Source organism: Flavobacterium lacustre (assembly GCF_027474525.2).
Lineage (GTDB): Bacteria > Bacteroidota > Bacteroidia > Flavobacteriales > Flavobacteriaceae > Flavobacterium > Flavobacterium lacustre.
Window position 1 is genome coordinate 345,137 of the sequence record NZ_CP114882.2, and the last position, 115,343, is coordinate 460,479.

Here is a 115,343-nt window from a genome sequence, read left to right on the forward strand (position 1 = left end):
AGTTGTTTACCACTTACCACATCAGTTATCAAAGGGTTTAGTGAGACTTGTAAAATCGTATTACCTATACCTAGAAGGATAAAGGTAATATAACAGTTGGTCTCTGTAAAAGATATCATAGGAATTAATGTAGCAATTAAAGTGCATGCTAAACCTAATAAAACAAGGTTTTTTCTCCCGTATTTATCCATAGCAAGTGCGGCAGGAATGGATAGAATAAAAAACCATAGAAAAACAAGAGATGGTAAAAACCCCGCTTGTGTTTCACTCCAATTAAACTGAGATTGGGCATAAGTAACCGAGATTCCCACAAGGTCGCAGAAACCCATAATAAAAAACCCAAACAAAATAGGAAGAAGTTTTATAAATGTAGATTGTTGATTTTTCATGTTTATTTTCTTAATTAGACCACTTACTACTTGGTTTATCACCTACATTCATTTTCAAAATTCCTCCTCTGGTAATATCTTTTAGGTCAATAGATAACTTATCTAGGTTTTTCCCGTTTAGATTAACATCTTCCAGATATACATTGGTTTTTGAATTGTTAGTAATATTAATTACAAAATCTTTACGTCCTGATTTTTTTGCCTGTTTGATAGTAACTTTATCAAATAATGGACTTCCTATCTGAAAGGAAGGATTAACATCTGTTAGCCCTTTAACATCAAATAAACCTATGGATGACATTACGTACCATGCTCCCAACTGACCTTGATCTTCATCTTGTCCATATCCATATCCATGAATTCCCTCAGTACCGTAAAATTCATCGCATATTGCATGTACCCATTTTTGGGTCAAATACGGTTTCCCAGAAAAATTAAACAACCATGAAATGTGTAAATTTGGCTGATTTCCATGATTATAAAATCCTGATAATCCTGCAAAAGCATCAATTGTAGTTCCGCCTCCAAAAACATTTTTTTGTGATTTTTCGAAAATATTTTCCAGTCTGTCATTAAAAACATCTTTCCCTAAAGTTGCCACCAATCCAGGAACATTATGAGGAACATAAAACGTATATTGCCATGCATTTCCTTCTTGAAAACCTCTCCATGGTTGCGATGGATTAAAATTATCTACAAATTTACCATCAGCATGTTTAGGTCTGATAAATTTGGTTTCTTTATCATACAATAATTTCCAACCTTCTGATAATTTGATCAATTTTTCGTAATCATTCGTTTTACCTAAAGCTTTTGCAAATTGCGCTACAGCATAAGCACTATAGGAATATTCTAAAGTGTGAGAAGCTGAAAATCCAGAACCATTACCATTAGTATCAAAACCAATATTGTCAATCTGAGGAGAGTAACCCAATTCTACAAATTGTTTAACATCCATTTTACCAGCTCCTTCTATTCTTCCTCTCCATTCCAATTCATTTTTCAAAGCCGCTTCATATCCTTTTTCAACATCAAAATTACGAATTCCACTATTATAAGCTGATGCGATAGCAAGTCCTGTAAAATTAGTACCTACACCCGAAACATACTTACTATTAGCAATACCATCACCTAACCAACCTGCGTCTTTATAAACCAACAATTGCGCTTGAACCCAATCAGCATAATACTCAGGATACGCTAAAGACCATAATTGAGTTAAATTCCAAAATCCACCCCAAATAGCATCGGTATTATAATAATGATGTTGAGGCTTTCCTTTACTATCCAAAGGTATTTGACCAACTTTCCCATTGTTCATTGGATAAGCTCCATTTACATCACTTCCTAAACCACGTCCAAGTAAGGCATGGTATAATCCTGTATAGAACTTAACTTTATCCTCTTTATTTTTTCCTTCTACTGTTATTCTTCCCAGATATTCATTCCATGTAAGACCACTTTGTTTTCTGGCTTTGTCGAAGTTTAGTTTTTTAGCCTCAGCATCTAGGTTTAAACGAGCATTAGCAATAGAAGTATAAGATAATCCAATTTTTACAGTAATAGCTTCGTTTTCAGTAGTATTAAAGGTTAAATAAGCACCTGAACCTTCACCTTCGATTGCTACGTCTCCTGAACGAGTTTCTTTTTTATTAAATGTTCCAAAAGCAATTGGTTTCTTATCTAAAACAGCCGAAAAATACATCGCAACATCAGCACCTGACTGATACTTTTTAACGTATTCTGGTATCGTTATAACATAGCCTTCTATCCTACCATCTTTGGTAATTGTGACTTTAGATTCTTTAACAGCCCCACTTTCTCCTTGTCTGTTTCCAATATCAAAAATGATATTAGACTGTGACGATTTTGGAAACGTATAACGTTGAAAACCAACTCTTTTTGTTGCTGTAAGTTCAGCTTTAACATTATAGTCTTTTAATAATACTGAATAATACCCTGCAGTAGCATATTCATCCTTACGATCAAATCTAGATCTATATCCTTCGTCTGGATTTTCTAGACTTCCCGGACTGGTTTGTAACTTTCCAACAGATGGCGCTAGAACAATACCTCCTATCTGAAATTCGTGTAAACAGGCAAATCCTTCAATTGAAGTATCTCTATCATCATATCCAGTAGCTTCCCAACCTTGTACATTTCCTATATGTCCATTTGTCGAAGGCCCTAGTTTAGCCAAGCCAAATGGCATTGAGGCTGGAGTATAAAAAAACCAACGGCTATGCGCTGTACCAATATTAGGGTCAACATAGTCTGATAGTTTTTTATTTGCTTTCTGCCCCATTATAGAAGTAGAGGTAAGACCTATGAAGGCCGAAAATACTAAGATTACTATTTTATTCATATTTAAAAGTAGTTATATTTTTTTCTTAATTAAGGCAATTCTGGCATATAGCTCTGCAACAGCAGCCTGATCCAACAACCATTTAGGTGTTTTGTACTCGTCTTTTTCCTTGTTCCAATTACTGTATACTAATCCTTCATTGTCCTTTGCGTTATCCCAAGCGTAATCTAAATTAACGATTAAAGTATCAATATATTTTGAGTTTTTTTCAACCTCATAAAGATCCTGATAACCTCTAAATAACACTGTGGTAAACCATGCATTATCCAATATAGAAATTCTTCCGTCTGGCTGTTTTTTTCCAAAATAATTATAAGAACCTTCTGCTAACGCATGTGCTTCTGTCAAACACTTTTTGTCATTAGTAATTTTATACAAACTAACGGCAGCCTGCAACATTGTTCCAGTATTGTATGTCCAAGCGGTTTTTAAAATAGATCGATCAGCGGTTTTCATATCGTTCCAATAGATTCCCTCTTTTGCTCGTAAATGAGTAAACATCCAATTATAAAACTTTAATCCCCAATCCAGATAATATTTATCTTTTGTTTGCTCGTAAATTTTTAAAGCAAGCACTGTCGCTTTTCCATTACTACAAGCTGGTTTTTGATCTTTAACTCCTTCAAGCCAAGTAACACCACCTTCGAGACTGTCGTCCCACCCACTAATGATAAACTCAAAAACTTCTTTGGCATCTTTTAAATAAGCTGGGTTTTTAGTATTAGTATAAGCTTCTATATAATCAATACCTACTAGACCATTATCATCATAATAACGGTCAGATTTATCAAAACGAACAGGATAAGCTTGATACCCATTTGGCTTTCTTACGGTATCAAGATACTGTTTTTGTGACTGAACCAGTTTATCCAGAACTACTTTGTATTTTTTCTTATCTATCTTATAAAGCACATTAATAGCAGAAGTCATTCCGCTATAGGGCCATAAAAAAGAGACTTCCTTTGCCGCTTTTTCCCCATCATTAAAATAATTAAGGTTAGGCTGATTAGTGTTTGGATAATATTCCGAAAACAATTGATGCTTAGGAATATAATACAAGGAATTTACTAATGTAAAAAAAGTTTCTGCTCTCTCTTTATAGACCTTAGACGAATGTATCTTTTGTATCTGTGCATTCGAAGAAAATGAGATTAATAAGGTAACTAATGTTATGATTTTTTTCATTATTCATGCTCTCCTTTTAGTAAAGCAATACGTCCGTAAATTTCAACTAAAGCAGCTTGTTGCAACAACCATTTATCTCTTCCTTGTTTAATACCTGACCAGTCCTCATAAAATAAATCGTTACTATTTCTAGCATTTTTCCATGCGTAATCGGCATTATTAATAAATGTAGTCACATAATTTAGCGCATTTTTATCGTGTCTAAGGAGATCTAAATACCCTCTAAAAAGACATACATTGAACCATGAGTCATGATTTGGAAAGAACAATTGACTATGTTCCGTTCTTGTGAAAACTCGGTAAGAAGAAGATGCAATCGCTCTAGCTTCATTTAGATAATTAATATCTTTGGTAATTTCATATAACAAAACATTATTGGTAATCATGGCACCTGAATTATAAGTCCACTTGGTTTTGTTTATATAATTATCCCTTACTCTAATATCATTCCAAAAAAGATTATCTACCGGATCTTTTGTATTCGTTGTCAACCATGAATATATTCTTTTTGCAAATTTTAAATATTCTTCATTTTGTGTATGCTGATACAATTTAAGTAGATATGTAGTTGTAAAAGCACTTGCACACACCGCTTTGTTACAAAAATCATTTTCAGGCTTGTTTTTATATTGCTCTACCCAATAGATTCCGCCACCACATTTATTATCTTCCCCTGTAATGCTAAATGCTACCTGTTTTTCGGCTCGAGCTAAAGATGCTGGATTTTTAGTAATTTCGTAATCTTCGATTAATTCGAGGCTTATTATGGCATTGTCATCATAGAATCGATCATCTAAACTATATTGAACTGGGAATGCTGGATATGCATTGGGTGTACGTTGCGTATCATAATACTTTTCCAAAGCGATATAAGGATCATTTAATTCCTGATCTTTATATCCTATGGCTTTCAATTGATTTACTCCAGATAAAAGCCCATCAAGAGACCAAAGATAAGAACATTGTCTATCATCACTTTGTTTTGGGAAATTTTCAAGATAAAGACCACTACCATTTATCTTATAATATTGTTGTATTAAATCAAAAGTCTTTTTGGCTTTTTCTTTATAACTAATAGAGTTAACAGGAATAGTGGGTTCTTGGGTAGCTAATTCATTATCTTGGTTTTCTTGACAAGAAAAGAACAGGATAGAAATTAATACTATACTTATATTTTGTATCGTTTTCATGATTGGCAGTATTAAAAAGCTGTTTGGTTATAATAACCAAACAGCCTTATTTTTTTCTTAATCAATTATAGTTATCTTGTGTTTGTAGCTTCCCGTAGGAGACATATCTATAAGTACATTTGCGTGTTTATTTTCTGAACCTTTAGGTAATTTGTACATACCTGTCCAATCTTGATTTTGACCTGGGCTTGAAATATTTGCTAAATTATAAATATTATAATATTCTAAAGGTTGTCCGCCATCCGGTTGAATACCATAAGCATTAAGTCCAGATATATTTGAAGAATTCATCGCATCATTATGATAACTTCCCCAAATTTCTAACCCCTCATTTGTTGTTACCCAAAAGCGATAACGTTCTTCTGGATAGCCCCAATCATGATAAAATGGTAAGGCAATATTCTTAACTTCAAATTGATGATTCCCAATATAAGTTAAATCTCCAAGGTTAAATTGCCAAGTACGAATCATCTGAATTAATTTGATTTCTGTAGTTTTAACAGTAAGAAGATTAAAATCAACTATAATTCGATAGGGTTTTCCTGTACCATTCATCTCAATACCTGATTGATCCTCTGATTCAATCAATTTATTATTTGCTCCTAGTTTATAATAAACCTTTTCATTATTAACAGAATTACACAATTTTAATTCTCCGTTTGAAACTGCAGCAAAAATTTCGAAAACACCATCTTCCACTTTATTGAATTTCATGGCATTCTCAATTTGCTTTGCTTCAAATCCAGATCCATAAACAAATAATTCGCTTGGGACTTCAGCAATTCCAGCTGGACGTTTTAATCGTAGCGTTCGAATCTCTTGTGTTTCTTTTCTTTCACCTCCTTGAGAAGCCATAACTTTCCATTTTATAACACCCTCCGAGTCTATTCCTATATTAGCTAGTTTTGCTAAAACAATTAATTGCTTTGGTGTTAAAGACAAAAAATTATCACCACCTCCACCATTTGAAACTATTTTAAAGATAGGGTTCGTAAAGTCTCCATTTTCTTTATCAAAATACACTTCATACAATACAACGCCACCGAAGTATGAATTAGATTTTGCCCACTCAAACTGTGTTGGAGAGCCATTTTCTAAATCTATTGCTACAAGTTGATTATTTGCGGGGCTAACCAATGATTCTGGTGCATCAAACCCCACTTCAAGTTCATATTTATCAGTACAGCCTATCAAAAGCATGATAGCTATCAGGCAAAGAAACCTGCTATATTTATTTTTCATAAAATTAGATATTTACCAGTTAGGGTTTTGTGATAAGTTTTTATTTAAATCTCTTTCAGCTTGTGGTATAGGCCATAGATAATGTTTCATTTTATCAAAACTTCTGTTATCTACACGAATATAACCATTGTCAATTGATGGAGCTTCATTTGTTTTTATTCCATGTAACCATCCATTTAGAACAACTTCAGCTTCTTTCCAGCGTCTTAAATCCATTAGACGTAAACCTTCCATAGCCAACTCACAACGACGTTCACGACGAATAATTTCTTGCATTTTTTCATTTGCAACCACTGGAAAATTTAATGCATTTGCATTAGTAAAACCAGCTCTTACTCTCAGTTTTTTAATAGTTGAATCCCATTCGTTTTGACCAAATTCATTCAATTTTGCTTTAGCTTCAGCATACATAAGCAACACATCGGCATAGCGAATTAAAATCAGATTAGAACCTGAATTAAGCATGTTTCTAGCCGTATTGTCATAAAATTTAGACACATAATACCCCGTTGGAGTACAATTTGAAGAATTATTTATGGAATCATCACCTGTTCCTAATGCCGTATTTATTGTAACAGAAGAACCACCCGGAATTTGTAATTTTGACTCATGTCTAATTATTGTTGCATCTAAACGAGGGTCTCTGTTCACATATGGTGTCAATTCATTGTAACTGGCATCTTCAATAGTATTCCCATTTAATAAAATATAACTATCAACTAATTCCTGACTCGGGGAAATTCCGGCATAGCCTCCTAAAGAAGGTGGGATTAAAAAGTATTGATTCCCTTGTTCTCTATTTATAGGCATAAATTCTACATTTAAAAGAACTTCTACATTGTCTTTATTTTCTGGCTTAAACAAGTCAGCAAAGGAACCATTAAACAAATCGATATTACCCGCTTCTTTTTTATTTATGATAGCATCACAAATGTCGGCAACTTCTCTCCATCGGCTTTCACAAAGTAAAACTCTTGCTTTTAAAGCCATTGCAGCACCTTTTGTAAAACGTCCTTTATCTGCATCAGAATAGGAATTTGGTAAGATTTTAGCAAAATCTAGTTCATCTAGAATAAATTGTAATACTTCGTCTTTTGGAGTTCTTGTAATCGTTCTCGATTCTTCGATGCTTATTTCGGATGTTACCAAAGGGATATCTCCAAAATTATTCATCAGGATAAAATAATGATAAGCCCTGATTGCTCTTGCTTCTGCTATATACCTGTTTTTTAAATCATTGCTTAAACCTGGTACTTTATCAATGTTTCCCAATAAAAGATTACATCTTTTGATACCTGCATATCTAGCGTTCCATACGTCGCGAATTAACGGCGCAGAAGGATCATAACTCCCATTGGCTACATCTCTAACTAATGAACCATTGTTTGTTTTAGTATATGAATTATCAGAAAGTGACTCATTAAAAATAAATTGCTCTGCACCATACAAATCAGGGTAGCAGCTATTCAATGCATATAGTGCATCATCAGGTTTATCCCAATAAGAAATATCAGATTCTTTATCCAACAAGGGAGTGTCAAGACTTTCACATCCCCAAAAGATACTCATTATAAGTAGTATTAATATATGTTTTGTTTTCATGTGTCTAAATTGTTTTAGAAGTTAACATTAAGTCCAAAGGCTAAAACTTTGGTTACTGGATAAATACGTCCACTTGTAGCTGCACCAGAATTAATTTCTGGATCATAACCTGCTTTTAATTTAGTAAGCGTCAGCAAGTTTTGCCCTGTAACGTAAGCTCTAAATTTATTTACACCTATTTTTTCAGTAAATCTTGAAGGTATTGTATAACCCAATTGTACATTTTTCAAACGTAGATAAGAAGCATCTTGTATCCAAAAATCAGATTTTGCTGCATTGTTAGCAGATTCTGTACCTATAGTTAAGCGAGGATATTCAGCATCAGGATTTGCAGTTGTCCATCGATCAATATGAAAATCCATTACAGGTCCTTCATTACTATTATGAAACGCTTCAACTGCTTCACCTCTTATCCAAGTGCTTCGTTTACCAACTCCTTGTATAAAAACATTCAAATCCAATCCTTTCCAATTTGCTGTATAAGTAAGCCCATAAGTATATCGAGGAAATTGATTCCCCAAGATAAATCGATCCTCTTCATTAATTACTCCATCACCATTTTTATCTACGTAACGAAGATCCCCCGGTTTTGCACCAGCAGCATTAAACATTTGTTTAGGACCGTTTGCAACTTCAGTAGCATTTTGATAAATACCATCACTTTTTAATGCATAATAGGAATTAATGGCATATCCTTTCTTTAGAATTGTCACTACATCAAAACCTGATATGAGAGCTCTTCCTCCATCATCTGAAACCTCATTTATGTTATCTGAAAGATTAGCGGTTACAGAATGGTCAATCTTACCTGTTTTAAATAAATAGGTAGTAGAGAATTCCCATCCTTTATTCGTTACTGCTCCAATATTTTGAGTAGGCGATCCACTACCAAAAATACCCGGAACAGGAAGACTGTTTACAAGTACTTCTTTAGATGTCTTGTTATACAAATCGAGAGTAACCGATAATTTATTGTTGAAGAATCCAGCATCAATACCTACATCAAACATATCACTAGTCTCCCAAGTAAGATCTTGATTAGCTTCACTAAAATAAGCTCCATTTGCTATATTGTCATTGAAGGAATAAGCTTGAGTACTAATATTTACTGTTCGCAAATATCTATATAATCCAATATCTTGATTTCCTACTTGTCCCCATGAAGCACGTACCTTCAAATTACTGATATAATCACGGGTTGATTCCATAAAATCTTCTTTAGAAATACGCCATGCTCCAGAAAATGATGGGAATAATCCCCAACGTTTACTACTTGCAAAACGAGAAGAACCGTCCTTTCTAATATTAGATTCAAATAAATAACGATCTTTATATGAGTAGTTTAATCTACCAAAATAAGATTGAATATTCCATTCTTCTCCATTACCGAATGTACTTCCCTCATCTGTAATTTCTCCATTTCCTAAAACGCCAAACTCATTGCCTGGTATTCCAATTTTTCTGGCTTGAAACCATCTCCTTTTACTACTTTCTTCTGAGATTCCCAATAACACAGAGAAACTATGATTTTCTCCTATTCTTTTGTTATAATTTAAAGTAAGTGTCGAATTCAGTAAGGCCGTCCTGTCAAAACCGTCCATCACAGAACTTTCATTATCTCCACCTCCGGCATAAGGAGCGTAATCGATTGATTTTCTAAATTCATGAGAGTTATTATCAGCCAAATTAGCACCAAATAAACCTTTAAGTTTTAGGTCTTTTATGATACTCCATTCGGCACTAAGAACTCCGGCAAATCCATCATTCGTATAGGTTCTCATTCCTCCTTTTGTCAATCTAGCTAATGCATTAGAATTACTTCCACTTAGTAGTGTAAAATTACCGTTCTCATCTTTTATTGGATAAATAACCGGTAACCTAGTTGCTTGTTCAATTAGCCATTCTGACCAATAGGCATGCTCTTTTGTATTAGAACCTGTATAAGACCCAGTAGCTGTAACAGTTAATTTATCTGATAATTTAGAATTTATATTTAATCTTACATTATTCCTTTTCATTCCATAAGCATCATTTCCTTCAAATAAACTTCTCTGGTCTATCTGACCAACAGAAATAAGATAAGAGGTTTTACCGGTACCCCCTTCTACTGAGAGATTATGTGATGATTGAGGAGCATTGTTTCTATAAATTTCATCTAACCAAATGGTTCCTTTTCCCAATTCTCGGAATTGATTGATTTGATCGGGTGTATATTTTGCAGGCAATCCTGAATTAACTAATGCCTCATTTCTTAATTCAGCATATTCCCAAGCTTTTGCATATTTAGGCATATTAGTAGGTTGTTGAGAACCAAACATGTAGTTATAAGACACTCTGGTTTTTCCTGAATTCCCCATTTTTGTTGTTATTAAGATAACACCATTAGCAGCTCTAGATCCATAGACTGCAGCAGAAGAAGCATCTTTAAGTACCGATACGCTTTCGATATCATTGGGATTTATATTATCAATACTACCTGCCAAACCATCTATTAACACCAACGGATAGGTTCCGGACTGAAATGTTCCTATACCACGAATGTTAATGTTTGTACCACGACCAGGCTCGCTGGAACCTTGTTGTATAACTAATCCAGGCACAGTTCCTTGCAACGCCTGCGAGGCGCTTGTAACAGGTTTATTTTCAAACACTTCAGACCCGACTTTACTGATAGAAGAAGTTATATTAGATCGTTTTTGAGTACCATACCCAACTACAATAACTTCTTTCAAAGCATCAATCTGTTCAATCAATGAAAAGTTAACAATAGTACTTTTATTGACTACTTTTTCTACATTTTGATAACCAATATAGGAAACTATAACGATTGCGTTTGAAGGCGTGTCTAAACTATAAGTTCCATTTGCATCAGTAATAGTAGCTTTTAAAGTTCCCTTTACAGCTACTGTTGCTCCAGCAATAGCCTCAGATGTTTTACTATCGGTAACAATACCTGAAACTTTAATTTGTGCTTCAGCATGAAAGATGCTGAATAGAAATAAAATAAAAATAAATAATTTTAATCTGGCAGACATCAAAATAGGTGATGTAAAACCAATAACTTGGTGTTGTTTCATAAATTCATAATGGTTTGATTGGTTAATAAATAGGTAATTTTACTTAATAAATGATTTCACTAATAGTGCATCACTGTTTTTACTTTTGTTTGTTATGGTATAACTTTTTGCAGATGCAGGTATTACAAAGGTTTCAGCATAATTAAAAATCTGTGTAAGACCATTCTCAGTAACTAATTCTATAGACTGCCCTTCTACAAGCATCCAGACATGACATTTATAATTTGTTTTAATATGTACTTTATTTATAAGACTGTAACGATGTACATCATAAAAATGATCAGCATGTGTAGGCATATGCTCTAATGTATAATCATCATTTTGAGTAATTACATAAGGTTGCGAAATTAATTCAGTAGCTACAGACGCTCCTTTTCTATTAAAATTCACATTTTTCATACCGTGCTCAATATTAATTGGTCTTGGTTTTCCGTCAAGATCTAATCTAAGCCAATCATACATTTTAAAGGTAAAAATGTAAGGAGCACTACTTACTTCTAGGACTAAATTATTACTTCCTGATGCGTGAATCGTACCATGAGGAATGAGGTATAAATTATGCTTTTTTGCTTCAAATTTCTGAATATATTTAACAACATCTAACTCTTTAACCTGTTGTTGACTTTCTATAAGAGCGTTATGAAATTCGGACTCATCAATACCTTCTTGAAATCCTAAATAAACTACAGGATCTTCCTTACAATCCATTATATAATAAGTTTCATCTTGTGTAAAAGGCATACCAAAATGCTCTTTTATATAATCAGGACTTGGATGGCACTGAATCGAAAGATTTCCTCCGTCAAAAGTGTCTAAAAAGTCAAATCGTATCGGAAAATCATACTTAAACGTTTCGGCACAGTCTCCCAAAACATCTTTGTAATTATTAAACATTATAAAATCAAAGGAAACTTCAAGTAAATAGCCATCGCTTTCAAAGAGCAATCCATTTTCAAGCACCATTAATTCAAAAGACCAAGCTAGATTACTTACATCTGTATTCAATCCTTCCATGTGCTCTTTCATCCAGCTACCTCCCCAAGCACCGGGCTCAAACCAAGGTCTTGGCCTAAAAGCATTAGTAGCCATAGCGGTTAGTCCTGCTCTCAAATCTTCTCCATTCATGAATAAGTATTCATCAGGCCTTTGTTCATCTACAATAATATCAATGGAGGACAATACATTACTTTTATGCTTATTAAGAACGACCCAATCAATAAAAAAGAAACGTTTATAAGTACGTCTATTATCAATTACATTCTTTACTCCAAGATTAGTTGCTTTACCAGCTCTAGCCCTAAATTGAATTTCATTTTTAGGAAGATCAAAATAGATTAAAGGGGCATCCCATCCTACAAGTGCTGCACCTGAACCTATAACTATATTTACATCTACCGTTTTATCAGGTTTAATGTTGTTCAGTTTTTTAGTATCAAACCAATCAATAAGGTCTTTTTCTGTAATTTTCCCAAACAATGGATTATCGCCACCTAGGTTAGACACTAACATCTGTTCTAATTCTTCTTCTGTTTTCATGGCTGCATCTGCATGAAACCAACAAGTTTTCAGTCCCAACTTAGATAACTCAGCATCCAAACTCTCCACAACCGTATCCCAAAACACACCGTCATAACCATCAATAACAACATTTTTGTGTCCAGAAACCCATTGAGCAAGTGCTTTTGCTCCATAATGTATTTTACCATTTCCAATTGAAAATGATGGATAAGCCTCATAAGCACTATTAACTACATCTTTCCTTGCAGGAGCTAAAAATTGCTCTGTTTTGCGCCAATTAAAACTCTCATCTAACATATTATTTTTGTGTGAATTATTTTTCGCATGCATTGCAGCACCAACTATAGCAGCTTTATCCCATAAGTGACAAATACTAATTTTTGTATTATTTATTTTTGAAAAAAAGGACTGAATTTTAGATATAAAAAATTGATTTCCTCTTGCGATACCCCCTCCTAATATCAAATTGTGGGGTTTATATAAATGCACCCATGGAGTTATAAACTCAATAAAATTATCAGCAAAAGCATCGAATATTCGCAAAGCGTCAGTATCATTTTCTGCTGCTAAAAGCGCTATTTCATTAGCACTTGTAACTTTTTCTCTACCGAGTTCTCCCCATGTTTTGACAAACCAACGAGTAGAAAAATAATCATCGGCTATTCCTTCTTTAAAAGGAATATTATACAAATAACCGTTTTCAGGTACATTGTCAGATTTTATAATTTGCACAACATCTTTATCTAAAAATGTACTGCCAAAACCAGAACCAAAAGTTAAAAGGATGGATTTTGCACTACCCACGGCTGCCCCTACATTATACTCTCCAAGAGCAAAACTTTCAGCATCATTTATAAAATAAACAGGACAAGTTTTTATTATTTTTTTAATCTCGACCGCTATGTTAAATCCAAATAGAGTATCCCATTTATGAACACCATAAATATGAGATACTCCTTTATCGTAATTAAAAGGACCAGGTACTGCAATACCAATACCTTCAAGATCATGCACAGTTAACCTAGAAGCAAACAATATTTCCTTGATTAAAACATCCAGATGAGTAATGAATTCACTTGCTCTAATGTTTGATTGAACAGCAATACTGCAATAAGAATCTTCAACAATACAACCTTTAGAAGTACTGAAAATTGCTCCTGAAAAATGTGAGCCACCTATATCAATTCCTAAAAAAAATGAGGACATAAACATGTATATATTAAAATTCACGAAACAAAACTATGTACATATGTATATACATACTGTGTATACAAAGAAAACTAAATAAATTAACTTTACAAAATAAATTCACGAATTATTAGAAAAAAAATTAGCTTTGCATTGATAACAATACAAACAGACTAATCAGTTGTAAATTATATACATTCAACTTATTAAATCGTAAAGAATACTTACTTAATGAAAATTATCTTAGACCATAAAAGCCACATCCCTTTACATTTCCAGATAGAAGAGCAACTAAGAGAAGCAATAAAAAATGAAAATTTTCAAAATGGAGAGAAATTACCAAATGAAATGGACCTTTCAAAACAACTAGGAATATCCAGAAACACCTTACGACAATCTATCAACAAGCTTGTTTACGAGGGTTTGCTAGTGCGTAAAAAAGGAGTTGGCACGTATGTACAAAAATTAGGAATCACTTCTAGAGCATCTAACTGGCTCAGCTTTTCACAAGAAATGAAAGCAATGGGAATAAGTGCAAAAGATTATGAGCTCAAGATAAGCTGGGTTCATCCTGACGAAAAACTTTGTATTTATTTTGATATTCAACCAAACACTAAACTTATCCGGTTGGAACGATTAAGAGGGAGTGATAAGTACCCTTTTGTTGTTTTTATTTCCTATTTCAATCCAAGAATAGGATTAACAGGAGAAGAAGATTTTTCGCGTCCTTTATATGAAATACTTGAAAACGATTACAATTCGATAGCTAAATTATCTAAAGAAGAAATAAGTGCTATTAGTGCTCCGCAAGATTTAGCCGATAAACTAAAACTGAAAAAAGGAGATCCTTTATTAAAACGCAAACGATTTGTTTACGACCCAGGAAACAGACCTCTGGAATGGAATGAAGGCTACTACAAAGCAGATAGTTTTACATATTCACTTGAATTCGAAAGATAAAAAAAGAAGATATTTGAGTTATTGTTTTTATTAGTAATACACATAAAAGGTAGCACATTATTTTAGAGTAATCACAACAATAGGAAATACCTCCTTCGCAGCTGTTTTCTTTGTATGGTCAAAGACAATAAAATCAGGGAATTTATTTTATCGTCTTTTTGAACCTTTCTCCAGCAATCATACCTGTTTTTTTTTTTTAGAATTCCCCCTTTGATGATCTTAAAAATGTAACCTCTAGTTAGATTCAACCAAATCTTTTTGATTAAGGCAGGGTATGAATTACCTTCTAGTCTTAAACCGTGATATCCTGCAAAATAATTTTTACATATCTGACCGCATTTTTGTCCAAATGACAGGGTAACAGCAACTAAACAGATGGCCAGAAATAAAATAGATCTTTTTCACCATGATTTTTTTTGCTAAGACTAAACAAATGATTTAAAAAAAGTTTAAATCATTTGTTTAAACATTTTAATGAGATTCATAACTCAAGCAAATGATTTGAAGAAAAAATATGATTGTTTTTATTTTTCGTTTGAAAGTGAATATGGAAAATCTTTTGTGACTGTTCCTCGATTTTTATTCGCTGTATTACTCATTTCAAAATCAATTGTAGCTCCTTTTAATAATTCTGAATGGCTTAACCAGTTATTGGTATTCACTTTTCCATTGAATTTCATACTTTTAATGTATTTATTTTCAGCGTTATTTTTAGGCGCATTAATCGAAATTTCTTTTCCGTTTTGTAATTTTATTGTAACATTCTTAAACAATGGAGTTCCTATAACATACTGATCACTTGCTGGTGTAACAGGATAAAAACCAATCGCAGAGAAAACATACCAAGCCGAAGTTTGTCCGTTATCCTCGTCTCCACAATATCCGTCAGGAGTAGCGTGATACATTCTGTTCATCGTTTCTCTAACCCAATACTGAGTTTTCCAAGGTTCTCCAGCATAATTATAAAGATAAGTCATATGCTGAATTGGCTGATTTCCGTGTGCATATTGACCCATGTTTGCAATTTGCATTTCTCTAATTTCGTGAATCACACCTCCATAATAACTCTCGTCAAAAACTGGCGCCAAAGAAAACACTTTATCTAACTGACCTACAAAATTTTCTTTTCCTCCCATTAAATTGATTAAACCTTGCATGTCATGAAAAACAGACCATGAGTAATGCCAGCTATTTCCCTCTGTAAACGCATCTCCCCATTTAAAAGGACTAAAAGGCTCCTGAAACTTTCCATCTTTATTCTTTCCTCTCATTAAATTATTCTGAGGATCAAAAAGATTTTTGTAATTTAAACTACGTTTTTTGTAAATGTCAGTTTCTGATTTTGGTTTGTTTAAGGCTACTCCTAATTTATAAATCGCAAAATCATCATAAGCATATTCAAGTGTTCTAGCAGCATTTTCGTTGATTCCAGCATCATAAGGAACATAGCCTATTTTATTATAATAATCAACTCCAAGACGACCAACAGCTCTTAATGGTCCTTCGTTATTTGCTCCGTGAATCAAAGCTTTGTATAAGTTTTCGATGTTTGGACTCTTTTTATCTTCACTTTTTAAGTACGCTTCAGCAACAATTGATGCCGAATTATTTCCAACCATAATATCTCTCAAACCTGGACTTGCCCACTCAGGTAACCATCCGCTTTCGTTGTAGGCATTTGTCAATCCATCTTGCATTTCCTTGTTTAATTCAGGATACATTAAATTTAAGAAAGGATACAAAGCTCTAAATGTGTCCCAGAAACCAGTATCTGTAAACATATATCCAGGTAAAACTTTACCATTGTAAGGACTGTAGTGAACTGCTTTTCCTTTAGCATCAAATTCATAAAATTTTCTAGGAAAAAGAAGTGAGCGATACAAACTAGAATAGAAAGTACCAATCTGGTCTGCTGTTCCGCCGCCCACTTTTATTCTACTTAATTCAGTATTCCAAACATTTTTTCCTTTTGCCATAATCTCGTCAAAATTATCTCTCCCTATTTCATTAAGGTTTCTTTCAGCTTGCTCATAACTGATAAATGACGAAGCAACTTTTGCATTTACTTTCTCTCCTTTTGAAGTTTTAAATCCAATCACAGCACCAGCATGGTTTCCTTGAGTTTCTAAAACTTCTTTCAAATTAGCTCCATCAAAAGTTTTCGTAACAGTAAAATCTTTATCAAAAACAATAACAAAATAATTTTTGAAGTTTTGTGGAACTCCTCCACTATTTCTAGTTGTATAACCAATGATTTTGTTTTCATTTGGAATTATCTTCACGTAAGAACCTTTATCAAAAGCATCAATTACCACATACGCGTCATTTGTTTCAGGAAAAGTAAATCTAAATCTTGCTGCTCTTTCTGTTGGCGCAATTTCTGTTGTTACATCATGATCTGCAAGGTAAACACTGTAATAATATGGTGTTACAATTTCAGATTTATGTGAAAACCAACTTTCTCTTTCATCTTCTTTAAACCTTAGTTTTCCAGTAACAGGCATGATAGAAAACTGTCCGTAATCATTCATCCAAGGAGATGGTTGATGTGTCTGTTTGAAACCTTTTATTTTTTTTGCGCTGTAAGTATATGCCCAACCATCACCCATTTTACCAGTTTGAGGTGTCCAGAAATTCATTGCCCATGGCATTGCGATGGCCGGATAAGTATTTCCGTTTGAAAGATTACTATCAGAGTCTGACCCAATTAAAGGATTTACCCAATCAATTGGGTTATGAACATTGTCAATAATGCCTTCCTGGGCTGTTGCACAATTAAAGGCAAATAAAAAGGCGATTGAATTAATAAAGATTTTTTTCATATACATTTAGTAACTGGTTTGCTTAAAATTTAGAACTTTTTTTACCTTACAAAAAAAGAGTTCTAAAATTAATTATAAAATATTTTGAAATAGCTCGAAATTATTTATATTTTAAAATAGCAAAGCAAACATACTAAAACGTTTTAGTATTTCCAATACTAATTTTTATTTTTTTATAATTCGATAAAAAAAGGTTTTAAAAAACGACACAGTCTTAATTTATTTAAAGAAAAACACTTAGCAGTAATTTATAACTTAACCGCTACCTTTTCAAAAATTACTATTTCCAAGCAGTAAGACCTCAATCCAATAGAACTTGATTGAAAAGAAATATCCTCTACCTCTATTTTGGGTGTTCCCTTTTTTAACGATAATAAATCGGCATGCAAAACCTTCGTCAAAAGCCAAAAATTCAACTGAGTAGCTAACTTTAAAATTCAACAGCAAATAATTATACGAATCTCAAACTATTTAAAATTTAAGCAAAATATTAGGTTTTATAACCACTTAAATTAACCAATATTTGTATTTCATTATTCGCGATTCAATTTCAAAATTTTTCTTTTGTGCATAGTCAATTTACTATCCAAACAGTAGAAATAATTCAGTAAGTAATTTAATTATTTTTCATATAAATTCGTTTTATATGAATAACGCCCCTTTCCATGGGGCGTTATTTTTGTTGATGTAATTTCATTATTTCGTGACAACTTCTATTTCACCACCATTTTTAAACAAACCGTGAGGAATAAAATAACCGTCAATCTTGGAGCCGTTTACTTTAATAGCTTTAAGATTTCTCTTTCCATTTGAATTTTTCATTGTTACTTTCTTGCCTTCTGGCGTTGTCCAAACCACTTCTTTAAAAATAGGAACAGTTACAATATATTCAGGGTCGGCAGGCGATAGCGGGTAAAGTCCCAACGCACCAAACACATACCAAGACGACATTTCACCGGCATCATCCATACCGCTCATAGCCAGTTTTTCTGGACCAATGCCGTACATCGTTTCTAATATCTCATCAATTCTAGCTTGAGATTTTTCAGGTTTATTTATAAAATAATACGAAAAAGGTGCTTCGTGCGCAGGTTGATTACCGTGGCAATACTGACCTATAAAACCTGATATATTCCATGCGATGTAATTTGGATTCCAAGGTTTGGTAAACAATTCATCTAATTTTGCTTCAAAAGGTTTCGCTCCACCGAATAATTGAACCAATCCTTTCATATCATGTGGCACGTAAAAAGAGACATTCCATGCATTTGCTTCTCTATACATATATTCATAATAAGGAAACTCTGGATTAAACGGCGTGATGTAAGTGCCATCAGCTAATCTTCCTCTCATAAAAGTGCTTGATTTGTCAAAAACATTCGCATAGTTTTTTGCTCGTTTGAACAAATCATTATAATGTTCTGTATCCTTCAATTCTTTGGCTAGTAACGAAAGGGCATAATCATCATAAGCGTATTCCAGAGTTTTAGTAACTCCTGCATTGGCTTTCGTTTCTACATTTGGATTTATAATATCCTGCTCAGGAACATATCCTTTTTCAATATATTTAGCAATGTGAGGTCTGATACCGCCTTCTTTGTAAGCATTGTTGAGTAATAATTCATAGGCTTTTTTAACATCATAATTTCTGATTCCTCTCATGTAAGAACCTGCAATAAAGGATGCGGCATGATCGCCATGAAAAAATGTTGGCATAAAACCTTTAATTTCTCCTTCGTTAATCATGGAACTAATGATATCAGCGGTAACATCTGGAGAAAAAATACTGAGCAAAACCAATTTATTACGGTAATCATCCCATAAAGATGGCAATGTGTAATAGTCGTAAGTTTCTTTTCGAACTTTTCCGGCTTCGTCAATAAATTGTCCGTTGGCATCGCTTCGTAAAGCAGGCCATAAAAAGGAACGGTATAACATGCTGTAAAACATTACATTTTGCTGTTCATTTCCTCCCTTAACTTGAATTTTAGAAAGTAAACTTTCCCATTCGTTACTGCCATTTTCAAATATGGTGGAAAAGTTTTTATTTCCAACTTCTACTTTTAAATTTTCAGCAGCATTTTCTACACTAACAAATGATAAAGCAATCTTAACGGTTACGGGTTTTGTATCGCCATCTTTGATATGAACGAGAGAATAGCCGTTGCTTTTGGCTAGATCCTTAGTATCTAACTTTTCGATTGGGCTACTCAAGGTGGCATAAAAATATATTTTTTCTCCACCTGTTCGCTGAAAACCACTTACTGCAGTTACATTTTCTTGCTTTATTTGCCAATCATCTACACGGTTGTTTGCCTTACCTAGATCAAAAAGTACTTTTCTGCCTTTGTTATTTTTAAAAGTATATTCATGGATGCCACAGCGCAGCGTTGAAGTCAATTTAACTTGTACTTCGTAATCTTTCAAATAAACTTCGTAATAGGCAGGACTTGCTTTTTCTTGGTCGTGACTAAAGGAAGATTTATAGGGAAAAGATGCCTCTTCCGAAACTGGTAAAAGCGGAATATGACAAAGATTCCAATGTCCTTTATTAGTGTGTGTAAAACCTAAAATAGAGGTATCTTCATACTCATAACCTGCACCGGATCTGTATTTAGTCATTGGGCTTAACTGTACCATTGCATTCGGAACAGATGAACCCGGGAAAACCAAACCTGCCCAAACTCGCATATCAGCAGGTGGTGTATAACCTATTATTTTGGTGTCTAAAAGCGGTGCTGTTCCAATAAATGGATTTACCAAAGCTGTATATTTACCTTTAGCCAGACCTCCACCTGATTTTTGTGCAGCCATCTGAAACATAAAAAACGACATAGAAAGGACTGTAAGAACGATATTTTTTTTTAGCATTGTCATTTTATAAAAAATCAAAACTGATTAAATAATTATAGTTCAAGTACTTTTGGATATCTTTTATAAGTATCCCATAATAATTCTCCAAACAAGGTATTAGTCCATGCAAACCAAGATCTTGTAAAATTCTTAGGATCATCTTTATGAAAGGATTCGTGCATAAAACCAGTCTCTCCGTGTGAAGCTTTCAGCATTTTAATGCATTCTTTAATTTCATTTTGATCTGAAGTCGTGTAGGCTCTCATAACCAAAGACATTGGCCAAATCATATCCATACCCACGTGTGGTCCTCCAATTCCCTCTGCCACTTTTCCTTTAAAGAAAAACGGATTGTCTTCTGAAAGAACAAATTTTCTGGTGTTTTGATAAATAGAATCATTAATATCAATGGCATCTAAATAAGGCAAACTCAATAAACTTGGCACATTGGAATCATCCATAAGCAAATGCCCTCCAAAACCATCCACTTCAAAAGCGAAAATAGGACCGTATTTAGGATGATTTACAATTCCATGTTCTTTGATAGCTTTATCCACTTCTGCTGCTAAAGCTTTTAATTCTTTTGCTGTTGCTGAATCTTTTTTAATAGTTTCGAGCATTTCAGCTGCTTGTTTTAAACTGACAACAATAAAGAAATTGGAAGGAATCAGGAATGAAAAAACAGTCGCATCATCGCTTGGTCTAAAGGCAGAACACACTAATCCAACTGGTTTTACTGGATAACCCGCCCCTTTTAAAGGTCTGGTATCAGTAGCAAATTGTGTAGTTCTTTGAAAGGTGTACGGATTGGTACAGTTTTTTTGCTGTTGATCCCTAAAAACTTGAAGTGTTGTTTTAATAGCCTTTACCCAATTGTCATCAAATGGAGCTACATCGCCTGTATTTTTCCAATAGTTATATGCCAAGCGAATAGGATAACAAAGCGAATCTATTTCGTATTTGCGCTCGTGAACACCTGGTTTCATATCGGTATGATCTGTTGTCCACTCCCCTTTTTTGTTTGGATCGTTATAAAATGCATTAGCATAAGGATCTTTCAGTATGTACTCTGTTTGTCTGTTGATTACCCCTGCGATTAAATTTTTTAATTTTAAATCTTTTCCAGCAAAAGCCATATAAGGCCATACTTGAGCAGAACTGTCTCTCAACCACATCGCATCAATATCACCCGTAATTACGTAAGTATCAGGTCTGCCATTTTTTTGAGAATACGTTACCGTCGTATCCAGAGTATTTGGAAAACAGTTGTTAAACAACCATCCCAATTCTTTATCTTTTACATTTTTTTGAAACTCGATGATTGTTTTCTCAATAAATTCGCTTTCGAAATTTCTTTTGCTTTTTGCAACACGTACAATTGGGAAATCTTTGATTGCCTCTAGCTTGGTACCTGCAATTATTTCCATAGGATCGATAAACGCTAAACTGCTAAATAAAGCAGTATTCTGGATAAATTTTCTTCTTTGCATTATTGTTGTGTTTTTAAATTGTATATTATTTGTCTAATCATTAGTTAATGAATAAGAAAATCTTCTTTGTTTATTCCTCTTATGTTATTTGGTGTCAATGACATATTAAATTCAACTGAGTCCTTTCATTAATTCAGGATGGCTGAGCCAGTTTTCAAATAGATTTTTCCCTTTAAATTTCCTCTTTTTATATATCAATTTTGATTATTATTTGCTACTGCCTTAACAGCTATAGTTTTGCCATTTTCAAGTTAAATGGTTACAGTAAATTATAATCGTTCAAAATCAAAATATTAATAATCCAAAGCAAACATACTAAAACGTTTTAGTAAAACAAAAAGTTTTTTTACTAAATATAAACCTCATATTAAATAAAAATTAGTTGATTTTGAACATTATTTTAGATACAACCCAACTAAAAAACAGTACAAATCATATAAAAAAACCTGCAACTGTTATCAAATTGGAATAAAAAAACTAATCTGATAATCAATTTAAACATTGATAATCAAATTAATATAAAGTAACAAAAAAATTAAGATAGTAACTTTAAATTATCTCATTTTTCTTAATGACGATTCACGAATAATAAGTTCTGTTTTTAGCATTATTTTATGGGCCTCCTCAGTCATCACATCCTTTTTCTTCAAAAGAGGTAATAATACTTCCATTAATGAATTGCTTATCTCTTCTAAAGGCTGTGAAACAGATGTAATAGTAGGGCTGTAAATTTTATACATATCATTATCATCAAAAGAGACAATTCCAAGATCGTTTATTAAGGACGGTTTATTTTCTTTAAAAACTTCCAGTCCTATTTGTGCCAAATAGTTGGTTGTAAAAAATACTGCGTCTAAACCTGTCTCTTTATCTAAAAACCTCTTGATATATTCTTTACCTTTTCCTTTATAAACTTCATCATAAGGAATTTCAAGTGTGATAGGTTTTAAGCCATTTTCACTTACTGCCTTTACATATCCAGAAAGACGACCTTGCATCTGAGTATGATCTGGAGCAATAGTAATAAATCCAATATTTTTAAATTGATTATGAATCAAATGTAATGTTGCATCAAAAGAGGCTTTTTCGTTATCTATGACGACACTACCACAATCTAATCCCTCAAAAAACCTGTCTAATAAAACAACAGGTATGTTGTCTTTTATTAAATTCTCAATTGTGTTCTTTATACCTGGTGATGGTACAATAACAAAACCATCTACTTGTCTAAATTTAAAGACACTGATTAACTCATTCGATTTTTCATCATCATTTTCATTGCTGCAAAAAATGACTTTATATCCTAAATCATAAGCGATATCTTCAAAGATTCGAGCTATTTTTGAAAAGAAATTATTTGAAATATCTTCAACCATAAAAACCAAAATTTTTGATTTCCCAGTTCGAAGGCTTTGCGCAATTTGATTAGGTCTGTAATTTATTAATTTTGCATAATCCAAAACCTTTTTTGTCATTTCTTTCGAAATATGTTTTTCTTTTGCCTTACCATTTAAAACAAAAGATACTGTAGTTACAGATACCTTTAATTCGTCTGCAATATTTCTAATCGAAACCGGTTTTTTCTTCATTTTGAGAACCATTTTTAATTTTAAGCCACTAATCGGGTCAAATATAGTAAAGTTATTATTGCGGTTTTTAAATTAGGAAATTATATCTATCTAATTTAGTATAGTATACAGATTTAAATCAATCTCTAAAAGCCTTTAAAATATTGATAAAAAACCTTTTTTCATGATATTAATATTTTTAATATTTGCCTAATTAATATACGCTATCTATAAATGGAATAAAGTTAAAAAATAATTTATATCATTATATTAACTAGAGTATCATTTTTGATTCAAATACTTTCGAGGTTCAAAAGCAGCATCCAAAATGACATATATAATTTGTTTGCTTTTATATCCTTTGTTTTTATTTTATTCAGATTTGTACCTCATAATCTGTAAACCCTATTTAACTTTAAATATATTTCAAAAAAAAACCTGCAAATTACTTTACAGGTTTTAAAACTAAATTGATTATTAACTACTAACTAATTATTACGAATCTTAATTTTATAAAATAATTTGAACTTTATAGCGCAAATTTAATCTTCTGAAACAATACTATTTTTGTTCTCAGAAATAATATCTAACAAGACAACTGCACCCTGATTATTGAGCATAGTCATATTTAAAGTGTCTTTGGCAGCCAAATTTCTTGTAACTAAACCCGTGAATTTATTATACGAAATATTCATTTCTTTAAGATTGCTCAAGTTTTCCAACTCTAATGGAACCTGGCCATTCATAGCATTATCAAAAAGGCTTAAATTTTCTAGGAGTTTAAAATTTGTAACCTCTCTACTCAACTCACCATTAATCTTATTACTGCTCAAAAGCAATGTTTTCAATGATGTTAAACCATATAATGAACTTGGAATTTGCCCTTCAATTTCATTATTATATAAAGATAACGTCTCTAATTGTGTTAGATTTCCTAGATCAACCGGCAATTCTCCATTGAGACTATTCATGTAAAGTTCTACTTCTTTCAAATTTGGAATCTCACATAAAGAAGATGGAATTTCGCCGGATAATTTATTAAAAGAAATGTCTATTGTTTCTAATGATTTCAGTTTTCCAATAGACTGAGGAATATATCCGTTAATTTTATTTTTGTGTAAATCTAATGTTTGCAAAAAAACCAAATCAGTAATTTCATTAGGCAAAGATCCTGTCAAATTATTGTCTGACAAATGTATAGCTATCACTTTATCATCATACAACTGCACACCATACCAAGTATTTATTGGTGCAGAAAGATTCCATTTATTTGTCCAATTAGCTCCATTAGTTGCATGGTATAATTTCACTAAAGCATCACGCTCCAAAAAGGAAACATTAGCAAATGTTGAAAAAGAAAATAAAAAAACTAATAAAAAAGTAGTTATCGCTTTCATAAGCTATTAAATGAGTTGATTTCTAATGGTATAAAATTATAAAAAAATCGTTTAAAATACTAATTTAATCGACAAAATACACTAATTACAATATAATATATATAAATTTCTTACTTATTAAAAACAAAATAAAAGCGATTAAATAATTTATTATATTTGAAATAGTAACTTTAAACTCCCAAATATGGAAATGAATTGGATTGCACTTTTAGTCTCAGCCGTATCAACATTATTGATAGGATTTGTATGGTATCACCCAAAAGTTTTCGGAACTGTCTGGATGAAAGAAACGGGACTCACTCCCGAGGAATTAGCTAAAGGAAATATGCTCAAGATTTTTGGTCTAACATATGTCTTTTCAGTTATGATCACTTTTATGGTAATGTCATTGAGTGTGCATCAAAGTGGCGCTTTAGGAATGATTGGAGGTTCAACCAAAATAAATGAAGCTTTACCTTCATTTACCGCTTTCATGAATGATTATGGAACAGCATTTAGAACCTATAAACATGGTGCATTGCACGGGTTTATCACTGGGCTGTTTTTTGCATTCCCAGTAATCGCAATTAATGGATTGTTTGAAAGAAAATCTTGGAAATATATTTTTATACATGCCGGTTATTGGATAGTTACCTTAACCATTATGGGATGCATTATTTGTGGATGGGTATAATAAAAAAAGCTCGTTTCATTTCATTATTATGAAACGGGCTTTATACTATTTCCTCAATTTTTTGGGCCAATTCAAAATCTTTGTCTGTCAAACCACCTGCATCGTGCGTAGAAAGCCTGATGTTTACTTTATTATAGACATTGAATAATTCAGGATGATGATTCAACTTTTCGGCTTGAACTCCTACCTGAACAATAAATCCTAAAGCCTGCTTGAAATCTTTGAATTGAAATTTCTTTTCAATTCCATTTACTTTATATTCCCATCCTTTTAGCTTTTGCAAAAAAACAGTCGCCGTATCCTCTGTATATGTTTTCATAATTTAGCTTTTTCTATAAAGTTAGATAAATAAACACATATCTATAATACTTTAACTTTATTGGCTAAATTTGGCTTCTAATAAAATCATCCTTTAGATTGAACACTTCTTTTTCTTTTAAAATATACAGTAATACAGACAAACTTCCGGAAAAATGGAATGAATTGGCCATTAACAACATTTTCTTATCCCGAGAATATCTTAAAGTGCTAGATTTGTCAGCTCCGCAAAACATGATTTGTCATTACATCGGGATTTTTCAAAATCAAGAACTCGTTGGAATTTCGCTTTCCCAATTTTTAGATTTAAATAAATTAGAATCTTTTGGAGAACGCGATAAATGTATAAAAACAAGCGTGAGAAATTTTCTGTTCAAAAAATTTTCTTCCCATGTTTTAGTCATTGGAAACAATATGCTTACTGGTCAAAATGCGTTTTCATTTCTAGATAATATAGATTCTGCTCAAGCTTTGAAAACTTTGAAACTGGCTTGTGAAACTTTGAAAAAGGATTATAATTCGAAAGGGAAAAAAGTTCATATTACTACATACAAAGACTTTTTGGAGACAGAAATCAAAAAATTTTCAATTCCGGATTTTAATGGAATTTTTAAATTTTCTACACAACCGAATATGCATTTTGATATTCCTGAAAATTGGAAAACCGAACAGGATTATAGTAATGCGTTAATCAAAAAATACAGAGATCAATACAAACGCGCCCGCAAAAAAGCGGATGGAATCCTTAAACGGAAAATGCATCTTGAAGACATCATTGCTTATGAAGACACGATTTATGAGCTCTATCACCATGTAGCAAAAAATGCGCCTTTCAATACCTTTTTCCTAGCGAAAAATCATTTTAGAATTTTCAAAGAACTACTGAAAGACAAGTTCTTGTTTTACGGCTATTTTATTGACGAAAAGCTCATTGGCTTCAATACTTTAATCAAAAACGGAAAAACAATGGATACCTATTTTTTGGGTTACGACGACACCATTCAGCGAGAGAAAATGTTGTATCTCAATATGCTTTATGATATGATTGAATATTCTATCAATAAAGGTTTTGAAGAAATTATTTTTGCAAGAACTGCATTAGAAATAAAAAGTTCTGTAGGTGCAAAACCACAAAAAATGTATGGGTTAATGGAACATAGCAATCCTCTTATCAACAAAAATATTGCAAAATTATTCGAATACTTAGAACCGGAAGTAGATTGGAAAGAACGCAATCCATTCAAATAAAATGGTTATGGAACAGCAATTTTCATCTGTTTAGGTAAAATTTGAATATCAAGTTGCGTTTGTTCGCCACAATATTCACCGTCAATTTGAAAGCTTACCGGTAAACTGGTCGTAATAGTTGCTTTATCGGTAGATATAATCTCGATATCATCTGAATTCAAAGGTAAATTTCCGGTGATAATTTTGACGAAAACTACTAAATCAAGATTTTTTAAAATTACCAATTCAAACTTACCATCATTTATAACTCCATCCGGATTGATGACTACGCCTGTCCCATATTTCTTAGCATTAGCAATAACAACCATTCTGGCATCGCAAACCCAAGTTTGATTATTGGCACAAATTGTTGCTGTAAATGGATCATCTAAATCTATTAAGGTCGTAATGGCCTGCAAAGCATAACCCCACATACCACGAATATCACTTTTTTCGTAATTTTTAATGAGTGCTGCATTGAGTCCTAAATCACTTAAATGCATACTTTTTTTGCCGTTAATAACAACCATATCCATTTCTATGTAATTATTATGAAAAGCAATTGACAAACTCTCGTCAAGAGTTGTTATCAGATTTAGTTCGGCTGCTAAACCATTAGCAGAACCGGCTGGCAAAATTCCAAGGATAACATTATGTTTTTCCATTGCTTCGGAAACCATTTTTATGGTTCCGTCTCCCCCCGCAATGATAATCCGTTCAGGTTTATGTAGATCATAAAGTGTTCTTATATTAAGAATATCATTATCTCCGGAAGTTGTATACAGAAAAAAACACAGCTTTTGTTTGGTTGCAAAGCGTCTGGCCGCATCAATAAATTCAGATTTATCGATAGCTCCGGATATTGGATTTACGACCATTAACACGTTCTTTTTCAAAATTTTGCTTTATTTATTGATTAAAATAATTAACTTGGAACTTCTATCAAAAGTACCACAATAAATGAAGCCTATTTTAAAATTATACCGCGGATATGCAAATGAGCAAGAATTAATTGTGATGGGACATGTATTTAAACCTACAAGAACAAAAGATTACGATTTCAAGAAAAAAAATTTCAAAAATGCAGGCTCAGTTATCAGCATGTTTCGAATTAAAACACATGCCAATGCGGATGTTTATTTAGAATACGGCACGAAAAAAATCCATACAAAAACCCTAAAAGATGGTTATTTTAAATTCTGTGTGCCTTTATTAGAACATGAAGACCGTTACGGCTGGATAGATTACCAAGTGAGTATCATTCATGAAAACAAAACGATTGTAACTGAAGAAAGTTATATTCGTCCACAGAAAGGAAACCTTGGAATTATCTCCGATATTGATGATACCTTTTTGGTTTCTTATTCTTTAAATCCAATAAAGAAATTATATATATTATTGTTTAAAAACGTGGACTCCCGAAAAGTTTTTGAAGATGTAGTCCCACATTACCAAGCTTTAAGTGCTGCTGGGAGAAATACTATTGGAGAAGAAAATGCTTTTTTTTATGTGTCAAGCAGCGAGTGGAATTTGTATCGTTTTATCGAAAGATTTACAGCCATTCACAAATTACCTAAAGCTGTTTTATTATTAAAAGATATAAAAACCAGTCTTACTGATTTTTTTATTACAGGACGCGGCAGTCACAATCATAAATTTGATAAAATAAAACACATTTTAGAATTTTATCCCAATTTACAATATGTTTTATTAGGAGATGATTCTCAGCATGATCCTTATTTGTATGAAGCTATTTGTAAAATTTTCCCAATGACAGTCAAAGCCGTTTATATCCGGCAATCTCGAGGCCATCAAAAAGAGAAGGTAAAAAATATCATGAAAAATCTGGAAAGCTTAAATGTAGCTGTCTGCTATTTCAAACACAGCAGTGAAGCAATTGCTCATTCTAAAACAATTGGAATAATTTCATAAAAAAAGAGCTCCAAATTGGAACTCCTTTTTTTTTACAAATTATCTATTTCTTCCTGAACAATTTCCCAATCTAATAAGAGTTTGTCTAGCTCCGCTTTCTTTTTATTGTAGGCCATAAAAAAAGAAGCGTCTTCAATATGTTTATCATAATTAGAAGCTAACATTTTATCATCATGCTGAATGTCTTTCTCCAATTGCTTGATTTGACTTTCCACTTTACTCAATTTATTTTGTAAAGCTTTCCCTTTTTTCTGATCTTCATAAGAAGCTTTGTTACTTTCCTTTGGTGCGGCAGCTTTTTGAGCGTCTTTTTTCTCAACTTCACGCATATTTTCCATATTGCGTTGTTCCAAGAAATAATTAATATCCCCTAAATATTCTTTTATTTTCTGGTCTTTGAACTCGTAAACTAAATTCGACATACCTTGTAGAAAATCTCTATCGTGTGAAACCAACAGTAATGTTCCGCCAAACTTTTGCAATGCAGCTTTCAAAACATTTTTAGATTTTATATCCAAGTGATTCGTTGGCTCATCCATCAACAAAACATTGATAGGTTGCAACAACAGTTTACATAATGCTAAACGGTTTCTTTCGCCCCCAGAAAGCACTTTTACCTTTTTCTCTACATCATCGCCACGAAACAGAAAAGAACCCAGCATATCGCGAACTTTCATTCGGTTTGTGTCTGCAGCAGCATCTTCCATCGTTTGCAACAAAGTAATTTCTCCATCAAGGTATTCTGCTTGGTTTTGTGCAAAATAGCCTAACTGAACATTATGACCTAATTTTATATTTCCCTGATATTCAAATTCATTGACAATCGCCTTAATAAAAGTTGATTTCCCTTGTCCGTTTTGACCAACGAAAGCAATTTTACTTCCACGTTCTACCAATAAATTAATATCTTTTAAAATCGTTTTATCACCGTAACTTTTAGTTACATTTTCGGCTTCAACCACAACTCTTCCCGGTTCTTTTGAAACTGGAAAAGAAATATTCATCACTGAATTGTCATCTTCATCGACTTCAATTCGTTCTACTTTATCTAATTTCTTAATTAAAGATTGCGCCATCGAAGCTTTGGATGCTTTGGCACGGAATTTCTCAATTAATTTCTCTGTTTCTTCGATTTTCTTGGCTTGATTTTTTTGGGTAGCCAATTGTTTTTCGCGAATCTCATGACGCAATTCTAAATATTGAGAATAAGGTTTATTGAAATCATAGGCTTTCCCAAGTGAAATTTCTATAGTTCGATTTGTCACATTATCCAAAAACATTTTATCATGCGATACAATAACAACAACTCCCGGATAATTACGAAGGAAACTTTCTAACCAAATGATACTTTCAATATCCAAGTGATTCGTTGGCTCATCTAATAGCAAAACATCATTGGCTTGCAATAATAATTTGGCCAATTCAATACGCATTCTCCAACCTCCAGAGAAAGTTTCTGTTTGATTATCAAAAACGTCTCTTTTAAAACCAAGACCCAAAAGAATTTTTTCGGTATCACCAACATAATTGTAACCTCCTAATAATTCAAATCGATGTGTGTAATCAGATAAATCTTCAATAATCTGACTGTATTCATCACTTTCATAATCGGTACGGGTAACTAACAAGTGATTAATTTCTTCAAGCTTTTTCTCAACAATTTTAATCTCCGTAAAAGCTTCGTATGCTTCTTCAAGAACAGTTCTTCCTTGTTCAAAATCGATATCTTGACGCAAAAATCCCATACGGAGATCTTTCTCTTGTGAAATAACACCCGAATCAGGAGCAAAATCCTTTGCCAACATTTTTAACATGGTGGATTTTCCAGCACCGTTTTTACCAACAAGACCTACTCGGTCTCCAGCTCCCAATCGAAAGGTAACTTCTTCAAACAAATAAGTACCACCAAACGAAACGGATAAATTGTGTATATTAAGCATATTTTGTGACTAATGTTACATAAGGAACTTTTCAAAAAATGTACCTTTGTTAAAAATTTTTGCAAATGTTAAAAAAAGGATCCAAACTAAATAGTATTTTAACAGGAACTTGTCCTAAATGTCAGAATGAGAGTATGTATTTAGATAAAAACCCGCTTCATTTGGGTTCAGTTCTAAAAATGAATGAAAAATGCAGCCATTGTGGTTTAAAATATCAAATCGAACCTTCGTTCTTTTATGGAGCAATGTATGTAAGTTATGGATTAAATGTAGCAGTTGGAATTGCTGCGTTTATAATCTCTAATGTTATTTTTAATTCAAGTCTAAAAGTAGCTTTTGCTGCAATAATAGCTTCTCTGATTATTTTATTCCCATTTGTTTTGCGTTGGTCCAGAAACATATACATCAATATGTTTGTTTCTTACGACCCTTCAACAAACAAAAAATAACCCTATTTTTTCGTTTTATTGCGAAATCGTTGAATATCAATTTCCTTATCTAAAGGAATTTGATGTTCAATTTGATCAAATAATGATTTAGCCATAGCTGGACCAAGCATAACTCCTCGCGTTCCTAAACCATTAAGAATATGCAATCGGTTATATTCTGAATGTGTCCCAACTAAAGGTCTTCTGTCTTTAACGGTTGGTCGGACACCTGCAAAATGTTCGATGATTTCAAAATCACAATTGATAATCTCTTTTATTCTTTCAATCAATTCCGCTTTCCCTTCTGCTGTGGGCAAATCCGTTTTGTCTTTCCAATTGTAAGTTGCACCAACTTTATATAAATCGTTTCCAATGGGCAAAATAAATACACTTGTATTTATAATTACATCCAAATCTAAGGTTGGAGCTTTGATGGTAAATAGTTCACCTTTGGTCCCGTCTAAAGGCAAATTATTAAAATACGGATTGGAATGAATACCAAAACCTTCGGCAAAAATAATCTGTTTGGCTTTAATATCTTTGTATAAAACACCATCAGAATCAAATTTCAAGGCACAATAATCAAAGGTTTCTTCAAGGAACGAATGATTTGCCAATAAATATTCTCTGTATTTTTCTACTAATAATGCAGTGTCAACATAACCTGTTTGTAAAACTTCACCATAACCAAAAGGAGAATCAATTCCCTGATATTTTTTATAAATTAAATTGGTCGATAAAAAAGGAGCCAAAGTAACTTTATCAGATGCTGAAAACCAATTATTTTGCTCTTCAACAGAATAAAATTTTCTCAAAATTGGTTTCTTGAAATCAAAATCAATCGCTATTTTTTGGCGTAAATCAGCATAAAACTGATTCATAATAACCAGTTGTGGTTCTGCCTGCCAAACTTCACTAAAGCGTTTTAAAATAACCGGATTATATAAACCTCCTGCAATCCTAGATGAATTTTGGGAATTATTATCTAGAACCAAAATCGTTTTATTATTATTTAGTGCAATTTCAGAAAATGAAATGCCTGCTAAACCTGAACCTACAATTAAATAATCAATCATTTAGAGAAGTATTTTTAAACCAATACAAAGTAACATAAAACAAAAAACTCTTACCATTAAGTAAGAGTTTTTTGTTTTATGTAAATTGAATTAATAATTCCACATATCTTGTTCAAAATTTCTAATTTTTTCTTTTACTCTTTCTGATTCCAGCAATTGATTTTGAGAGTTATCTTTCATGTATTCCTCAATAGATCGGTCTCCATAAACATTCTCCTCTTTGTAAATAACGCTGTTAAAACGTCTTGAGTTTAAGATTTGATCAAACGAAATCGGCATCGCAGAGTTTTTATCATTGAAAGCTTTTGCTTCATGTAAAACCTCTCTTGCAGCAGGGAAAAATACCCAAAACAATTCGATATAATCCTTCTCTTCACTATTCATTGTATAAACATCTGGAGTAATAGGACATATACCTAGCAAACGATATTTCAATTCACTTTGACGTTTATCAAAATACCAATATCCTTTGATTTTATATTGTGTAACATCCTGAGCAGTTAAATCTTGTCTTGTAATATACTCAGCAGATACTGATTGACCAGCATTAATTTGCTCCCTACCAACATCAGTTGTATCAATACGGGTCAAAGAAGCTTGAATATCTTTCAATGATTTTTTGGTATTAAAGTAACTGTCAGTATATACTTCGGTGATTTTACCATTTCTCATAGCTTTGGTCAATACATCGTATAATGAACGTCTGTCTGAGCCAATATTAGCGGTATCAATTGGAAAGTATAATGCAAAATTAATTTTTTCACTCAAGTCAATAATTTCCCAAGTTGTTTTACCCATCAAGACATCTCTATCATGAACATATCCATATGCCAATGGTTTATCATTGTCTGAAACAAGTTGCGCCGCAGTTTTCAGTCCAATTTGACTTGGAGTTTTAGCATTAAGCAAATTAGATTGTGCAAAAGAAGTAAAACTCCCAGCGACAGTAATAACAGCTATTAAAAAATTTCTTACGTTCATCATGGTATCATTATAAGCTATTGAAGTAGGTTTGTATAAACGTACTTATTATTGTATTTCATAAATTACTGGAGCAGTTCTTGGCAATAAATAACTACCTGCACCAACAAGTTTAGTTTTAATTTCAGAAATGGTAACTTGATCTCCTCTTCCGGCTTTAGAAAGAACAGATTTACATTGAGCGTTTAATTTATTTCCCGGAACAACAACTGTAGGTTGACCCGTAACTTTAAGATTAAAACCAACAACATCTAAACCAACTTCAAAATCAAAATCAACCAATTTTGCTCCAATAGTTGAAATTTCTAAACTTGATTTAGGACCTTTAACCACTCCCATTTCTCCTCTAATTGTTCCGGCAGGACCTGGAATACCTTTAATTCTAAAGGTCTTTCTATCTGTAACTTTAGAGCCGTCAGAAAGAGTTCCTGTTACATTAATAACAGCTTCAGTTCCACTTCCTGGTCTCATTGTGTATTTGTCTCCACCTGCTGGACTTAAACCAGGACCTGATGCAGAAACTTTATCTGCAGAGATACCAGCAAATGAAATTGTCATAGGATTAACAACACCTCTGTACACAACATTCATTTTATCTGCTGATATCGTAGCTGATTTTGGTCTGGCTACAACTACATATTTATCTTTAATAGGCAAACTTACCACTTTACCATTTTCATCAAAATTAAAAGAACCTCCAATTGCGTGTTCTCCAATATTTCCTGCACCAAATGAAAATTTAGCTTGACCTGCTTGTGCTTGAACACTTGAACCATTAACAACAACTGATTTTGCTTTTAATGATGGATCAAATTTTCCTAATATAATTTTACCAGTTACAGCTTCACCTTGAAAGAAAACTGATTTATCAAGAACAACAATTGGCTGATAAGCCGTAAGAGAAGCTGCAGCAATCAAATCCGATTGAAACATTCCTGCCATTACATCGCTTTCAGTTGTTTTGATATCAGCTTGCAATTGAGTCAATTTTGTAACAGTGGCAATTAACGGAAACCCTTTATAGTTATAATCAATCCAAGACAAGGTTGCACCTGCTTTTTCAGAAAAAATAGGTTTAGTTGCAAATCTATTTTCAATTTTTTTCAATTCTGATTCAGCAATAGAGCTTCCACCAATTTGTTTAATTAAGACTGGGTAATTTTTAATTTTATCTAAAAACTCTTGTCCTTGTTTAGAAACTCTGTCTCCCGTAAAAAACAATCTGTCTACTAAATCACCTTTATCCATTTGCTCATACAAATAATTTCCTTGAGCATCTTTTTCGGTTTTCTTAGTAATTTCAGTTTTTATATTTTCTAAGTAATCACTGAATTCTTTAGAAACCGCTCTAATTTTTTCAACTTTTACTTTTTTATCACCATACTGACCAGGCTGATCTTCTGCTTTTTGAGCCAATTGAAGAAATGAAGTTTCATTTCTAGTATCTGTCAAAGCATTAGATTCAACGATTTTATTATTTAAAATTCCAAAAGCAGATAAAACTTCTTTGGACATATTTAGAGCTAACATTGCGATAAAAACCAAGTACATCAGGTTTATCATCTTCTGTCTAGGGGTTAATTTTCCTCCTGCCATATTTTCTAATAATTAGTTTATTGTTTTTTAATTGTAGTTTGAAACTAATTATCCTTTATTTCCCATAGCAGAAAGCATACCACCGTAAACAGTGTTCAATGAAGCAATATTTGCAGTCATTGATTGCATTTGTTCTTTTAATTTACCCGCATTTTCAGCAATTTCTTTATTCGCTTCTGCATTTCTTGAAGCACTTTCTAATTGTACTTTATATAGACTGTTCAAAGATTCCATTTGTGCAGCAGCCAAAGACAATTCTTCACTATATTTTTTTGTAGAAGCAATTGAATCAACAGTTGGAGCAATTCCTTTTGCAGCAGATTCAAAGTTTTTAATACTATTTCCTAAGCTTGACATTAATTCACCATCAATTTTAGCATCTTTCAACATTGCATCTAATTTCTGAGACAATAATCCTTGAGCGTCAGATGGAGTTTCTTGTTTCGCTTTTCTTGTTCCAGAAGCTGTTCCGTTAGCAAGTTCCGGATAAACCAAGGTCCAATCTAATTCATTATCAACTGGTTCAAAAGCAGAAAGCGCAAAAATAGCAGCTTCAACTACAAGACCTATGGTAAGCATTAGATTTCCTGTTATAAATCCAAATTCAAGATGTGTAATTTTGAATAACGCTCCGATGATAACTACCGCAGCTCCCATTCCGTATGCGAAATTCATTGCTTTTTTGCTCAATAATGCCATAATGTTTTTTTTTAGGTTATTTAATTTTAGATTTGGGTTTATTTATTTTTTCTTTTAGAGGTTCCTGTTGTTTGTGTTCCCATGTAATCTTGAACAGTTCTAAAACCAATGAAACTTCTTGCTGAATCTGCATACTCGAAATCTCTTGTACTTACTTGCAGGAAGTAAGCAACATCTTTCCAAGAACCACCACGAACTACTTTTCGTTTGTTTGAAGCATCAAGCACATTCGGATTCATTGTAGAAACATATTCGTATGCATTTGGGTCGTAGGAAGAATCTGTCCATTCTGAAACATTTCCTGCCATGTTATAAAGATTATAACCATTAGGTTCGTATGACTTAGCTTCTACAGTATATAAAGATTGGTCTGCTGCATAATCTCCTCTATTTGGTTTGAAATTAGCAAGGAAACAACCTCTGTCATTTTTAGTATACGGTCCACCCCAAGGATATGTTGCAGACTCTAAACCACCTCTAGCAGAATATTCCCACTCTGCTTCTGTAGGCAATCTGAAAGAATTGATTAAATCATGTCCTTTCTTTTTGGATTTAATGTAAGAATTTTTGTTTAAGGTTCTCCAAGCACAAAAAGCTTTTGCCTGTGTCCACTTAACTCCTACAACCGGATAATCTCCATAAGCTTTGTGCCAGAAATAATCATTGTGCATTGGTTCGTTGTAAGAATAAGCAAAATCTTTTATCCAAACTGTAGTATCAGGATAAACATTTACTTCTTCAGTTCTAATAAAATCTTTTCTTTTTCCAACTTTAGCTTTAGCTGCAGCTTGAATATCCATCCAAGAATAACGGAATTTAAGTTTATTAACATCTATAGTTCTCAAACCGTTGTAAGATGCTTCTATTGGCAAATACATAGAATCCATAACCTCAGCATAATAAGCATCAGGATATGATTTAGTATCTTTAATTAATTTTACTTTTTTATTTAATTTTCTACCGGCATAAGGATCATCATCGGTCCCGATACTATAATAATTGTCATACATGTATTTATCGTATGCAGTCATTTTTTCAGGATCTGAATCATTGAATGCAAAATCAGCAATACTACCGGCATTTTTACCTTTACCTGTTGATTCCCCAGCTTTCTGACCGCTTTCATCTGCTAATATAGCTAAACGAACTCTCATAGTTGAATCTTTTACCCATTCTACAAAAGAACGGTATTCACTATTAGTAATTTCTGTTTCGTCCATATAAAAAGATCGTACAGTAACTGTTTTTGTTGGTGCATCCTCAACATCAGCTAAATCGTCATCAGGTTTACCCATAATAAAAGAACCTCCAGGAACTAAAGTCATTCCATAAGGTTTTTCAGGATACCATTTTCCTCCTTTAACTCCAACTAACTCTCCTTTGTCGCTTGATTTACCACAGCCAATTAATAGTGTCAAAATTGCCGTAAATGCAATGAGCTTCTTCATAAAATTTGGGTTATCTATTCATTATTCTTAAAGTGTGTAAACCTATTTATTATTTTTTTAAAAAGCAATTTTTTTATAATAAACAACATTCTTTTTTTAAAAAACACCAAAAGGTAAACGAATTCTATATGATATTCTTACGTTGTGCTTTCCACCATCTTTCCGGTAGCTCTTGATTACACGCTGCTAAGTACTCCTCATATGAACACGGTAATAACGTATTTCTTTTTAATTTATTATTTCCATTTGAAATAAATGGTATTTCTATCCACCATCTATCCGTTTTATTACTTTTATAAAATACTAATTCTTCTTCTTCCAAAGGAACGATATACTTTAAATAATTTTCTCTGCTACCAAAAGGATATTCATTTGAGCGATAATGAAACCCCTCAATAAAATACCAAATTATCTGTGCGATAATAACCGATTCCTGAACAGAATTATTATGATTAAAAATTCCAAACAAAGAAACTTTATCACTTATTCCGGCATATCTGGATAACGAACAAATTTCTTTTCCATTAAAACCATTTGGAGAAAAAGAAACAAAATTCCCCGAATCAGCTGATTTTACCGAATTTAAATCAAGGCTTACCAAATCAGCATCTCTAAATACAGGTTCCGAAATCGATATGTTATTCGAAACTTCCCCTAATCGGTAGCCATCAAAGAATAATTTTTCGACCAAATCAATTTCTTCTTGCGAATTATAATACGTTTGATATCCTATATTGCAATAGTTAAAGAGATTATTAGGTTCATCAATAATTATTTTTGTCAAATAAGAAGTTGCGGAAACTTCCTCACTTTCTTTACCAAAATCAAATTTACTGTCAATAGCTACTAAATTCACCATTTGCTCCAAATCATCATAAGCCCTGTAAAGCGCATATGTCAAATCTTGGGAACCACCAATTATAATAGGGATTATTTTTTTCTTGATTAATGCCAATGCTACTTTTCGCAAAGCAAAATAAGTATCTTCAACGGTATTTCCTGCTAAAATATCTCCCAAATCCGCAATTGAAGCATCCCAATTTCCAGGATACAAACCATACAATTCTTTTCGGGCAGCCATTAAATCTACTTCTGAAATTGAAGTGTTGTTACCGCGATTCTCCAAAACACCAATTAGTGCGATTTTAATTTTGTTCACATCCGGAAATTGCTTCTCCGTGTGCAAAACAATTTTGCTTCCCAATTGCTGAGAAGACAATCCACTTATAAAGTCAAGGATTTCAGTATTTACAGGGGCCAGAAAATCAAATTCCATCTCTTATTTCTTTTTTGCTACTGCTTTTTTAGCCACAGGTTTTTTTGCAGTTGTTGCTTTTTTAGCTGGCGTTTTCTTAACCGGTGTTTTCTTAGCTATCATTTCTTGAACTTCTTCCAATGTCAATTTTGTCGCATCAACATCTTTGCTTAATTCTATTTTAATTTTGCCTTTGGTAATAACCGAACGTCCCCAACGGGCTTTTTCGACCAAAATACCTTCGTCCTCCCAGTTATGTAAAACTTTATCGATATTTTTTTGTAATTTATCTTCAATCAACGCTTCGATATCCGATTGCGATAAATTATCAAAATCATACTTTTTAGATACATTTATAAAAATTCCATTCCATTTGATAAACGGACCAAAACGACCTGTCCCTTTTTGTACGCCTTCACCCTTATAAACAGCAATTGGCGCATCGGCTAAAGCTTTTTCGTCAATTAATTCCTGAGCTCTTTGCATATCAACACTCAACGGCTCTTCCCCTTTTGGCAAAGAAACAAAAGCGGCTCCATGACGAATATAAGGTCCATAACGACCGTTACTTACCTCAACTTCTTCTCCTTTATATGTACCTAAATTTTTAGGCAATAAAAATAAATTCAGAACTTCCTCAAGAGTTATATTCCCAATATTTTGATCCGCCATTAAACTGGCAAATTTCTTATCTTCATCATCTGCTTCACCAATTTGAGCCATCGGACCAAATTTGCCCAAACGAACCGAAACTTGTTTTCCCGATTCCGGATGCTTTCCCAAAATTCGTTCCCCACTTTCTCTGTCAGCATTCGCTTCAACGTCCTTAACAGTCGGGTGGAACTTATCGTAAAACTCCTGCATCATTTTTGCCCATTCGATATTTCCTTCGGCAATTTCATCAAAATCCTGTTCCACTTTGGCAGTGAAATTATAATCTAAAATATTTCCAAAATTCTTAACCAAGAAATCCGTAACAATAGTTCCAATATCTGTAGGAACTAATTTTCCTTTATCAGAACCCGTATTTTCTTTCAGCAGTTTCTCGTCTACTTTTCCGGATTGCAATGTCAGTTGCGTGTAATTACGTTCCTGACCATCCAGATTTCCTTTTTCTACGTAATTTCTGTTGATAATTGTAGAAATTGTTGGCGCATAAGTTGACGGACGACCAATCCCTAATTCCTCTAATTTTTTCACCAAAGAAGCTTCGGTGTATCGGGCAGGTGGTCTAGAATACCTTTCGGTTGCTGAGATATAATTATTTTGTAGTTTTTCATTGACTTTCATCGCTGGCAACATTCCTTCTTGCTCTTCTTCATCGTCATCATGACCTTCCAGATAGACTTTTAAGAAACCTTCAAAAAGCAAAACCTCTCCAGATGCTGTGAATATTTCGCCATGATTATTCGCCTCAATTTTCACATTGGTACGCTCTAATTGTGCATCACTCATTTGTGAAGCCAACGTTCTTTTCCAAATCAAATCATACAAACGCGCTTGGTCTCTGTCGATATTCACAGTGTGACGAGACATATCAGTAGGACGAATTGCTTCGTGGGCTTCTTGCGCCCCTTTACTTTTATTGACAAAAGTTCTAGGTTTAGAAAATTCCTTTCCGTAGGATTTAATGATTTCAGCTTCGGCAGCTTCCATTGCGTCTTTAGACAAGTTTACACTATCGGTTCTCATGTAAGTAATGAGTCCGGCTTCGTACAAACGTTGTGCCAATTGCATGGTAATTCCAACAGGTAAGTACAATTTACGCGCAGCTTCTTGTTGCAAAGTCGAGGTCGTAAAAGGTCCGGTTGGTGATTTTTTGGTAGGTTTAGTTTCTAAATCTGAAACTTTATAGGTAGAACCGATATTTTTATTTAAAAAATCTTCGGCTTCTTTTTTAGTATTAAAATTCTTTGGAAGTTTTGCTTTGAATGACTTTCCGGCTTCGTTAGTGAATTCTGCTACAACCGAATATGTTGCCACCGCTTTGAAATTATGAATTTCTCTTTCGCGCTCTACAATCAAACGAACAGATACTGATTGTACACGTCCGGCAGAAAGTCCTCCTTTTATTTTTCTCCAAAGTACAGGTGACAATTCATAACCAACCAATCTGTCTAAAACACGACGTGCTTGTTGTGCATTAACTAAATTATAATCAATTTCTCTAGGATTATCGATGGCTTTTAGAATCGCAGTTTTCGTGATTTCGTGAAAAACAATACGCTTAGTTTTGGTTTTGTCTAATTTTAATTCTTCGGCAAGATGCCAAGAAATAGCTTCCCCCTCGCGATCCTCATCACTTGCTAACCAAACCATTTCGGCTTTCTTTGCTAGTCCTTTTAATTTGGTTACCAATGCTTTCTTGTCGGCAGAAACTTCGTATTTAGGTTTGAAACCATTTTCTACATCTACACCAATTTCTTTAGAAGGTAAATCAGCAATATGCCCATAACTGGACTCTACTTGATAATCACTTCCTAGAAATTTTTCGATTGTTTTCGCCTTCGCAGGTGACTCCACTATAACTAAATTCTTTGCCATTGCTCTATTTTTCTGGGACAAAAGTATCTAATTTTTTTAAATATTGGGCTTTTGATTTTACTTTTGAAGTATTTCACAATCATTAATAGGTAAGTTTTAGCCATACTTGCCTGTTTTTTAGCCCTTATTACTTCACAATACATTTATTTTAGTTGGAGTTCATTGAATTTCATTTGCAGTGAAAAGCATGGAGTAAAAAAGTAAAAGTTTCCTGTTCTAAAAAAGCGACCAACAGAAGCTCTTTTTAGAACTTTTGAAACTCTACTTTTTTGTTAGGACTTGTAACAGAAATCGGAAAATTGCTTCCCCAAATCCATAACTTAAAATAGTGTTAATTCTTCATCTGACATCTTGTCATATTTATTGAAATTCATTTATCTTTGTGCTTTGAAAATACCCAATGGAAAAGATAATAGAAGAAAGCAAACAGGGCGAAAGTCTTGTTTTAGAAAATAAACCTGAGAATACTAAAAAACTCTTTATAGAAAGTTACGGCTGTGCGATGAACTTTTCGGATAGCGAAATTGTAGCTTCCATTTTGTCCGGAAACGGATACAACACAACGCAAGTACTGGAAGAAGCCGATTTAGTTTTAGTAAATACCTGTTCGATTCGAGACAAAGCGGAACAAACCATTCGAAAACGTTTAGAGAAATACAATGCGGTAAAACGCATTAATCCGAAGATGAAAGTCGGGGTTTTGGGTTGTATGGCAGAGCGATTGAAAAGTCAGTTTCTGGAAGAAGAAAAAATTGTAGACCTCGTTGTAGGTCCCGATGCCTATAAAGATTTACCTAATTTATTGAGCGAAGTAGAGGAAGGTCGTGATGCCATTAACGTGATTTTGTCGAAAGACGAAACCTATGGTGATATTTCTCCGGTTCGTTTAATGAGTAACGGAATTACAGCATTGGTTTCAATTACCCGTGGTTGCGACAACATGTGTACGTTTTGCGTGGTGCCTTTTACCCGCGGAAGAGAACGCAGCCGTGAACCGCAAAGTATAATGAAAGAAATTCAGGATTTATGGGACAAAGGTTTTAAGGAAATTACACTTTTGGGTCAGAATGTGGATAGTTATTTATGGTACGGGGGCGGCTTGAAAAAAGATTTCGAAAACGCAACCGAAATGCAAAAAGCAACTGCTGTAGATTTTGATCAATTACTGGAAATGGTGGCTGTTGGTTTTCCTAAAATGCGTATTAGATTTTCGACTTCGAATCCGCAGGATATGCACGAAAGTGTGTTACACGTAATTGCAAAACATCCTAATATTTGCAAACACATTCACTTACCGGTGCAATCCGGAAGTAATAGAATCCTAAAAGAGATGAATCGTTTGCATACACGCGAAGAATACATGACTTTGATTGATAAAATCAGAGCTATTATTCCGAATAGTTCCATTTCGCAGGATATGATTTCCGGTTTTCCAACAGAAACCGAAGAAGATCATCAAGACACATTGAGTTTAATGGAATATGTGAAATATAATTTTGGTTATATGTATTCGTATTCTGAACGCCCTGGAACTTTGGCTGGACGCAAAATGGAAGATGATGTTACTGATGAAACTAAAGCAAGAAGATTGCAGGAAATTGTCGATTTACAACAAAAACACGCTTGGTTTCGCTCTGAAGAATTCATTGGTCAAACGGTAGAAGTTTTGGTTGAAAAAGTTTCGAAAAAATCTACTGAAGAATTTTCCGGAAGAAATTCACAAAGTATTACGGTGGTTTTCCCAAAAGAGAATTATAAAATTGGAGATTTTGTAAATGTAAAAATCACTTCATGTACCAGCGGAACTCTCAAAGGAGAAGCTGTTGGATTGAGTGAAATGAATTAAAAAATTAGCCTCTGGCCAAAAAAAAATAAAAAATGGATACCGTTCAAGCTATAAAACAACGCTTTGAGATTATTGGGAATGACCCAAAGCTTAATCGCGCAATAGAAAAAGCCATTCAGGTTGCTCCAACTGATATTTCGGTATTAGTTATTGGAGAAAGTGGTGTTGGAAAAGAAAGTATTCCAAAAATCATACATTCGCTTTCGCACAGAAAACACGGGAAATATATTGCCGTAAACTGCGGAGCCATTCCGGAGGGAACCATTGACAGTGAACTTTTCGGACATGAAAAAGGCGCTTTTACAGGCGCTACCAATACGCGTGAAGGCTATTTTGAAGTAGCCGATGGCGGAACTATTTTCTTAGATGAAGTAGGTGAATTACCATTGACAACTCAAGTGCGCTTGCTTCGTGTGTTGGAAAATGGCGAGTTTATAAAAGTAGGTTCGTCTCAGGTTCAAAAAACCAATGTTCGTATTGTGGCTGCCACCAATGTGAATTTGTTTAACGCCATCGAAAAAGGAAAATTCAGAGAAGATTTGTATTATCGTTTGAGCACCGTAGATATTTCACTGCCGCCCTTGCGAGAACGAAAAGACGACATTCATTTATTGTTTCGAAAATTCGCTTCGGATTTTGCGCATAAATATAAAATGCCTCCTTTAAAACTTGACGATGGAGCGGTTGCCGTTTTGCAAAAATTTCGATGGAGCGGAAATATTCGTCAATTGCGAAACGTTGCAGAACAGCTTTCTGTATTAGAAACCAACAGGGATATTACGGCAGCAACACTACAATCTTATTTGCCAGTGGAAGGAAGTAATTTACCATCGGTAATCAAAGATAAAAAAGGCGACAGCGATTTTAATACCGAAAGAGAAATCCTGTACAAAGTTCTTTTTGACATGAAAAGCGATTTACATGATTTGAAAAAACTGACCTTAGAATTAATGCAAAGCGGAAGTTCAAAAGTTCAGGAAACCAATCAAAATCTAATCAAAAAAATATACGGTTCTAAAGAAAATGACAGTGAAATAGATTTTGAAGAAGAACCTAGAGCAACGTTAATGGCTTCGCAAAATAACGAAGAACAATACCAAGATCAGGAAGATAATTTTCTATTTGCCGAAACAGTTGAAGAGGAAGAAGAAACTTTGCGTTTAGAACAAAAGGAAATCGAAATGATTAAGAAATCATTAGAAAAAAACAAAGGAAAACGAAAAGCAGCCGCAGATGAATTGGGAATTTCTGAAAGAACTTTGTATCGAAAAATAAAACAATTTGATTTATAGAAATAATCAATTGATAATTATCTGTGAATTTTAAATACCTTTGACACGAGCGTTAGCGAACTGGCGACGCAATTTTTAAATTTAGTAATGAAAAACATAAAGTATATTTTTATTTTGTTAATTCTGGTGACTTTCAATAGTTGCTCAGTGTACAACTTTACCGGAACAGGAAAAATTGATGCAAAAACGTTTCAGGTCAATTTTTTTCAAAATAATGCCGACCTTATCGAACCTGGAATCGACAGAACATTTACGCTGCAATTACAAGATTTAATTCAAAATCAGACTAATTTAAATTTGGTTAAAAACGGAGGTGATTTAACTTATGAAGGTGAAATTACTGATTATCGAATAAGTCCGATGACTGCTACCGCCGATCAACAAGCTTCACAAAACAGACTAAAAATAAGAGTCAATGTTCGGTTTACCAACAAGAATAAAGAAACAGATGATTTTGAAAAAAATTTCGAGTTTTATTATGATTATCCAGCTACCCAACAACTCACCGGCTCTACTTTGAATAGTGCTTTAAAAGAGATTTTTGACAGAATTACGCAAGATATATTTAATGAATCACTTGCTAAATGGTAAATGAGGTATTGATTTGGTAATTTGTTAATTCAGCTAATCGAGCAACAAATAAACGAATCAAAAAACAAACGAATAACCTTTATGAATGTAACCGATTATACTTACTTAATAAACAAACCGGATGCTATAAACGAAAAGTACACCGAGGCATTGGGAAATGTTCTTGATGAATTTCCGTTTTTTCAAAGTGCGAGGGCTTTACGTTTAAAAGGGCTTTACAACCAAAGCAGTTTTAAGTATAATTTTGCATTAAAGGTTACTGCTGCTCATACAACAGACAGGACGGTTTTATTTGACTTCATCACTTCGGATTCTTTTACTGCGATTCAAAAAGGATTTTATGACAAAAAAATCCTGGAACTTCTTGATATAAATGTAGTTGACAGCGAAATAATTCTTCACGAAGAAAAACCTGAAATAAAAAACACTTTAGAAAAATCGATTCTTACTTCTATTAAAGAAGCTACAGAAACCGAAGAAGATAAAAACACCAAAATAGCCGAAGAGAAATTGGCGATTGGAAAACCTTTGGATTTTTCTATAAACGAAAAACATTCCTTCCAAGAATGGCTTCAACTTTCCAGAGCACAACCTATAGAGAGACAAAAACCAACAGAAACAGTTCCGGAAACCGCACCATTAGACAACGAAAGAAAGAAAAAAGCACAATTAATCGATAAGTTTATTGAAACAAGCCCGAAGATTCCTCCTATCAAACACGGCGTTGCTTCAACGGTGACTTTTGACCTGAATGCAGGGGACAATTCCTATTTGATGACTGAAACTTTAGCACGAGTTTATTTGGAACAAAAAAAATATCAAAAAGCGATTCAAGCTTATGAAATATTAATTTTGAAATATCCAGAAAAAAGTAGTTTCTTTGCAGACCGTATCTCGGATATTAAGATTTTACAACATAATAATAATTAAACAATGAGCACATTTTCAATTTTTTTAGTTTTAATAACAATAGTTTGTTTTCTATTGGTAGTCGTAATAATGGTTCAAAACCCTAAAGGTGGTGGATTATCTTCTGCAATAGGAGGTTCACAAATGATGGGTGGTGTACAAAAAACAACTGACTTTTTAGACAAAAGTACTTGGACATTGGCCACTATACTTATTGCACTTATATTACTTTCAAGTTTAAGTTTTACAGGAGCTTTAAGCGACACTGATTCAAAAATCATTGAAAAAACAGAAGCAGCTACACCAAATACTGCTGCTCCTGCAACTCCAGCAACACCAGCTCAAAGCGCGCCAGTTGCGACGGATTCTGCAAAATAATTATTTCTTCTATAAAATGATGCCAGCCTGACAAAGCTGGCATTTTTTTTAGGAAAAATTGTCAGTTTTCGTAGGCTGGCACAGTTTCTGAAATTCCACATGCAATCATTATAAAATATAAATAAAAATATAAAATCATGGCTTTAAACATTAAACCACTTTCAGACCGCGTTCTTATTGAACCAGTAGCTGCTGAAACTAAAACTGCATCAGGAATTTTTATTCCGGATACCGCTAAAGAAAAACCACAAAAAGGAACTGTTGTAGCTGTAGGAAATGGCACAAACGACCACACAATGACTGTAAAAGTTGGCGACAGCGTTCTTTACGGAAAATATGCGGGTACCGAATTAAAATTAGAAGGAAAAGATTACCTAATTATGCGTGAAGACGATATTTTAGCGATTATCTAATCGAATTAACAAATTAAACGAATCAACAAATTAATAATAAGATGGCAAAAGATATAAAATTTGATATTGAAGCACGTGACGGATTAAAACGCGGTGTTGATGCATTAGCAAATGCTGTAAAAGTAACTTTAGGACCAAAAGGTCGTAACGTAATCATAGGAAAAGCTTTTGGCGGACCAAATGTTACTAAAGATGGTGTTACCGTTGCCAAAGAAATCGAATTGAAAGACCCATTAGAAAATATGGGAGCTCAAATGGTAAAAGAAGTAGCCTCTAAAACGAATGATTTAGCTGGAGACGGAACTACAACAGCAACCGTTTTAGCACAAGCAATCGTTAAAGAAGGGTTGAAAAACGTAGCTGCAGGAGCAAATCCTATGGACTTAAAAAGAGGAATTGACAAAGCTGTTGAAGCTATTGTTGCAGACCTTACTAAACAAGCCAAAGTAGTAGGAAGTGATTCTGAAAAAATAAAACAAATTGCTTCTATTTCTGCTAACAATGACGAAGTAATTGGCGAATTAATCGCTACTGCTTTCGCAAAAGTTGGAAAAGAAGGAGTTATTACTGTTGAAGAAGCTAAAGGAACTGAAACTTATGTAGATGTTGTAGAAGGAATGCAGTTTGACAGAGGATATCTTTCTCCATATTTTGTAACCAATCCAGAAAAAATGGAAGCAGAATTAGAGAATCCTTACATTCTTTTGTATGACAAAAAAGTATCTTCTTTAAAAGAATTGCTACCAGTTTTAGAGCCAGTTGCTCAATCAGGAAAACCATTATTAATTATTGCTGAAGATGTTGATGGTGAAGCATTATCAACTTTGGTAGTAAATAAATTACGTGGAGCATTAAAAATCGCTGCTGTAAAAGCACCTGGTTTTGGTGACAGAAGAAAAGCAATGTTAGAAGATATCGCCATCTTAACCGGAGGAACTGTTATCTCTGAAGAAAGAGGATATACTTTAGAAAACACAACTATTGAAATGTTGGGTACTGCTAAACGAGTAACAATTGACAAAGACAACACAACTATTGTAAGCGGTGCAGGCGATGCTGATATGATCAAAAATCGTGTAAACCAAATCAAAGGTCAAATGGAAGCTACTACTTCTGATTATGACAAAGAAAAATTACAAGAACGTTTGGCTAAATTAGCCGGAGGTGTTGCCGTTCTTTATGTTGGTGCAGCTTCTGAAGTAGAGATGAAAGAGAAAAAAGACAGAGTAGATGACGCTTTACATGCAACTCGCGCTGCAGTTGAAGAAGGAATCGTTGCTGGTGGTGGTGTTGCTTTACTTAGAGCTAAAAATGCATTAAGCGCAATAACTGCTGATAACGCTGATGAAGCAACTGGAATTCAAATTGTATCTCGCGCCGTAGAATCTCCTTTGAGAACTATTGTTGAAAATGCTGGTCTTGAAGGTTCTGTTGTCGTAGCAAAAGTAGCTGAAGGTTCAGGTGATTTTGGATACAATGCCAAAACTGACGAATATGTAGATATGCTTAAAGCTGGTATTATTGATCCTAAAAAAGTAACTCGTGTAGCATTAGAAAATGCAGCATCAGTTGCAGGAATGATCTTGACTACTGAATGTGCTTTAATTGATATTAAAGAAGATAATGGAGGCGGAAACCCAATGGGTGGAGGTATGCCGGGAATGATGTAATTTTTATTACAGATTCTAATTTCATAATACAAAAAAATCCGTTCGGTCATCGAACGGATTTTTTTTTGAATCAATACTTTATTTTAAATGAACGTTCTTTTTCAAAAGTTTGAATAAAACGGGAATGGTAGATATCAACACAATAATAATAACAATATACTCGATGTGTTCTTTTAAATCGATTCCGTACTCCAGAAAAAAACCATATAAATAATGCCCTGAAAAGACTAGAATAAACGACCATAAAAAAGAACTCAAAATATTAAAGAACATAAATTTCTTTTTATCCATAGATACAATTCCCGCTACTATAGGCGCAAAAGTTCTAAAAATAGGCAGAAAACGGGCAAAAATGATGGCTTTACCGCCGTACTTTTCAAAGAAATCTTTCGACTGTAATAAGTATTTTTTCTTGAACCAAAAAGTATCTTCCTTTTTAAATAAATAATACCCGCTTTTAGCTCCAAACCAATAGCCAACCATATTACCGACAACCCCTGAAATCGCAATTAAAACAGCTAATAAAACTACATTTATAAAATCACTTTCTATAACGATTAAATTTTCAACTAAATCACGACTGTAAATTCCGGCAAGAAAAAGCAAACTGTCTCCAGGAAGAAAAAAACCGGCAAAAAGACCCGTTTCGGCAAAAACGATAAAAATAACGATATATAAACCTATTTGAATTCCCCCAATATTTAAGGTGATATAAAATTCCGGATTAAGTAATTGAGTCCAATCAAAATTATTCATAAAAAGAGTTGTAATTTAATAGTTCGTGAAAGTATGAATAATTTACCTTAACCACAATTTATTGGCATTTTTTAAAGTTTTATTAACGCTTAAAGACATTAAAAAAGAGTCTTAAAACTCTAAATCTTGATTCAATAAAAAAAGCCCAAAATTTACATTTTGGGCTCCTTGATTATTGTCTTTCATACAGGCAACAACTGTGCAGTTTTTCATAATCTTCATTTGTCGATTTCACGGCATCTGTGTCATGCCCCACTTTTGCGATTGCCTTTTTCACATCCAAAACCGAACATTTTTCTTCATTTAAAATCAAACTTAATTGATGTGTTTCAATATTCCAAATTGCTGATTTCACACCATCAACAGCATAAGCCGCTTTTTGAATTCTTTTTTGGCATTGCTCACAATTACCATTTACTTCGGTAACATACTTGGCATTTTTATTTTGTTTCACCAGTTTGCTTTTGCTCGTGTCCTGAGCCTGAGCTGAGAATCCAACGAAAGTTATTACTAACGCTATAATTATATTTTTGATTTTCATACTATTTGATTTTTAATATTGATTCTTATTTTATTTTAAAACGTAATCCTGCATAATACATCTGTCCAAAAACAGGCGCGTATACAATTGAAGCATCAAAATTGGGACCAAAAGGATTTTCTGAACCCAGAATCGCTTTTTCCTGAGTATAATTTCCAATGTTTTCTCCTCCAACGTAAACTTCAAATGTGGGTGAAAAAATTTTTGTGATTTGCGCATTCATCAATGAATACGATTTTGAAAATTCCGGTAATCGATCTTGCTCCTGATTTGACGCGGTTGTTGGCAATTGTTGTTGGCCAATCCAGTTTAAGGTATAATCAAATTTCCATTGCTGCCCTTTTTCACCAACAGGAGTTTCATACTCGATGTTTCCAAAAAATCGATGTTTGGCTTGTAAAGCTTTTTGATATCTGCCAGACAAATAATCCGTTTGAATATCATAAAATTTATAGGCTGAACGCAAATTTAAATGATTCAGAATTTCATAATTGAATTCAACTTGTAAACTATTTGCATACGATTTTCCATCAAGATTATAAAACAAAACTTCTTGTGGACTTTGCATCACGTCAACAATAGCCTGATTCTGAAAATCGGTTCGGTATAAATCAAAACCAACATCGGCACTTTTGCCAAGGAGCGAAAACTTTTGGGAGAAACTTAATCCATAATTCCATGCAATTTCTGGATTTAAACCATAGATTTTTCCATTAGAATTTAGTATTTCAAAAGTTCTGGAACTGGCAAAAAGAGGCTGATTCTCTGCAAAAATATTGGCCGAACGTTTTCCTCTTCCTGCTGAAAATCGTAAAACTCCTTTGTCCCAAGGATTGTATCTCATGTGTAATCTTGGCGTAATAAAAGTCCCTAAACGATTGTGATTATCAATTCGACCACCAAGAATAACACTAAAATCATCACCGTTGTCATAGGTATATTCAAAAAAAGCGCCAACTGAATTATCGATTCTGCTGTAATCATTTACATTGACAAATTCTTGGTATTTATCATACGTAAAATTCAAACCTGTAGCAAACTTATTCATGGTATTATTGATAATCGAGTTGAAAATCAAATTAGAATAATAACTGCTTTGTTTGATGTTGTATTGGTTTAAACCAAAATAAGAATGCTGATTATGACTGTCGAATGCATTTTGAAAACCAATGCTTTGATACGGCATATCAGGAAAAACATATCCTACTTTTGTAGCCACATCTAAGCGCTCGGTATTGATTTCGGAACCCCAATAATTCGTAGTTCCTTTATCTTTTTTAGAATCAAAATCTAATTCGCCAGTTTGTTTCTTATCGTTCATGTATCGAAAGTTGATAAAACTTACCCAGCCTTTTTCAGCATTATAATATTGATATCTATTGAGAATATTAATTTGTTTGGCCAATGGATTATCCAAAAAACCATCGTCATTCATATCTGTTTTTGCAACACGTGTATTGCCGTGTAAAAACAAACTACTACTCCATTTATCTGAAATTTTAGTATTGAAATGAGTGTTTAATTCAAAACGAGAATCTGTAGAACCATACGCGTTCAAGAAAAATGGAATGTCATTAATAGGCTTAATCAGTTCCGTATTAATTTGACCTGAAATACTTTCGTAACCATTGACAACACTTCCGGCACCTTTGGTGATTTGAATACTTTCAACCCAGGTTCCTGGTGTGAATGATAATCCATATGCTTGGGAAGCGCCACGAACAGAAGGAACATTTTCCTCTGTAATCATTAAATATGGACTGGTTAACCCCAGCATTTTGATTTGTTTGGTCCCCGTTAGAGCATCCGAAAAATTAACATCGATTGACGGATTGGTTTCAAAACTTTCAGCCAGATTACAACAAGCGGCTTTGAGCAATTCTTTACTGGTTACAATTGTGGTATTACCTGTAACGGTGAAGGATTTTTGAATTCCTTTTCGCTTTTTGACTACTTTGACTTCATTTAGCTTTTCCTCATTCAAGTTTTCCTGAGAAAAAACAGCTTCTGAAAGCAAAATCAAAACAAAAAGCATTACTAGTTTTTGCATGATAAAAATTTTAATGTTTGTAAAAAAGTAATTTCAAACCACAAGAAATGATTTGACTTTTAAAACATTAAAATCAGGCGTAGAAAATATATTGGCTGTACAACTTAAAAAGTGGCGGAGCATTTGCATCGCAATAGTAAGTAGCAACCGGAGTAATTTTGAAATTTGCAGTTAAAGAAAAAATTACCGGTTGCCATTCCTGAATTAGAAAAGGAGCGTTAAGTTCAAAAAAGAAAATCTTAACTATAGCATTATCCGATTTTTTTTCAAAATGAAAAACTTTGTCTTTACAACAACTGTCTTTTTTAGAGACAATTTTTTCGCAACATCCTTTTTCTTTAATTTGCTGCTGAGACTCTAAAGAAACCGAGGCGATTTCTCCTGCACAATAATGCACATTAAAAGCCATTCCTACATTGGAAACCAACAGTAGGAAAGCTAAAAATAAACTAGTGCATTTTTTGATATTCATATTGCAAAATTAGTCAATTTTATAATCCTTAAAACCAAAATCCTGTTAAAATCATAAATCAAATTCTTGCCCCATCAACGGAACACAACAATCAAAACCATATTGTTCCTGAATTTTGATTCGGAGTTCATCTGCAGGTTGATTTTCTCCGTGTACCAAAAATACTTTTGCAGGTTTATTTTCTAATGCCGAAAGCCAATTCAACAAATCTTTTTGATCTCCGTGAGCAGATAAACCTTGAATTTCAAGAATATTGGCTAAAACAGGATAATATTTACCATGAATTTTGATTTCCTTAGCTCCTTCTAATAATTTCCTGCCACGAGTTCCTTCGGCTTGATACCCTACAATAATAACTGTGGTTTCTGGCAAACCAATATAATGTTCCAAATAACTCAAAACACGTCCTCCGGTAACCATTCCGCTGGCAGCGATAACTACTTTAGGTTGTTCATCAAAAATCAATGAAATAGTTTCCTGATAATCCGAAACAAGAGCAAACATTTTGCTCATAGCATCACATTCCGCAAGTGATAATTTATGCCATTGTTTATTATTAGAAAAAATATCCAAAGCATTAATTCCCATTGGAGTATCAACAATATAAGGAATATTAGGAATTTTACCTTCTTCTTTAAGTTGCCAAAGCAAATACATAATGGTTTGCGCACGCTCTACGGCAAAACTCGGAATGATAATTGTCCCACCTTTATCAACTGTATTATTAATGTACGTTTCGAGTTCTAATTTAGTATCTGTATCGGGATGAAGCCGATTCCCATAAGTACTTTCCAGAAAAATATAGTCGCCTTTTTTAGGTTTGGTTGGCGGATACATTAAAACATCGTTATCACGACCTATATCTCCTGAAAAAACCAGCGTTTTATTTTCAAGCTGAACCGCAATACTACAAGCACCTAAAATATGTCCGGCATTAGTAAAAACAGCTGAAATCTCGGCATCTAATGGAATTGATTCATTCGTTTTGATGACTCTAAAAAAAGAAAAAACAGCTTTCGCCTGATCAACGGTATAAAGCGGTTCGGCAATTTCGTGTTTAGAAAACTTTCTCTCATTGGCAATACGAGCTTCTTCTTCCTGAATTTTTGCGCTATCCAAAAGAATCAGCTTTGTGATTGCTGCCGTTGGACTGGTACAATATATTTTTCCTTTAAAACCTTGATTTACTAATCGTGGTAACCAACCGCAATGATCTAAATGACCATGAGTCAGGAGAACAAAATCTATAGTTGAAGGCAAAACAGGCAAAGGTTGCCAGTTGAGTTCCCGTAATGGTTTTATACCTTGAAATTGTCCGCAATCTATCAAAATACGAATTCCGTTACTATCAATTAATGTTTTAGAACCCGTAACCGTTCCTGCACCACCAATACATTTAATTTTCATTTGAATAGGATTTAAAATTAAACAAACCAGAACCCTTTATTTCTCTAAATATACCTGCACAATTCAGAAGCTTCTTTCAATACATTTTTTATTCGATTGGGACTCAACCCAATTTTCTCTAAACAATCTGAATTATGAATTATTTCTTTCACCAAAATCACATCTAAAATCAATAATTTTTCTTTTTCGGATATCGACAACGTGGTCAAACAAGTCACCGGATACAGATATCTGTTGTCATTTTTTGTCTTCAGATTGTTATCTTCGGGATAATTCCAACTCAATAAATTCAAGCCAGAGCATTTGGCAAAATCAATAGCATCAACTGTAAACCTATTATTGGTAACAATCCAACATTTCAAAATGGAGTCTTTCTTATCAAAAATGGCATGTTGTCTTTCTTTCAAATCATTAAAGCGAGACAATATATACATGGGAACTTTCACATCCGAAGCCGCGTCTCTTCCCACGTGATATTTACACTCAACCATTGCAATAGCATGGTTTTTTTTGACCAAAACATCAATTTCATGAGAAACACATTTTCCTTGCAGCGTTAAATTAGTGACTGTTGCATAATGCTCTGAGGCAAAAAGTCTGGCAATATATTTTTCGAAGAAAAAACCAGCAGGACCCAACAATCGTATTGCTTCTCTCAAATTATAACGTGCTGCGTGGGAATTTGCTGTTTTTTTCAAAAGAGCAAAAGCCATTTTATAAATTTGTTTGGTAGAAATTCCATCGTAAACTTGACTTTTGATGGCTTGTAAAATAGTCTCCACTTCCTGTTTTCCTGCACCAGATTTCAGAAGTGAATTTTTGAGTTTTTCAGGATTAAAATCAACAATATCTCCAGAATGTTTTACTATTTTCATAATCTAAAGTATTTGATAATCAAACCATCAAATGGTACTTTAAAGATACGAAAAACTAATTATTTATTCTGATTTTGATAATAAAATGCTGGAATAAAAAGAATTACAAAAATAGGCTGAATAAGAAATCTGCGAACATAAAAAAGCATCAGAATATCATGTCCTTTGTAAAAGTGAATTATAGTGAAGAAAGCAACTATCAAAACCAAAAAGAAAAAAGCATACAAAACAGCGGCAAACTGAATCATCTCTACTTCTTTGAAAAGAATATAAAGTATGCCCAAAGACAAAACTGTATTTATAATATACCTAAAAAACAATCCGAAAAATAGCGAAACAGATTCATAAGCAGGCAAAGGATGAGAATGAAAATCACCTTTGAAATAATCCAAAAAAGGGTCGTAGAACAATTTATCTTCAAAAGCGCGTACCAAAGCCAATAGTCCAACGAATAGTATGACCAAAACAATTGTCCATTTGTTCTGAAAAAGTTTATTTCGCATATTTTGAAAATTTACGTACCCAAATAACCCACAAAATAAAAACTACTCCATAAATAAAGAGCGGAAAAAAGATATCATGCAAAAAATGGCGTTGCTCCGGAAAATGACTTAACAAAATACATAAAAAAGCAATTCTCAAAATATTTAAAACATAAATCAAAATGCTTCCTCCAAAAACATAAAGCAAAGTAGCCTTTAATTTCCCCGAAAAAGCGACTACAAATGAAATGAATAAAATAATGACACTTACCGCATTACACCCTTCAACGATTCGGGCGATATATTTTTGATGATACATTAAAGCAACATAAAGCTCTGATTTGCTGTCATCCGCACTTGCATTTTTATCAAATAATTGAAGTACTTGCTCTGTATTGTGCGCAACTATTCTGGAAATAGAATCTAGTTTAGTTTCTCCAAAACTATTTAGGTAATATTGATAAAAAACCGTCAAAACGATATAAGTTATAAAAAAAGCACTTAAAAAGACTAAAAAGGGTTTGTATCGAATGAAATATTTTTCCAAAATCTATTTTTTAACAAATTTATATAATTTTTAAAACTGGCTTTAAATACTTTTGTAAAAAACACAAAAAATGACATTCCAAGAATTAAAACCAAAAGTAAAAGAAATTACTTCAAATTCAGCACTTTCAAAAGATGAAAAACTTTTAAATATTTGCCAGCTTCTTAATGAAGAGATTGATTATTACAATTGGGTAGGTTTTTATTTCGCTAATCAGGAGACCAAAACGCTTCACCTCGGTCCTTATGTGGGTGCAGCAACCGACCATACTGTAATCCCTTTCGGGAAAGGAATTTGCGGACAAGTAGCTGTTTCTAACGAAAATTTTGTAGTTCCTGATGTTGCAGCACAAGACAATTACATTGCTTGTAGTTTTACTGTAAAATCCGAAATTGTAGTACCTCTTTTTGTTAATGGGAAGAATATTGGCCAAATTGATATTGACAGTCATGTTTTAAATCCCTTTACAGCAGCAGACGAAGAATTTCTAGAATTTGTTAATCTGGAAATTGCAAAATTATATTAGTTTAATACTTTGAATTTTAAATCTTTAAGGCATAAACTAAAAATCCTTTTGCATTTCAAAAAATAAATAGTACTTTTGCACCCGTCTAACAATAGCTGTTTGACATACATAAAAATCATTAAAACAATATTCGAATGTATTTAACTAAAGAGATTAAAGAAGAAATCTTCGCTAAACACGGAGGAAAAGCAGAAAACACAGGATCTGCAGAAGCTCAAATCGCACTATTCACTTTTAGAATTAGTCACTTAACAGAGCACTTGAAAAAAAATCGTCACGATTATAACACAGAGCGTTCATTAGTATTGCTTGTTGGTAAAAGAAGATCTTTATTGGATTACTTGAAGAAAAAAGAGATTAACAGATATCGTGAGATTATCAAAGTATTGAATATCAGAAAATAATCAATATAGAAAAGAGGTGCGAAAGTGCCTCTTTTTGTTTTTACAATAGATTACATAAAAAAAGTTTGGTTTTTCATTGGGTTTTAGGCATTAACTACGCACAACAACAACTACAACACAACTAGAACCCATTGTTTAATCACAAAAAAAAAGTATGATTCCAACAGTTTCAAGAGAAATTATCGATTTAGGAGATGGCAGAAGCATCTCAATCGAGACAGGAAAATTGGCTAAACAAGCCGATGGTTCTGTAGTAGTACAAATGGGAAATGCTATGTTGCTTGCAACAGTAGTATCAGCCCGAAAAGCAAGTCCAGGTATTGATTTTTTACCTTTAACGGTAGATTATCGTGAAAAATTTGCAGCAGCAGGACGTTTTCCTGGTGGATTTTTCAAAAGAGAAGCAAGACCAAGTGACAACGAAGTATTAACAATGAGATTAGTTGACCGTGTATTGCGTCCACTTTTCCCAGATGATTATCACGCTGAAACACAGGTTATGATTCAATTAATGTCTCATGACGACAATGTTATGCCAGATGCATTAGCAGGTTTAGCAGCTTCGGCAGCTTTAGCGCTATCTGACATTCCATTTTCAACCTTAATTTCTGAAGCTCGTGTTGCTCGTGTTGACGGAAAATTTATCATCAACCCAAGTCGTGCTCAATTAGAATTATCAGATATTGATATGATGATTGGCGCTTCTAAAGATTCTATCGCAATGGTAGAAGGTGAGATGAAAGAGATTTCAGAATTAGAAATGGTTGAAGCCATTAAATTTGCTCATGAAGCCATTAAAATTCAAATTGCTGCACAAGAAAGATTGGTTGTAGCTTTTGGAGCAAAAGAAACTCGTACATACGAAAACGAAAAAGAAGACGAAGCGATTTACGCTAAAGTAAAAGCAGCTGCTTACGATAAAATTTATGATATCGCTAAAGTAGGTTCTTCTAAACAAGAAAGAACAGCTTCATTTGCAGCAGTAAAAGAAGAAGTAAAAGCTTTGTTTACTGAAGAAGAATTAGCTGAAAACGGCGACTTAGTTGGTAAATATTTTTACAAAACCAACAAAGAAGCAGTTCGTAACGTAACATTAGATTTAGGAACTCGTTTAGACGGAAGAAAAACAAATCAAATCAGACCAATCTGGGCTGAAGTAGATTATTTACCATCTGTTCACGGTTCTGCTATCTTTACCAGAGGAGAAACTCAAGCATTGGCAACTGCAACTCTAGGAACTTCCAGAGAAGCGAACCAAATTGATTCACCATCTGAACAAGGAGAAGAAAAATTCTACTTACATTATAACTTCCCACCTTTCTCAACTGGTGAAGCTAAACCTTTAAGAGGAACTTCAAGAAGAGAAGTAGGTCACGGAAACTTAGCTCAAAGAGCTTTGAAAAACATGATTCCTGCAAATTGTCCTTATACAATACGTATCGTATCAGAAGTTTTAGAATCTAACGGTTCTTCTTCTATGGCTACCGTTTGTGCTGGAACATTAGCACTTATGGATGCAGGTATTCAAATGACAAAACCAGTTTCTGGAATTGCCATGGGATTGATTACTGATGGAGAACGTTTTGCTGTATTGTCTGATATTCTTGGTGACGAAGATCACTTAGGAGATATGGACTTTAAAGTAACAGGAACTGCTGATGGTATCACAGCTTGTCAAATGGACATTAAAATCGAAGGATTAAAATACCACATCATGGAAGAAGCTTTGGCTCAAGCCCGTGAAGGTCGTTTGCATATCCTTGGAAAAATAACGGAAACTTTGGCAGCGCCAAAAGCGGATGTTAAAGCATATGCTCCAAAAATCATTACAAGAACAATTCCTGGTAACTTCATCGGGGCTTTAATCGGACCTGGTGGTAAAGTAATTCAAGAATTACAAAAAGCTACAGGAACAACTATTGTAATCAACGAAGTTGACGAACAAGGTGTAATCGAAATTCTTGGAACTGATCCTGCTGGAATTGAAGCGGTATTGGCTAAAATACAGTCTATCACTTTCAAACCTCAAATGGGAGAAGCATACGATGTGAAAGTAATCAAAATGTTAGATTTTGGTGCGGTTGTAGAATATATCGATGCTCCAGGAAACGAAGTATTACTTCACGTTTCTGAGCTAGCTTGGGAACGTACTGAAAATGTTTCTGATGTGGTAAATATGGGTGATGTTTTCCAAGTAAAATACCTTGGACTTGACCCAAAAACCAGAAAAGAAAAAGTTTCCAGAAAAGCACTTATCGCCAGACCTCCACGTGAGGAAAGAAAAGAGTAATCAGATCTTAGTTTACTAAAGGTTTATTTATAGAGAAAACCCCGTTTCATGTATTTGAAACGGGGTTTTCCGTTTTATTTTAAAATTAATTCAGATAATTGTAACTTTTATGAAACTCCAAACGTATAATCATTTGTACACTTAAAAAATTGAGGAGACAAAAACATGAGACAACTTAAAATTACCAAGCAGGTTACCAATCGTGAAACTGCTTCATTAGACAAATATTTACAAGAAATAGGGAAAGTTGACCTTATTACCGCTGACGAAGAGGTAGAATTAGCTCAGAAAATTAAGGCCGGTGATCAAAAAGCCTTAGAGAAATTGACTAAAGCCAATTTACGTTTCGTGGTTTCGGTAGCCAAACAATACCAAAATCAAGGTTTAACACTTCCAGATTTGATCAATGAAGGAAATTTAGGATTGATAAAAGCAGCACAACGTTTTGATGAAACACGTGGTTTCAAATTCATTTCGTATGCCGTTTGGTGGATTCGTCAATCTATTTTGCAAGCATTGGCGGAACAATCTCGTATCGTTCGTTTGCCTTTGAACAAAATTGGTTCTATCAATAAAATCAACAAAATGTACGCTTTATTAGAGCAATCTAACGAGCGCCCACCATCTGCTGAGGAAATTGCAAAAGAATTAGACATGACCGTAAATGACGTAAAAGAGAGCATGAAAAACTCTGGTCGTCACTTATCCATGGATGCACCTCTTGTAGAAGGAGAAGATTCTAACCTTTATGACGTTTTACGTTCAGGTGAATCTCCAAATCCAGATCGGGAATTAATTCACGAATCTTTGCGTACAGAAATAGAGCGTTCCTTAGAAACATTGACTCCTAGAGAAGCTGATGTCGTTCGTTTGTACTTTGGCCTTGGTGATCAACACCCAATGACACTTGAAGAAATTGGAGAAACTTTCGACCTGACTCGTGAGCGTGTTCGTCAAATCAAGGAAAAAGCAATCCGAAGATTAAAACACACTTCAAGAAGTAAAATACTAAAAACCTATTTAGGTTAATTCATAAAACCACCACAATTAAAATTTTTAAATCTCTTTTAAATCTTTTAATTCACCATAAACAACAGTCTGATTAACTGTTCGTTTTTTGATTGATGATTGAAACTCCGGCTGATTACCGGAGTTTTATTTTTTAATCTAAATTCATTTCACTCTCACTTTTCACATTTCACTATTCACTTCTAGTATTGCGGCGTATCCCTACGTAAAAACTTCGGGTCGGGCTATCGGCTTTATCTCTCCGCTACGCTACGAGGATATCGCCTCTATCCCTTACGCAAAAAAATAAAACCAGGAATACCTTGCGAGCTGTCGCTACAAAAAAACTTTTGCAATGGCGCAGAAATAAACTAATTTTGCAAAAACAACACAATCAAACCATGAAGAATACACTTATTGCACCGTCAGTACTAGCTGCCGATTTTGCAAACCTGCAACGCGACATCGAAATGATCAACAACAGCGAAGCCGACTGGTTTCACATTGATATCATGGACGGCGTTTTTGTTCCTAATATTTCTTTTGGAATGCCAGTTTTAGAAGCTATCAAAAGACATGCAAAAAAAACAATCGATGTACACTTGATGATTGTAGATCCAGACCGATATATCAAAACTTTTGCTGATTTAGGAGCAAATATATTATCCGTTCACTACGAAGCCTGCCCACACCTTCACCGAACTTTACAGGCCATAAAAGCCGAAGGAATGAAAGCCGGAGTAGCAATCAACCCACATACGAATATCGAATTATTAGAAGATGTTATAAACGACATTGATTTGGTTTGTATCATGAGTGTAAACCCTGGTTTTGGAGGACAATCTTTTATAGAAAACACCTATTCAAAAATTGAAAAACTAAAAGCCTTGATAACTAGAAAAGGCGCATCAACTATTATAGAAATTGACGGCGGTGTTACCAATAAAAACGCAGTACAATTAGTCGAAGCAGGAGCAGATGTTCTAGTAGCAGGAAGCTTTGTTTTTAAAGCAGAAAACCCAACTGCAACAATAGCTGATTTGAAGAAAATCACAACATTATAAACATAAAAAAGTCCCAAATTTGGGACTTTTTTTTATTATCATTTATACTGATCGATTAAATACTTAATTAAATCTGTTGTTGTTACAATCCCCACCAAAAGTTCCCCCAAACAAACCGGTAAAGCATGAAATTCGTTTTTAGATAAAATTTCAGCTGTTTCTTTTATAGTAGTCTCCGGAGAAATAGTAACTAACTTTTTTGCCATTACTTGCTCAACGGTAAACATGTTATAAACGGTGGCATCCACAATTTCAGCATCGTCATCAACAGCATCTACGAAAGATATACGCAACAAATCCGTATAACTCAACATTCCTATTATCTTGTTTCCATCTACTACCGGAATATGCCTGATTTTATTTTGTTTAAAAAGTTGTTCTGCTTTTGTTAAATCGTCAGCAAGATTTAATTTTATTACATTTTTAGTCATAATAGCTGACACTGGCACCTTGTGTTTCATAACTTCTACCTTTAGATTGTATTCAAAGTTATCTGATTAAAAAGTGTAAAAACATGATGTTTATCAGGAAGTATCTGCGGATTTTTTTCTAATTTATTTACTCTTCTTTGTAATTTATCAATGCAGAAATATTAGCATACAATCCAGGATGTTCTTTTTTAAAAACGTGAGGGGTTTCAAAAAAATGCTCCAACAAAACCGACAAGAATTCGAATTGATTTTCATAAGCATATAGCCTGAAATATCCTTTTTCAAGCAGTACATTGTTTAAATAAGGATTGCTGTAATATTTAACAACTTCATTGAACTCATCCTGAAAAATAACCGCGCTTGAATCATTCTTCTTCAGACAATGAAAATGCAACACATGCGAAAACTCATGTAATCCCAGATTAATATTATCAGTGTTTGCGGAATGACCTAATAAAAAATCTTCCCAAGAAAAAACGATGGCTTTCATTCTTGGATTAAACTCTCCTTTATGATAAGCATCATTCAATGTCGAATAATAATTTGTAGGGTAAATGATTATTTTATCAAACAAGTTACTCAAATAATTCCTCATTCCAAATGTCAGCATTACATATGTCCCTGCAATTAAGACTTGCATCTGTTCCGAAACTACAACATCTTTTCCCACAAACTGATAATTTGAAATAAACGCCTTCACACGATGCTCAAAATAGACTTTTCGTTTTGCAGAAAGCTTTCGATAAAATGAAAAATTATTTTCTAATATGTAAATCTGATTCGCATTTAATTTTTTAGGAAAAGGATACCAATAAATATAAAATGGTTTATTAAACAAGAGTATATAACCCGGTTCAACAACTCTAAAGAGAAAAATTAAAAGAAAAAGTGTACCAAAAACAAAAGTAATGATCAGCTGAAATGACATAATTATAATGACGTTAAGATTGTCTTTGTTTTTTTTGAAAACAAAAAAGCTTCAAAATAATTTCAAGTAAACTTGATTGTTTTGAAGCTTTTTGTTTGATGGTGACCACGGCAGGGTTCGAACCTGCAACCCTCAGAGTCGAAATCTGATATTCTATCCAGTTGAACTACGCAGTCATTATTATTTAGACTGTTGATTAATGATTGTAAATTTAATACCATTAATCAACAGTAAAATTTTTTATGTCAATAATTTTTTCACAATAGTGGAGATGGTTTTTCCTTCTGCAGTTCCGCCTAATTGTGCAGATGCTAATCCCATAACTTTACCCATTGATGCAATACCAGCAGCGCCTGTTTCTGCAATTATTTTTGCAATAACAGCTTCTACTTCTGCTTCACTTAATTGTGCAGGTAGAAATTTTTCGATTACTGCAATTTGTGCCAATTCTGGCTCAGCCAAATCCAAACGGTTCTGTTCTGTAAATATTCTAGCACTCTCTTTACGAGTTTTAACTAATCGTTGAAGTAATTTAATTTCATCGTCAGCAGTAATTTCTTCTTTAGAGCCTGAAGCAGTTTGTGCTAACAGGATTTCAGATTTAATAGCTCTTAAAGCTTCAAGTGCAACGGTATCTTTGGCTCTCATGGCGGTTTTCATTTCGTCCATGATTTGTACTGATAAACTCATAATAATTTTAAATTTTAAACTTGCTATTCAGTCTAAAAACTGATCCTGCAAACTGATTACTTTTTAAATGCCCCAGATGGAAATGGAAAGCCTTTTTAGTTAAAAATGTATTTTTTCTTAAACTAGAAAAGCGATCAAAGGAAGCTCTTTCTGGTTTTTAGAAAAAAACATTTTTGAAAAAAAGCTTGAAATGCACAGCTGTATTAAGGCTCTGCAAATTTAGAAAATTTAACTGGGATTAACAACAGATTAAGCACTCCTTAAAAACAAAAAATAACCCGAAAATTATGTCTAATTTTCGGGCTAAATCAATTATGGTTTGAGTTAGTTAATCTACATTATCATGTAAATACGAGTTGTTAGAACGCAACTGCAAATCATTGTTGCTGTCTGTTCCCACAGATATTCTCGAATTTGTTGTGTTTGCTTGATTGTTTGAAATATCGATTCCTAATCTTTTATAGGCTGGTTCTCTTTCATACTCATCAATTTTAGAAACATTGTTATGAAACTTATAATTGAATTCTTTAAGTTTTTTTCTTCTTTCGTCAGCTCTCATTCTTAGAGTTTCTTCGATAGTCATATCCATTGGGGAAATGTCTTCAAAATTTACCGGAGTGTTTACTGACTGCTCCACTTTTTTCATTGTGATGTTCAACTCGGCAGGAATTACTTCTACTGGTTTCTCAACTGGCTTAGAAGCTGTAAAATCTTGCTCTAATTCCATATATTCTTCAAGAGAATACTTAATGATTCCGTTTTCAGTCAATTCTGTTACAGGAACAAATTGAACGGCTTCGTTAACTTTAATTTCTTTGGTTTCATTCGTTAATTCGAATAAAACTTTTTTCTCTTCTTGTTGTTTTTCAACTATTGGTTCTGTTTTGAAAAGTGGCAAATCAAAAGAAAAAGTAGTTTGTTCTTGTCTTTCAACAATTTTTGGCTGAACCGCTTTTACTTCTTTAACTTCTGCAACTGGAGATGAGATTGTGAAATCTATATCAGTAATTGGAGAAACAATTTCGAAAGTCACATCTAGATTTTTTATAAATTCAGACATTACGATTAGCTCTTCTTTATTAATTGTTGGAGCTGGAGCAACTGGTTCCGGCGCAACAACTGTATCTTCTAATAATTCGAAAACAATACGCTCATTAGAATTTGAAACTGTTGATTCACTATTCAAATCAAAAGCTGTAAGTGTTTTACTGGTTAGATTATGAACGCTTTTTTGTTCATCTTCTAAAGTATGAATGATTTTTTTAGGCTCTGTATTTACGATTTCATTTTGTTGTTCAATATCAAAACCTGTAGCAATAATAGTAACTGCAATAGCATCACCAAGGGTTTCATCTTCACCAACTCCCATAATAATGTTAGCATTGTGACCGGCTTCAGACTGAATATGATCATTGATTTCACCTATTTCATCCAAAGTAATTTCATTAGAACCAGAAACGATAAGCAACAATACGTTTTTGGCACCCGTAATTTTATTGTCATTTAATAATGGTGAATCTAAGGCGGCAACAATAGCTTCTTTAGCTCTGTTTTCACCTGAAGAAACCGAAGATCCCATTATTGCAGTTCCGCTGTTAGACAAAACTGTTTTGGCATCTCTTAAATCTATATTTTGAGTATAATGATGCGTAATTACTTCAGCTATTCCTCTTGAAGCAGTAGCTAAAACTTCATCCGCTTTTGAAAATCCGGCTTTGAAACCTAAATTCCCATATACTTCTCTTAATTTGTTGTTATTGATCACAATCAAAGAATCAACTTGCTTACGCAGTTTCTCAATTCCTAAAAGTGCTTGTTCTTGACGTACTTTACCTTCAAACAAAAATGGAATAGTAACGATTCCTACCGTAAGAATTTCTCTTTCTTTGGCAAGTTGAGCAATTACTGGCGCAGCACCTGTTCCGGTTCCTCCACCCATTCCTGCAGTGATAAACACCATTTTTGTATTACGATCTAACATTTTCTCAATGTCAGCAATACTCTCAATAGCAGACTGCTGTCCTACATCTGGATTTGCTCCGGCACCAAGACCTTCTGTTAGATTTACTCCCAACTGGATTTTATTTGGGACAGAACTGTTTTGCAAAGCCTGTGAATCTGTATTACATACAATAAAATCCACGCCTTTGATTCCTTGTTTAAACATGTGATTTATAGCGTTACTTCCGCCTCCACCTACACCAATAACTTTTATAACATTTGATTGGTTCTTTGGTAAATCAAATGAAATACTTCCAAATTCTGAGTTGCTCATCATTTTATTTGGTTTTTGATATTTATTATTAATTCTTGTATTTATTGGGTCTATGCCTATTCTGCGTTATCTAAAAAATCTTTGATTTTATCGACATATCTGTCAAAAAACGATCTTCTTATTTTATTTTCGGTTGACTCTTCTTTCTTAGCATGTTCCCGAACTTCTTCCTCTACCGCAGTTACAACTTCCTGCATCTCTTGTTGAACAACCGGCTGTCTGTAAACAGGAGCTTTTGGTGCCTCAACCACATCCATTCGTACAGCGCTTTGAGTTTTATTTTCAATACTGTTCATCACTAAACCAACAGCTGTTGCATATAACGGACTTGAGATTTCTTCGTCAGAATTTCCGGCTAAATGCTCATTAGGATATCCAATTCTAGTATCCATACCTGTTATGTATTCCACCAACTGTTTGATGTGCTGCAATTGAGCTCCACCACCTGTAAGAACGATTCCTGCAATTAATTTTTTACGCGGATCTTCGTGTCCGTATGCTTTTACTTCTGTAAAAACTTGTTCAATAATTTCTACAACACGTGCATGAATTATTTTTGACAAGTTTTTCAACGAAATTTCTTTAGGCTCTCTACCTCTTAATCCTGGAATTGAGACAATTTCGTTGTCTTTATTTTCTCCCGGCCAAGCAGAACCAAATTTAACTTTCAATAATTCAGCTTGCTTTTCGATAATAGAGCAACCTTCTTTAATATCATCTGTAATTACATTGCCTCCAAAAGGTATCACTGCAGTATGACGAATAATACCATCTTTAAAAATGGCTAAATCTGTTGTTCCTCCACCAATATCAATAAGTGCAACTCCGGCCTCTTTTTCTTCCTGACTCAAAACAGCATCTGCCGAAGCCAATGGTTCTAATGTCAAACCAGACAATTCGATACCTGAACTTTGAATACATCTTCCCACATTTCTGATAGAAGAAGCCTGACCAACCACAACGTGAAAGCTGGACTCCAATCTTCCACCATACATCCCGATTGGTTCTTTAATTTCCGTTTGTCCGTCAATTTTAAATTCTTGTGGCAAAACGTGAATTATTTCTTCCCCCGGCAACATAGCCAGTTTGTTTACTTGATCAATCAAAAGCTGTATATCATTCCCTCCGATAACCTCTTCCGGATTGTTTCTGCTGATGTAATCTGTATGCTGAATACTGCGAATGTGCTGACCGGCTATACCTACAACCACATCTTTTATTTTATAACCTGAATTATTTTCAGCTTCTTGAATTGCTTGTTGAATAGATTGTATCGTTTGAGTAATGTTATTTACCACTCCTCTTGCAACACCTAAACTTTTGGATTTTCCAACACCCAAAATTTCCAATTTTCCGTATTCATTTTTCTTGCCTATCATGGCAACTATTTTAGTTGTCCCAATATCTAGACCTACTGCAATATTCTCTTTTTCCATTATCTATTATTTAGTGCAAACTACTTGTTCCGTAAATCGGAGATCTATTTTATTGTATTTATATAACGAACTATCTAAAACGGCTTTCTGAAAAAAAGCTTTATAATTTTTAAATTTACGCTCCACATTTATGATTCTACCAAAATCAATTTGATAATTAAAATTCCTGTTAAGCATTTTTAAGCTTCCATTTGGCATAATTTCAACTCCAATGATGTTTTTTTTCAAAAACTCATCGTCATGAATAACACGAAATAATTTGGCTAAATCTTCGTTATTTTTTTTATTTATTACCCCTGAAACAAGTGGAACTCTAGCTGTAAAATTAGCCGACAATGGCATACTATTTCCCTTGTAATCAATATAGAAAGAACTATCACCGTTAAAAACCCTTGCTATAGGCGTTTTTTGTTTTACAACAGCTTTTAGAACACCGTCAATACTCACAAAAACGTCTGACTTTTCAATCATCTCATGTGCATCTATAGCTTTCTCTAACTTATTCAAATCTAATTTAACTTTTTCAATGCTTGATGCATCCCTTTTATTTTCTATTAACAATTTATTAACCGTTTCCTGTTTAACAAAAGGCGCATTATCCCCAACAAAAACAACCTTGGATTTAGTCAATTTCCTATGTTCATTTCGGTTTGAAGTAAACGAAAAGAGGAAAATTACTAATCCAAACATGAGGATTAATCTAATATTTGTCCAATTAAACAGTTTCATTTAATGCTTTTTTAATTGATGGTACTAATTCTCCCAAATCACCGGCTCCTATGGTAACAATTATTGTTGCATCACTGGCCAAAATTGACGGAATCAAATCCTCTTTGGTCACTAATTTCTTATCATTATTCGTCATTTTATCCATCAACCATTGTGATGTAACTCCTTCCATCGGTAATTCACGTGCGGGATAAATCTCCAACAAAAGAACTTCATCAAAAGCGGATAAACTTTTAGCAAAATCATCGGCAAAATCTTTTGTTCTGCTAAATAAATGTGGTTGAAAAATAGCCAATACTTTTTGGTTTGGATACAATTCCCGAACCGCTTGATGCACTGCATTAATCTCTGTAGGATGATGTGCATAATCATCTATATAAACTAAGTTTTCCGTTTTTATTTGATACGAAAATCTTCTTCTTATTCCTTTAAATGAAGCAATGGCTTTTGCAATAGCCTCGGTCGGGGTGCCGTAAGTTTTTGCCATTGCAATAGCCATTAATGCATTCATTAAATTATGTCGTCCCGGTAATCCAAATCGTAAGTCTTTTAGTATTTCAGTTGGCGTTTGCACATCAAAAACATAGCTTGCGTTGTCAATTCTTACATTGAAAGCTTTGAAAACAGCATCCTCATTCACTGAACATGTCACTCCTTCAATAGGCAACTCTTTGGTAATGAAAAGTTTCGTTTTATCTGTAATCTTATCCGCAAATTCCACAAACGAAGCTTCTATTGCTTCACTAGTTCCATAAATATCTAAATGATCCGCATCCATTGAAGTGATACAGGCAATATTTGGATGCAAATGCAAGAAAGAGCGATCGAATTCATCCGCTTCAACAACCGTGATTGTTTTCCCAGTTCCTATCAGATTTGAGTTATAATTTTCTACAATTCCACCTATAAAAGCAGTAACATCAGCACCACTTTCATATAAAATATGCCCCAAAATACTAGATGTTGTTGTTTTACCATGCGTTCCTGCAACAGCAAAACAAAACGTATCTTTAGTAATGATTCCAAGTACTTCGGCTCTTTTTTTAACTTCGTATTTTTGATCTAAAAAATAGTTCCATTCTGCATGTGATTTAGGAACGGCAGGCGTTATAATCACTAAAGTATTATCTGGCTGATATTCTTTTGGGATTAAAGCTACACAATCTTCAAAATGAATAGAAATCCCACTTTCGATCAACTCACTCGTAAGTATTGACGGCGTTTTATCATACCCTGACACTTGTTTTCCAATAGCTTTGAAATAACGGGCCAAAGCACTCATTCCGATGCCTCCGATTCCTACGAAATAGACGTTATGTATTTGATTTAAATTCATTTTTACTTTGCTCTTTTAACTATTCTTTATCTTATCTAATTAACTTCACGATGGCATCAACGATTTGATTCGTCGCTTCCGGCATAGCCAATTGCTTTATGTTTTCACTTAATTGCTTTTGTTTTCCTTCATCTTTAATCAAAGCTTCAAAAACAAGACTAAATTGAGAATCAAGTTCCGATTCTCTAAGCAAAATAGCTCCTTTTTTATCCGAAATTGCTTTTGCATTTTTAGTTTGATGATCCTCAGCAACATTTGGCGACGGAATGAAAATTACAGGTTTCCCAACAATACACAACTCCGAAACAGAAGATGCTCCAGCACGGGAAATAACGATATCGGCAGCCGCATAGACTAAATCCATTCGTTCCACAAATGCCATTACCTGAACGTTAGCTGCATTATATTTTTTATATTCTTCGAAATAAAGCTTTCCACATTGCCAAATAATTTGAACATTTTGCGTAAGCATTTTATCTAATTCTTTTTCGATTAATTGATTTACACGTCTGGCTCCAAGGCTTCCGCCAAGGACTAAAACTGTTTTTTTATTGGCATCCAAATTAAAATAAGAAATTGCTTCTTCTCTTTTGCTGTCAATAGCAATCAAATCTTGGCGCACCGGATTTCCTGTCAAAATTATTTTCTCTTTTGGAAAAAAGCGCTCTAAATTTTCATAAGCTACACAAATGGCATTCGCCTTTTTGCTCAATAATTTATTAGTAATTCCAGGATAAGAATTTTGTTCCTGAATCACGGTAGGTATATTCATTGCATTTGCCATCTGCAATAACGGACCACTAGCAAATCCTCCAGTTCCAATGACTACATCAGGTTTAAATTGCTTGATAATTTTTCTGGACTCCCATAAACTGGCAACCAATTTTACAGGAAATAATGCATTGTCAATAGTCAGTCTTCTTTGTAAACCCGAAATCCAAAGCCCTTTTATCGGGTATCCGGCCTGAGGTACTTTTTGCATTTCCATTTTATCTTTGGCACCGACAAAAAGGATTTCCGAATCTGGGAAACGAGATTTTAATTCATTGGCAATAGCAATCGCCGGATAAATATGTCCGCCTGTTCCCCCACCGCTTAATATGAATTTATATTTTCCCATTTTTTAAATAATATGTTTAGACTAATTGTATTATTTACTACTCTTATTTCTGAATACTAATTACTTATTCAAAACAACATTCATAGGATTCTTTGTTTTATCTTCAATAGAATACTGACCTTCAAGAACTGTTTCAGAAAGCGTTTCTTCTTCTAATTGCTTATCAATTAATTTCTGAAGTGCTAAGTCTCTCTGTTCTTTTTCTTTCAATTCTTGGGCAATTTCTTCTTCTTTTTTGGTAACACTGATAATAATTCCGAGTGCAAAACAGGTCATCCAAATCGAACTTCCTCCACTACTTATCAAAGGCAGTGTTTGACCAGTCACCGGCAATAGCTCTACGGCAACCGCCATATTAATCATGGCTTGAAAAATCATTGGAAAACCCAAACCAATAACCACTAATTTCCCAAATAAAGTATTGGCTTTATGAGAGGCTATAACAAATCGAAACAATAGTAATAAATATAAACTAAGTACTCCCAAACCTCCCATGAGACCATATTCTTCGACGATAATTGCGTAAATAAAATCGGAAGAAGATTGAGGTAAAAAATTCTTTTGTACACTTTTACCTGGCCCTAAACCATAAATTTGACCTGATGCGATTGCGATTTTAGCTTTCTCAATTTGGTAATTATCCTCATCTGGTTTGTCTGTCGTAAAATTTTCAATTCTATTTCCCCAGGTACCAACTCTGCTAAAAAATCTGGAATCTGGAAAAGCCTTGGCTATCAGAATAAAAAAAGCAAGAAATACTATTCCCGAACCTACTATAAAAGCTATGTATTTCATTGGATATTTACCAATAAAAACCAACACTAAAATCATAGAAAATATCAAAGCCGTAGTCGAAAAATTCGCAGGTAAAATAAACATCAAAGTAATAAAAACCGGTGTCCAAAGTTCCCACAAAGAAGCCTTAAAAGTATCCGGTACTTCTCTGGTTTTCGATAAATAACGTGCTACAAAAATATACAACACAATCGAGGCCAAAGTCGATGTTTGAAATGATATTCCAATAAACGGCACCTGAATCCAACGACTGGCATTTGCACCCGCAATCACGGTTCCTTTGATTAATGTATACGCTAATAAAATCCAAACTACCGGCAATCCAACTTTAGAAATCGCTCTGAAATAATGATACGGAACTTTATGAACCCAATAAATAATTAAAAAACCAATACAAATATGAGCAAAATGTTTTACCAGATAACCTAAAGTGTTTCCGGTTCCATGCCCTAAATACGCTAAATTACTACTCGCACTAAAAACAGGCATAAAAGAAAACAAGGCTAATAAGGCCACAAATGACCAAATTCCTTTATCCCCTTTAAGATTGTTTATTAGTTGTTTCATTTTATGTTTTATTTTTTTGATTTTGGCATTTAAACCTAGAATCTCTTACCCTTTTTTACAGATTGCGTACTGCTTGTTTGAATTGTTCTCCTCTGTCTTCGTAATTTTCGAATAAATCGAAACTGGCACAAGCTGGTGACAACAAAACTGCATCTCCTTTCTCTGTTAGTCGCTGTGCCATACGAACGGCATCATTCATATTAGTAACTTCGACCATGATATCAACAACGTTTCCAAAAACATCAATAATTTTTCTATTATCAACACCCAAGCAAATAATCGCTTTTACTTTTTCACGCACTAATGACATCAATTCATTGTAATCGTTTCCTTTATCAACACCACCAACAATCCAAACTGTTGGTACATTCATGCTGTCTAATGCAAAAAAAGTAGCGTTCACATTGGTGGCTTTTGAGTCATTAATGTATTGTACATTTTGAATTTTAAGCACCTTTTCTAAACGATGTTCTACGCCTTGAAAATTAGATAAACTCTCTCGAATTGTTGCATTTCGTATTTGCATCAATTTTGCTACAGATGTTGCTGCCATTGCATTTTTCATGTTATGTTTTCCTTCTAAGGCAATATACTCTGTCTCCATTATGAACTCTTCGTGATTGATCTTTACTTCCATTGTGTTGTTTGTTATATGAGCGCCTTGGCTGAATGTTTTTGTTAATGAAAAAGGAATTAATTGTGCTTTTGTTGTATTTGTTTTAAACCATTCGGCTATTGCTTCATCATCTGCATCATAAATGAGATAATCCTCTTCGGTCTGGTTCATTGTAATTCTAAACTTTGAATCAATATAATTTTGATAATTGTATTCGTAACGATCCAAATGATCCGGACTGATATTAGTAATAATGGCAATGTGCGGTTTATAATTGATGATTCCGTCTAATTGAAAACTACTCAACTCCAACACATACGAATCAAATTTATTTTCGGCTACCTGCCAGGCAAAACTCTTTCCTATATTCCCTCCCAAGGCTACATTTAAACCTGCCGATTTTAACAAATGATACACGAGCATTGTCGTGGTGGTTTTTCCGTTGCTTCCGGTTATCCCAATGGTGATTGCTTCTGTAAAAGGAGCTGCAAACTCAATTTCTGAAATTACTGGAATTCCTTTTTCAGCCAGTTTTTTTACAATTGGCGCTTTTTCAGGAATTCCCGGACTTTTCATAACCACATCGGCATTCAAAATCAAATCTTCGGTATGCTTTTCATCTTCCCAAGCTATTCCATTATCCGTAAGAACTTTTTTGTAATTTTCTTTTATCTTTCCAAAATCAGATACAAAAACATCATATCCTTTTTCTTTTCCAAGAATAGCTGTTCCTACTCCACTTTCGCCTCCACCTAAAACTACTAGTCTCATGTTATCTTAATTTTAAAGTAACAATTGATAATATGGCTAACATGATTGCTACAATCCAAAATCGAGTTACAATTTTACTTTCGTGATATCCTTTTTTCTGATAATGATGATGTAATGGAGACATTAAAAATATTCTTCGGCCTTCGCCAAAACGTTTCTTGGTATATTTAAAATAAGTTACCTGCAAAACCACAGATAAATTTTCGACAAGAAAGATGCCGCATAATAGTGGAATCAATAACTCTTTTCGAACAGCAATTGCCAATACAGCAATAATACCACCGATGGTTAAACTTCCTGTATCTCCCATAAATACTGATGCCGGATAGGAATTGTACCAAAGAAACCCAATTAACGCCCCTACAAAAGCAGCAATAAAAACGGTCATTTCACCCGAATTGGGTATGTACATAATATTGAGATAATTAGAAAAAATGATATTCCCCGAAACAAATGTAAAAATCCCCAATGCCAGGACCGAAACTGCCGAAGTTCCAGCTGCCAATCCGTCAATTCCATCTGTTAAATTTGCACCATTAGAAACTGCTGTAATAATAAATATTACGACAGGAATAAAAATTAACCAAGCCCATTTTTCATATCCATCACCCATCCAAGCTAATGCTTCGGCATAATCCAATTCATTATTTTTAAAGAAAGGAATTGTAGTAGCTGTGGATTTTTCTTCAATAGCGGACTGTATCACATTCTCTGTAGGCGCTTTAAAAATATCCGTTTTAGCCGTATCTCTTCGCACAGTTACCGTTGGATTAAAATAAAGAACTGATCCTACAATCAATCCCAAACCAACTTGACCAATCACTTTGAATATTCCTTTTAAACCTTGTTTGTCTTTTTTGAAAATTTTGATGTAATCATCAATAAACCCTATTGTCCCCATCCACAAAGTAGTAACAATCAACAATACAATGTATATGTTATGCAATTTTGCAAAAAGCAACACAGGCACAAGCGTAGCAAATATGATGATTAAACCTCCCATAGTTGGCGTACCCGCTTTTTCGTTTTGTCCTGCTAAACCCAGTTCACGAACTGTTTCTCCTACTTGTTGATTACGGAGAAAACTAATGATTCTTTTTCCATAAATAGTAGACAACAGCAAGGAAAGCATTAAAGCTAATGCAGATCTAAAAGTGATGTATTGGAAAACACCAGTTCCGGATATATCCAAAGTTTTGTTGAAATATTCAAATAAATAATACAGCATATTTTTTTATTTATGAAGTTGATCTAATAGTTCTTTTACAATTTTCATATCGTCAAAATCATGACGAATTCCTTTTATTTCCTGATACGTTTCATGCCCTTTTCCGGCAATTAAAATAATATCATTTGGTTGAGCCAGTTGACAAGCTGTTTTTATAGCTTGCTTTCTATCCGTTATAGATAATATTCTTTTATAGTTTTGAGGCGCAACACCTTGTTCCATCTCATCAATGATAGCTTCAGGCTCTTCATTTCTTGGATTATCAGAAGTAAGAATGGCTTTATCACTTAGCGCTGCAGCAATTCCTCCCATAATCGGACGTTTTGACTTATCTCTATTTCCGCCACAACCTACAACGGTTATCAACTGTTCGTTTTTTGTACGGATATCATTGATTGTTTTTAATACGTTTTCTAAGGCGTCCGGCGTATGTGCATAATCTACAATAGCCGTAATATTAGTTGTAGAAACGATATATTGAAAACGTCCTGAAACACTTTCTAATTCAGACATTAATCGAAGAACTTCCAAACTTTCTAATCCTAATTCGACAGCAGTTCCGTAGATTGCCAATAAATTATAAGCATTAAAAGTTCCTATCAATTTCACCCAAACTTCATGTCCGTTTATTTTTAATAACAAACCTGATAATTGACTTTCCAGGATTTGTGTTTTATAATCTGCGTATGATTTTAAAGCATAAGTGCATTTTTTCGCCACAGTATTTTGCAACATAACCTGCCCATTCTTATCATCTATATTTGACAATGCAAAAGCGGTTTTAGGCAAATTATCAAAAAATGATTTTTTAACATCTCTGTACTCGGCAAACGTAGGATGATAATCTAAATGATCATGAGACAAATTGGTAAAAATGCCTCCCGCAAAATGCAATGCTTCGGTGCGTTTTTGATGAATTCCATGAGAGCTCACTTCCATAAAACAGTATTCGACTCCTGCATCAATCATTTCTTTCAAATACTGATTGATTGTTATTGAATCTGGTGTGGTGTGAGTTGCTTTATATTCAACATCATCAACTAAAATCTTCACGGTAGACAATAGTCCTACTTTATATCCTGCTTTTTTAAATAATTGATACAACAAAGAAGCGATAGTAGTTTTACCATTAGTTCCTGTAATACCAACTAATTTTAAATTTTGAGATGGATTACCAAAATAATTTGCTGCCATAATAGCCAACGCGCTATTGGTATCTTTCACCTGAATATAGGTTACGCCATTAGCAATAATTTCTGGAAATGTATCGCAAACAATTGCTACAGCTCCTAGCTGAATGGCTTTTTCAATATAATCATGACCATCTGAAATCGTACCACGAATCGCTATAAAAACATCATTTGATTCTATTTTTCTGGAATCAAAATCCATTTTGTTTATAGTAATTTCTGTCGAACCTTTTACGGCTTCGATAGCTACTTTATATAATATGTCTTTTAGTATACTCACGATAATTCTAATAATATGGTTGTGTTTTTTACTAAATTCTGTCCTGCTTGAAGCGATTGTTTTTTTACTTTTCCGACACCAACTGCTTTAACTTTCATTCCTAAATTTTCTAATAATGCAATTGCGTCCATTCCTGGCATTCCTTTTACATTAGGAATTGAATTTTGTTTCTTTTGAGATTTTACAAAATAGGAATCATAATTATTTTCCTGTTTTGGTATTTTTCGATTTAGATTTTTTATTTCATTTGTTGAAGGCGCATCAGTAAATATTTTTTGGGCTATTCTTTTAAAAACTGGACCGGCAACATCTGCTCCATAATAATTATTATTTACCGTGCTGGGTTTATGAACCACAACTATGCAAGAATATTTGGGATGATCCGCAGGAAAATAACCTACAAAAGAAGAAGCATAATATTTACCAGCTCCACCGTCTTTACCATAATTCACCGCAGCAGTTCCGGTTTTTCCTGCCATAGAAAAATCTTTAGAATACAATTTTGATGCGGTACCTTTTTTAACAACATTTTCTAAAACCGCTTTCAGTTTATGAATCGTTTCTTGAGAACAAACCTTTGGATTCATAACTTGAGTGTCAAATTTTTTGATGGTTGTATTCCACTTTTTAATTTCAGAAACCATTTGTGGTTTTACCATCACACCATTATTTGCTACCGAATTGTAAAAAGTAAGCGTTTGTAAAGGCGTTACCGAAACTCCATAACCAAAAGCCATCCAAGGAAGCGAAATATTAGACCAATTTTTATCTGTTGGTTGTGGAATAAATGGCTTTCCTTCACCTTTAAACTCCATTCCTAATCTTTTATTTAATCCATATGAATTAACATGGTTGACAAATTTTGAAGGATTATTTTTGTAGTTGTTATAAACCGCTTGCACCATAATCGTATTTGAAGACACTTCAAATCCACGTGCTAAAGAAATTTTACCATAACCGCCTTTGTGAGAATCTCTAACCGCTTTTCCTGAATATCTGATTTCACCACCTTTACTATCATAAACCGTACTGGTATCTGCCACTTTATCTTCAAGAATAGCCATTAAATCTACTAATTTGAATGTTGAACCTGGCTCATGAGATTCCGTGTAAGCATAATTTGTAGTCTCATAATAGGACCCGTCTTGGTCTCTTCCTAAATTTGATATTGCTTTTACTTGTCCCGTTTGAGTTTCCATAACAACAACACAACCGTGATCTGCCTGATAATCTTCTAACTGTTTCAACAAAGCATGATGCGCAATATCCTGAATAAAAACATCAATTGTAGAAATCACATCATAACCATCTTGAGGATCAATTTCGTTAATATCTCGAATTGGTTTCCATTGTCCTTTTGCAATTTTTTGTTTGAGGATTCTACCGTCTTTGCCATTAAGGTAATTACGATAAGCCCATTCAATTCCTTTTCCGTCAGGAGTTCCATCAGGATTTACTCTTTCGTAACCAATGGTTCGCTCTGCAATTTTTCCAATAGGATTTTCTCTTACCGTTTCTTGTTCAATGATAATTCCTCCTTTGTAAGCCCCCAAATTAAATAATGGAAAACTCTTAATTTTCATATATTCCGTGTAACTCAAATTACGGGCTACTAAAAAATACCTGTTTTTGTTTGCTCTAGCTTTTCTGAGTTCATTTTCGAAAAAATTTGTTGGTTTTCCCAAAACTAAAGCCAATGAATCCGAAAGTGCTTCTATATTTTTATCGAAAGCTTCAGATTTTGGAGCAACCGCATCAAAACGAATTTCATAATTTGGAATTGAAGTTGCTAAAAGACTTCCGTCAGCTGAATAGATATTCCCTTTATTGGCAGGAATAACAAAATTCTTTACAGTTCTTTCTTTGGCTAATTTTCTATAATAATCTCCTTCAACCCACTGAATATTTGTCAATTTTACAGCTATCGCCATAGCTATCAAAAAGATAGCAAAAGCAACCAGATAAATTCTGTATGATATGTATTTATCTTCTACTGCCATATTTTTTTGAAAAAGTTTTTCTCTTCTTCTTTTTTTACTTTTATTTTTATTGGCGGAACAGTCGACGGGAAAATTTGTTTTTCTTCCATTTTACTCGCTACTGTAGATTCCATTTTCAACTTCATTAACTCCGAACGTCTGTCGACAAACTCTGAGCGCAATTCTTTAACCTGATGTGTCAACTCCGCAATTCTAAATACCTTTTGCTCAAATCGCTGTGTATTTGCAATCATAACAATTGCCAAAAGAATAACAAACACAATAAAACGCCAATTCTTTACCGCATCATCGTCGATAAGAAACCGTGCTTTCAATAGGCTATATACTCCGTTTTTCATTTCTAAAACTGATTATTTCTTTTCAGCAATTCTCAACTTAGCACTTCTGGCTCTGTTGTTAATCTTAATCTCTGCGTTATCAGGAACAATCAACTTTCCAATTGTTTTAAAAGGAACCGAAAAATTGCCAAAAAAGTCACGTTCAGGTTCTCCTTCAAACATACCGTTTTTAATAAATCGCTTCACTAATCTATCTTCTAATGAATGATATGAGATGACACTTAATCTTCCTCCAGGATTTAAAATCTCTAATGATTGCTCTAAAAATTCTTTCAAAACATCCATTTCCTGATTAACTTCAATTCGGATAGCCTGATAAATTTGAGCTAATATTTTATTTCTGACTCTTTCAGGCAAATACTTAGCTAAAACTTCCTTCAATTCATCAGTTGTTTTAATAGACTGTCTTTCTCTGGCTTCTACGATTGTTCTTGCCAAAGCAGGAGCATTTTTCAATTCCCCATAATCCAAGAACACTCTTTTTAAATTTGACTCGTCATATTCATTAACAACTCTATAAGCATTCAAATCATTTTTCTGACTCATTCTCATATCTAATTCGGCATCAAATCGAGTAGAAAAACCTCTTTCCGCAACATCAAATTGGTGTGATGATACACCTAAATCAGCTAAAATTCCATCCACACTTTTCACACCATAAAAACGCAAAAACCGTTTTATAAATCTAAAATTCTCATTAATAAGTGTAAATCTCTCGTCTTGCAACGCATTTGCCAAAGCATCTTCATCTTGATCAAATGCAAAAAGTTTTCCGTTTGGTCCAAGTCTGCTCAAAATCTCTTTTGAATGACCTCCTCCACCAAAAGTAACATCTACATAAATGCCGTCAGGTTTAATATTTAAACCATCTACTGATGCTTGAAGTAAAACCGGATTATGATATTCCATTGTCGTCGTCATTTATATTTCCCATTACTTCTTCGGCCAAATCTGCAAAATCTACATCTTCACCGCTTATTGATTTTTCATACAAATCTTTATCCCAAATTTCTACAATATTTACTGCCGAAGAAAAAACAACCTCTTTAGTAATACTGGCAAAAACCACTAAATCCTTAGGAACCAATAAACGCCCTAAAGCATCTATTTCTACGACCTTCACGCCCGCTGTAAATCGGCGTATAAAATCATTATTTTTCTTAACGAATCGGTTGAGTTTATTGATTTTTTGCATCATCAAATTCCACTCTTCCATTGGATACAATTCTAAACAAGATTGAAAGACAGAACGCTTCAAAACAAACCCGTTTTGAAGAGACAAAGCCAACTGCTTTTTTAAAGGCGCAGGCAACAACAGCCTTCCTTTAGCATCGACTTTACATTCATATGTTCCAACAATTGTGTTCAAGTAAAATAGTTTAAATAGTGATAAGCAAAAATATAAAAATTATTACCACATTTTACCACTATATACCACTTTGTTGATAAGTTTAACCACTTTCAAACAAAAACCCTTAATTTTTGGACAATCAGAACATTAGCTATTTTTAAATTTCTTTATAAGAATGTTAATATTAAAGAGAAATCAAGGCTTTTTTTATAATAAAATAAGAATCTGTTCTCTTATATTTTAAAAATGAAAAATGAAGAAATAAGAATCATGTTAAAAACTACGTACAAAAATTCATTTTAATTTATTAAGTCCTATATTTGTCGAAATTGAAATTCAGTACTAGAATACATGGAAAAATATTATAAAAAAGAAGGCAAATACAGCTATTATGAAGCTGGCGAAGGAACACCAATAGTAATACTTCACGGCTTGATGGGCGGATTAAGCAACTTTGATGCTGTTGCCAGTTATTTTTCTAACAAAGGTTTTAAAATAATCATTCCTGATTTACCCATTTATACTCAAAACATTCTGAAAACGAATGTGAAAAGTTTTGCTGTTTATGTGAAAAATTTTATCACATTCAAAAAACTGGACAGAGTCATTCTTTTAGGCAATTCTTTAGGCGGTCACATTGCTTTATACCACACCAAAATGTATCCTGAAAAAGTAGCAGGACTTGTCATAACAGGAAGTTCAGGATTGTACGAAAGTGCCATGGGCGACAGTTACCCAAAAAGAGGCGACTACGAATACATTAAGAAAAAAGCCGAAGACGTTTTTTACGACCCAAAAGTAGCCACTCCGGAACTTATAGATGAAGTTTACGCCACCGTTAATGACCGAATAAAATTAATCAAAACGTTGACTATTGCCAAGAGCGCCATTCGTCATAATATGGCTAAAGATTTACCAAAAATGCATGTTCAAACCTGTATCATTTGGGGAAGAAATGACAAAGTTACTCCTCCGGATGTAGCGGAAGAATTTAATAAATTACTACCCAACTCAACTTTATATTGGATTGACAAATGTGGCCATGCCGCTATGATGGAGCATCCCAATGAGTTTAATCGTATTCTTGAGGAGTGGTTAACTCAGACTCATTTACCAGCAGCTCACTAACTAAAAGCAGCGAGCTTAAATACCCCTAATTATGAAAATTAATACTGCCGAATTCATCATAAGTAATTCTGAAGTGGAAAAATGTCCGAAGGACTTTTTGCCTGAATATGCTTTTATTGGACGGTCAAATGTTGGAAAATCTTCATTGATAAACATGTTGACCAACCATAAAAATTTGGCCAAAACATCTGGAAGACCAGGAAAAACGCAATTGATAAATCATTTCTTAATCAATAACAATTGGTTTCTTGTTGATTTACCGGGATATGGTTATGCCAAAGTTTCTAAGAAAACAAAATCTGTTTTTCAACAATTTATTACCGATTATTTTGAGACAAGAGAACAACTAGTTTGCGCTTTTGTTCTAATTGATATCCGTCATGAAGCCCAAGCGATAGACATCGAATTTATGTCATACATGGGAGAAAGTGAAATCCCTTTTTGCATTGTTTTTACAAAAGCGGACAAAATCAGTAAAGTAAAAATTGATTCTCATGTTGCTGCATACAAAAAGAAAATGTTCGCTAATAACTGGGCCGAAATGCCTCATTATTTTGTGACTTCGGCTACAGAATTTACTGGAAAAGAAGACTTGCTTTCTTATATCGACGAGGTAAATCAAGAAGTATTCAAGAATAACAGTCAGTTTTAGAAAACAGAATAATACCGTAAAAAAAATCCCAAAACTCATATCATATCGTTTTGGGATTTTTTTATAGAAACAATTAATATTTTACTTATTCAATTCTAATTTTTCAGCAAAATAATCACAAAAATCTTTCATTGTGTCTGCCATTTTTTCGTCATCGGTAGCTCTTTTAAAAGTTTCGGACATCGCAACCAAAGTCTGATGAAAGAAAATTTTCATTTCATCTACAGGCATATCTTTCGTCCATAAATCAATACGCATAGTTTCTTTTACTTTACTATCCCAAATAGACAACATGATAGCCTTTGCCTCTTCTTGCTCTATTCCTCCATCTTTTGCGGACCACATTAATTTTTCGGGAACACGATTTTCGTCTAATTCTATAAGAAATTTAATTTCTGATGTATTTTTATCTGACATTATTTACTAGGTTTATATTTTGATTTTTCAAAGATTTCTTTCGCATTCATTTTCAACAAATCAGACAGCGGCACATTGTTATTTTTTGCAAATGAACGAACCATTTGCCATCCAATCCAAGCACCAACTTGCCCAGGGGATTCATTATCAATCTCTAAATAAAATTTAGAAAACGGCGCCGGATTAATAAATCGGGGGATTAGTTTTTGATCATCACTATACAGCATTTCGTTTTCCAAAAAATAACGCCACATATAACTTTCATTTTCCTGACACCAGATAATTTGTTGTTCGCTGTATCCCATTTTATCTGCATCACTGTATTCTGGCAACAACAAATCTTTCAAATACAATTGTTTGCCATAATAAATCATTTGACTAAGCATTTTTTTATCCATTAAAGGAGCTATTTTCTGCAAAGAGAAGCTAGACACAATGTCTGGCATTATTTGTTTTTGTTCAAAATTATGTTTGATATAATTGGGAAACTGGTAGAATTTATGCTCCTTACCTAAATACAGTTCAAGAGAAATAATGACTAAACTATCGGCATAAATCGCTTTATTACTATAATCCATTTCAGAAATAATAGTAATTACTTTTGGCGTTTTAGTTTTAGGAAAATAATATTTTATGTGTTTAAAAAGAGATGTTAATTCACTTTTCACCGGTTCAATATTCGCGTATTTTTTTTGAACTTCTGTATATAATTCTCTCCAAAGCGGATCTTGCATTTTATTCAACCAAATGCTGTTATCATTTCCCGCAGGAAAAAAATACGGAAATTCTTTCTTAACTTTCTCTAAATCTTGAGGAGGAGTTTCGAAAAATATTTTATCAAACCGCTCTATTTTTACTTCCAAAGGAATTTCTGCAACAGCTTTCTCTATTGTATTCTTTTTGTCGCAAGACAAAAAAAAGAAACAAAAGGCTATAGAAAACAGATATATTTTCATATTTATTAATTAAATTTGTTTTCAAAGTATCAGGAAAACGAACATACTACGAATAGATTTTGCAAATATACATTCCTGCTTTTTAATACCTAAATTATTATGACTAAAAAAAGTACACTACAAGTTGAAAAAGCAAATGTTCATATTGTAAATTGGTTAAAAACATATGCAGAAAACGCAAAAGTTAATGGTTTTGTTATTGGAATTTCAGGAGGAGTTGACTCAGCAGTAACCTCAACATTATGTGCACAAACCGGATTAAAAGTTTTATGTGTAGAAATGCCTATTCATCAGGCGCAAAGTCATGTAACCAGAGCACGCGAACATATTGATCAGCTAAAAAACCGATTCCAGAATGTTACTAGTGTAGAAACTGATTTGACATCTGTTTTTGAAAACTTTAAAAAAGTAGTTCCAAATGACGCAAATGAAAGCACCGTAAATTTGGCTTTGGCCAATACCAGAGCACGAATCCGAATGACTACGCTGTATTATTTAGCTGGTATTTATGGTCTATTAGTTGCCGGAACAGGTAATAAAGTAGAAGATTTTGGTGTTGGATTTTACACAAAATATGGTGATGGTGGAGTTGACTTAAGTCCAATTGCTGATTTAATGAAATCCGAAGTATTTCTTTTGGGAGCGTATTTAAAAATCCCTGATTCTATTCTGAATGCGGCACCTACAGACGGTCTATTTGGTGATGACAGAACAGATGAAGATCAATTAGGAGCCAGCTACGATGAACTGGAATGGGCTATGTATGAAGACGAAGCTAAAAAATCTTCGAGTGACTTTTCCGGAAGGCAAAAAGAAGTTTTTGATATCTACAAACGCCTAAATACTATAAACAAACATAAAATGGATGCAATTCCTGTTTGCGTACTAAATAAATCGTTAAAGTAATTATATTTTTATGTTGATTTGCAATTATTTACAGAAATTATTTATTAATTTTGTTATTCCAAAAACAATCAACTCTTAAAAACTAAAATTATGATTAAAGTATGTATAGCAGATAATTATCCCGTTGTGCATTATGGAGTGAAATCTTATTTTAAAGATCATGCTGAAATTTCAATAGTTGCTAATGTCGGCAATTTTTTGATGGTTCGGGACATACTCCAAACAAAGGATATTGATGTTCTGGTCTTAGACTTAGAACTTGAAGGGCTTTCCAGTATTTTTGAAGTGAAATCTTTGTTGAAAAGTTTTCCAAAAACAAAGATTATACTTTACAGCGGTCTTTCAGAACAGATTTACGCACCTAATGCTATAAAAGCAGGAGTTTCTGGTTTTGTTCACAAAACTGAAAAATTAGAAACCTTAGGTTTATCGATTATAAAAGTTCATCAGGGCAAAATAATCATGAACGAAACAGTGAAGAAAAACTTAGCTTTAATTGCTAAACAAAGTAAAAGCGAACGTTTATATCGTAAACTATCCAATCGCGAGGTTGAAGTTTTACGTTATTTAAGTGACGGCAAAAAAAACCACGAAATTGCTGAAATCTTATCTCTGAACGAAAAAACAATTAGTACTTACAAATTAAGACTTCTAACAAAATTGAACGTAACTAATTTAGTTGATTTAGTAAATAAAGCAAAAACTTTAGAAATCGTTTAGCTGTAGCGAGACATTACTCTTCCTAATTTTTTCGAAAACGAATGAATTAATTTGTAGTAATCCATCGCCATAGACAAAGGCTCTATATTATCTGAACCCGGTTCCGATGATATAGAGCTTTTTAATTCTTCGATAATTTTATCTACCAAAAACCATCTTAAAGTAAGAATTGTTTCTGATACATATTGACTAATCGTTTCGTTTTTACCTTTTGGAAAAATATTCTGACCTTCCCAATTGTGCAAGGTTACTCTTTCATCTTCCATCAAAATATCGGTCACTTCTTGAGCAAATTCAGGTTTCAAATGCATCAGATATTGCTCCATTCCAAAGTTTTCGTTCTGAAGATAATAATTTATTAAATCATTAAAAATATCTCTAAATAAAGGATTGGCTAATTGTACCTCATCTTCCTGTAAACTCAAATAAATTCTTTGATATACTTTATATTCTCTTTTTTCTACAACATTTTCAATTTCACCTTCTTCATTTGTTTTCAATAAAACATCTTCAAATTCTTCTGCTTTATTTCCGTATAACAAAAGAATTTCAATGATTTTTCGCTCTAATCGGTAAAGCACATCGACTTTTTCAGACTGAACAGGGTTTTCATTTTTTACAATTTCAAAAGCTTTTTGCTCTTGTTTTTGTTTTTTCCCAACTTCTGAAACGTCTTTTTGAACTAATTGTGCTAAAGTACTAACCAAAACCTGCTCAGAAATATCCATAATTCGAGAACACTCCTGAATATAAATTTCGCGTTGAATACGATCCGGGATCTTAGAAATACTTGTAACCATATCTCTAATTAAATCTGCTTTTTTTATTGGATCATTCTTAGCGTCATTCATCAAAAGTGAAGCTTTGAACTGAATAAAATCTTTAGCATTATTTTCCAGATAAGCGACTAAATCATCATATGACGTTTTTTTTGCAAAACTATCCGGATCTTCTCCATCAGGAAAAGCACATACTTTTACATTCATTCCTTCCTCAAGAATCAAATCTATCCCGCGAATTGAAGCGCGTAAACCTGCCGCATCTCCATCAAAAAGAACTGTAATGTTTTTTGTCAATCTGTTAATTAAGCGAATTTGATCTGGTGTTAAAGCCGTTCCGGAGGAAGCCACAACATTTTCTATTCCTGCCTGATTGAACTGAATAACATCTGTATATCCTTCGACTAAATAACAATTATTAAGTTTGGCTATTGCTTGTTTGGCTTGAAAAATTCCATAGAGAACTTTACTTTTATGGTAAATATCACTTTCGGGTGAATTGAGATATTTTGCTGCTTTTTTGTCATTGGTCAAAATTCGACCTCCAAAACCAAGAACTCTTCCAGACATGCTTTGTATGGGAAACATAACGCGTCCTTTGAACCTGTCAAAAGGCCTGTCATCTCTTGGGATTGTAAGTCCAGTGCTCTCCAAAAACTCTAATTTATATCCTTTCCCTAATGCTTCTTTGGTAAAAGCATCCCAACTTTCGGGAGAATATCCTAAGCTAAATTTTTTGATTGTGTCATTGGTAAATCCTCTTTCTTTAAAATAAGAAAATCCAATTGCTTTGCCTTCTTCTGAATTAAAAAGGGTACTATGGAAATAGTTTTTTGCAAACTCAGAAACTAAATACATACTTTCTCGAACATCGGTATTTATCTTCTCCTCATCGGTTTGCTCCGTTTCTTCGATTTCGATATTGTATTTTTTGGCTAAATAGCGAATTGCTTCGGGATACGTAAAATGTTCATGTTCCATCAGGAAAGCTACAGAATTCCCTCCTTTTCCGGAACTAAAATCTTTCCAGATTTGTTTTACAGGAGAAACCATAAACGACGGAGAACGCTCATCAGAGAAAGGACTTAGCCCTTTGAAGTTAGTTCCTGCACGTTTTAATTGAACAAAATCACCGATAACCTCCTCTACACGAGCAGTTTCGTAAACAGTATCAATAGTAGCTTTTGAAATCAAAATTATTTATTTATGAAATTCAAAGTTACAAAGTTTGAGGTGACTTACTAAAATAAAAATAAAAATATAGCAGAGTTGTAGTTGCTTTACATCTGGCTTAAAAAGTGACCTGAGTATTTAGCAATACTCTTTCTCACTTCTATTACAAAATTCTGAGCATCAAAAACATTATGCTTTGCGATTTTGAATTCCTTAAAAGTCAAATCACTGCTATTAATCAGAAGTTTATATGAATATTTTTTTATGCAAGAAACCGCTAAAACAGAAAAGAAAAGTAGAGCAACTCTCGACAACAATAAAATTGAATACATTTCAAAAATTGAAATCACGAAAAAATAAAGGAAAGCCAAAAAGGATAATACCAAAAAGTTTCGAAAATAATTTCTACGCTTGATAATTCTTACATTTGAAATTCTATTCAAATTCAATATAGCTGTATTGTTTTTATTTTCAACAATTACTGTTGAATCCGTCAAAATGAAATAGGTATTTCCTTCTAATACATTATCAAATTTATACAGGTTAGAAAGATTTATATCCATAGTCATTTAAGTTTACCATTCTTTTAAATAAAAAATGGATTCGTTTCTTTTACAAAAAGAATATTCAACAAACTGTTTAGTCCAAATATTTCATTTTCAAATTAAAAAAGTAAACATAAAGAGATTGTTTTTTTGAATTTAATTTTAATTCATGCCTTAAAAAAAAATACCTATATCTCAAAATGGAGACAAAAATCACATCGACAAAGCTTTTTTTTATCTTAACAATCAATTTTCAACGATTTTATAATATTCATTCCAAAATTTAATCAAAATAAAACCTATTTAGCACTACAACTTATTTAATCAACACTTCATCGATTTTTTCAATAAAAACATGTTTGTTTTGTAAGATTTATATTCAAAAATAAGACTGTAAATCATGGATGTTTTAGTCATAATTGAGTGAAATTTTGATTAAAAAATACACTGTTTTCCTCCAAAACCAGAGCATCTAGAGCTAAAAAACCATCAAAACAAAACCTGAGAAAAAAGCACTAATAATCAATATGTTAAAATAATTTAGCACTAATAAAATGAGTGAAAAACATCTTTAATTGTTACTTTTTTTACTTTAAAACCAGTGTAAAAAACAGAATTAAAATCTTAATTTTTAGATTCTTTTATTTTTAAAAAAATAAGTGTTATTTTGCGATGAAAACAAACCCCCAAAAAATTCAAATTATCATAAAAAAAAACCAATTCTACATAAAAGACTATGTCATTAATACAAAATAAAAATAAAAAATTATTTGACACTTTAAGTTTTCAACAGGAGTTCAATTCTATTTTATTATTTATATCGGAACTATGCGAGGTTCCGTATGCATTTGTATCTTTAAATGACACTCATGTACAAAATATTGTAGCCAAAATAGGTTTTGATTTTTTGACTATTCCAAAAGAGATTTTATTATTTAATGAACCCATCATTAAGAATAATGAAGTTTCAATCGTTCCGGACATTAATCTGGATAAAAGATATAGCCCACAACTTAAAAATAGCTCCTCTTTTTCATTCACTTCATTTGCAGGTTTTCCTTTGCGCATTGACGATTCTTTTGTTTCAGGAACACTTTGCATAATGGATACAAAAGCTAAAGAGCTTTCCAACGTACAATTAAAAACATTGGAATATGCTGTACAACAAATTCAATCTTTGCTGAAGTTACGTCAACAAAATAAAGAATTACAGGCTGTAGTAAAACAACAGGAAAATCAATTTCAATTGATTGTTGATAATTCAAAGGAAATTATTTACGAAATAAATTCAGACGGAATAATTACCTATGCTTCTAAGAACTGGACTCTTTTACTTGGACATGAACTTAATGAAGTTATCGGGAAAAGAAATCTGACTTTTATTCATCCTGAAGACGTAGAAAAATGTGTTACTTTTTTGAATGCCATAACTAAGACGGGCACCACTTTTGACGATCTGACTTATAGAATATTGCATAAAGACGGACATTATGTTTGGCATGCATCCAGCTTAAAATTATTAGAAAAAGACGGTGAACGCATTTTTGTTGGCAACTGTCGAGATATTACTGAGTATACCAAATCAAAACATAAACTTTTAGTCCAGAAAGAATTCTATGAAACTATACTCTACAGACTACCGACCGATGTAGCTGTATTTGACAGTAATTATAAATACACTTATTTAAACCCGGCAGCTATAAAAAATGATGAACTACGACAGTTTATTATAGGTAAAGACGATTTTGAATATGCAAAACATACTAAAAGAGACGATACATTTGCAAAAAGTCGCCGAGCAAAGTTTGATGAAGCTCTAGCAAGCAAAGAACTTATAGAATGGGAAGATTCTATCTTGCACCATAACGGGCAAACAACTTATCATACTCGAAAATTTAATCCTGTTTTTCGTGAAGATGGTAAACTTGAAATGATGATTGGTTTTGGAGTTGATATAACCGAAAGTAAAAAAATTCAAGAAGAAATACTTAAAAACAGACAACTTACCAATAGTATTATTCAAAATGTTGCAGTTGGGATTTTAGTTCAAGGTCCTCAATCCGAAATTCTTGAAAATAATAAAGCCGCATGTGAAATGTTAGGTCTTACGGAAGACCAATTACTTGGGAAAACTTCTTTTGATGAACATTGGAAAGTTATTAATCTGGACGGAACTCCTTTCAAATCAGAAGACCATCCCGTACCGCAGGCAATCCAAAAATTAAAACCAATTAACAACGTAATTATGGGGGTTCACCGCCCTACACATAATGATTTAGTTTGGCTTTTGGTCGATGCAATTCCTGTATTTGGAGATGCTGGCGAATTACTTTATGTTATTTGTTCTTTCAATGATATTACAGCACAAAAACATGCAGAAGACAAATTAAAAATAAGTAATGAACGGTTTAGCTATTCTAGCGAAGCTACATCTGATGCGATTTGGGATTGGAATATGATTACTGACAAAATATATGTAGGAGCTAGTTATTCTGTACTTTTTGGACACCAATTTAAAGACAATATAATAACAGCATTAGAATGCGAAAATTTTGTTCACCCGGAAGACAGAGCATCCTACTTTGAAAAAATTGAAAAAGCAATTGAAAGTACAGCTTACAAATGGACAGATGAATACCGTTACCTTAAATCTGATGGTAGCTATGCTTATGTAAATGACAAAGCAATAATTATACGAAATGAAGAAGGCAAAGCTATTCGTATGATTGGAGCCATGCAAGACATTACTTTAGAAAAAAAACTTAAGGATCAACTACAGCAAAGTGAAGAGCAATTTAAAGGCGCTTTTGACTATTCTGCCGTAGGAATGGCGCTGGTCGACATCAACGGAAACTATATTGAAGTCAATGATCGACTTTGTAAAATGTTTGGATATTCCAATGAAGAAATGAAATCACTTAGCTTTCAAGAAATTACATTTCCTGATGATTTAAATGAAGATTTAATTGCTAAAGAAAAATTAGACACAGGTAAGATTTCTAATTTTAGTTCCGAAAAAAGGTTCATCCATAAAAACAACTCTATTGTTTGGGCACACATGTCTATTTCCTTAGCAAAAAACATCAAAAACGAGATTAAACATTATATCGTCCAGATAATAGATATTACTAAAAGGAAAAAAATAGAACAAGAAAACAGACTATTAATAGAAGAAAACAATCGCAACAAGAATATACAACTGAATGAAGCCAAGAATATGTACCGCCTTTTGGCAGAAAACACAGTAGATTTAGTTTGCCTTCATAATTTAGACACTAGTTTTCAATATGTTTCTCCTTCAATAAAAAAACTTTTAGGATATACTCCTGAGGAATTAATCGGGGAATCGCCTTTAGATTATGTACATCCCGAAGACTTAGAGCGAGTTAAGATAGGTTTACTTGATTTTATTTCTGAAAAAGAAGATGTTTCTGTAGAAGCCCGATTTATAAATAAAAAACAAGAATATATTTGGTTAGAAATTAAAGCAAACTTAGTTAAAGAAGATGGAGTTATAGTAAGTTTTCAATCTAGTACCAGAGATATTTCACAACAAAAAGAAGTGAAAGAAGCGATGGCTAAAGCATTGAATCAAGAACGGGAACTAAACGATTTGCGAACAAATCTAGTTTCTACAATATCTCATGAGTTCAGAACGCCTATGACAACAATTAGAACAAGCGCTGAATTAATCAATATGTATATTGAAGGACATCATTTTGAAAATACCCCACGTTTGCAAAAACGAATCAATACTATTACAGAAGAAATAGACCGAATTGTTGAGTTAATGAATGCTGTACTGACAATTTCTAAGGACGATTCCGGAAAAACAAATTTTAATCCAGTGCAATTTGATTTAAAGCAACTTTGCCTGGATGTAATTGAAACCAGTTATTCTAATCAAACTGACAACCGAAAAGTAAAAACCACTTTTGAAGGAACTGTCTTTACCTTTTTTGGAGATAAAAACCTTATGGAATACTCGCTCTTTAATTTATTAAATAATGCATTCAAATACTCAGAGGGTTCCAGTGGCGATATCATTTTAACACTTTCTGCTGCGCCATCAGAAATTACGATTCAAATCATAGATTTTGGTATTGGTATTCCAGAAAAAGATTTACCTAATCTTTTTAACACTTTTTATAGAGCCAGTAATACTGATGGAATTCAAGGTACTGGTTTAGGCCTTTATATAGTTAAAACATTTACAGAAAAAAATTCAGGGAACATTAAGGTAGAAAGCCAATTGGGACAAAGTACTAAAGTAACATTACGATTCCCATTACAAAAACAACAACAATAATGAAGAAATTATTAATCATAGACGATGAAACGAAATTGAGAGAAACCATTGCTGAGTTGTTCTCTTTTACTGGCTATAACGTTATTGAAGCACAAGATGGAATGGAAGGTTTAGAGAAAGTTAAACAGCACAATCCAAGCTTAATAATATGCGATTTAATGATGCCAAAATTAGATGGTTACGGCTTTCTGAAAAAACATAAAAAGTCGACTCACGCCGGAATTCCTGTTCTTTTACTTACTGCCAAAATAGAACCAGCCGATGAATTAATGGGAATTAGTTTAGGCGCAAAAGGATATGTCAGAAAACCTTTTACCTTCAAAGAATTAAAGAATATAGTTGAAGAACATTTGACTTTTTAGATCCGCTCATATTCATAGAAAATTTAATTATTCCCCAAATTCTTAACAGAATTTTAATCCATAAAATAACTTATCTCGGAAGAAAAATTCTTTTTTTTTACTGTAAAAAGTGTGATTGTTTTGAAATGTGTGTTGTGTTTTTTTTGAAATTATATTCTTTAAAGTACAAGAATATCTTAAAAAAAATATCCTACCAAAGCAGCTTGCATTAACTAAATGATAATAAAACTATTGCCCCCAAAAATTTTATTTACAAGCTGCTTGGTAAGAAAAGATCCCAAATCTTATTAAGACAAAAGTATTGCTTGATTTTTAATTTTGTTAAGTTTTTACCAATAACTAAAAAAAAATTACTCATAATTTATTATAAATTAAATTTATCCTTTTAATGTAAGTTATCAATAATAAAAAAGAACTTTAAGAGCCTTTAAAAAAGTAAGAATGATTTCAAAAAAGTGAGTTAAAATACCTTGTTTGAAGAAAAATAATTTAAAATAAGGACGGGTATTTGAGCATAAACTTCAACTTAAATTACTTCAATGTAGAATAATCTGTAAATAGAAAACCTATTTATCTATGTTTTTTATTATTTTCATCAATACAATATCAACTTCAGATTTATTATCAACAACTGCTTTTTTTTCAGTCTCAATTGATACTTTTTCTAATTGATAAAACAAAACACTACTAAATAAGAAAACTAATATTAAAAATGGCAAAACAATAAAGCTGCTGTTTGATTTTTGTCCAAAATCCATAACATCATCTAATTTATCCCATGTGTCTTCAGAAGGCCTAATTGTCATTTTCTCTTTTTTTAATAATTTTACAATCTGTTTTTATCGGACTTCATACTTTGGCAACAAGAGAAACAACTGTTTAATCACCAAGTATTTATTATCTAATAAGTATTGTAAAATTATCCTATAAATCAAATTTAATTTGAATTTTGATTCATGGTTTAAAAAAGAAAATTGTTAATTGAAATTTAGATAAGAAAAAAACCTTAAAGTGCAGAAAATTATTTATCTACACATATAGATTTTACGTAATCACTAGGAGAAACATTAAGGTAGGATTTAAAACTTATAGAGAAATAAGACAAGGAACGAAATCCAGTTTCATCTGACAAAAATTGGATGTTTTTTTCGCCTAGATTAATTAGTTTTATAGCATAATCTATCTTAAACTCTCTAATATATTGACTGATATTTTTATTGGCATGCTTTCTTATTCTTTTATCCAAAGTTGATTTGCTGATATAAAGTTGATTTGCCAAATCATTAATATCAATTTTTGATTTTAAATTCTTAGCTAAAAGTTCATTTAAAGAAGTCATGAAATCTTTTTCAGATAATTTTATAGTAACTTTTGAAAAAGGATCAGGCTTAAATTTTTTTTCTATACTTTTTCTAAAATTTAACACATTGTTAATTTTAAAAATCAATTCCTTCACCCTAAAAGGCTTCATGATATAATCATTCACTCCATTTTCGAGCTGTTTAAACTTTACCTCATCGTCAATATTTGCAGTAATTATAACAAAAGGAATGGTATTAAATCTACTGTTTTTTCTGATGTTTAAGAACAATTCTTCTCCATCCATATGCGGCATCATCAAGTCACTGATGACAATATCCGGAATATGTTTATTTAAATAAAAAAGGGCTTCAACACCATCTTTGAACCAATTCACATTAAAGTCACTTAGCACTAAAAGCTCTGATATTGAACTTCCTAAAGCCAAATCATCCTCAATTAATACTATCTCCCTTTTTTTACTTTTCATTTAACTAAGATACTATTTATATTTTAATTTATAGTTTTTATTTTTTAAATATTACGTATTTAGTTTCAACTAAAATTTAAAAAAAATACCTTTATTGATTAAATTTGTTAACCAAGAAAAATCTTCAAAGCGACGGTTGTTTTTTTATCGCTACTTATTTTAAAAAAAACGTGACATAAAGTTTTTCACAATAGATTTAATTTAAAAAAAATATAATTCTGATAACAACACATAAATGAAAAATCTCTTATTGAGTATTTCAAAAGCCAATAACCATCTTCTAAAAGAGAGTAGTATTGACAACGCACTTAATTCTTGTATTACTGATATTGGTATCGGACAAGACATTGACAGATGCTACATTTTTAAAAATGAAATTGATGATGAAGTTCTAAAACTGTATTACAAGTATGAATGGTGTAATACTGATATTGAACCTTACCTTGGCAGTCCGGATTTAAACGGAATACCTTATGATACTTTTCCTGGACTTTATATTACGCTTTCAAAAGACGAACCTTTACATGGCCTAGTAAAAGACAGCGATAATCAAATTTTTAAAGAAGTGATGGAAATGCAAGGCATCAAATCCTATTTATTTACGCCAATATTTTCGAATAATAAATTTTGGGGTTGGATTGGTTATGATGATTGTACAACAGAGCGAATCTGGAAGGATGATGAAGTATATGCTTTACACACTGTGGCCAGAAATATTGGAATTCGACTGAATCAAGAAAAAACAATTTCAAAATTAGAATCTGCTTTAGAAAAGTTTGACTTCTACATGAAAGGATCAAACCAAGCCATGTGGGAATTAGATTTGAAAACCGATAAAACGGTATATTCCTATAATTATGCAGGAATGTTAGGATATACATTACATGAAATCCAAAAGATACCAAATTTCTGGCAGAATAACGTATATCCAAAAGATTTAGAACTAGTTAAAAATCAAATTGAAAGTTATATTTCAGGGAAAACAAAAGAATACGAGGGAATCACTCGGATTAAGCATAAAAATGGACATTATGTTTGGATAAAATACGCCGGTTTACTTTCTAGAAATGAAGACGGAATTCCTCTAAAAATTACGGGTTCACATATCGATATTTCAGAAATTAAAGAAAAGGAATTACAATTAGAAATTTCTGAGGAAAAATACCGATTTATTGCCGAAAACACTTCGGATTTAATTTGCCAACATGCACCGGATATGACCTATCTGTATGTTTCTTCTTCTTCCGAAGAAATTTTAGGCTATAAACCCGAAGAATTATTACACAGAAACCCAATAGAGTTTATTCATCCGGATGATTTACAATTGATTACTGCTCATCATGAGAAACTGATTAAACAGTTAGAAAAACCCGTAATAACGTTTCGATATAAGAAAAAAGACGGCAGTTATATCTGGCTGGAAGCTCAAGTCAAACTTATTTTTGATATTGAAAATAAAATAATTGGAATTCAATCCTCAAACAGGGATGTGAGTGATCGAATCAAAGCTACCGAAGATATAAAACATGCCCTTTTGAAAGAAAGAGAACTCAACGAATTGAAATCTAAATTTGTATCTATGGCTTCTCACCAATTCAGGACTCCATTGACCGTGATTTATTCGAATGCTGAATTGATAGAGATGAAAGTTCAAAAAATGGAGAAAAAATTCGTTGCGAACATAAATACGATTTGCCAAAGAATGAGAAGCGAAGTCGATCGCATGACGGAATTAATGAATAATATTCTCGTTTTCGGAAAATATGAATTGAAAGAAACTAAAAAAGACATAAAACCAATCGATTTTATTGATTTTACAGAAAAACTGATTGAAACCTATTTCGATAATGAAGCTGATGGACGCAAAATCAAACTTCAAGTAATAGGTGAAAAAAGAATCCTTTTTACCGATGAAACTTTAATGCTTCACATCACAACAAATTTGATTGGTAATGCGTTTAAGTATTCGGAAAACAGACCTGAGCCACAAATTACAATTCGTTATTTAGAAGACGAAATCAATATAGAAATTTTAGATTACGGTATTGGAATTCCTGAGAAAGACATTCAAAACTTATTTACCTCTTTTTTTAGGGCAAAAAACACGAGCACAATAAAAGGCTCCGGATTAGGTTTAGCTATTGTAAAACAATTTACGGAATTCCTAAATGGTAAAATCGCATTAAAAAGCGAAGAAAATCTGGGTACAACAATTACTTTAAATTTTCCTTATGACCAAAAATAAAATACTTGTCGTTGATGACGAACAAAATATTAGTGAAGTAATCACAGAATTTCTTACTAATGAAAATTACGAGGTAAGAACCGCTTCAAATGGCTACGAAGCATTAAAAGTATTAGACAATTGGATTCCTGATTTAATTGTCAGCGATATCATGATGCCTGTTATGGATGGAAATCAATTTCATGAAACAGTAAGAGACAATAAAACCTTATGTTTTATTCCTTTTATTTTTTTAACAGCAAAAAAAGAATACAATATTGAGCGAAGATCCTTGCTTAGCGGGGCGGATGATTTCCTGTCGAAACCTTTTAAATTAAAGACATTAAAAAGAATTATTGATGTTCGAATTGAAAACTTCAATAGAATAAAAAATAATTACAATGTTTTTGACGTAAGTAAAAACCCAACTATTTTACACGAAATCAACACGCCACTTTACAGCATATTAGAATACATCAATCTTTTGATAGAAAACGGAGAAAATTTTAAAAAAGAAGAAACCCAATCCTTTTATGAAGCTATAAAAAAATCCGGGGACCGTCTAAACCGTACTTTGAAAAACTTAATTCTTTTTCAAAAATTAAAAAATAATGTACTTGATTTCTCCGATCAAACGGGATCAAATCCACTTGAAACGTTCTTAAAAGTAAAGCAAGAGATTTGTAAAACAAATGAAGTTGATGAAACCAGCATTAATTTTAGCATTGATGAATGCAATCTTCAAATAAGCGCAGAAAATTTAGAAATTATTTTTATAGAGTTGCTTGACAATGGACTAAAATTCTCCTTAGAAGATCAAACAATAGAGGTTTCCGGTAAGCAATTTAATGAATCTTATTATGAACTTGTAATACAAGATTTCGGGATGGGTTTCTCTCAAGATGAATTACGGAAAATCGATGCTACAACACAATTTAACCGTGATAAAAACGAACAACAAGGTTTGGGTTTAGGACTTTATATTGTAAAAGCTATCGTAAAAAAAACAGGTGGTACGTTCAGTATCGTATCAAAAGAAGGAGAAGGAACAACTATCAAATTATTTTTCCCGATACAAAATTAAAAGAAAGCGCTTTTCCCAAAGCGCTTTCTTAATAAAAAATCATGTAACTATAGCTTTAATTCAAGTCAAAACGCAAGCCTAAAGAAACATTATTTTGCTTTACTGCATTATCTTTAAACAAAGGATTTAAATCATATTTTAAGTATAAACTAGTCTCTTTATAACCAATATAAGTACTCAAACCATAGATAAAATTACTGGTATTGAAATCTCCTTTTAGTTTTTCCCTGGATTTAAAATCACCCTCTTCAAATATTGTAATTTGTTTAGATTTTAAATTGATTCCGGCATAACCTCCTATTCCAAAACGAACACTTTGATGGGTTTTAAAAAATGATTTTTCCTCATTTTGCGTCTTTCCAGAAAAATCAAATTCTAAATGAACCGGCGCCACCAAATACACATTTCTAAATCGAGAATCTTTTATTTCACGTGCATTAACTTCAAGATTTGTTTGATTTCCATTGACTACAAAACTTCTGTTATCTGTAGGACGGAGATTATTATACATAACCGAAAATCCGTATTTTGCATGTAATAAATTGTTGTTTTTGGCTATTCTGGAATTATAAGTAACTCCCCATTCATAGAAATGAGAACCCAGAAATCTAAAATCAGAATCCTCAACTTTACCAGCTGTAACCAGATTATTTAACCCTGCAGCAAAAACAAATTGTGAAGTCGTTCTTTTCTCTTCTTTCTCGACTGTTTTCTCACCATCAATTACTTTATGACCCCATAAAAATAATGAATATCGTTTAGTAGAATCTTGCTCTTTTATTTTTCCGTCTACTTGTTCCTGAACTAAATTTTTCAAAAGTTCTTGCTCATTTGCTACTCTGGATTCAATATTGATAGCTCTGGCTTGGGCCAAAGTATTCTTTTTAATCTCCGCCTGTTGTTCCGAAATAGTTCCGTTTTCTAATTGAGCATTCACGGAGGCAACTTCTGCTTTTAAAGCTGCTTTTTCCTCTTTTGTTATGGTTTCAATTTTCAAAGCGATGTTTTTTGCACGCTTTTCAAAAGTGTCCTGCCCGATCATTTTACTTGCCAAAAGACAAAATAAAGCTGCTAAATAAATGGTAAAATTTTTCATAATGATTTGATTTTAAATTTGATTGATGATTTTTATTCTTGATTTCTGTTAGCCAAAGCCACTTTTACAGTTTGATAATTTCGGTTAACGCTGCCTATTACTTTTTCTCTAAAGGAAAGATCTAATTCCCCATCTACCTGCAAAAGCAATTTAGAAGCGTTTACTGAAATCCTTTTCTCATTTGAATCACTTGCTTTAGAAGATCGTTCAACAGCCGCTAAAAGCGCATCGATTGAAGGTTCGTTGAGAATTGGTGTGATTGATTTTTGTTCTGTTTTTTGATTGATGATTGATGAAATTTTCTCTTGATTCTGATTAATACTATTTTCGGGCGACTTATTTTTTTCTGTTGCAACTGCGGTTCTTTTATTTTCTAAAGCAAGTCTGTCTTTTTCAACAACCATATTTGCAATATCATTTCTTACATTGCTTTTATTCGTTGAATCCAAAAGTGTTTTCGAAATCCCGTTCTCGATTACAACTTCATTTTTGTCAATTGAAATTGGATTTTCTTTTTGATTAAAAAATACTATTCCAACGAATAAAAACCCAACAATACTTGCCGCAACATACCAAAAAGTGTAGTTGCGTTTTGGCTTTTCAGCAACGGCCAGCATAGCTTCCAATCGATCCCAGGCGGCTCCCGAAGGATTGATTTCCCTATGGCTGAGTTTTTCTCTAAATTGACTTTCAAGTTTATTCGGTTCCATTGTAATGCGTATTATTTGTTGTTATTTTGGAAAATTTGAATCGGTACACAAACATTTTTGATACATTAATCAACATTTGTTTTATACCCCATTTCATTCCTTTTCAACTTATGTATTTGTTGTTGCAACATTTTTCTGGCGTGAGACAATTGCGATTTTGATGTTCCTTCAGTTATCCCCAATTGACTGGCGATTTCGTGATGTTTGTACCCTTCGATAGCATATAAATTAAAAACCATTTTATATCCATCCGGCAAACTGTCGATCAAAAACTGAATATCCTCAACAGAAAATTGACTTTCGATACTGTTGAAACTTTCCTCAAAGTATATTTCGTCATCAATAAACTTAACTTTTTTTTGAACTCTGATATAAGAAATGCATTCATTCACCATAATCCGCCTAATCCAACCTTCGAAACTTCCTTTGTGCTGAAAATTTTTCAGGTTAGTAAAAACTTTCATAAAAGAAGTGATCATTACATCTTCTGCTTGGTGAATGTCATTTATATACCGGCGACAAACGCTTAACATTTTTGGAGAAAACTGAGTGTAAATTTGCTGTTGTGCAAACCGATTGTTTTCGATTGCTAACTGAATAGTTTCATTTTCCTCTTGATGTAAATTGATTACTTTCAAAATCTTTTATAAAGTGTTTCTATTAGCAAGACGACAAACGATGCAAAAAGGTTGCATGAGAATTTTATATTTTTTCTAATTTTAAAGAAAAAAGGAAAGAAAACGAGTAAATTCAAGAGATAAGGGAAGAAAATAAATTGAAAAAAAATTACTTTTTTCTTTCAATTACATAATTCACCATCAAAATCAAGGCTTCTTTAAAGACAGAATCCGGATAATTTTCTAAAAGTAAAAGCGCTTCTTGCTGAAACTGAACCATTTTATTTTCGGCATAAATCAATCCTTCTTGCTGTTTTACAAAAGCAATAACTTCTTTTACGCGTTTCTTATCTTTATTATGGTTTTTGATGGAATTAATGAGCCAGGTTTTCTCTTTTGAACTACAATTATTCAAAACATGAATCAGCGGCAAAGTCATTTTTTGCTCTTTAATATCAATTCCTGTGGGTTTACCAATGGCTTCTTCGGTATAATCAAATAAATCATCTTTTATTTGAAAAGCCATCCCAATAAGTTCACCGAATTTTCGCATGTTCTCTACTTGAACTTCATCTTCAATAACAGATTTTGCGCCAAGAGCACAACAAGCAGCTATAAGAGTTGCTGTTTTCTTTCGAATAATTTCATAATAAACATCTTCTGTGATGTCGAGTCTTCGGGCTTTTTCTATTTGAAGTAATTCGCCTTCACTCATTTCACGTACAGCGACAGAAATAATTCGAAGTAAATCGAAATCACCATTATCAATAGAAAGTAATAATCCTTTAGACAATAAATAATCCCCGACAAGTACCGCAATTTTATTTTTCCAAAGTGCATTAATGGAGAAAAAACCTCTTCTGCGATTGCTATCATCAACTACATCATCATGAACTAATGTTGCAGTATGAATCAGTTCGATAACACAAGCTCCACGATAGGTTCTTTCGTTTACGATTCCTGCTGAAACCATTTTTGCCGTCAGAAAAACAAACATAGGACGCATTTGTTTTCCTTTTCTATTGACAATATAATAGGTAATACGATTTAAAAGCGCCACTTGTGAAGTCATGGATTCGTAGAACTTTTTTTCAAAAAGTTCCATCTCATCAAAAATGGGTTGCTTTATTTGGGAAGTAATATTCATTTAGTTTTCAAATATACGCTATTACCATACAATCTTACAAACCCTGATACAATTTTGAATTTAATTTTTGTAAAAGGATTATTCTACGCTTCTTTATTGGCTAATTGACCGCAAGCTGCATCAATATCTTTTCCGCGGCTTCTGCGTACTTTCACTACAATTCCGTTTGCTTCTAATGCTTTTATGTATGCATTTATAGATTCCTCGGAAGCTTGTTGAAATTCCCCGTCATCAATTGGGTTGTATTCTATCAAATTGACTTTACAAGGCACATATTTGCAAAATTTAACTAATGCGTCTACAGAAGCTTTATTGTCATTGATGTCTTTCCAAACCACATATTCATAGGAAATTTTGCTTTTTGTTTTTCGATACCAATATTCTAATGATTCCCGCAAATCTGCCAAAGGGAAATTTTCACTAAAAGGCATGATTCGGGAACGAATTTCATCGATTGCGGAATGTAAGGAAACTGCTAATTTAAATTTCACATCATCATCTGCGAGTTTCTTAATCATTTTAGGAACTCCCGATGTAGAAACCATAATTCGTTTTGGCGACATTCCTAAACCTTCTGGTGACGTAATCATTTCTATCGCTTTCAAGACATTGTTATAGTTCATAAGCGGCTCGCCCATGCCCATAAAAACAATATTGGACAACGGATGATTGTAATACAAACGACTCTCCTTGTCGATGGCAATTACTTGGTCATAAATTTCAGCCGGTTCTAGATTTCGCATTCTCTTTAATCGTGCTGTTGCACAAAAATTACAATCTAAACTGCATCCCACCTGACTTGAAACGCAAGCAGTTGTTCTGGTTTCTGTAGGTATCAAAACAGATTCTACAACCAAACCATCATGCAAACGAACAGCATTTTTTACAGTTCCGTCACTACTGCGCTGCATTGTATCTACTTTAATATGATTGATAACAAAGTTATTTTCGAGCATTGTACGCGTAGCTTTGGCCACATTTGTCATGTCGTCAAAACTATGTGCTCCTTTGCTCCACAACCATTCATAAACTTGATTTCCACGAAAAGCCTGATCGCCATTCGCAACAAAAAAAGCTCTTAATTGATCTTTTGATAAAGCTCTTATATCTTTTTTATCGATTTGCATGGTGCAAATTTAATGACTTTTTGTTGTTGTTTTTATTGTTGGTATCATAATAATATGAAATAATAAATTCAAATTAGAATTATGAAGCTACTCTTAGAAACATTTAAACGATACCTTTTTATCAATTACAAATTAGAAATCCATATCAACGTATTAAAATTCTTGTTATCTTTATTAACAAGAAATACGAGTATTTTTATTTTTTTAATGAACTTGACGCTTTAATGTATAATAATAGTGCCCTTTACTCAATTATCAAGGCTTTTTAAAAAAACTCATCAAAAGAACACTTTTTTACTTTCAAAATACACCATAATAAAGTAAAAACATTTCCAAAAGAAACTTCAGCTTTCGAAATCGATATAGAATTAATTAAAAAATTAATAAAATTTTAACTATGATTTTTATCATATAATATTCTCTCCAATAAAGATAATTTTGTCTCAAATTAATACATGAAAAAGTATTAAGTAAAAATTTGGATTGCAAACCACAAATTATTTTAAACTTAATTAATAGTAAAAAATACCACAATGAAATCAACAACAATTAAATCGTTCTTTTTGACAATAGTATTCTTCGGAATGTTATTTTCTGCTCAAGCTCAAAAAAGTTTTTCCGTAGATGCTAAATCAAATTTTTCAGTATTTGGAACATCTACATTACATGACTGGGAAATGAAATCCGGTTCTGGATCTGGAACAGCAAACTTCACCGTTACCGATTCTAAGTTAACAGACATTAATGCATTGACTGTTTCCATTTTGACAGAAAGCATAAAAAGCGGTAAAAATGCAATGGATAAAATTGCATACGAAACGTTGAAAAGCAGTAAAAATAAAACTATTAAATATGTTTTAAAATCAGCTGATAAAGTAAACGAAACTACATGGAACTTAACAGGAACTTATACGATTGCCGGAGTTAGCAAAGAATTGAAAACACAGGTAAAAGTTGCAGTAATTAACGGAATCGTAACGCTTCAAGGCGCAAACAAAATCACGTTTGAAGAGTTTGGAATGAAATCTCCAACTGCTATGTTTGGCGCTATCAAAACAGGACAAGACTTAACAATAAAATTCAATATTAATTTCAAATAAAAACAACTAGCCATGAAAAGAATTTATCTTTTAGTTACTGCTTTATTAAGCTTAACTGCAGCAACTGCTCAAAAAAGTTTTGGGCAAATACAGAACCAAATTTCACGTGATCAAAGTGGACTTAACCAGTTTGACGTAAAAAAAGACAGTGTAGAATTTAAAGGACTTAGTGTAGATTTAGGAGCCTCTTTTGCCTTACAATTTCAAGCTATAAATTCATTTAATGATCAGGCAAATTTACCTGTAGCAATCACTGGTTACCGATTAAATAATTTGACTAATAATTTGAATTTGCCTACAGCAAACATGACTATTGGAGCACAATTATTTGATGGTGTTCGTGTAAATTTAGATTTATATCTTGCAGCAAGACACCATAATGAAACTTGGGTAAAAGGTGGATACTTGCAAATTGACAAGTTAGACTTCATTGAAAAAGATTTCTTGGCTGGTTTCATGAAATATGCTACTATCAAAATCGGACAAATGGAGAACAACTATGGTGATGCTCACTTTAGAAGATCAGACAATGGTAGTGCTTTATTAAATCCTTTTATTGAAAGCAACATCATGGATTCATTCTCTACAGAACCAGGAATTGAAGTATACTATAACAGAAGTGGATTAGTAAGTATGATAGGAGTTACAAACTCAAAATTGAACCAAAATGTTGGTGAAATTATTCCTGCAGCTGCAACTTTAGCTGCTCCAAATCCAAATACAACTATTAGCCCTACATTTTTAGCTAAATTAGGATTTGATAAACAAATCGATAAAGATTTAAGAGTAAGACTTACAGGATCTTTATACCACTGTGCTAATATTAGTGGTAACATTTACTCTTCTGACAGAGCAGGTAGCCGTTATTACTATGTAATGTCTCATGCAGCTTTTACTAACACTGCCTTAATTAGTTCATCTAATGCAACTGGTGCAGTAACAAACAACATGACTACTGACCTAGCCGCTAACCCTACTACTGGTAGATTTAACCCAGCATTCGGAAACTGGTCTACTAACATTATGGTAAATCCATTTGTAAAATACAAAGGTCTTGAATTCTTTGGTACTATAGAATTTGCTTCTGGAGGAGATAAAAAAGGTGTTGATACAAAACGTACAGTTGACCAATATACTGGAGATGTAGTATACAGATTTGGTAACAATGAGAAATTCTACATTGGTGCAAGATACGGTACAGTTTCTGGAAAATTAGCAAACGCTGACGCAAAAGCAATAACTATAAACAGATTAGAATCAAGCTTAGGTTGGTTTATGACAAAAAACATTGTAGCTAAATTAGCTTATGTAAACCAAGATTATAAAGACTTTGCTCAATTTGACTCAAAAGGAACTCCAAACGATTTTTATGGTGGAAACTTTGAAGGTCTAATGTTTGAAGCTGCTATTTCATTCTAATACAATGAAAAATCGAATTACGATTGGATTGTTGGGTTTAGTACTGTTCCTAATTTTGGGAAGTGCTAAACCCACTTTTTTTAATAGCGAATCTGTATTAATTATTCATAAAATAAAAATTGATATAAGCGGTGGCTCTACTGTGGGAGACTATAATTGCTCCAACACATTCTATAAAAGAGACACTATTATTTTAAACTTAAAAGAAAAGAACAAAATCAATGCAGAAATACCCGTTATAAATTTTGATTGCGGAAATAAACTAATGACTAAAGATTTACAAAAAACCGTAAAATCAAAAATATTTCCCAATAGCTACGTCAGTATTACTGACATCAAGCCTTATAATAAAAATTACAAATGCAATCTTACTTTTTTGATAACAAATAAAGTTTTAAAGTATAAAGATTTTATATTGTACAAAACAGATAATAAGATTCAAGGAACAATAAATTTAAACTTTTCTGATATTGATCTTCATCCTCCAGTAAAAATGGCGGGACTTATAAAAGTTAAAGATCAAATAGTTGTCGATTTTAGTCTGTATAAAAACTAAAATCGACAATTTTTTTACAATAGATTTATTCAATTACTATTTGTCTATATAACAACGAGGAGGATTAAAGCAAAAGTCTTTGAAAATTAAATCCCAGTATTACCTCTTTTTACAGACAAAAAATTACCCCAAAAACTTCTTTTATTCCCATCTTTTGATTTGTAACTTTGTTGCCAATTGAAAAAACTCGTTTATGCATTTCATTTCCCAAGATTTAGAGGATTATATTGAGCAACATTCTGAAAAAGAACCAGAATTGTTAGCCGCTTTAAATAAAGAAACGTATCAAAAAATCTTATTGCCCAGAATGCTTAGCGGCCATTTTCAAGGACGTGTTTTGAGCATGCTTGCCAAACTGATTCGTCCGGTGAATATTCTCGAAATTGGGACTTATACAGGCTATTCTGCGTTGTGTTTGTGTGAAGGAATGCAGGAAAATGGACAATTACATACGATTGATATCAAGGAGGAACTAGTTGATTTTCAGCGAAAACATTTTGACAAATCGCCTTGGGGAAAACAAATCGTGCAACATTTAGGCGAAGCCACTGCAATTATTCCAAATTTAGATCTGAAATTTGATTTGGTTTTTATTGATGCTGATAAAGAAAACTACCTGAATTATTTTGAGTTAATTGTTCCAAAAATGAATAAAGGCGGTATTATTTTATCGGATAATGTGCTGTGGAGCGGTAAGGTTTTAGAGCCTTTACAGAAAAAAGACATCAGTACAAAAATATTATTGGAATACAATCTTTTATTAAAAAATGACCCCAGAGTTGAAACGGTTTTATTACCAATTCGGGATGGATTGACGGTGAGCAGAGTGATTTAAGAAATCAGATTGCTTGTTTTAGGGTTTAGGGTTTCGGATTATAAAATATTCTTTAGGAAACAGATGTACTAGCCCAGATGGAAATGGAAATCCTTATTGTTGAAAATGAATTTTTTCTTGACCTGAAAGAGCGACCGGAGGAAGCTCCTTTAAGGGCTTAGAAAAAACCATTTTTCAGGAATAAGATTGTAATGTACAGCTGGATTATGCTCTAAATAACTATTTTGGGAAGTACTTTTTTTGTAGTATTTGATATCCTTTGAACATCAATGAACCTAATATTAGTCCGCAAATATACCCGCTTATAATGTCTAACGGATAATGCAATCCCAGATATATCCTGCTGTAAGCGAAGATTAAAGGCCAAAGAAACAGGAATCCTAAATACTTGAAATATTGTTTTAAATTCAGGTACAAAAATGTTGCAACGGCCATGGTATTAGCGGCATGCCCCGAGAAAAAACTAAAGGAATCTCTGGATTGAACAATTCGTATAAAAGACTTTATTTCGAGATTATTGCAAGGGCGCAATCTTTGAAAAGTGTGTTTGAACAAGTTGGTCGTTTGGTCTGTAATCGTTACCAATGCGGCTACAAACAACAGTAAAAACAAGGTTTGTTTTGCGCCTAATTTTTTATAAATCAAGTACAATAGAAGTAGAAAAAATGGAGTCCAATTCGCTTGTTTAGTAATAAAAAGCCAGAAACCATCATAGGTTTCTGAGCCCAGACTGTTCAAGTAAATAAATAATCGGGTGTCGAGAGACAGGATTTTTTCCAACATTACATTTGGCGTTTTATAGGACCTATGCTATCTTCTATTTCTTCTTTTGCTTTCTCAACCTGAGTGGTAGTATCTCCTAACAGATTGTCTTTTGCTTTGTCGATTTCTGAAGTAAAGGTATTTGATATAGAAGTGAAATTTGAAGTATCTCCTAATAAATTATCTTTTGCTTTGTTGATTTCTGATGTGATGTTACCCGTTAAATCCGTCAATGCTCTTTGGTCAAATCCATTAGCCTCAGCTCCTTTTTGAATTTCACTTTTGATATCATTTGTAGCGTTTTTTAACTGTGCCATTGCTTTTCCCATGGTACGTGCAATTTCTGGAACTTTATCTGATCCAAAAAGCATTAGTACTATAAACATGATAAAAATTAATTCTCCTCCTCCTATGCCAAACATATTTTCTATTTTTTTCTGAGTGACAAAGATATCAAATTTTAAATCCTTGTATTTTAATTTTTTCTTAAAAAAATAAAGACTCAAAATGAGTCTTTATTTTAATGTTTTAAATTAATCAAATTTAGATTTTACTTCTTCTTTGGGCCAAGTATTATTGGTCACATCAATATCGGCAGTTTCGAGTTTTGGATCAATTTGTATTTTTTTGATTGCTTTTTCGGTGGCGTACACTTTTTTGGCAGTTTCGTTGCTTTTTCTCCAAATCTGCGCCGGATATTTGAAACTTTCTTTAGTATCATCCTCGTAAGTGATTTCAACTAAAATAGGCATCAGCATTCCTCCCGGTTTATTGAAAGCTACTTCATAGAAATATTTTGGCGTTTTTAAACCTGCTTTTTCAGTAGCCGAAAGATTTTGATTTACATAATCTGAAAGTAATTTCACGTCTTCAATTTTCAACGGTTTCTTTTGTGCTGCAGATAATTCTTGACTTTTATCTGAAATCAAATAAACAAACGGTCCTTTATCTTGACCAAAACGTCCTTTTCTTACTTTAGTATCTTTGAGTTCTGCCGTTGGAGTTTCGGAAACAAAATATTGTTTTACTTCTTCAATTCCGATGTCAACAAAATCTGTTGAATAGAACCAACCTCTAAAAAACCAATCTAAATCAACTGCCGAAGCATCTTCCATAGTTCTAAAGAAGTCTTCTGGAGTAGGGTGTTTGAATTTCCATCTGTTAGCATAAACCTTAAAAGCATGATCAAATAATTCTCTTCCCATGATAGTTTCTCTCAAGATATTTAGTCCTGTTGCCGGTTTCCCATAGGCATTATTTCCAAATTGAATTATCCCTTCAGAATTAGACATAATCGGTTCTAAGAACTTTTGGTCACCGCTCATATAAGGAACAATGTTTTTTGCAGGTCCACGTCTTGACGGAAAATTAGTTCCCAACTCTTGTTCGGCCATAAATTCCATAAAAGAATTCAATCCTTCATCCATCCAAGTCCATTGACGCTCATCTGAATTTACAATCATTGGAAAAAAGTTATGCCCTACTTCATGGACAACAACTCCTATCATTCCGTTTTTAATTTGCTCACTGGTTACTCCATTTTCATCCGGACGCCCAAAATTCCAGCAAATCATCGGATATTCCATTCCTTGGTCTTCTGCTGAAACCGACACTGCTTTTGGATACGGATAATCAAACGTGTGAGAAGAATAACTTTTAAGCGTGTGCGCTACAGTTCTAGTTGAAGTTTCGCCCCAAAGTGGGTTTGCTTCTTTTGGATATAATGAAGTAGCCATGACCACTTTATCTGTCAATTGAACGGCCATTGCATCAAAAATAAATTTTCTTGAAGTTGCAATACCAAAATCTCTCACGTTTTTAGCGCTGTATTTCCATGTTTTTTTCTTTTCAGAAAATCCTTTTTCACTAGCTTCTGCCTCTGCCTGAGTTACAATTACAACCGGTTTGTCAAATGATTTTTGTGCCAGTTCGTATCTTTTAACCTGCGCTGGTGTAAACACTTCGCTTCTGTTCATTAATTCTCCCGTAGCTTCCATAACATGATCTGCAGGAACGGTAATATTTACATCATAATTCCCAAAAGGCAAAGCAAATTCTCCTCCACCCCAAAACTGCATATTCTGCCAACCTTCAACATCATTATAAACAGCCATTCTAGGAAAAAACTGTGCGATTACATATAACTTATTTCCTTCTTTTTCAAATAATTCGTAGCCGGAACGACCTCCATCTTGTCTGTAATTATTAATATTATACCACCATTTAACCGAAAACGAATATTTTTCACCCGGTTTCAATGGCATCGGTAAATTGATGCGCATCATGGTTTGATTAATGGTGTATGACAACGGATTCCCCTTTACATCTTTTACATATTGTATATTAAACCCACGGTCTAAACCTTGTGTTAAATACTCTTTTGCAAACTTGTCAGCAGGCAATACCTGTTCAATTTTTTCACTTTCTGCTAATGGGGATTGCGAATTCTTAGCCGCCTGATTCTGGTCTAATTGTACCCATAAATACTCTAAACTGTCCGGTGAATTATTAGAATAAGTCACTGTTTCTGAACCGCTTAATTTTGAATTCTTATCGTCTAATTCAATGTCAATTTTATAATCGGCTTGTTGCTGATAATAGGCTGGACCTGGTGCTCCGGATGCAGTACGAAACATATTTGGCGTTGCTAATAAATCATACATCTGACTGAATTTATTAGTGTCGTACTTTCCTTGTTGTTTCGGTAAAGTTGGAGTCGTTTTTTCTTGAGCCAATAAAGCTGCTGGAAAAATAAAGAGGAGGAAGATTTTTTTCATAAAATATAAGCGAGGGTTTTTACGGCGTGAAAATACGTATTTTTAACAATTCCCCTCAATATAATCAATATTTTAACATTTCACCTCTGTTAGAATCTGTAAAAAGTAGACTTTTTTTAATTCCCATTATCGTAAAATGCATAATATTTTGCTGCTCTGAATTCCAATCAACCAAAATTGAATTTTGTATTTCGAGTGTATTTATTTTAGCAACTTCTTTAATACTGAAATAACAAATCAACACATCGCCTTCGAGTTCTTTACTCAAAAACTGAATAGTTTTAGACTGACCGTTTACTTTAAATTGGAGATTTTCCGAAAAGTATTTTTTTACCAAAATCAAGTCTTCCGGAGATTCTTTTTCAGTTCCAAAAAAGGCTTTTTTACTGTATTTTTTTTCGATTGCCTTATTCAAATCATCCACAAAAATGCGGGAAGTAATCTGAAGCATTTTCTTTTCGGGAGCAAAATTAACTTGGTAAACCGCTACATAAAATTTATGAAGAACAAAACTGGATGTCGCAAAAATCAGGAATCCCAAAAAAGTATATACAATTATTTTTTTCATTTTTCAAAAGTAGTAATTCTTTTAAATTCTTCGTTTTTTGTTATTAAGAAATCAACAAGCTGAAATTCATTTTCAGGTTTCAAAAGCGATTGGGCTTTAACATCATTCCCACAAAACAAAAGAAAAAGACCTATTTCGTCACTTTTCAATTGTAATGTATTGGTAAAAAAAGAAGAATTAATTCTTTTCATTGTAATTGCAGCAAAATCTTGTTGAACAAAATCAGTTGGTTCTTTTGACTCTTTTTTATTTAATAATTTAATAGCATCTTTAAAAATCCGAACAAAATCAACTCCATTTTCTATCGTATGAGCATGCATTGTATTATTTTTTGGTGATGACTTTTCATCATCAAAAAATTCCATATCAACATATTTTTGTGAGCCACCTGAAATTGGATTTAAGTTTCTTTTCTTTGAAACGACGACTTCCTTTAATTTGTTCTCGTACAGTTCTAATTTCAGTATCAATAACGGAACAGACAAATTTGCTTCGGTCAAAATGACTCTTTTAGATTTGAATGCCAAACTCGAAATAAGCAACGTATCCTTGGCTTTAGCTAATAAGTCAAAAAAACCATCCGAGCTGATAAAGGTCCTTGTCTTTGAATTTATATTAAAAACATAGCCGTTATCCACTTGTAAAGAATCGTTCAAAACTTGTGCATGCAATGACTTTCTGGTGTTATTTTGACCAAAACAAAATTGACAAAACAAGCACAAAACAAGAATTCCTATTTTAGTTTTCATCTTTAATGATTTGGTTATACTTTTCAGCCAATTGCACTATCAAAAACATGACCATCGTTTTGTTTTTAGAACGTAATGCTGCCGCTAAACTAACATCATCGATACAATAATATTGAAACCCTCTGATGTAGTCAACAGGAATTTTGAGTGTTTCAACATAATATTTTTCTTCAAAAAGATAGTCAATCCGCACCAGCAATTGCTCTTTATGTTCCACCACAATTTCCTTTTTCAGCATAGCCTTACGCCCAGAAATAGTGTTCAATAAACCATCAATTCCTCCACCGGAAGTCGCCGTATATAATTTCCGTTCGGCGGGAGTATATTTTTTTTGTCCATATGGAATCACCCCTATATTTTCTGCTGTTATCTCCGGATGTTCATTGATAATTACTTCTTTAAGATCAATACTTTTTGCCGTCATTTGAACTTTAACAACATCCAAAAGTAAATCCTGTTTGGTGATTTTCTTGCGTAAACTTTCTAAATTAACTGCCGAAAAAATCAAAACATCACCTTCATTCACTACAATCGAAAATAGTCCGTTAGCATCTGAAACCGTTGTTCTTTGTGTGGTATTGTTAATGACATTGACTGCTTCTACCGAAGTTGATTCTGCTAAAATCTTCCCCGAAATTTGTTTCGCTTCTTTAGTTTGTCCAAAAGCAATTTGAAAAAATAAAAAAAGTATAGTTAGTAAAGTAGTATTCAATTTCACAGACAATGGTTTCGTTATATTTTAAAGAATTCTTTATTTTTTTCATCTTCCAAAAATTAAGGAACATGGTTTTATTTTTCGCCGGCAATCATTTCGTTATATTTTGTAGCCAGTTCCCCTAATAAAAATTCAGTTGCTGTTTTGTTTTTAGAATTTAAAATAATAGTAAATTTTGGATTTTCTACAGCAAAATATTCAAACCCTTTCACATAAGCCAATGGAATTTTGAGTTTATTTACAAAATGATTGGCATCAAACATTTTCTCCAATAGAACCAGATAGGATTCTTTCTTTTCTACTTCTATTTCCTTTTTAAGCATTGCTGTTCGCCCTGAAAAGAAATTAAACAACGGATCTGCCGAAATTGAACCTCCAGCCATCGGACCGGCACTTGCGGTAGCATCAAGACTGTTTGCTGTTTTCAATTTTCGTTCTGCAGGCGAATACGTTTTTTGCCCTTTCGGAATAATTCCCAGTGCTACTGCATTAATAGCATTATATCTTCGAATAACAACTTCTCGCAATTGATTCATAATGGGCTGCATACTGACAAAAAAAAGGTCGTTCTCAAAACTTTTTGGTGTCAAAGCCACTTTCAATCCTTTAAACTGAACCGCCGAAAATAATAACGTATCTCCTACTGAAGCCGGGATCGAAAAATACCCGCCTTTTTCAGAAATCACAGCTTTTTCTGTTTTTAAATTGATGATATAAATCCCCTCCAGTTCCTCTGACACATCGGCATTCACTTTCCCTTTCAATAAAGCCAGTTTCACTTCCTGCGCAATACCATTGGTTGCCACCAAAAAGAACAAAAAAACAACCACTCGAGCCATACCAATACATTTCATGTTAACATCAAAATAGGCTGTAAAAGTATCTTACTATCCTCCAAATTAATTACTAACGACTTGGTAAAAATATGTTAATTAAAAACGACAATTTAATACCTTTACCTCGCACTTTTTATAAAAATAAAATGAAAAATATACTTATTGCCAGCACATCTACGCTTCACGGAGGTGACTATTTAGACTATTTATTAACCGAATTACAATTGCATTTTAAGGATTGTAAAACGATACTTTTTATTCCTTATGCAAGACCAAGCGGAATTTCGCATGAAGAATACACCGATAAAGTAGCAAAGGCTTTCGCCAAAATAAATAAGAAAGTAAAAGGAATCCATGAATTTGAAGATGCGAAAACTGCAGTTCAAAATGCCGAAGGAATATTTACAGGCGGTGGCAACACTTTTCTATTGGTTTCTCAATTGTACAAAGCAAAAATCATAGATATCCTTGCCGAAACCGTCAAAAAAGGAACTCCTTATCTCGGAACAAGTGCAGGCAGTAATATTTGCGGATTAACGATGCAAACCACAAATGATATGCCTATTGTTTATCCGCCAAGTTTTCAAACTTTAGGATTGATTCCGTTTAACTTGAATCCACATTTTTTAGATGCTGATGAGCAATCAAAACATATGGGAGAAACACGCGAAACCAGAATAAAAGAATACCATGCTTTTAATTCAGTTCCCGTTTTGGGATTACGCGAAGGGAGTTGGTTGCAAGTAAAAGGCGATTCAATTGTTTTGAAAGGAAGTTTGTCCGCAAGTCTTTTTAGACAAAATCAACAACCGGAAGAATTAGGAAGCGGAACGGATTTGAATTTTATAAAATAAAAAAGCCGAAACAATTAAGTTTCGGCTTTGAAGAGCGAAAGACGAGGCTCGAACTCGCGACAACCAGCTTGGAAGGCTGGAGCTCTACCAACTGAGCTACTTTCGCATGACAAAATTTAAATAAAAAACCTCAAACCAAAATTTGAGGTTTAGAGCGAAAGACGAGGCTCGAACTCGCGACAACCAGCTTGGAAGGCTGGAGCTCTACCAACTGAGCTACTTTCGCATTAACAACGGTGCAAATATAAATAATAAGTTTGCTTCAATGCAAGTTTTTTTAAAAAAAATAACAAACTTATTAGCCACAACCTCTTTTATAAAAACGTATCAAAGAGGTAAAGAATTTATTATGAAAATATTATACCTTTATTCATCTCTAAAAAAACGCTAAAAAAAAATGCCAACTATTAAGAAAATTACCTCAACCGACACCTTTTCTGTGCGACATCCTGTTTTACGATCGGGAAAACCTTTAGAAAGTTGTCATTTTGATGGCGATACATTAGCGACTACATCTCATTATGGACTATTTTTTAACCAAGAAATAATTGGAGTTCTTTCATTATTTGAAGCAAAAAACAATGTTTTCTCTGAAAAACTGCAATTTCAAATTCGAGGTATGGCAGTTTTAAAAGAATTTCAAAAAAAAGGATTTGGCGCCTCTCTTATCACACATTGTGAAAAGGAATGTCACAACCGAAATGGAAATCTAATTTGGTTTAATGCCCGAACTGAAGCAACTGCTTTTTATGAAAAACTAGGCTATCTAAAAACAGGAATCCCATTTGAAATTCAAGGTGTAGGCGAACACTTTTTAATGTTTAAAAAGATTTAAAAACCCATTTTTAGTTGGCGAATTATCGCTTGCTACTGACTTTAATTTACCTGAAAACTAAGAAATCAATTTTGAAATTACTGAGGGATGATAAATGAACAAACACGATTTGTTTTTTATCGCATTGATAATATCTTTAGACAATTCTTCTGGTATAGCAGGACAACCTTGGCTTCGGCCCAACCTTTTGTTGTTTTTAATAAATGAATTAGAAACATAATTTGCAGCATGCATAACTACACCTCGGATTCTGGCATTGTCATTTAATCCTTTTTCAAGTCCGTCTAATCGCAAAGACATTCCGTGTTTACCATTATAAATTTCTCCGGTAACATAGAATCCTAAACTACTTTTGAAAGATTGTTGTGCATTAGAAAAACTATTGGCAAATTCCTCTCCGGTATTTCTTCCGTGAGCAACAAGCGATTGAAACAAGACTGTATTTGTAGTTAAATCAATAACCCAAAGTCTTTTTAAATTAGACGACAAACTGAAATCGACTAATGTTAATATATTTTTCTTAATCAAGCCTTTTTCTTTAAGTAAATAAAACCCTTTCAAAGCTTGAATAAAACTTTCTTCCTTTGGCAATGCAAAATTATTGGCATGTAAATTATTATACACCATTTCAATATTATTGTCCATCGAGGAAACAGGAACCGTTTTAGAAACAAGAAAATTATTATTTTTTAATTCTGGATAAAAAACTTTACTTGAAGAAAAAGAAAACAAGAAAAATAATACAGCAGGAAAAACCTTATAAATCATTGATTATGTTTAAGTTATACAATAGAATCGGGATTGCAAAAGTATAAAAAAACAAAGGCCAAGGAGAATTTTAGAGTAAAAAAAGGAGTTTATCTGTTTATTTAACATTTATCACCTCAGCAAATAAATACCAAAACAATAACTTTTTATGTTAATTTTGTTATTTTTGTACAAATATCATCACAATATATGCCGAAAATTTACGCTGTCATTTTAATTTTTTTCGTTTTCCTTAATTTTAATTCTTATGCACAAAAGAAAAGCATTAGGGCGAAATCTATTACAGAAAATATAATTGTAGATGGAAAAATAAACGAATCTATCTGGAAATCAGCGGATATAGCAACGGATTTTGTCATGTTTGAGCCTGATAACGGTAGACCCATAAGCCAAGATAAAAAAACAGAAGTAAAAATTCTATATGACAATGATGCCATTTACATAGCTGCATTGTTATACGACAATGAGCCTGATAAAATCCAGAAAGAGATTACAAATCGAGACGTCTTTGGTGTTTCTGATACGTTCTCTGTTTCTATAAATGGTTTCAATGACGGGCAACAGGATTTTAGATTTTTTGTAAGTGCCGCCGGAGTTCAAATGGACTGTTTAGCAACCGAAGATTTAGAAGATTTCAGTTGGGACGCCATTTGGGACAGCGAAATAACCCTCACCGATTTTGGATGGGTCGTTGAAATGAAAATACCATATGCTGCTTTGCGTTTTTCTAAAACAGAAAAACAAACATGGGGTTTAAATTTCATGCGTGAAATAAAACGCGACGTACAAAAATATACTTGGAACCGCGTTGACACTAAAATCGGCGCAGTAATTCCGCAAGCGGGTATTCTTGAAGGAATTGAAAACATAAATACTCCTACCCGACTTTTCTTCATTCCATATTCATCTTTGTATTATCAAAAAAACGATATTGGGTCAGGAACTACAATCAAAGCGGGCTTAGACATTAAATACGGCATTAATGATTCCTTTACTTTAGACGCAATTTTAGTTCCTGATTTTGGACAAACAAAATTTGATAACGCTATTTTAAATCTGGAACCATTTGAACAACAACTGGAAGAAAACAGACCTTTTTTTACCGAAGGAACTGATTTATTTAACAAAGGAGGTTTATTTTATTCGAGAAGAATTGGAGGAATTCCAAGCACAGAACCAGAAACAACACCAACAGAAGAAATTACAAACTATCCCAGTTCAGTTGATTTGCTTAATGCTGTGAAAATATCAGGACGAACCGAAAAAGGATTAGGAATTGGTTTTTTGAATGCCGTTACCGAAAAAACATACGCCACAATTTGGGACAACGAAACAGAAACATCCCGTAAAGCAGTTGTTGAACCGCTAACCAATTACAATGTCTTGGTTTTTGACCAACGTTTCAACCAAAATTCATCTGTATCTTTTGTAAATACAAATACCACCAGAAACGGCAGTTTTAGAGACGCTAATGTTTCGGCATTGTTATTTGATTTGAATACCAAAGAAAATAATTATAATTTATACGGTGATTTCAAATACAGCCAAATCAACACTTTAGAAGATTATAGTGGCTATAAAACATCTTTAAATTTTGAGAAAACAAGTGGTCGATACCGTTATCTCTTTTCAGGAAAATACATTTCAGAAAACTACGATATCAATGATTTAGGTATCATTTTTTACACCAATTACCATAGTGCTCTGGCTAACGCAAGCTACAGAATACTAAATCCAAGTTCGTTCTTTAATACGTTCAAAGTAGAACAAGAATTAAACATGGAAGTTCAGAACACCACCGGAAAAACACAAGAAGCGTGGTACAAAACAGTCATTAAAGCAACCTCTTTAAGCAATCATTATTTTGAGTTTGCTTTGGTCGTAAATCCTCTGGAAACATTCGATTTCTACGAACCTCTTGAATACGGGAAATATGTTTTTATTCCAAAAAGAATTGCTTCCTATTTTGGTTTTGAGTCAAATAGAAACCATGCATTTACGTTTGACACAACTCCTTTTTTTACTAAATTTAATCAAGAAGGAAGAATTACTTATGGTATTTATGCCAGTCCAAAATACCGATTCAATGATAAATTTTCGCTTGCTTATGCTTTCGATTATACAAGAGAGAAAAATGATATTGGCAGAATCGATTCTAATGAAACAGGGATTATTTTCACAGAACGCAACAGAGAAATAGTGCAAAATAATTTTACCGGAAAGTATGCGCTTAACAACAAAATGACAATTAATTTAACAGCAC

The 115,343-nt window shown here is 33.1% G+C and carries 98 protein-coding genes and 3 tRNA genes (2 of these 101 running past the window's edge); 32 read left to right on the forward strand and 69 right to left on the reverse strand.

Features of this window, described 5'->3' with window-relative positions; translation table 11 throughout:
• The 8 genes in view from O6P34_RS01720 to O6P34_RS01755 are tightly spaced (at most 57 nt apart) and all read right to left on the reverse strand, a layout consistent with a single transcriptional unit that may run on beyond the window.
• Window positions 1-389, reverse strand: the beginning of a protein-coding gene (locus tag O6P34_RS01720; protein ID WP_269685609.1) for an MFS transporter. It extends 778 nt beyond the left edge of the window; only the first 389 of its 1,167 coding nucleotides appear in the window; it begins with the start codon at window positions 387-389; its stop codon lies beyond the left edge, outside the window.
• 10 nt (window positions 390-399) lie between these two features.
• On the reverse strand, window positions 400-2,754 hold the full coding sequence (locus O6P34_RS01725; protein ID WP_269685610.1) for a GH92 family glycosyl hydrolase: 2,355 nt from the start codon (window positions 2,752-2,754) through the stop codon (window positions 400-402).
• A 12-nt stretch (window positions 2,755-2,766) separates the two neighbouring features.
• Window positions 2,767-3,939: a glycoside hydrolase family 76 protein gene (locus O6P34_RS01730; protein ID WP_269685611.1), complete on the reverse strand. Its 1,173-nt coding sequence runs from the start codon at window positions 3,937-3,939 to the stop codon at window positions 2,767-2,769.
• Window positions 3,939-5,129 carry a glycoside hydrolase family 76 protein gene (locus tag O6P34_RS01735; protein ID WP_269685612.1) on the reverse strand — a complete coding sequence of 397 codons (1,191 nt, stop codon included), beginning with the start codon at window positions 5,127-5,129 and terminating at the stop codon, window positions 3,939-3,941. The genes O6P34_RS01730 and O6P34_RS01735 overlap by 1 nt, the downstream gene beginning before the upstream one ends.
• 57 nt (window positions 5,130-5,186) lie before the next feature.
• Window positions 5,187-6,371, reverse strand: a complete 1,185-nt coding sequence (locus O6P34_RS01740) for a SusE domain-containing protein (protein ID WP_269685613.1) — start codon at window positions 6,369-6,371, stop codon at window positions 5,187-5,189.
• Window positions 6,372-6,383: 12 nt separating this feature from the next.
• On the reverse strand, window positions 6,384-7,973 hold the full coding sequence (locus O6P34_RS01745; protein WP_269685614.1) for a RagB/SusD family nutrient uptake outer membrane protein: 1,590 nt from the start codon (window positions 7,971-7,973) through the stop codon (window positions 6,384-6,386).
• A gap of 14 nt (window positions 7,974-7,987) precedes the next feature.
• The gene (locus O6P34_RS01750; RefSeq protein WP_269685615.1) at window positions 7,988-11,050 is read right to left on the reverse strand and encodes a SusC/RagA family TonB-linked outer membrane protein; all 3,063 of its coding nucleotides are present in this window, start codon (window positions 11,048-11,050) and stop codon (window positions 7,988-7,990) included.
• A 39-nt stretch (window positions 11,051-11,089) separates the two neighbouring features.
• Window positions 11,090-13,774, reverse strand: a complete 2,685-nt coding sequence (locus O6P34_RS01755) for an ROK family protein (RefSeq protein ID WP_269685616.1) — start codon at window positions 13,772-13,774, stop codon at window positions 11,090-11,092.
• A 213-nt stretch (window positions 13,775-13,987) separates the two neighbouring features.
• Here O6P34_RS01755 and O6P34_RS01760 point away from each other — a divergent pair, with 213 nt between their 5' ends.
• Window positions 13,988-14,716, forward strand: coding sequence for a GntR family transcriptional regulator (locus tag O6P34_RS01760; protein WP_269685617.1), 729 nt, complete (start codon window positions 13,988-13,990; stop codon window positions 14,714-14,716).
• Between the two features lie 524 nt (window positions 14,717-15,240).
• Here O6P34_RS01760 and O6P34_RS01765 read toward each other — a convergent pair.
• From O6P34_RS01765 to O6P34_RS01785, 5 genes are all read right to left on the reverse strand, one after another.
• Complete coding sequence (locus tag O6P34_RS01765; RefSeq protein ID WP_269685618.1) at window positions 15,241-17,538, reverse strand: GH92 family glycosyl hydrolase; 2,298 nt, start codon at window positions 17,536-17,538, stop codon at window positions 15,241-15,243.
• A 696-nt stretch (window positions 17,539-18,234) separates the two neighbouring features.
• A complete protein-coding gene (locus tag O6P34_RS01770) occupies window positions 18,235-20,409 on the reverse strand; it encodes a GH92 family glycosyl hydrolase (RefSeq protein WP_269685619.1) in 2,175 nt (724 codons plus the stop codon).
• A 35-nt stretch (window positions 20,410-20,444) separates the two neighbouring features.
• The gene (locus O6P34_RS01775; RefSeq protein WP_269685620.1) at window positions 20,445-21,881 is read right to left on the reverse strand and encodes a glycoside hydrolase family 125 protein; all 1,437 of its coding nucleotides are present in this window, start codon (window positions 21,879-21,881) and stop codon (window positions 20,445-20,447) included.
• Window positions 21,882-22,435: 554 nt separating this feature from the next.
• Entirely contained in the window at window positions 22,436-23,470 is a 1,035-nt protein-coding gene (locus O6P34_RS01780) for a LacI family DNA-binding transcriptional regulator (RefSeq protein ID WP_269685621.1), read from the reverse strand.
• A gap of 521 nt (window positions 23,471-23,991) precedes the next feature.
• Window positions 23,992-24,846 carry a leucine-rich repeat domain-containing protein gene (locus O6P34_RS01785; RefSeq protein WP_269685622.1) on the reverse strand — a complete coding sequence of 285 codons (855 nt, stop codon included), beginning with the start codon at window positions 24,844-24,846 and terminating at the stop codon, window positions 23,992-23,994.
• A gap of 184 nt (window positions 24,847-25,030) precedes the next feature.
• Between O6P34_RS01785 and O6P34_RS01790 the strand changes: the two genes are divergently transcribed.
• Entirely contained in the window at window positions 25,031-25,519 is a 489-nt protein-coding gene (locus tag O6P34_RS01790; RefSeq protein WP_269685623.1) for a DUF1761 domain-containing protein, read from the forward strand.
• 40 nt (window positions 25,520-25,559) lie between these two features.
• Here O6P34_RS01790 and O6P34_RS01795 read toward each other — a convergent pair whose 3' ends face one another.
• Complete coding sequence (locus O6P34_RS01795; RefSeq protein WP_269685624.1) at window positions 25,560-25,838, reverse strand: 4a-hydroxytetrahydrobiopterin dehydratase; 279 nt, start codon at window positions 25,836-25,838, stop codon at window positions 25,560-25,562.
• 98 nt (window positions 25,839-25,936) lie between these two features.
• On the opposite strand from O6P34_RS01795, the gene O6P34_RS01800 reads away from it, so the two are divergent.
• Window positions 25,937-27,085, forward strand: a complete 1,149-nt coding sequence (locus O6P34_RS01800; RefSeq protein WP_269685625.1) for a GNAT family N-acetyltransferase — start codon at window positions 25,937-25,939, stop codon at window positions 27,083-27,085.
• Window positions 27,086-27,090: 5 nt separating this feature from the next.
• Here O6P34_RS01800 and O6P34_RS01805 read toward each other — a convergent pair whose 3' ends face one another.
• The gene (locus tag O6P34_RS01805; protein ID WP_269685626.1) at window positions 27,091-27,960 is read right to left on the reverse strand and encodes a diacylglycerol/lipid kinase family protein; all 870 of its coding nucleotides are present in this window, start codon (window positions 27,958-27,960) and stop codon (window positions 27,091-27,093) included.
• 64 nt (window positions 27,961-28,024) lie between these two features.
• On the opposite strand from O6P34_RS01805, the gene O6P34_RS01810 reads away from it, so the two are divergent.
• Complete coding sequence (locus tag O6P34_RS01810; protein WP_269685627.1) at window positions 28,025-28,996, forward strand: App1 family protein phosphatidate phosphatase; 972 nt, start codon at window positions 28,025-28,027, stop codon at window positions 28,994-28,996.
• 32 nt (window positions 28,997-29,028) lie between these two features.
• On the opposite strand, the gene O6P34_RS01815 is transcribed toward O6P34_RS01810, so the two are convergent.
• Entirely contained in the window at window positions 29,029-30,936 is a 1,908-nt protein-coding gene (locus tag O6P34_RS01815; RefSeq protein ID WP_269685628.1) for an ABC transporter ATP-binding protein, read from the reverse strand.
• Window positions 30,937-31,001: 65 nt separating this feature from the next.
• Here O6P34_RS01815 and O6P34_RS01820 point away from each other — a divergent pair, with 65 nt between their 5' ends.
• A complete protein-coding gene (locus O6P34_RS01820) occupies window positions 31,002-31,385 on the forward strand; it encodes a DUF983 domain-containing protein (protein ID WP_269685629.1) in 384 nt (127 codons plus the stop codon).
• Window positions 31,386-31,387: 2 nt separating this feature from the next.
• Here O6P34_RS01820 and O6P34_RS01825 read toward each other — a convergent pair whose 3' ends face one another.
• From O6P34_RS01825 to topA, 7 genes are all read right to left on the reverse strand, one after another.
• Entirely contained in the window at window positions 31,388-32,440 is a 1,053-nt protein-coding gene (locus O6P34_RS01825) for an NAD(P)/FAD-dependent oxidoreductase (protein WP_269685630.1), read from the reverse strand.
• A gap of 90 nt (window positions 32,441-32,530) precedes the next feature.
• On the reverse strand, window positions 32,531-33,421 hold the full coding sequence (porN, locus tag O6P34_RS01830) for a type IX secretion system ring subunit PorN/GldN (RefSeq protein ID WP_269686714.1): 891 nt from the start codon (window positions 33,419-33,421) through the stop codon (window positions 32,531-32,533).
• 48 nt (window positions 33,422-33,469) lie between these two features.
• Entirely contained in the window at window positions 33,470-35,017 is a 1,548-nt protein-coding gene (porM, locus tag O6P34_RS01835) for a type IX secretion system motor protein PorM/GldM (protein ID WP_269685631.1), read from the reverse strand.
• Between the two features lie 48 nt (window positions 35,018-35,065).
• A complete protein-coding gene (gene porL / locus O6P34_RS01840) occupies window positions 35,066-35,716 on the reverse strand; it encodes a type IX secretion system motor protein PorL/GldL (RefSeq protein WP_269685632.1) in 651 nt (216 codons plus the stop codon).
• 38 nt (window positions 35,717-35,754) lie between these two features.
• A complete protein-coding gene (gene porK, locus O6P34_RS01845) occupies window positions 35,755-37,164 on the reverse strand; it encodes a T9SS ring complex lipoprotein PorK/GldK (RefSeq protein ID WP_269685633.1) in 1,410 nt (469 codons plus the stop codon).
• Window positions 37,165-37,288: 124 nt separating this feature from the next.
• Entirely contained in the window at window positions 37,289-38,440 is a 1,152-nt protein-coding gene (locus O6P34_RS01850; RefSeq protein WP_269685634.1) for a formimidoylglutamase, read from the reverse strand.
• Window positions 38,441-38,443: 3 nt separating this feature from the next.
• Window positions 38,444-40,963, reverse strand: a complete 2,520-nt coding sequence (gene topA / locus O6P34_RS01855) for a type I DNA topoisomerase (RefSeq protein WP_269685635.1) — start codon at window positions 40,961-40,963, stop codon at window positions 38,444-38,446.
• Between the two features lie 400 nt (window positions 40,964-41,363).
• Here topA and miaB point away from each other — a divergent pair, with 400 nt between their 5' ends.
• The 7 genes from miaB (at window position 41,364) to groL (ending at window position 48,062) form a co-directional block, all read left to right on the forward strand.
• Window positions 41,364-42,809, forward strand: a complete 1,446-nt coding sequence (gene miaB / locus O6P34_RS01860) for a tRNA (N6-isopentenyl adenosine(37)-C2)-methylthiotransferase MiaB (protein WP_269685636.1) — start codon at window positions 41,364-41,366, stop codon at window positions 42,807-42,809.
• A 32-nt stretch (window positions 42,810-42,841) separates the two neighbouring features.
• The gene (locus O6P34_RS01865) at window positions 42,842-44,101 is read left to right on the forward strand and encodes a sigma-54 interaction domain-containing protein (protein WP_269685637.1); all 1,260 of its coding nucleotides are present in this window, start codon (window positions 42,842-42,844) and stop codon (window positions 44,099-44,101) included.
• Between the two features lie 87 nt (window positions 44,102-44,188).
• Entirely contained in the window at window positions 44,189-44,692 is a 504-nt protein-coding gene (locus O6P34_RS01870) for an LptE family protein (protein ID WP_269685638.1), read from the forward strand.
• 81 nt (window positions 44,693-44,773) lie between these two features.
• Window positions 44,774-45,622, forward strand: coding sequence for a tetratricopeptide repeat protein (locus O6P34_RS01875; RefSeq protein WP_269685639.1), 849 nt, complete (start codon window positions 44,774-44,776; stop codon window positions 45,620-45,622).
• A gap of 3 nt (window positions 45,623-45,625) precedes the next feature.
• The gene (secG, locus tag O6P34_RS01880) at window positions 45,626-45,979 is read left to right on the forward strand and encodes a preprotein translocase subunit SecG (protein WP_269685640.1); all 354 of its coding nucleotides are present in this window, start codon (window positions 45,626-45,628) and stop codon (window positions 45,977-45,979) included.
• Between the two features lie 137 nt (window positions 45,980-46,116).
• Complete coding sequence (locus O6P34_RS01885; RefSeq protein WP_269685641.1) at window positions 46,117-46,392, forward strand: co-chaperone GroES; 276 nt, start codon at window positions 46,117-46,119, stop codon at window positions 46,390-46,392.
• Between the two features lie 41 nt (window positions 46,393-46,433).
• Window positions 46,434-48,062: a chaperonin GroEL gene (gene groL, locus O6P34_RS01890; protein WP_269685642.1), complete on the forward strand. Its 1,629-nt coding sequence runs from the start codon at window positions 46,434-46,436 to the stop codon at window positions 48,060-48,062.
• A gap of 78 nt (window positions 48,063-48,140) precedes the next feature.
• Here groL and O6P34_RS01895 read toward each other — a convergent pair whose 3' ends face one another.
• From O6P34_RS01895 to xrtF, 8 genes are all read right to left on the reverse strand, one after another.
• Window positions 48,141-48,818 (reverse strand): DedA family protein, encoded by a 678-nt coding sequence (locus tag O6P34_RS01895; protein ID WP_269685643.1) that lies wholly within the window; start codon window positions 48,816-48,818, stop codon window positions 48,141-48,143.
• 172 nt (window positions 48,819-48,990) lie between these two features.
• The gene (locus O6P34_RS01900) at window positions 48,991-49,359 is read right to left on the reverse strand and encodes a heavy-metal-associated domain-containing protein (RefSeq protein ID WP_432419581.1); all 369 of its coding nucleotides are present in this window, start codon (window positions 49,357-49,359) and stop codon (window positions 48,991-48,993) included.
• A gap of 25 nt (window positions 49,360-49,384) precedes the next feature.
• Window positions 49,385-51,409: a TonB-dependent receptor plug domain-containing protein gene (locus O6P34_RS01905; protein ID WP_269685644.1), complete on the reverse strand. Its 2,025-nt coding sequence runs from the start codon at window positions 51,407-51,409 to the stop codon at window positions 49,385-49,387.
• Window positions 51,410-51,482: 73 nt separating this feature from the next.
• Window positions 51,483-51,881, reverse strand: coding sequence for an HYC_CC_PP family protein (locus O6P34_RS01910; protein ID WP_269685645.1), 399 nt, complete (start codon window positions 51,879-51,881; stop codon window positions 51,483-51,485).
• A 51-nt stretch (window positions 51,882-51,932) separates the two neighbouring features.
• Window positions 51,933-53,288, reverse strand: a complete 1,356-nt coding sequence (locus tag O6P34_RS01915) for an MBL fold metallo-hydrolase RNA specificity domain-containing protein (protein WP_269685646.1) — start codon at window positions 53,286-53,288, stop codon at window positions 51,933-51,935.
• A 44-nt stretch (window positions 53,289-53,332) separates the two neighbouring features.
• Window positions 53,333-54,163, reverse strand: coding sequence for an ATP cone domain-containing protein (locus O6P34_RS01920; RefSeq protein ID WP_269685647.1), 831 nt, complete (start codon window positions 54,161-54,163; stop codon window positions 53,333-53,335).
• 59 nt (window positions 54,164-54,222) lie between these two features.
• On the reverse strand, window positions 54,223-54,666 hold the full coding sequence (locus O6P34_RS01925) for an exosortase F system-associated membrane protein (protein WP_269685648.1): 444 nt from the start codon (window positions 54,664-54,666) through the stop codon (window positions 54,223-54,225).
• Complete coding sequence (xrtF, locus tag O6P34_RS01930; protein WP_269685649.1) at window positions 54,656-55,192, reverse strand: exosortase family protein XrtF; 537 nt, start codon at window positions 55,190-55,192, stop codon at window positions 54,656-54,658. The genes O6P34_RS01925 and xrtF overlap by 11 nt, the downstream gene beginning before the upstream one ends.
• A gap of 70 nt (window positions 55,193-55,262) precedes the next feature.
• Between xrtF and O6P34_RS01935 the strand changes: the two genes are divergently transcribed.
• The 5 genes from O6P34_RS01935 to rpe all read left to right on the forward strand — a co-directional run bounded on the left by O6P34_RS01935 (window position 55,263) and on the right by rpe (window position 60,484).
• Window positions 55,263-55,718, forward strand: a complete 456-nt coding sequence (locus tag O6P34_RS01935) for a GAF domain-containing protein (RefSeq protein WP_269685650.1) — start codon at window positions 55,263-55,265, stop codon at window positions 55,716-55,718.
• A 134-nt stretch (window positions 55,719-55,852) separates the two neighbouring features.
• Window positions 55,853-56,122, forward strand: coding sequence for a 30S ribosomal protein S15 (gene rpsO, locus O6P34_RS01940; protein WP_269685651.1), 270 nt, complete (start codon window positions 55,853-55,855; stop codon window positions 56,120-56,122).
• Window positions 56,123-56,276: 154 nt separating this feature from the next.
• The gene (locus O6P34_RS01945; protein ID WP_269685652.1) at window positions 56,277-58,412 is read left to right on the forward strand and encodes a polyribonucleotide nucleotidyltransferase; all 2,136 of its coding nucleotides are present in this window, start codon (window positions 56,277-56,279) and stop codon (window positions 58,410-58,412) included.
• A gap of 165 nt (window positions 58,413-58,577) precedes the next feature.
• Window positions 58,578-59,441, forward strand: coding sequence for a sigma-70 family RNA polymerase sigma factor (locus O6P34_RS01950; protein WP_007137700.1), 864 nt, complete (start codon window positions 58,578-58,580; stop codon window positions 59,439-59,441).
• 380 nt (window positions 59,442-59,821) lie between these two features.
• Entirely contained in the window at window positions 59,822-60,484 is a 663-nt protein-coding gene (gene rpe, locus O6P34_RS01955) for a ribulose-phosphate 3-epimerase (RefSeq protein WP_269685653.1), read from the forward strand.
• Between the two features lie 38 nt (window positions 60,485-60,522).
• Here rpe and O6P34_RS01960 read toward each other — a convergent pair whose 3' ends face one another.
• The 17 genes from O6P34_RS01960 to mraZ all read right to left on the reverse strand — a co-directional run bounded on the left by O6P34_RS01960 (window position 60,523) and on the right by mraZ (window position 78,583).
• Complete coding sequence (locus tag O6P34_RS01960; RefSeq protein ID WP_269685654.1) at window positions 60,523-60,945, reverse strand: CBS domain-containing protein; 423 nt, start codon at window positions 60,943-60,945, stop codon at window positions 60,523-60,525.
• 97 nt (window positions 60,946-61,042) lie between these two features.
• Window positions 61,043-61,843, reverse strand: a complete 801-nt coding sequence (locus O6P34_RS01965; RefSeq protein ID WP_269685655.1) for a zinc-dependent peptidase — start codon at window positions 61,841-61,843, stop codon at window positions 61,043-61,045.
• A 99-nt stretch (window positions 61,844-61,942) separates the two neighbouring features.
• Window positions 61,943-62,019: transfer RNA gene (locus O6P34_RS01970), tRNA-Arg, on the reverse strand.
• Between the two features lie 64 nt (window positions 62,020-62,083).
• A complete protein-coding gene (locus tag O6P34_RS01975; RefSeq protein WP_269685656.1) occupies window positions 62,084-62,533 on the reverse strand; it encodes a GatB/YqeY domain-containing protein in 450 nt (149 codons plus the stop codon).
• 328 nt (window positions 62,534-62,861) lie between these two features.
• Window positions 62,862-64,811 (reverse strand): cell division protein FtsZ, encoded by a 1,950-nt coding sequence (gene ftsZ / locus O6P34_RS01980; RefSeq protein WP_269685657.1) that lies wholly within the window; start codon window positions 64,809-64,811, stop codon window positions 62,862-62,864.
• Window positions 64,812-64,864: 53 nt separating this feature from the next.
• Window positions 64,865-66,244 carry a cell division protein FtsA gene (gene ftsA, locus O6P34_RS01985; RefSeq protein WP_269685658.1) on the reverse strand — a complete coding sequence of 460 codons (1,380 nt, stop codon included), beginning with the start codon at window positions 66,242-66,244 and terminating at the stop codon, window positions 64,865-64,867.
• A gap of 6 nt (window positions 66,245-66,250) precedes the next feature.
• Window positions 66,251-66,973, reverse strand: a complete 723-nt coding sequence (locus O6P34_RS01990) for a cell division protein FtsQ/DivIB (RefSeq protein WP_269685659.1) — start codon at window positions 66,971-66,973, stop codon at window positions 66,251-66,253.
• Window positions 66,960-68,309, reverse strand: coding sequence for a UDP-N-acetylmuramate--L-alanine ligase (murC, locus tag O6P34_RS01995; RefSeq protein ID WP_269685660.1), 1,350 nt, complete (start codon window positions 68,307-68,309; stop codon window positions 66,960-66,962). Before murC ends, O6P34_RS01990 begins: the two co-directional genes overlap by 14 nt.
• Window positions 68,310-68,340: 31 nt before the next feature.
• Entirely contained in the window at window positions 68,341-69,429 is a 1,089-nt protein-coding gene (gene murG / locus O6P34_RS02000; protein ID WP_269685661.1) for an undecaprenyldiphospho-muramoylpentapeptide beta-N-acetylglucosaminyltransferase, read from the reverse strand.
• A 60-nt stretch (window positions 69,430-69,489) separates the two neighbouring features.
• Window positions 69,490-70,791, reverse strand: a complete 1,302-nt coding sequence (locus tag O6P34_RS02005; protein ID WP_269685662.1) for an FtsW/RodA/SpoVE family cell cycle protein — start codon at window positions 70,789-70,791, stop codon at window positions 69,490-69,492.
• 55 nt (window positions 70,792-70,846) lie between these two features.
• Window positions 70,847-72,178, reverse strand: a complete 1,332-nt coding sequence (murD, locus tag O6P34_RS02010; RefSeq protein WP_269685663.1) for a UDP-N-acetylmuramoyl-L-alanine--D-glutamate ligase — start codon at window positions 72,176-72,178, stop codon at window positions 70,847-70,849.
• A 1-nt stretch (window position 72,179) separates the two neighbouring features.
• Window positions 72,180-73,406 (reverse strand): phospho-N-acetylmuramoyl-pentapeptide-transferase, encoded by a 1,227-nt coding sequence (mraY, locus tag O6P34_RS02015; protein ID WP_269685664.1) that lies wholly within the window; start codon window positions 73,404-73,406, stop codon window positions 72,180-72,182.
• A 6-nt stretch (window positions 73,407-73,412) separates the two neighbouring features.
• Entirely contained in the window at window positions 73,413-74,876 is a 1,464-nt protein-coding gene (locus tag O6P34_RS02020) for a UDP-N-acetylmuramoyl-L-alanyl-D-glutamate--2,6-diaminopimelate ligase (protein ID WP_269685665.1), read from the reverse strand.
• On the reverse strand, window positions 74,873-76,876 hold the full coding sequence (locus O6P34_RS02025) for a penicillin-binding protein (protein WP_269685666.1): 2,004 nt from the start codon (window positions 76,874-76,876) through the stop codon (window positions 74,873-74,875). The genes O6P34_RS02020 and O6P34_RS02025 overlap by 4 nt, the downstream gene beginning before the upstream one ends.
• On the reverse strand, window positions 76,867-77,214 hold the full coding sequence (locus O6P34_RS02030) for an FtsL-like putative cell division protein (protein ID WP_269685667.1): 348 nt from the start codon (window positions 77,212-77,214) through the stop codon (window positions 76,867-76,869). The genes O6P34_RS02025 and O6P34_RS02030 overlap by 10 nt, the downstream gene beginning before the upstream one ends.
• 12 nt (window positions 77,215-77,226) lie before the next feature.
• Window positions 77,227-78,135 (reverse strand): 16S rRNA (cytosine(1402)-N(4))-methyltransferase RsmH, encoded by a 909-nt coding sequence (gene rsmH / locus O6P34_RS02035; protein WP_269685668.1) that lies wholly within the window; start codon window positions 78,133-78,135, stop codon window positions 77,227-77,229.
• Window positions 78,110-78,583 carry a division/cell wall cluster transcriptional repressor MraZ gene (gene mraZ / locus O6P34_RS02040; RefSeq protein WP_269685669.1) on the reverse strand — a complete coding sequence of 158 codons (474 nt, stop codon included), beginning with the start codon at window positions 78,581-78,583 and terminating at the stop codon, window positions 78,110-78,112. Before mraZ ends, rsmH begins: the two co-directional genes overlap by 26 nt.
• A 333-nt stretch (window positions 78,584-78,916) precedes the next feature.
• Between mraZ and O6P34_RS02045 the strand changes: the two genes are divergently transcribed.
• Entirely contained in the window at window positions 78,917-79,693 is a 777-nt protein-coding gene (locus O6P34_RS02045) for an alpha/beta fold hydrolase (RefSeq protein WP_269685670.1), read from the forward strand.
• Between the two features lie 31 nt (window positions 79,694-79,724).
• On the forward strand, window positions 79,725-80,345 hold the full coding sequence (gene yihA, locus O6P34_RS02050) for a ribosome biogenesis GTP-binding protein YihA/YsxC (RefSeq protein ID WP_269685671.1): 621 nt from the start codon (window positions 79,725-79,727) through the stop codon (window positions 80,343-80,345).
• Window positions 80,346-80,426: 81 nt separating this feature from the next.
• On the opposite strand, the gene gldC is transcribed toward yihA, so the two are convergent.
• Both gldC and gldB read right to left on the reverse strand, forming a co-directional pair.
• Window positions 80,427-80,762: a gliding motility protein GldC gene (gldC, locus tag O6P34_RS02055; RefSeq protein WP_269685672.1), complete on the reverse strand. Its 336-nt coding sequence runs from the start codon at window positions 80,760-80,762 to the stop codon at window positions 80,427-80,429.
• Complete coding sequence (gene gldB, locus O6P34_RS02060) at window positions 80,762-81,718, reverse strand: gliding motility lipoprotein GldB (protein ID WP_269685673.1); 957 nt, start codon at window positions 81,716-81,718, stop codon at window positions 80,762-80,764. The genes gldC and gldB overlap by 1 nt, the downstream gene beginning before the upstream one ends.
• A 99-nt stretch (window positions 81,719-81,817) precedes the next feature.
• Between gldB and nadE the strand changes: the two genes are divergently transcribed.
• Window positions 81,818-82,624, forward strand: a complete 807-nt coding sequence (nadE, locus tag O6P34_RS02065) for an NAD(+) synthase (RefSeq protein ID WP_269685674.1) — start codon at window positions 81,818-81,820, stop codon at window positions 82,622-82,624.
• A 90-nt stretch (window positions 82,625-82,714) separates the two neighbouring features.
• Entirely contained in the window at window positions 82,715-83,344 is a 630-nt protein-coding gene (locus O6P34_RS02070; protein ID WP_269685675.1) for a response regulator transcription factor, read from the forward strand.
• Here O6P34_RS02070 and dnaG read toward each other — a convergent pair.
• The gene (gene dnaG / locus O6P34_RS02075) at window positions 83,341-85,317 is read right to left on the reverse strand and encodes a DNA primase (protein WP_269685676.1); all 1,977 of its coding nucleotides are present in this window, start codon (window positions 85,315-85,317) and stop codon (window positions 83,341-83,343) included. The genes O6P34_RS02070 and dnaG overlap by 4 nt on opposite strands.
• Before the next feature lie 86 nt (window positions 85,318-85,403).
• The gene (locus O6P34_RS02080; RefSeq protein ID WP_269685677.1) at window positions 85,404-85,859 is read right to left on the reverse strand and encodes a hypothetical protein; all 456 of its coding nucleotides are present in this window, start codon (window positions 85,857-85,859) and stop codon (window positions 85,404-85,406) included.
• 718 nt (window positions 85,860-86,577) lie between these two features.
• On the opposite strand from O6P34_RS02080, the gene O6P34_RS02085 reads away from it, so the two are divergent.
• On the forward strand, window positions 86,578-90,150 hold the full coding sequence (locus O6P34_RS02085; RefSeq protein WP_269685678.1) for a PAS domain S-box protein: 3,573 nt from the start codon (window positions 86,578-86,580) through the stop codon (window positions 90,148-90,150).
• Window positions 90,150-90,512, forward strand: a complete 363-nt coding sequence (locus O6P34_RS02090; protein ID WP_269685679.1) for a response regulator transcription factor — start codon at window positions 90,150-90,152, stop codon at window positions 90,510-90,512. Before O6P34_RS02085 ends, O6P34_RS02090 begins: the two co-directional genes overlap by 1 nt.
• 566 nt (window positions 90,513-91,078) lie before the next feature.
• Here O6P34_RS02090 and O6P34_RS02095 read toward each other — a convergent pair.
• Both O6P34_RS02095 and O6P34_RS02100 read right to left on the reverse strand, forming a co-directional pair.
• On the reverse strand, window positions 91,079-91,318 hold the full coding sequence (locus O6P34_RS02095; RefSeq protein WP_269685680.1) for a hypothetical protein: 240 nt from the start codon (window positions 91,316-91,318) through the stop codon (window positions 91,079-91,081).
• A 215-nt stretch (window positions 91,319-91,533) separates the two neighbouring features.
• Complete coding sequence (locus O6P34_RS02100) at window positions 91,534-92,301, reverse strand: response regulator transcription factor (RefSeq protein ID WP_269685681.1); 768 nt, start codon at window positions 92,299-92,301, stop codon at window positions 91,534-91,536.
• A 235-nt stretch (window positions 92,302-92,536) separates the two neighbouring features.
• Between O6P34_RS02100 and O6P34_RS02105 the strand changes: the two genes are divergently transcribed.
• Together O6P34_RS02105 and O6P34_RS02110 are read left to right on the forward strand one after the other, a co-directional pair.
• Entirely contained in the window at window positions 92,537-94,546 is a 2,010-nt protein-coding gene (locus O6P34_RS02105) for a sensor histidine kinase (protein WP_269685682.1), read from the forward strand.
• Window positions 94,533-95,609 carry a hybrid sensor histidine kinase/response regulator gene (locus O6P34_RS02110; RefSeq protein WP_269685683.1) on the forward strand — a complete coding sequence of 359 codons (1,077 nt, stop codon included), beginning with the start codon at window positions 94,533-94,535 and terminating at the stop codon, window positions 95,607-95,609. Before O6P34_RS02105 ends, O6P34_RS02110 begins: the two co-directional genes overlap by 14 nt.
• 55 nt (window positions 95,610-95,664) lie before the next feature.
• On the opposite strand, the gene O6P34_RS02115 is transcribed toward O6P34_RS02110, so the two are convergent.
• From O6P34_RS02115 to rlmN, 5 genes are all read right to left on the reverse strand, one after another.
• Window positions 95,665-96,705: a hypothetical protein gene (locus tag O6P34_RS02115; RefSeq protein ID WP_269685684.1), complete on the reverse strand. Its 1,041-nt coding sequence runs from the start codon at window positions 96,703-96,705 to the stop codon at window positions 95,665-95,667.
• A gap of 32 nt (window positions 96,706-96,737) precedes the next feature.
• Entirely contained in the window at window positions 96,738-97,415 is a 678-nt protein-coding gene (locus O6P34_RS02120) for a hypothetical protein (protein ID WP_269685685.1), read from the reverse strand.
• 65 nt (window positions 97,416-97,480) lie between these two features.
• Entirely contained in the window at window positions 97,481-98,053 is a 573-nt protein-coding gene (locus tag O6P34_RS02125) for an RNA polymerase sigma factor (RefSeq protein WP_269685686.1), read from the reverse strand.
• A 148-nt stretch (window positions 98,054-98,201) separates the two neighbouring features.
• Window positions 98,202-99,179, reverse strand: coding sequence for a polyprenyl synthetase family protein (locus O6P34_RS02130; protein WP_269685687.1), 978 nt, complete (start codon window positions 99,177-99,179; stop codon window positions 98,202-98,204).
• An 83-nt stretch (window positions 99,180-99,262) separates the two neighbouring features.
• Window positions 99,263-100,306, reverse strand: coding sequence for a dual-specificity RNA methyltransferase RlmN (gene rlmN, locus O6P34_RS02135; RefSeq protein ID WP_269685688.1), 1,044 nt, complete (start codon window positions 100,304-100,306; stop codon window positions 99,263-99,265).
• Window positions 100,307-100,839: 533 nt separating this feature from the next.
• Here rlmN and O6P34_RS02140 point away from each other — a divergent pair.
• From O6P34_RS02140 to O6P34_RS02155, 4 genes are all read left to right on the forward strand, one after another.
• Window positions 100,840-101,406, forward strand: a complete 567-nt coding sequence (locus O6P34_RS02140) for a YceI family protein (protein ID WP_269685689.1) — start codon at window positions 100,840-100,842, stop codon at window positions 101,404-101,406.
• A 12-nt stretch (window positions 101,407-101,418) separates the two neighbouring features.
• Window positions 101,419-102,825, forward strand: a complete 1,407-nt coding sequence (locus O6P34_RS02145) for a hypothetical protein (RefSeq protein WP_269685690.1) — start codon at window positions 101,419-101,421, stop codon at window positions 102,823-102,825.
• 55 nt (window positions 102,826-102,880) lie between these two features.
• Window positions 102,881-103,381, forward strand: a complete 501-nt coding sequence (locus O6P34_RS02150) for a hypothetical protein (RefSeq protein WP_269685691.1) — start codon at window positions 102,881-102,883, stop codon at window positions 103,379-103,381.
• Between the two features lie 193 nt (window positions 103,382-103,574).
• A complete protein-coding gene (locus O6P34_RS02155; RefSeq protein ID WP_269685692.1) occupies window positions 103,575-104,216 on the forward strand; it encodes an O-methyltransferase in 642 nt (213 codons plus the stop codon).
• A 219-nt stretch (window positions 104,217-104,435) separates the two neighbouring features.
• On the opposite strand, the gene O6P34_RS02160 is transcribed toward O6P34_RS02155, so the two are convergent.
• The 7 genes from O6P34_RS02160 to O6P34_RS02190 form a co-directional block, all read right to left on the reverse strand.
• Window positions 104,436-104,999 (reverse strand): phosphatase PAP2 family protein, encoded by a 564-nt coding sequence (locus O6P34_RS02160; RefSeq protein WP_269685693.1) that lies wholly within the window; start codon window positions 104,997-104,999, stop codon window positions 104,436-104,438.
• On the reverse strand, window positions 104,999-105,400 hold the full coding sequence (locus O6P34_RS02165; RefSeq protein WP_269685694.1) for a Sec-independent protein translocase subunit TatA/TatB: 402 nt from the start codon (window positions 105,398-105,400) through the stop codon (window positions 104,999-105,001). Before O6P34_RS02165 ends, O6P34_RS02160 begins: the two co-directional genes overlap by 1 nt.
• 111 nt (window positions 105,401-105,511) lie before the next feature.
• Window positions 105,512-107,755: a M1 family metallopeptidase gene (locus O6P34_RS02170; protein ID WP_269685695.1), complete on the reverse strand. Its 2,244-nt coding sequence runs from the start codon at window positions 107,753-107,755 to the stop codon at window positions 105,512-105,514.
• 64 nt (window positions 107,756-107,819) lie between these two features.
• Complete coding sequence (locus O6P34_RS02175; protein ID WP_269685696.1) at window positions 107,820-108,323, reverse strand: DUF6702 family protein; 504 nt, start codon at window positions 108,321-108,323, stop codon at window positions 107,820-107,822.
• A complete protein-coding gene (bamP, locus tag O6P34_RS02180; protein WP_269685697.1) occupies window positions 108,320-109,072 on the reverse strand; it encodes a BamP family beta-barrel-assembly machinery protein in 753 nt (250 codons plus the stop codon). The genes O6P34_RS02175 and bamP overlap by 4 nt, the downstream gene beginning before the upstream one ends.
• Entirely contained in the window at window positions 109,062-109,790 is a 729-nt protein-coding gene (locus O6P34_RS02185) for a carboxypeptidase-like regulatory domain-containing protein (RefSeq protein WP_269685698.1), read from the reverse strand. The genes bamP and O6P34_RS02185 overlap by 11 nt, the downstream gene beginning before the upstream one ends.
• 71 nt (window positions 109,791-109,861) lie before the next feature.
• Complete coding sequence (locus tag O6P34_RS02190; RefSeq protein ID WP_269685699.1) at window positions 109,862-110,626, reverse strand: hypothetical protein; 765 nt, start codon at window positions 110,624-110,626, stop codon at window positions 109,862-109,864.
• Window positions 110,627-110,769: 143 nt separating this feature from the next.
• Here O6P34_RS02190 and pepE point away from each other — a divergent pair, with 143 nt between their 5' ends.
• Window positions 110,770-111,477 carry a dipeptidase PepE gene (gene pepE / locus O6P34_RS02195; protein ID WP_269685700.1) on the forward strand — a complete coding sequence of 236 codons (708 nt, stop codon included), beginning with the start codon at window positions 110,770-110,772 and terminating at the stop codon, window positions 111,475-111,477.
• A 33-nt stretch (window positions 111,478-111,510) separates the two neighbouring features.
• Here pepE and O6P34_RS02200 read toward each other — a convergent pair.
• Window positions 111,511-111,583 (reverse strand) — tRNA-Gly (locus O6P34_RS02200).
• A 47-nt stretch (window positions 111,584-111,630) separates the two neighbouring features.
• Window positions 111,631-111,703, reverse strand: a tRNA-Gly gene (locus O6P34_RS02205).
• Window positions 111,704-111,874: 171 nt separating this feature from the next.
• On the opposite strand from O6P34_RS02205, the gene O6P34_RS02210 reads away from it, so the two are divergent.
• The gene (locus O6P34_RS02210) at window positions 111,875-112,312 is read left to right on the forward strand and encodes a GNAT family N-acetyltransferase (RefSeq protein ID WP_269685701.1); all 438 of its coding nucleotides are present in this window, start codon (window positions 111,875-111,877) and stop codon (window positions 112,310-112,312) included.
• Between the two features lie 57 nt (window positions 112,313-112,369).
• Here O6P34_RS02210 and O6P34_RS02215 read toward each other — a convergent pair whose 3' ends face one another.
• Window positions 112,370-113,080: a murein L,D-transpeptidase catalytic domain family protein gene (locus O6P34_RS02215; protein ID WP_269685702.1), complete on the reverse strand. Its 711-nt coding sequence runs from the start codon at window positions 113,078-113,080 to the stop codon at window positions 112,370-112,372.
• 189 nt (window positions 113,081-113,269) lie between these two features.
• Between O6P34_RS02215 and O6P34_RS02220 the strand changes: the two genes are divergently transcribed.
• Window positions 113,270-115,343: the 5' portion of a DUF5916 domain-containing protein gene (locus O6P34_RS02220; RefSeq protein WP_269685703.1), read on the forward strand. It continues 320 nt past the right edge of the window; only the first 2,074 of its 2,394 coding nucleotides appear in the window; it begins with the start codon at window positions 113,270-113,272; its stop codon lies beyond the right edge, outside the window.

Coding starts and splice junctions, on each gene's coding strand:
- O6P34_RS01910 (WP_269685645.1), bottom strand. CDS start 51,881: ATGAATATCAAAAAATGCACTAGTTTATTTTTAGCTTTCCTACTGTTG.
- O6P34_RS01865 (WP_269685637.1), top strand. CDS start 42,842: ATGGATACCGTTCAAGCTATAAAACAACGCTTTGAGATTATTGGGAAT.
- O6P34_RS01850 (WP_269685634.1), bottom strand. CDS start 38,440: ATGGAATTTGATTTTCTGGCCCCTGTAAATACTGAAATCCTTGACTTT.
- O6P34_RS01960 (WP_269685654.1), bottom strand. CDS start 60,945: ATGAAACACAAGGTGCCAGTGTCAGCTATTATGACTAAAAATGTAATA.
- O6P34_RS01990 (WP_269685659.1), bottom strand. CDS start 66,973: ATGAAACTGTTTAATTGGACAAATATTAGATTAATCCTCATGTTTGGA.
- O6P34_RS01725 (WP_269685610.1), bottom strand. CDS start 2,754: ATGAATAAAATAGTAATCTTAGTATTTTCGGCCTTCATAGGTCTTACC.
- O6P34_RS02160 (WP_269685693.1), bottom strand. CDS start 104,999: ATGTTGGAAAAAATCCTGTCTCTCGACACCCGATTATTTATTTACTTG.
- O6P34_RS01825 (WP_269685630.1), bottom strand. CDS start 32,440: ATGATTGATTATTTAATTGTAGGTTCAGGTTTAGCAGGCATTTCATTT.
- O6P34_RS01775 (WP_269685620.1), bottom strand. CDS start 21,881: ATGCAAAGAAGAAAATTTATCCAGAATACTGCTTTATTTAGCAGTTTA.
- O6P34_RS02140 (WP_269685689.1), top strand. CDS start 100,840: ATGAAATCAACAACAATTAAATCGTTCTTTTTGACAATAGTATTCTTC.
- O6P34_RS02085 (WP_269685678.1), top strand. CDS start 86,578: ATGTCATTAATACAAAATAAAAATAAAAAATTATTTGACACTTTAAGT.
- O6P34_RS01925 (WP_269685648.1), bottom strand. CDS start 54,666: ATGCGAAATAAACTTTTTCAGAACAAATGGACAATTGTTTTGGTCATA.
- gldC (WP_269685672.1), bottom strand. CDS start 80,762: ATGTCAGATAAAAATACATCAGAAATTAAATTTCTTATAGAATTAGAC.
- O6P34_RS01765 (WP_269685618.1), bottom strand. CDS start 17,538: ATGAAAAAAATCTTTATTAATTCAATCGCCTTTTTATTTGCCTTTAAT.
- O6P34_RS02165 (WP_269685694.1), bottom strand. CDS start 105,400: ATGTTTGGCATAGGAGGAGGAGAATTAATTTTTATCATGTTTATAGTA.
- O6P34_RS02145 (WP_269685690.1), top strand. CDS start 101,419: ATGAAAAGAATTTATCTTTTAGTTACTGCTTTATTAAGCTTAACTGCA.
- O6P34_RS02215 (WP_269685702.1), bottom strand. CDS start 113,080: ATGATTTATAAGGTTTTTCCTGCTGTATTATTTTTCTTGTTTTCTTTT.
- O6P34_RS01770 (WP_269685619.1), bottom strand. CDS start 20,409: ATGCTAAAAAAAAATATCGTTCTTACAGTCCTTTCTATGTCGTTTTTT.
- porL (WP_269685632.1), bottom strand. CDS start 35,716: ATGGCATTATTGAGCAAAAAAGCAATGAATTTCGCATACGGAATGGGA.
- O6P34_RS02210 (WP_269685701.1), top strand. CDS start 111,875: ATGCCAACTATTAAGAAAATTACCTCAACCGACACCTTTTCTGTGCGA.
- O6P34_RS01935 (WP_269685650.1), top strand. CDS start 55,263: ATGACATTCCAAGAATTAAAACCAAAAGTAAAAGAAATTACTTCAAAT.
- bamP (WP_269685697.1), bottom strand. CDS start 109,072: ATGAAAACTAAAATAGGAATTCTTGTTTTGTGCTTGTTTTGTCAATTT.
- O6P34_RS01820 (WP_269685629.1), top strand. CDS start 31,002: ATGTTAAAAAAAGGATCCAAACTAAATAGTATTTTAACAGGAACTTGT.
- O6P34_RS01975 (WP_269685656.1), bottom strand. CDS start 62,533: ATGAGTTTATCAGTACAAATCATGGACGAAATGAAAACCGCCATGAGA.
- O6P34_RS01885 (WP_269685641.1), top strand. CDS start 46,117: ATGGCTTTAAACATTAAACCACTTTCAGACCGCGTTCTTATTGAACCA.
- murG (WP_269685661.1), bottom strand. CDS start 69,429: ATGGGAAAATATAAATTCATATTAAGCGGTGGGGGAACAGGCGGACAT.
- O6P34_RS01950 (WP_007137700.1), top strand. CDS start 58,578: ATGAGACAACTTAAAATTACCAAGCAGGTTACCAATCGTGAAACTGCT.
- miaB (WP_269685636.1), top strand. CDS start 41,364: ATGGAAAAGATAATAGAAGAAAGCAAACAGGGCGAAAGTCTTGTTTTA.
- O6P34_RS01735 (WP_269685612.1), bottom strand. CDS start 5,129: ATGAAAACGATACAAAATATAAGTATAGTATTAATTTCTATCCTGTTC.
- O6P34_RS01730 (WP_269685611.1), bottom strand. CDS start 3,939: ATGAAAAAAATCATAACATTAGTTACCTTATTAATCTCATTTTCTTCG.
- O6P34_RS02190 (WP_269685699.1), bottom strand. CDS start 110,626: ATGGCTCGAGTGGTTGTTTTTTTGTTCTTTTTGGTGGCAACCAATGGT.
- rlmN (WP_269685688.1), bottom strand. CDS start 100,306: ATGCAAATCGATAAAAAAGATATAAGAGCTTTATCAAAAGATCAATTA.
- O6P34_RS01915 (WP_269685646.1), bottom strand. CDS start 53,288: ATGAAAATTAAATGTATTGGTGGTGCAGGAACGGTTACGGGTTCTAAA.
- O6P34_RS02155 (WP_269685692.1), top strand. CDS start 103,575: ATGCATTTCATTTCCCAAGATTTAGAGGATTATATTGAGCAACATTCT.
- nadE (WP_269685674.1), top strand. CDS start 81,818: ATGACTAAAAAAAGTACACTACAAGTTGAAAAAGCAAATGTTCATATT.
- O6P34_RS01750 (WP_269685615.1), bottom strand. CDS start 11,050: ATGAAACAACACCAAGTTATTGGTTTTACATCACCTATTTTGATGTCT.
- O6P34_RS02090 (WP_269685679.1), top strand. CDS start 90,150: ATGAAGAAATTATTAATCATAGACGATGAAACGAAATTGAGAGAAACC.
- rpe (WP_269685653.1), top strand. CDS start 59,822: ATGAAGAATACACTTATTGCACCGTCAGTACTAGCTGCCGATTTTGCA.
- ftsA (WP_269685658.1), bottom strand. CDS start 66,244: ATGGAAAAAGAGAATATTGCAGTAGGTCTAGATATTGGGACAACTAAA.
- O6P34_RS01900 (WP_432419581.1), bottom strand. CDS start 49,359: ATGAAAATCAAAAATATAATTATAGCGTTAGTAATAACTTTCGTTGGA.
- groL (WP_269685642.1), top strand. CDS start 46,434: ATGGCAAAAGATATAAAATTTGATATTGAAGCACGTGACGGATTAAAA.
- O6P34_RS01780 (WP_269685621.1), bottom strand. CDS start 23,470: ATGAAGAAAAAACCGGTTTCGATTAGAAATATTGCAGACGAATTAAAG.
- O6P34_RS02005 (WP_269685662.1), bottom strand. CDS start 70,791: ATGAAACAACTAATAAACAATCTTAAAGGGGATAAAGGAATTTGGTCA.
- O6P34_RS02130 (WP_269685687.1), bottom strand. CDS start 99,179: ATGAATATTACTTCCCAAATAAAGCAACCCATTTTTGATGAGATGGAA.
- O6P34_RS02110 (WP_269685683.1), top strand. CDS start 94,533: ATGACCAAAAATAAAATACTTGTCGTTGATGACGAACAAAATATTAGT.
- O6P34_RS02080 (WP_269685677.1), bottom strand. CDS start 85,859: ATGGATATAAATCTTTCTAACCTGTATAAATTTGATAATGTATTAGAA.
- porK (WP_269685633.1), bottom strand. CDS start 37,164: ATGAAGAAGCTCATTGCATTTACGGCAATTTTGACACTATTAATTGGC.
- yihA (WP_269685671.1), top strand. CDS start 79,725: ATGAAAATTAATACTGCCGAATTCATCATAAGTAATTCTGAAGTGGAA.
- secG (WP_269685640.1), top strand. CDS start 45,626: ATGAGCACATTTTCAATTTTTTTAGTTTTAATAACAATAGTTTGTTTT.
- O6P34_RS02030 (WP_269685667.1), bottom strand. CDS start 77,214: ATGAAAAACGGAGTATATAGCCTATTGAAAGCACGGTTTCTTATCGAC.
- mraY (WP_269685664.1), bottom strand. CDS start 73,406: ATGCTGTATTATTTATTTGAATATTTCAACAAAACTTTGGATATATCC.
- O6P34_RS01785 (WP_269685622.1), bottom strand. CDS start 24,846: ATGAAAGCGATAACTACTTTTTTATTAGTTTTTTTATTTTCTTTTTCA.
- O6P34_RS02070 (WP_269685675.1), top strand. CDS start 82,715: ATGATTAAAGTATGTATAGCAGATAATTATCCCGTTGTGCATTATGGA.
- O6P34_RS01965 (WP_269685655.1), bottom strand. CDS start 61,843: ATGTCATTTCAGCTGATCATTACTTTTGTTTTTGGTACACTTTTTCTT.
- O6P34_RS01870 (WP_269685638.1), top strand. CDS start 44,189: ATGAAAAACATAAAGTATATTTTTATTTTGTTAATTCTGGTGACTTTC.
- murC (WP_269685660.1), bottom strand. CDS start 68,309: ATGAATTTAAATCAAATACATAACGTCTATTTCGTAGGAATCGGAGGC.
- O6P34_RS02170 (WP_269685695.1), bottom strand. CDS start 107,755: ATGAAAAAAATCTTCCTCCTCTTTATTTTTCCAGCAGCTTTATTGGCT.
- ftsZ (WP_269685657.1), bottom strand. CDS start 64,811: ATGATGAGCAACTCAGAATTTGGAAGTATTTCATTTGATTTACCAAAG.
- O6P34_RS02095 (WP_269685680.1), bottom strand. CDS start 91,318: ATGACAATTAGGCCTTCTGAAGACACATGGGATAAATTAGATGATGTT.
- rsmH (WP_269685668.1), bottom strand. CDS start 78,135: ATGACGACGACAATGGAATATCATAATCCGGTTTTACTTCAAGCATCA.
- O6P34_RS02175 (WP_269685696.1), bottom strand. CDS start 108,323: ATGAAAAAAATAATTGTATATACTTTTTTGGGATTCCTGATTTTTGCG.
- O6P34_RS02100 (WP_269685681.1), bottom strand. CDS start 92,301: ATGAAAAGTAAAAAAAGGGAGATAGTATTAATTGAGGATGATTTGGCT.
- O6P34_RS01945 (WP_269685652.1), top strand. CDS start 56,277: ATGATTCCAACAGTTTCAAGAGAAATTATCGATTTAGGAGATGGCAGA.
- O6P34_RS02115 (WP_269685684.1), bottom strand. CDS start 96,705: ATGAAAAATTTTACCATTTATTTAGCAGCTTTATTTTGTCTTTTGGCA.
- porN (WP_269686714.1), bottom strand. CDS start 33,421: ATGAACGTAAGAAATTTTTTAATAGCTGTTATTACTGTCGCTGGGAGT.
- O6P34_RS01815 (WP_269685628.1), bottom strand. CDS start 30,936: ATGCTTAATATACACAATTTATCCGTTTCGTTTGGTGGTACTTATTTG.
- O6P34_RS02045 (WP_269685670.1), top strand. CDS start 78,917: ATGGAAAAATATTATAAAAAAGAAGGCAAATACAGCTATTATGAAGCT.
- O6P34_RS02025 (WP_269685666.1), bottom strand. CDS start 76,876: ATGGCAGTAGAAGATAAATACATATCATACAGAATTTATCTGGTTGCT.
- O6P34_RS01895 (WP_269685643.1), bottom strand. CDS start 48,818: ATGAATAATTTTGATTGGACTCAATTACTTAATCCGGAATTTTATATC.
- gldB (WP_269685673.1), bottom strand. CDS start 81,718: ATGAAAATATATCTGTTTTCTATAGCCTTTTGTTTCTTTTTTTTGTCT.
- O6P34_RS01795 (WP_269685624.1), bottom strand. CDS start 25,838: ATGAAAACATATACAGAGGATACGGCGACTGTTTTTTTGCAAAAGCTA.
- O6P34_RS01760 (WP_269685617.1), top strand. CDS start 13,988: ATGAAAATTATCTTAGACCATAAAAGCCACATCCCTTTACATTTCCAG.
- porM (WP_269685631.1), bottom strand. CDS start 35,017: ATGGCAGGAGGAAAATTAACCCCTAGACAGAAGATGATAAACCTGATG.
- pepE (WP_269685700.1), top strand. CDS start 110,770: ATGAAAAATATACTTATTGCCAGCACATCTACGCTTCACGGAGGTGAC.
- O6P34_RS01790 (WP_269685623.1), top strand. CDS start 25,031: ATGGAAATGAATTGGATTGCACTTTTAGTCTCAGCCGTATCAACATTA.
- O6P34_RS02120 (WP_269685685.1), bottom strand. CDS start 97,415: ATGGAACCGAATAAACTTGAAAGTCAATTTAGAGAAAAACTCAGCCAT.
- O6P34_RS01740 (WP_269685613.1), bottom strand. CDS start 6,371: ATGAAAAATAAATATAGCAGGTTTCTTTGCCTGATAGCTATCATGCTT.
- O6P34_RS01745 (WP_269685614.1), bottom strand. CDS start 7,973: ATGAAAACAAAACATATATTAATACTACTTATAATGAGTATCTTTTGG.
- O6P34_RS01905 (WP_269685644.1), bottom strand. CDS start 51,409: ATGCAAAAACTAGTAATGCTTTTTGTTTTGATTTTGCTTTCAGAAGCT.
- rpsO (WP_269685651.1), top strand. CDS start 55,853: ATGTATTTAACTAAAGAGATTAAAGAAGAAATCTTCGCTAAACACGGA.
- O6P34_RS01920 (WP_269685647.1), bottom strand. CDS start 54,163: ATGAAAATAGTAAAACATTCTGGAGATATTGTTGATTTTAATCCTGAA.
- O6P34_RS01875 (WP_269685639.1), top strand. CDS start 44,774: ATGAATGTAACCGATTATACTTACTTAATAAACAAACCGGATGCTATA.
- topA (WP_269685635.1), bottom strand. CDS start 40,963: ATGGCAAAGAATTTAGTTATAGTGGAGTCACCTGCGAAGGCGAAAACA.
- O6P34_RS02105 (WP_269685682.1), top strand. CDS start 92,537: ATGAAAAATCTCTTATTGAGTATTTCAAAAGCCAATAACCATCTTCTA.
- O6P34_RS01810 (WP_269685627.1), top strand. CDS start 28,025: ATGAAGCCTATTTTAAAATTATACCGCGGATATGCAAATGAGCAAGAA.
- murD (WP_269685663.1), bottom strand. CDS start 72,178: ATGAGACTAGTAGTTTTAGGTGGAGGCGAAAGTGGAGTAGGAACAGCT.
- O6P34_RS01755 (WP_269685616.1), bottom strand. CDS start 13,774: ATGTCCTCATTTTTTTTAGGAATTGATATAGGTGGCTCACATTTTTCA.